The sequence below is a fragment of the Flavobacterium sp. NRK F7 genome, assembly GCF_024054195.1.
Lineage (GTDB): Bacteria > Bacteroidota > Bacteroidia > Flavobacteriales > Flavobacteriaceae > Flavobacterium.
The window spans coordinates 3,289,751-3,405,093 of sequence record NZ_JAMXLB010000001.1 but is presented as its reverse complement, the minus strand read 5'-3'; the positions used below and the strand labels follow the sequence as shown (position 1 = coordinate 3,405,093).

Annotated in this window: 112 protein-coding genes and 1 tRNA gene (2 of these 113 running past the window's edge); 72 read left to right on the top strand and 41 right to left on the bottom strand. The window is 30.0% G+C overall.

Annotated elements, in window-relative coordinates; translation table 11 throughout:
* The 22 genes from NHF47_RS15515 to NHF47_RS15410 all read left to right on the top strand — a co-directional run.
* On the top strand, positions 1-531 hold the 3' portion of the coding sequence (locus tag NHF47_RS15515; RefSeq protein ID WP_252765796.1) for a polysaccharide biosynthesis/export family protein. It extends 270 nt beyond the left edge of the window; 531 of the gene's 801 nt are visible here — the last part of the coding sequence; its start codon lies beyond the left edge, outside the window; its stop codon occupies positions 529-531.
* Between the two features lie 5 nt (positions 532-536).
* Complete coding sequence (locus NHF47_RS15510) at positions 537-2,990, top strand: exopolysaccharide transport family protein (RefSeq protein ID WP_252765795.1); 2,454 nt, start codon at positions 537-539, stop codon at positions 2,988-2,990.
* Positions 2,991-3,002: 12 nt separating this feature from the next.
* Positions 3,003-3,980, top strand: coding sequence for an SDR family oxidoreductase (locus NHF47_RS15505; RefSeq protein WP_252765794.1), 978 nt, complete (start codon positions 3,003-3,005; stop codon positions 3,978-3,980).
* Complete coding sequence (locus tag NHF47_RS15500) at positions 3,981-5,372, top strand: UDP-glucose 6-dehydrogenase (protein WP_252766111.1); 1,392 nt, start codon at positions 3,981-3,983, stop codon at positions 5,370-5,372. It begins immediately after the preceding gene.
* 3 nt (positions 5,373-5,375) lie between these two features.
* A complete protein-coding gene (locus tag NHF47_RS15495; protein ID WP_252765793.1) occupies positions 5,376-6,653 on the top strand; it encodes a nucleotide sugar dehydrogenase in 1,278 nt (425 codons plus the stop codon).
* Between the two features lie 10 nt (positions 6,654-6,663).
* On the top strand, positions 6,664-8,175 hold the full coding sequence (locus tag NHF47_RS15490) for a lipopolysaccharide biosynthesis protein (RefSeq protein ID WP_252765792.1): 1,512 nt from the start codon (positions 6,664-6,666) through the stop codon (positions 8,173-8,175).
* Positions 8,168-9,163 carry a nitroreductase family protein gene (locus NHF47_RS15485; RefSeq protein WP_252765791.1) on the top strand — a complete coding sequence of 332 codons (996 nt, stop codon included), beginning with the start codon at positions 8,168-8,170 and terminating at the stop codon, positions 9,161-9,163. Before NHF47_RS15490 ends, NHF47_RS15485 begins: the two co-directional genes overlap by 8 nt.
* 9 nt (positions 9,164-9,172) lie before the next feature.
* The gene (locus NHF47_RS15480) at positions 9,173-10,279 is read left to right on the top strand and encodes a polysaccharide pyruvyl transferase family protein (RefSeq protein ID WP_252765790.1); all 1,107 of its coding nucleotides are present in this window, start codon (positions 9,173-9,175) and stop codon (positions 10,277-10,279) included.
* 4 nt (positions 10,280-10,283) lie between these two features.
* On the top strand, positions 10,284-11,363 hold the full coding sequence (locus NHF47_RS15475; RefSeq protein ID WP_252765789.1) for a glycosyltransferase family 4 protein: 1,080 nt from the start codon (positions 10,284-10,286) through the stop codon (positions 11,361-11,363).
* On the top strand, positions 11,360-12,478 hold the full coding sequence (locus NHF47_RS15470; protein WP_252765788.1) for a glycosyltransferase: 1,119 nt from the start codon (positions 11,360-11,362) through the stop codon (positions 12,476-12,478). The genes NHF47_RS15475 and NHF47_RS15470 overlap by 4 nt, the downstream gene beginning before the upstream one ends.
* Before the next feature lie 226 nt (positions 12,479-12,704).
* Positions 12,705-13,652, top strand: a complete 948-nt coding sequence (locus NHF47_RS15465; RefSeq protein WP_290800202.1) for an EpsG family protein — start codon at positions 12,705-12,707, stop codon at positions 13,650-13,652.
* Positions 13,653-13,656: 4 nt separating this feature from the next.
* Complete coding sequence (locus NHF47_RS15460) at positions 13,657-14,550, top strand: glycosyltransferase family 2 protein (RefSeq protein WP_252765786.1); 894 nt, start codon at positions 13,657-13,659, stop codon at positions 14,548-14,550.
* 17 nt (positions 14,551-14,567) lie between these two features.
* Positions 14,568-16,511: an asparagine synthase (glutamine-hydrolyzing) gene (asnB, locus tag NHF47_RS15455; RefSeq protein WP_256477044.1), complete on the top strand. Its 1,944-nt coding sequence runs from the start codon at positions 14,568-14,570 to the stop codon at positions 16,509-16,511.
* 1 nt (position 16,512) lies between these two features.
* Positions 16,513-17,592, top strand: a complete 1,080-nt coding sequence (locus NHF47_RS15450; protein ID WP_252765785.1) for a glycosyltransferase — start codon at positions 16,513-16,515, stop codon at positions 17,590-17,592.
* Positions 17,585-18,745 (top strand): glycosyltransferase family 4 protein, encoded by a 1,161-nt coding sequence (locus NHF47_RS15445; protein WP_252765784.1) that lies wholly within the window; start codon positions 17,585-17,587, stop codon positions 18,743-18,745. The genes NHF47_RS15450 and NHF47_RS15445 overlap by 8 nt, the downstream gene beginning before the upstream one ends.
* Positions 18,738-19,343 carry a sugar transferase gene (locus NHF47_RS15440; RefSeq protein ID WP_252765783.1) on the top strand — a complete coding sequence of 202 codons (606 nt, stop codon included), beginning with the start codon at positions 18,738-18,740 and terminating at the stop codon, positions 19,341-19,343. Before NHF47_RS15445 ends, NHF47_RS15440 begins: the two co-directional genes overlap by 8 nt.
* 3 nt (positions 19,344-19,346) lie before the next feature.
* Complete coding sequence (locus NHF47_RS15435; protein ID WP_252765782.1) at positions 19,347-19,961, top strand: acetyltransferase; 615 nt, start codon at positions 19,347-19,349, stop codon at positions 19,959-19,961.
* Complete coding sequence (locus NHF47_RS15430; RefSeq protein WP_252765781.1) at positions 19,958-20,509, top strand: sugar transferase; 552 nt, start codon at positions 19,958-19,960, stop codon at positions 20,507-20,509. Before NHF47_RS15435 ends, NHF47_RS15430 begins: the two co-directional genes overlap by 4 nt.
* On the top strand, positions 20,506-21,630 hold the full coding sequence (locus NHF47_RS15425; RefSeq protein WP_252765780.1) for a DegT/DnrJ/EryC1/StrS aminotransferase family protein: 1,125 nt from the start codon (positions 20,506-20,508) through the stop codon (positions 21,628-21,630). Before NHF47_RS15430 ends, NHF47_RS15425 begins: the two co-directional genes overlap by 4 nt.
* A 28-nt stretch (positions 21,631-21,658) precedes the next feature.
* The gene (locus NHF47_RS15420) at positions 21,659-23,563 is read left to right on the top strand and encodes a nucleoside-diphosphate sugar epimerase/dehydratase (protein WP_252765779.1); all 1,905 of its coding nucleotides are present in this window, start codon (positions 21,659-21,661) and stop codon (positions 23,561-23,563) included.
* A gap of 34 nt (positions 23,564-23,597) precedes the next feature.
* Entirely contained in the window at positions 23,598-24,359 is a 762-nt protein-coding gene (locus NHF47_RS15415) for a polysaccharide biosynthesis/export family protein (RefSeq protein ID WP_252765778.1), read from the top strand.
* Position 24,360: 1 nt separating this feature from the next.
* Positions 24,361-26,724, top strand: coding sequence for a tyrosine-protein kinase (locus tag NHF47_RS15410; RefSeq protein ID WP_252765777.1), 2,364 nt, complete (start codon positions 24,361-24,363; stop codon positions 26,722-26,724).
* Positions 26,725-26,730: 6 nt separating this feature from the next.
* Here NHF47_RS15410 and NHF47_RS15405 read toward each other — a convergent pair whose 3' ends face one another.
* On the bottom strand, positions 26,731-27,465 hold the full coding sequence (locus NHF47_RS15405) for a tyrosine-protein phosphatase (protein WP_252765776.1): 735 nt from the start codon (positions 27,463-27,465) through the stop codon (positions 26,731-26,733).
* A gap of 168 nt (positions 27,466-27,633) precedes the next feature.
* Here NHF47_RS15405 and NHF47_RS15400 point away from each other — a divergent pair, with 168 nt between their 5' ends.
* The 22 genes from NHF47_RS15400 (at position 27,634) to NHF47_RS15295 (ending at position 52,657) form a co-directional block, all read left to right on the top strand.
* Positions 27,634-28,638 (top strand): N-acetylneuraminate synthase family protein, encoded by a 1,005-nt coding sequence (locus tag NHF47_RS15400; RefSeq protein WP_252765775.1) that lies wholly within the window; start codon positions 27,634-27,636, stop codon positions 28,636-28,638.
* Position 28,639: 1 nt separating this feature from the next.
* Complete coding sequence (gene neuC / locus NHF47_RS15395; RefSeq protein WP_252765774.1) at positions 28,640-29,797, top strand: UDP-N-acetylglucosamine 2-epimerase; 1,158 nt, start codon at positions 28,640-28,642, stop codon at positions 29,795-29,797.
* A complete protein-coding gene (locus tag NHF47_RS15390) occupies positions 29,797-30,498 on the top strand; it encodes a cytidylyltransferase domain-containing protein (protein WP_252765773.1) in 702 nt (233 codons plus the stop codon). The genes neuC and NHF47_RS15390 overlap by 1 nt, the downstream gene beginning before the upstream one ends.
* Positions 30,499-30,502: 4 nt before the next feature.
* Positions 30,503-32,206, top strand: coding sequence for an asparagine synthase (glutamine-hydrolyzing) (gene asnB / locus NHF47_RS15385; protein WP_252765772.1), 1,704 nt, complete (start codon positions 30,503-30,505; stop codon positions 32,204-32,206).
* Complete coding sequence (locus NHF47_RS15380; RefSeq protein ID WP_252765771.1) at positions 32,196-33,989, top strand: ABC transporter ATP-binding protein; 1,794 nt, start codon at positions 32,196-32,198, stop codon at positions 33,987-33,989. The genes asnB (NHF47_RS15385) and NHF47_RS15380 overlap by 11 nt, the downstream gene beginning before the upstream one ends.
* A gap of 7 nt (positions 33,990-33,996) precedes the next feature.
* Positions 33,997-35,388: a hypothetical protein gene (locus NHF47_RS15375; RefSeq protein WP_252765770.1), complete on the top strand. Its 1,392-nt coding sequence runs from the start codon at positions 33,997-33,999 to the stop codon at positions 35,386-35,388.
* Entirely contained in the window at positions 35,381-36,394 is a 1,014-nt protein-coding gene (gene pseB / locus NHF47_RS15370) for a UDP-N-acetylglucosamine 4,6-dehydratase (inverting) (protein WP_252765769.1), read from the top strand. Before NHF47_RS15375 ends, pseB begins: the two co-directional genes overlap by 8 nt.
* 7 nt (positions 36,395-36,401) lie before the next feature.
* Entirely contained in the window at positions 36,402-37,586 is a 1,185-nt protein-coding gene (gene pseC, locus NHF47_RS15365) for a UDP-4-amino-4,6-dideoxy-N-acetyl-beta-L-altrosamine transaminase (RefSeq protein WP_252765768.1), read from the top strand.
* Entirely contained in the window at positions 37,579-38,277 is a 699-nt protein-coding gene (pseF, locus tag NHF47_RS15360; protein WP_252765767.1) for a pseudaminic acid cytidylyltransferase, read from the top strand. The genes pseC and pseF overlap by 8 nt, the downstream gene beginning before the upstream one ends.
* Entirely contained in the window at positions 38,264-38,845 is a 582-nt protein-coding gene (locus tag NHF47_RS15355) for a GNAT family N-acetyltransferase (RefSeq protein WP_252765766.1), read from the top strand. The genes pseF and NHF47_RS15355 overlap by 14 nt, the downstream gene beginning before the upstream one ends.
* Positions 38,829-39,419 (top strand): GNAT family N-acetyltransferase, encoded by a 591-nt coding sequence (locus NHF47_RS15350; RefSeq protein WP_252765765.1) that lies wholly within the window; start codon positions 38,829-38,831, stop codon positions 39,417-39,419. Before NHF47_RS15355 ends, NHF47_RS15350 begins: the two co-directional genes overlap by 17 nt.
* The gene (gene pseI, locus NHF47_RS15345; protein WP_252765764.1) at positions 39,394-40,431 is read left to right on the top strand and encodes a pseudaminic acid synthase; all 1,038 of its coding nucleotides are present in this window, start codon (positions 39,394-39,396) and stop codon (positions 40,429-40,431) included. Before NHF47_RS15350 ends, pseI begins: the two co-directional genes overlap by 26 nt.
* Positions 40,428-41,780 (top strand): surface carbohydrate biosynthesis protein, encoded by a 1,353-nt coding sequence (locus tag NHF47_RS15340; protein WP_252765763.1) that lies wholly within the window; start codon positions 40,428-40,430, stop codon positions 41,778-41,780. Before pseI ends, NHF47_RS15340 begins: the two co-directional genes overlap by 4 nt.
* 3 nt (positions 41,781-41,783) lie before the next feature.
* A complete protein-coding gene (locus NHF47_RS15335) occupies positions 41,784-43,169 on the top strand; it encodes a hypothetical protein (RefSeq protein WP_252765762.1) in 1,386 nt (461 codons plus the stop codon).
* Positions 43,159-44,367: a glycosyltransferase gene (locus tag NHF47_RS15330; RefSeq protein WP_252765761.1), complete on the top strand. Its 1,209-nt coding sequence runs from the start codon at positions 43,159-43,161 to the stop codon at positions 44,365-44,367. Before NHF47_RS15335 ends, NHF47_RS15330 begins: the two co-directional genes overlap by 11 nt.
* Positions 44,368-45,525: a glycosyltransferase gene (locus NHF47_RS15325; protein WP_252765760.1), complete on the top strand. Its 1,158-nt coding sequence runs from the start codon at positions 44,368-44,370 to the stop codon at positions 45,523-45,525.
* 3 nt (positions 45,526-45,528) lie between these two features.
* On the top strand, positions 45,529-46,548 hold the full coding sequence (locus NHF47_RS15320) for a glycosyltransferase (RefSeq protein WP_252765759.1): 1,020 nt from the start codon (positions 45,529-45,531) through the stop codon (positions 46,546-46,548).
* 5 nt (positions 46,549-46,553) lie between these two features.
* Positions 46,554-47,981, top strand: coding sequence for an MBOAT family protein (locus tag NHF47_RS15315; protein WP_252765758.1), 1,428 nt, complete (start codon positions 46,554-46,556; stop codon positions 47,979-47,981).
* A gap of 1 nt (position 47,982) precedes the next feature.
* Complete coding sequence (locus NHF47_RS15310; RefSeq protein ID WP_252765757.1) at positions 47,983-48,852, top strand: hypothetical protein; 870 nt, start codon at positions 47,983-47,985, stop codon at positions 48,850-48,852.
* A gap of 15 nt (positions 48,853-48,867) precedes the next feature.
* Positions 48,868-50,223 carry an O-antigen ligase gene (locus tag NHF47_RS15305; RefSeq protein WP_252765756.1) on the top strand — a complete coding sequence of 452 codons (1,356 nt, stop codon included), beginning with the start codon at positions 48,868-48,870 and terminating at the stop codon, positions 50,221-50,223.
* On the top strand, positions 50,195-51,205 hold the full coding sequence (locus NHF47_RS15300) for a glycosyltransferase family 4 protein (protein ID WP_252765755.1): 1,011 nt from the start codon (positions 50,195-50,197) through the stop codon (positions 51,203-51,205). The genes NHF47_RS15305 and NHF47_RS15300 overlap by 29 nt, the downstream gene beginning before the upstream one ends.
* Positions 51,206-51,274: 69 nt before the next feature.
* Complete coding sequence (locus NHF47_RS15295; RefSeq protein ID WP_252765754.1) at positions 51,275-52,657, top strand: exopolysaccharide biosynthesis polyprenyl glycosylphosphotransferase; 1,383 nt, start codon at positions 51,275-51,277, stop codon at positions 52,655-52,657.
* A 33-nt stretch (positions 52,658-52,690) separates the two neighbouring features.
* Here NHF47_RS15295 and NHF47_RS15290 read toward each other — a convergent pair whose 3' ends face one another.
* Both NHF47_RS15290 and NHF47_RS15285 read right to left on the bottom strand, forming a co-directional pair.
* A complete protein-coding gene (locus NHF47_RS15290; protein WP_252765753.1) occupies positions 52,691-53,803 on the bottom strand; it encodes a DUF4105 domain-containing protein in 1,113 nt (370 codons plus the stop codon).
* A gap of 37 nt (positions 53,804-53,840) precedes the next feature.
* Positions 53,841-54,887, bottom strand: a complete 1,047-nt coding sequence (locus tag NHF47_RS15285; protein ID WP_308219276.1) for a PorV/PorQ family protein — start codon at positions 54,885-54,887, stop codon at positions 53,841-53,843.
* A 289-nt stretch (positions 54,888-55,176) separates the two neighbouring features.
* Between NHF47_RS15285 and NHF47_RS15280 the strand changes: the two genes are divergently transcribed.
* Genes NHF47_RS15280 through NHF47_RS15255 form a run of 6 tightly spaced genes read left to right on the top strand, consistent with a single transcriptional unit; the run spans position 55,177 to position 60,511 of the window.
* Positions 55,177-55,914: a phosphatidylcholine/phosphatidylserine synthase gene (locus tag NHF47_RS15280; protein WP_252765751.1), complete on the top strand. Its 738-nt coding sequence runs from the start codon at positions 55,177-55,179 to the stop codon at positions 55,912-55,914.
* Positions 55,901-56,779: a glycoside hydrolase family 25 protein gene (locus NHF47_RS15275; protein ID WP_252765750.1), complete on the top strand. Its 879-nt coding sequence runs from the start codon at positions 55,901-55,903 to the stop codon at positions 56,777-56,779. The genes NHF47_RS15280 and NHF47_RS15275 overlap by 14 nt, the downstream gene beginning before the upstream one ends.
* Positions 56,780-56,823: 44 nt before the next feature.
* Entirely contained in the window at positions 56,824-57,717 is an 894-nt protein-coding gene (locus NHF47_RS15270) for a MerR family transcriptional regulator (protein WP_252765749.1), read from the top strand.
* Positions 57,718-57,759: 42 nt separating this feature from the next.
* Entirely contained in the window at positions 57,760-59,226 is a 1,467-nt protein-coding gene (locus NHF47_RS15265; RefSeq protein ID WP_252765748.1) for an NAD(P)/FAD-dependent oxidoreductase, read from the top strand.
* Complete coding sequence (locus NHF47_RS15260; RefSeq protein ID WP_252765747.1) at positions 59,223-60,062, top strand: phytoene/squalene synthase family protein; 840 nt, start codon at positions 59,223-59,225, stop codon at positions 60,060-60,062. Before NHF47_RS15265 ends, NHF47_RS15260 begins: the two co-directional genes overlap by 4 nt.
* Positions 60,062-60,511, top strand: coding sequence for a sterol desaturase family protein (locus NHF47_RS15255; protein WP_252765746.1), 450 nt, complete (start codon positions 60,062-60,064; stop codon positions 60,509-60,511). The genes NHF47_RS15260 and NHF47_RS15255 overlap by 1 nt, the downstream gene beginning before the upstream one ends.
* Before the next feature lie 74 nt (positions 60,512-60,585).
* On the opposite strand, the gene NHF47_RS15250 is transcribed toward NHF47_RS15255, so the two are convergent.
* Positions 60,586-61,167, bottom strand: a complete 582-nt coding sequence (locus NHF47_RS15250) for a hypothetical protein (protein WP_252765745.1) — start codon at positions 61,165-61,167, stop codon at positions 60,586-60,588.
* 842 nt (positions 61,168-62,009) lie between these two features.
* On the opposite strand from NHF47_RS15250, the gene NHF47_RS15245 reads away from it, so the two are divergent.
* Positions 62,010-62,711, top strand: a complete 702-nt coding sequence (locus NHF47_RS15245) for a lycopene cyclase domain-containing protein (protein WP_252766109.1) — start codon at positions 62,010-62,012, stop codon at positions 62,709-62,711.
* Between the two features lie 24 nt (positions 62,712-62,735).
* Here NHF47_RS15245 and NHF47_RS15240 read toward each other — a convergent pair whose 3' ends face one another.
* The 7 genes from NHF47_RS15240 to NHF47_RS15210 form a co-directional block, all read right to left on the bottom strand.
* Positions 62,736-64,013, bottom strand: coding sequence for a hypothetical protein (locus NHF47_RS15240; RefSeq protein WP_252765744.1), 1,278 nt, complete (start codon positions 64,011-64,013; stop codon positions 62,736-62,738).
* A gap of 431 nt (positions 64,014-64,444) precedes the next feature.
* Positions 64,445-64,657 carry a hypothetical protein gene (locus NHF47_RS15235; protein WP_252765743.1) on the bottom strand — a complete coding sequence of 71 codons (213 nt, stop codon included), beginning with the start codon at positions 64,655-64,657 and terminating at the stop codon, positions 64,445-64,447.
* 389 nt (positions 64,658-65,046) lie between these two features.
* Complete coding sequence (locus NHF47_RS15230; protein WP_252765742.1) at positions 65,047-65,475, bottom strand: hypothetical protein; 429 nt, start codon at positions 65,473-65,475, stop codon at positions 65,047-65,049.
* A 233-nt stretch (positions 65,476-65,708) separates the two neighbouring features.
* Positions 65,709-66,512 carry an LPS export ABC transporter ATP-binding protein gene (lptB, locus tag NHF47_RS15225; RefSeq protein WP_252765741.1) on the bottom strand — a complete coding sequence of 268 codons (804 nt, stop codon included), beginning with the start codon at positions 66,510-66,512 and terminating at the stop codon, positions 65,709-65,711.
* Between the two features lie 193 nt (positions 66,513-66,705).
* Entirely contained in the window at positions 66,706-67,050 is a 345-nt protein-coding gene (locus NHF47_RS15220) for a carboxymuconolactone decarboxylase family protein (protein ID WP_252765740.1), read from the bottom strand.
* 3 nt (positions 67,051-67,053) lie between these two features.
* Positions 67,054-67,878 carry a twin-arginine translocase subunit TatC gene (tatC, locus tag NHF47_RS15215; RefSeq protein WP_252765739.1) on the bottom strand — a complete coding sequence of 275 codons (825 nt, stop codon included), beginning with the start codon at positions 67,876-67,878 and terminating at the stop codon, positions 67,054-67,056.
* The gene (locus NHF47_RS15210; protein WP_252765738.1) at positions 67,878-68,843 is read right to left on the bottom strand and encodes an SIS domain-containing protein; all 966 of its coding nucleotides are present in this window, start codon (positions 68,841-68,843) and stop codon (positions 67,878-67,880) included. The genes tatC and NHF47_RS15210 overlap by 1 nt, the downstream gene beginning before the upstream one ends.
* A gap of 86 nt (positions 68,844-68,929) precedes the next feature.
* On the opposite strand from NHF47_RS15210, the gene recQ reads away from it, so the two are divergent.
* The 4 genes from recQ to NHF47_RS15190 are packed head-to-tail and all read left to right on the top strand — an operon-like array spanning position 68,930 to position 73,703.
* On the top strand, positions 68,930-71,125 hold the full coding sequence (gene recQ / locus NHF47_RS15205) for a DNA helicase RecQ (RefSeq protein ID WP_252765737.1): 2,196 nt from the start codon (positions 68,930-68,932) through the stop codon (positions 71,123-71,125).
* 55 nt (positions 71,126-71,180) lie between these two features.
* Positions 71,181-71,885 carry a TIGR04283 family arsenosugar biosynthesis glycosyltransferase gene (locus NHF47_RS15200; RefSeq protein ID WP_252765736.1) on the top strand — a complete coding sequence of 235 codons (705 nt, stop codon included), beginning with the start codon at positions 71,181-71,183 and terminating at the stop codon, positions 71,883-71,885.
* The gene (locus NHF47_RS15195; protein ID WP_252765735.1) at positions 71,875-72,672 is read left to right on the top strand and encodes an SDR family oxidoreductase; all 798 of its coding nucleotides are present in this window, start codon (positions 71,875-71,877) and stop codon (positions 72,670-72,672) included. The genes NHF47_RS15200 and NHF47_RS15195 overlap by 11 nt, the downstream gene beginning before the upstream one ends.
* A 2-nt stretch (positions 72,673-72,674) precedes the next feature.
* The gene (locus NHF47_RS15190; RefSeq protein ID WP_252765734.1) at positions 72,675-73,703 is read left to right on the top strand and encodes a VOC family protein; all 1,029 of its coding nucleotides are present in this window, start codon (positions 72,675-72,677) and stop codon (positions 73,701-73,703) included.
* Here NHF47_RS15190 and NHF47_RS15185 read toward each other — a convergent pair.
* The 3 genes from NHF47_RS15185 to NHF47_RS15175 all read right to left on the bottom strand — a co-directional run bounded on the left by NHF47_RS15185 (position 73,696) and on the right by NHF47_RS15175 (position 75,863).
* Positions 73,696-74,643 carry a 1-acyl-sn-glycerol-3-phosphate acyltransferase gene (locus NHF47_RS15185; RefSeq protein WP_252765733.1) on the bottom strand — a complete coding sequence of 316 codons (948 nt, stop codon included), beginning with the start codon at positions 74,641-74,643 and terminating at the stop codon, positions 73,696-73,698. The genes NHF47_RS15190 and NHF47_RS15185 overlap by 8 nt on opposite strands.
* A gap of 6 nt (positions 74,644-74,649) precedes the next feature.
* Positions 74,650-75,411, bottom strand: coding sequence for a DUF547 domain-containing protein (locus tag NHF47_RS15180; RefSeq protein ID WP_252765732.1), 762 nt, complete (start codon positions 75,409-75,411; stop codon positions 74,650-74,652).
* An 89-nt stretch (positions 75,412-75,500) separates the two neighbouring features.
* Positions 75,501-75,863 carry a DUF983 domain-containing protein gene (locus NHF47_RS15175; RefSeq protein ID WP_252765731.1) on the bottom strand — a complete coding sequence of 121 codons (363 nt, stop codon included), beginning with the start codon at positions 75,861-75,863 and terminating at the stop codon, positions 75,501-75,503.
* Between the two features lie 80 nt (positions 75,864-75,943).
* Between NHF47_RS15175 and NHF47_RS15170 the strand changes: the two genes are divergently transcribed.
* Positions 75,944-76,816 (top strand): AraC family transcriptional regulator, encoded by an 873-nt coding sequence (locus NHF47_RS15170; RefSeq protein ID WP_252765730.1) that lies wholly within the window; start codon positions 75,944-75,946, stop codon positions 76,814-76,816.
* Here NHF47_RS15170 and NHF47_RS15165 read toward each other — a convergent pair.
* Positions 76,804-77,043, bottom strand: coding sequence for a hypothetical protein (locus tag NHF47_RS15165; protein WP_252766108.1), 240 nt, complete (start codon positions 77,041-77,043; stop codon positions 76,804-76,806). The two genes, NHF47_RS15170 and NHF47_RS15165, sit on opposite strands and share 13 nt — an antisense overlap.
* 65 nt (positions 77,044-77,108) lie before the next feature.
* Between NHF47_RS15165 and NHF47_RS15160 the strand changes: the two genes are divergently transcribed.
* Positions 77,109-78,167 (top strand): DUF2891 domain-containing protein, encoded by a 1,059-nt coding sequence (locus tag NHF47_RS15160; RefSeq protein WP_252765729.1) that lies wholly within the window; start codon positions 77,109-77,111, stop codon positions 78,165-78,167.
* A 74-nt stretch (positions 78,168-78,241) separates the two neighbouring features.
* Positions 78,242-79,801, top strand: coding sequence for an NAD(P)/FAD-dependent oxidoreductase (locus NHF47_RS15155; protein ID WP_252765728.1), 1,560 nt, complete (start codon positions 78,242-78,244; stop codon positions 79,799-79,801).
* 57 nt (positions 79,802-79,858) lie between these two features.
* Here the strand turns inward: NHF47_RS15155 and NHF47_RS15150 are convergent, their stop codons facing one another.
* The gene (locus NHF47_RS15150) at positions 79,859-80,305 is read right to left on the bottom strand and encodes a cold-shock protein (protein ID WP_252765727.1); all 447 of its coding nucleotides are present in this window, start codon (positions 80,303-80,305) and stop codon (positions 79,859-79,861) included.
* A gap of 311 nt (positions 80,306-80,616) precedes the next feature.
* Between NHF47_RS15150 and idi the strand changes: the two genes are divergently transcribed.
* From idi to NHF47_RS15120, 6 genes are all read left to right on the top strand, one after another.
* Complete coding sequence (gene idi, locus NHF47_RS15145) at positions 80,617-81,144, top strand: isopentenyl-diphosphate Delta-isomerase (protein WP_252765726.1); 528 nt, start codon at positions 80,617-80,619, stop codon at positions 81,142-81,144.
* Between the two features lie 23 nt (positions 81,145-81,167).
* The gene (locus tag NHF47_RS15140; RefSeq protein WP_252765725.1) at positions 81,168-81,578 is read left to right on the top strand and encodes a 6-carboxytetrahydropterin synthase; all 411 of its coding nucleotides are present in this window, start codon (positions 81,168-81,170) and stop codon (positions 81,576-81,578) included.
* Position 81,579: 1 nt separating this feature from the next.
* Positions 81,580-82,032, top strand: coding sequence for a peroxiredoxin (locus NHF47_RS15135; protein WP_252765724.1), 453 nt, complete (start codon positions 81,580-81,582; stop codon positions 82,030-82,032).
* Between the two features lie 100 nt (positions 82,033-82,132).
* Positions 82,133-83,110, top strand: coding sequence for a type I phosphomannose isomerase catalytic subunit (locus tag NHF47_RS15130; RefSeq protein WP_252765723.1), 978 nt, complete (start codon positions 82,133-82,135; stop codon positions 83,108-83,110).
* 57 nt (positions 83,111-83,167) lie between these two features.
* Positions 83,168-83,437 (top strand): hypothetical protein, encoded by a 270-nt coding sequence (locus NHF47_RS15125; RefSeq protein ID WP_252765722.1) that lies wholly within the window; start codon positions 83,168-83,170, stop codon positions 83,435-83,437.
* A 114-nt stretch (positions 83,438-83,551) separates the two neighbouring features.
* Positions 83,552-83,625: transfer RNA gene (locus tag NHF47_RS15120), tRNA-Thr, on the top strand.
* A gap of 53 nt (positions 83,626-83,678) precedes the next feature.
* Here the strand turns inward: NHF47_RS15120 and NHF47_RS15115 are convergent.
* The 13 genes from NHF47_RS15115 to NHF47_RS15055 form a co-directional block, all read right to left on the bottom strand.
* Positions 83,679-84,047, bottom strand: a complete 369-nt coding sequence (locus NHF47_RS15115; protein ID WP_252765721.1) for a nuclear transport factor 2 family protein — start codon at positions 84,045-84,047, stop codon at positions 83,679-83,681.
* A 71-nt stretch (positions 84,048-84,118) separates the two neighbouring features.
* Positions 84,119-84,637 carry a DUF4199 domain-containing protein gene (locus tag NHF47_RS15110; RefSeq protein WP_252765720.1) on the bottom strand — a complete coding sequence of 173 codons (519 nt, stop codon included), beginning with the start codon at positions 84,635-84,637 and terminating at the stop codon, positions 84,119-84,121.
* A gap of 109 nt (positions 84,638-84,746) precedes the next feature.
* A complete protein-coding gene (locus NHF47_RS15105) occupies positions 84,747-85,220 on the bottom strand; it encodes a response regulator transcription factor (RefSeq protein WP_252765719.1) in 474 nt (157 codons plus the stop codon).
* Positions 85,221-85,286: 66 nt separating this feature from the next.
* Entirely contained in the window at positions 85,287-86,414 is a 1,128-nt protein-coding gene (locus tag NHF47_RS15100) for a PLP-dependent aspartate aminotransferase family protein (protein WP_252765718.1), read from the bottom strand.
* Between the two features lie 65 nt (positions 86,415-86,479).
* Positions 86,480-87,223, bottom strand: coding sequence for a DUF4369 domain-containing protein (locus tag NHF47_RS15095; RefSeq protein WP_252765717.1), 744 nt, complete (start codon positions 87,221-87,223; stop codon positions 86,480-86,482).
* Positions 87,224-87,230: 7 nt separating this feature from the next.
* A complete protein-coding gene (locus tag NHF47_RS15090) occupies positions 87,231-88,535 on the bottom strand; it encodes a DUF819 domain-containing protein (protein WP_252765716.1) in 1,305 nt (434 codons plus the stop codon).
* An 83-nt stretch (positions 88,536-88,618) separates the two neighbouring features.
* Positions 88,619-90,475: a peptidase M61 gene (locus tag NHF47_RS15085; protein ID WP_252765715.1), complete on the bottom strand. Its 1,857-nt coding sequence runs from the start codon at positions 90,473-90,475 to the stop codon at positions 88,619-88,621.
* Positions 90,476-90,573: 98 nt separating this feature from the next.
* On the bottom strand, positions 90,574-90,855 hold the full coding sequence (locus NHF47_RS15080; RefSeq protein WP_252765714.1) for a DUF2805 domain-containing protein: 282 nt from the start codon (positions 90,853-90,855) through the stop codon (positions 90,574-90,576).
* A 140-nt stretch (positions 90,856-90,995) separates the two neighbouring features.
* The gene (locus NHF47_RS15075; protein ID WP_252765713.1) at positions 90,996-91,598 is read right to left on the bottom strand and encodes an alpha-ketoglutarate-dependent dioxygenase AlkB; all 603 of its coding nucleotides are present in this window, start codon (positions 91,596-91,598) and stop codon (positions 90,996-90,998) included.
* A gap of 47 nt (positions 91,599-91,645) precedes the next feature.
* Positions 91,646-91,999 (bottom strand): MauE/DoxX family redox-associated membrane protein, encoded by a 354-nt coding sequence (locus NHF47_RS15070; protein WP_252765712.1) that lies wholly within the window; start codon positions 91,997-91,999, stop codon positions 91,646-91,648.
* 34 nt (positions 92,000-92,033) lie between these two features.
* Positions 92,034-92,936, bottom strand: coding sequence for a DMT family transporter (locus NHF47_RS15065; RefSeq protein ID WP_252765711.1), 903 nt, complete (start codon positions 92,934-92,936; stop codon positions 92,034-92,036).
* Positions 92,937-92,995: 59 nt separating this feature from the next.
* Positions 92,996-94,162, bottom strand: a complete 1,167-nt coding sequence (locus tag NHF47_RS15060) for a DUF1501 domain-containing protein (RefSeq protein ID WP_252765710.1) — start codon at positions 94,160-94,162, stop codon at positions 92,996-92,998.
* Between the two features lie 11 nt (positions 94,163-94,173).
* On the bottom strand, positions 94,174-95,562 hold the full coding sequence (locus tag NHF47_RS15055; protein WP_252765709.1) for a DUF1800 domain-containing protein: 1,389 nt from the start codon (positions 95,560-95,562) through the stop codon (positions 94,174-94,176).
* 83 nt (positions 95,563-95,645) lie between these two features.
* Between NHF47_RS15055 and NHF47_RS15050 the strand changes: the two genes are divergently transcribed.
* Together NHF47_RS15050 and NHF47_RS15045 are read left to right on the top strand one after the other, a co-directional pair.
* Positions 95,646-96,257, top strand: coding sequence for a murein L,D-transpeptidase catalytic domain-containing protein (locus NHF47_RS15050; RefSeq protein ID WP_252765708.1), 612 nt, complete (start codon positions 95,646-95,648; stop codon positions 96,255-96,257).
* Positions 96,258-96,313: 56 nt separating this feature from the next.
* Positions 96,314-98,542: an ATP-binding protein gene (locus NHF47_RS15045; protein WP_252765707.1), complete on the top strand. Its 2,229-nt coding sequence runs from the start codon at positions 96,314-96,316 to the stop codon at positions 98,540-98,542.
* Here the strand turns inward: NHF47_RS15045 and NHF47_RS15040 are convergent.
* From NHF47_RS15040 to NHF47_RS15005, 8 genes are all read right to left on the bottom strand, one after another.
* Positions 98,539-98,934: a DUF2721 domain-containing protein gene (locus NHF47_RS15040; RefSeq protein WP_140996062.1), complete on the bottom strand. Its 396-nt coding sequence runs from the start codon at positions 98,932-98,934 to the stop codon at positions 98,539-98,541. The two genes, NHF47_RS15045 and NHF47_RS15040, sit on opposite strands and share 4 nt — an antisense overlap.
* Positions 98,935-99,028: 94 nt before the next feature.
* On the bottom strand, positions 99,029-99,832 hold the full coding sequence (locus NHF47_RS15035) for a hypothetical protein (protein ID WP_252765706.1): 804 nt from the start codon (positions 99,830-99,832) through the stop codon (positions 99,029-99,031).
* Between the two features lie 11 nt (positions 99,833-99,843).
* Entirely contained in the window at positions 99,844-100,677 is an 834-nt protein-coding gene (locus NHF47_RS15030) for a hypothetical protein (protein WP_252765705.1), read from the bottom strand.
* A 101-nt stretch (positions 100,678-100,778) separates the two neighbouring features.
* A complete protein-coding gene (locus NHF47_RS15025; RefSeq protein WP_252765704.1) occupies positions 100,779-101,297 on the bottom strand; it encodes a GNAT family N-acetyltransferase in 519 nt (172 codons plus the stop codon).
* Complete coding sequence (locus NHF47_RS15020) at positions 101,297-102,217, bottom strand: hypothetical protein (protein ID WP_252765703.1); 921 nt, start codon at positions 102,215-102,217, stop codon at positions 101,297-101,299. The genes NHF47_RS15025 and NHF47_RS15020 overlap by 1 nt, the downstream gene beginning before the upstream one ends.
* An 8-nt stretch (positions 102,218-102,225) precedes the next feature.
* Positions 102,226-103,047, bottom strand: coding sequence for an alpha/beta hydrolase (locus tag NHF47_RS15015; RefSeq protein ID WP_252765702.1), 822 nt, complete (start codon positions 103,045-103,047; stop codon positions 102,226-102,228).
* 280 nt (positions 103,048-103,327) lie between these two features.
* Positions 103,328-104,191 (bottom strand): M12 family metallopeptidase, encoded by an 864-nt coding sequence (locus NHF47_RS15010; protein ID WP_252765701.1) that lies wholly within the window; start codon positions 104,189-104,191, stop codon positions 103,328-103,330.
* A gap of 118 nt (positions 104,192-104,309) precedes the next feature.
* Positions 104,310-104,876, bottom strand: coding sequence for a YdeI family protein (locus NHF47_RS15005; protein WP_252765700.1), 567 nt, complete (start codon positions 104,874-104,876; stop codon positions 104,310-104,312).
* 42 nt (positions 104,877-104,918) lie between these two features.
* Between NHF47_RS15005 and NHF47_RS15000 the strand changes: the two genes are divergently transcribed.
* Complete coding sequence (locus NHF47_RS15000; protein ID WP_252765699.1) at positions 104,919-105,545, top strand: hemolysin III family protein; 627 nt, start codon at positions 104,919-104,921, stop codon at positions 105,543-105,545.
* 77 nt (positions 105,546-105,622) lie between these two features.
* Here the strand turns inward: NHF47_RS15000 and htpG are convergent, their stop codons facing one another.
* Complete coding sequence (gene htpG, locus NHF47_RS14995; RefSeq protein ID WP_252765698.1) at positions 105,623-107,509, bottom strand: molecular chaperone HtpG; 1,887 nt, start codon at positions 107,507-107,509, stop codon at positions 105,623-105,625.
* Between the two features lie 176 nt (positions 107,510-107,685).
* On the opposite strand from htpG, the gene NHF47_RS14990 reads away from it, so the two are divergent.
* Positions 107,686-108,159, top strand: a complete 474-nt coding sequence (locus NHF47_RS14990) for a lipocalin family protein (RefSeq protein WP_252765697.1) — start codon at positions 107,686-107,688, stop codon at positions 108,157-108,159.
* Positions 108,160-108,172: 13 nt separating this feature from the next.
* Positions 108,173-108,868, top strand: a complete 696-nt coding sequence (locus NHF47_RS14985) for an OmpA family protein (protein ID WP_252765696.1) — start codon at positions 108,173-108,175, stop codon at positions 108,866-108,868.
* A gap of 54 nt (positions 108,869-108,922) precedes the next feature.
* Here NHF47_RS14985 and NHF47_RS14980 read toward each other — a convergent pair whose 3' ends face one another.
* The gene (locus NHF47_RS14980; RefSeq protein WP_252765695.1) at positions 108,923-109,519 is read right to left on the bottom strand and encodes a hypothetical protein; all 597 of its coding nucleotides are present in this window, start codon (positions 109,517-109,519) and stop codon (positions 108,923-108,925) included.
* A 152-nt stretch (positions 109,520-109,671) separates the two neighbouring features.
* On the opposite strand from NHF47_RS14980, the gene NHF47_RS14975 reads away from it, so the two are divergent.
* On the top strand, positions 109,672-110,601 hold the full coding sequence (locus NHF47_RS14975; RefSeq protein ID WP_252765694.1) for an ABC transporter ATP-binding protein: 930 nt from the start codon (positions 109,672-109,674) through the stop codon (positions 110,599-110,601).
* A gap of 32 nt (positions 110,602-110,633) precedes the next feature.
* Here NHF47_RS14975 and NHF47_RS14970 read toward each other — a convergent pair whose 3' ends face one another.
* Positions 110,634-113,048, bottom strand: a complete 2,415-nt coding sequence (locus tag NHF47_RS14970; protein WP_252765693.1) for a S9 family peptidase — start codon at positions 113,046-113,048, stop codon at positions 110,634-110,636.
* Between the two features lie 184 nt (positions 113,049-113,232).
* Between NHF47_RS14970 and NHF47_RS14965 the strand changes: the two genes are divergently transcribed.
* Both NHF47_RS14965 and NHF47_RS14960 read left to right on the top strand, forming a co-directional pair.
* Positions 113,233-114,240: a 3-oxoacyl-ACP synthase III family protein gene (locus tag NHF47_RS14965; protein ID WP_252765692.1), complete on the top strand. Its 1,008-nt coding sequence runs from the start codon at positions 113,233-113,235 to the stop codon at positions 114,238-114,240.
* A 1-nt stretch (position 114,241) separates the two neighbouring features.
* Positions 114,242-114,754, top strand: coding sequence for a DUF4348 domain-containing protein (locus NHF47_RS14960; protein ID WP_252765691.1), 513 nt, complete (start codon positions 114,242-114,244; stop codon positions 114,752-114,754).
* A 45-nt stretch (positions 114,755-114,799) separates the two neighbouring features.
* Here the strand turns inward: NHF47_RS14960 and NHF47_RS14955 are convergent, their stop codons facing one another.
* Positions 114,800-115,343, bottom strand: partial view of a TonB-dependent receptor domain-containing protein gene (locus NHF47_RS14955; RefSeq protein ID WP_252765690.1) — the 3' portion only. 1,811 nt of this gene lie beyond the right edge of the window; the window shows 544 of its 2,355 coding nt (coding positions 1,812-2,355); the start codon falls outside the window, past its right edge; its stop codon occupies positions 114,800-114,802.

Here is a 115,343-nt window from a genome sequence, read left to right as displayed (position 1 = left end):
TTTACAGGATACAGTGTGGATGATCATGGAAATATTAGAATTCCAGTATTAGGGAATCTTAATGTTTTAGGATATACCTTAGAAGAGATTAGAGCAACTATTGAAAAGAAATTATTAGATGAATATTTTAATTCGGAAGCGAGATTGTATGTTACTGTTAAGTTAGCTGGTTTAAGATATACTATTAATGGTGAAATTACGAATCCAGGAACAAATGTATTGTATCAAGATAAAGCTACAATAATGGAAGCTATAGCTAATTCTGGTGATATTACGATGACTGGTGACCGTAAAAAAGTGCAAATTATTCGTAAATATCCTCATGGTTATGAAACTTATACTGTAGATTTAACTAAAGACACAGCGATAGATTCTCCTTATTTTTACTTACAACCCAATGATTATATTTATATTAAACCATTAAAACAAAAATCATGGGGAACAGGGACAACAGGTGTACAAACGATTAGTACTATTATTACTGCTTTGTCATTGGTTACAACCACAATTTTATTAACCCGAAATTTGTAATAAAGATGCTAGACGCAAAAGATTTTACTTTTTTTGAATCTCAATCTAATTTCGATTTTAAAGGTTTTTTTATAAAAGTAATTAGCTATTGGAAATGGTTTGTTTTGTCGTTAATTATTTCATTTGTAATTGCTTATAATGTTAATATAAGAAAAGAAAAATTATATGGGATGGAATCTTTAATCGTTGTTAAAGATGAAAACAATCCATTTTTTACTTCTAATACGAGTTTAGTTTTTAATTGGGGAGGTGTTTCTGATAAAGTCCAAACCGTTATTACCACACTTCGCTCTAGATCACATAATGAATTAGTTGTAGATAAATTAGAATATTACATTCAATATCAAACTAAAGGGAAATATTTTTACGAAGATGCCTACGGAAATGTACCGTTTTATGTAAAAATTGATAAAAATAAAGGGCAATTGGCTTTTGTTCCTATAAAAATAAAATTTATCAATGCTAGTGAATATGAATTAAGTGTTGATTTTAATGAATTTCCTTCCCGAACACTTATTCATTATGTAGATAATTCGAGAAGTCAAGTAAATTTGGATGAAACTTATTCTAGTAAAAAATTTAAAATAGACGAAGAAGTAAACTTACCTTTTGCTCATTTTAAACTGCATCTTCATTCAGATGCCAATCAATATGTAAATCAAGAATATTATTTAAGATTTGAAGACTTTAATTCTACAGTTGCCAAATATAAAAATATTGATGTAGCAGCAGATAATAAAGCACAATCTGTGATTAGTCTGCAATTAGTCGGTTCCAATAAAAACAGATTGGTTGAATATTTAAATACGACCGTAGAATTACTGAGAAAGAATGAGTTGCATAGCAAAAACCTTTTTGCTACCAATACCATTAATTTTATTGATAGTACTCTTTTGGTAATGGAAGGTCAAATTAAAGAGGCTGAAAATGAATTGAAAAATTTCCGAAAAGGGAAAAATGTTTTTGAATTAGAAGGTGGTGGAGAATTGTTAACTCAAAGAATCTCAGAATATGATATTCAAAAAGATGAAACGGTTCGAAAAATAAGATATTTAGATAATTTAAAAACGTATTTAGATAAAAGTGTTGATTTTTCTAATTTGCCAGCACCAACAGTAGCTAGTATTGAAGATCCTAATATAGTAAATAATGTTTCTAGATTAATAGAGCTATCCAAACAAAGAGCTGAATTAAATTATGCGGTAAAGAGTGGTAAAATGTTTACCGAGTTTGATGTAGAAATGGATGCCATAAAGAAAGTGCTTTTAGAGAATATTTCAAGTTCTAAAAGTGCTTTAATGATTGATTTAAATATTGTAAATAGAAATATTGCGCAAGCTGAGTCTGAAGTTAGTGTTTTACCAGAACAGCAACAAGAACATTTAAAAATCTCTAGAAAATATAATTTAAAAGATAATATTTATAGCACTTTTTTACAAAAAAGAAGTGAAGCAGAAATAGTTAAAGCTGCGAATATTTCAGATATTGATTTTATTGATCCTGCAAAAGATGTAGGAGGAGGTTTAAGAGGACCTAAAACTAGTATCAACTATATTTTAGCAACTATATTAGGTTTGCTAATTCCATTAGTGATTATTTTTGTAATTGTCTTATTAGATAATAATATTAATTTAATTGAAGATATTCAAAAATTAACTAAAATTCCTGTAATAGGGGTAATAGGTAAGAAAAATACGGATACCAATTTGTCTGTGTTTGAAAAACCTAAATCGCCTTTAGCTGAATCATTCAGAGCCATACGCTCTTCTTTACAATTTTTGTATAAAAAGCAAAACAAAGAGGGGGCTAAAATATTAATGTTGACCTCTTCTGTTAGTGGTGAAGGGAAAACGTTTTGTTCTATTAATTTAGCTACTGTCTTTGCACTTAGTGAAAAGAAAACGGTTATTGTAGGTCTCGATTTAAGAAAACCAAGGATTTTTGGTGATTTTAATATTGATAATATTATAGGTGTGGTAAATTACTTAATTGGTCAAAAGAAATTAGAAGAAGTGATTCAAAAAACACATGTACCTTATTTAGATGTTATTTCTTCAGGGCCAATACCTCCTAATCCAGCTGAACTATTGATGGGAGAGAGTATGAAAGAATTAATTGAAGAGCTAAAACAACAATACGATTATATAATCTTAGATACGCCTCCTGTAGGTTTAGTTTCAGATGCTTTGGAATTAGCGCATTTTTGTGATGCTACTTTGTATGTTACCAGACAAGGATTTACCAAAAAAGGAATGTTGTCTGTTGTAAATGAAAAACATAAACGAGGAGAACTACAAAATATAAGTATTCTGTTTAATGGTTTTCAAAATAAAGCAAAATATGGCTATGGTTACGGTTATGGTTACGGTTATGGTATATATGGTGAAGGGTATCACGATGAATTACAAGAACCAAAAGGATGGCGAAAAATGTTGAAAAGAAAAAAAATAAATAAATAAAGTAAGAATAATTTGATACGTAATAAGAAAATATTAATTACAGGAGGAGCTGGATTTATTGGTTCAAATTTGTGTAATTATTTTTTGAGTAAAGATAATACTGTAATTTGTTTAGATAATTTTGCAACAGGTCACAAACATAATATAGCGCCTTTTCTATCAAATCCTAACTTTACTTTGATTGAAGGAGATATTCGAAACTTTGAAGAGTGTAAAAAAGCAACAGCAGGAGTTGACTATGTTCTACATCAAGCGGCATTAGGTAGTGTTCCAAGATCGATTGCTGATCCCATCACTTCTAATGATGTAAATGTAACTGGTTTTTTAAACATGTTGATGGCTTCAAAAGAAGCTAAAGTAAAACGATTTATCTATGCTGCAAGTTCTTCAACTTATGGAGACTCTGAATCATTGCCAAAAGTTGAGGAAGTTATAGGAAAACCTTTATCTCCTTATGCAATTACTAAATATGTGAACGAGTTATATGCAGATGTGTTTTCAAAGACCTATGGAATAGAAACAATAGGGCTACGCTATTTTAATGTTTTTGGAAGAAATCAAGACCCAAATGGAGCCTATGCAGCAGTAATTCCTAAATTTGTAAAGCAATTGATAAATTTAGAAAGCCCTGTTATTAATGGTGATGGAAATTACTCCAGAGATTTTACCTATATCGATAATGTAGTTCAAATGAATGAATTAGCAATGTTGGTTGAGGATAAAGCAGCTGTAAATACCGTCTATAATACAGCTTGTGGTGATCGAACCACACTAAATGAATTGGTGTACTATTTAAAAGAATATTTATCGCAATATAATCAAGAGATTAAAAATGTAAGCGTTTTGCATGGAGCAAATAGAGTAGGAGATATTCCACATTCGCTTGCAAGTATTGAAAAAGCAAAGAGACTTTTAGGTTATCAGCCTAAATATCAATTAAAAGAAGGATTAAGAGAATCTGTAAATTGGTATTGGGAAAATTTAAAATAAATTATGATTAAAAATATTTGTTGTATTGGAGCAGGGTATGTTGGAGGACCTACCATGGCAGTAATAGCTCAAAAATGTCCTCATATAAAAGTAACTGTAGTAGATTTAAATCAAGATAGAATTAATGCTTGGAATGATTTAGACCTTAGTAAGTTGCCAGTATATGAACCTGGATTAGATAAAGTGGTAGAAGAAGCAAGAGGGAGAAATTTATTTTTTTCTACAGACGTTGATAAGGCGATAGATGAAGCAGAAATGATTTTTATTTCCGTAAATACACCTACAAAAACATATGGTATTGGTAAAGGAATGGCAGCAGATTTAAAATATATTGAATTATGTGCCCGACAAATTGCAAGAGTAGCTAAAACGGATAAGATTGTAGTAGAAAAATCAACCTTACCCGTTCGAACGGCTCAAGCAATTAAAGATATTTTAGATCATACAGGAAACAGTGTTAATTTTCAAATTTTATCCAATCCTGAATTCTTAGCTGAGGGTACTGCGATTGAAGATTTATTTTCTCCAGATAGGGTTTTAATTGGAGGCGATACTTCTTCTGAAGGTGAAAAAGCAATAAACAGTTTAGTTGAGGTTTATGCAAATTGGGTGTCTAGAGATAAAATTCTAACCACAAATGTTTGGTCATCTGAATTATCAAAATTAACAGCAAATGCATTTTTAGCACAACGTGTTTCTTCTATCAATGCCATGAGTGAGTTATGTGAAAAAACGGGTGCAGATGTTAATGAAGTTGCAAAAGCAATTGGTATGGATAGTCGTATTGGGTCAAAATTTTTAAAAGCTTCTGTTGGTTTTGGAGGTTCTTGTTTTCAAAAAGATATTTTAAATTTAGTATATATTGCAAAGTCATATGGTTTAAATGAAGTAGCTGATTATTGGGAGCAAGTGATTATAATGAATGATCATCAAAAGAGACGCTTTTCAAAAAATATTATTAGCACTCTTTATAATACTGTCTCGGGAAAAAAAATAGCTTTTCTAGGTTGGGCTTTTAAAAAAGATACCAATGATACTCGTGAATCTGCTGCTATATATGTAGCTGATGATTTGATCAGCGAACAGGCTCTAGTTGCTGTTTACGATCCTCAAGTTCAAGAAAAACAAATACTCTCAGATTTAAATTATTTAGAAACGAGAACTGAAAAAGAGAATGATAAGTATATTTTTGTTGCTTCCAATCCTTATGTTGCTGTTGAAAATTCCCATGCAATTGCAATTTTAACAGAATGGGATGAATTTAAAGGATATGATTGGCAAAAAATATATGATAGTATGTTGAAACCAGCATTTGTATTTGACGGAAGAAATTTATTAAATAAAGAACAATTAGAAAGTATAGGTTTTATTTATCAATCTATTGGATCATAAATTATGGAAGATAAAATTGCTATTATAGGATTAGGATATGTAGGTTTACCACTAGCTAGACTGTTTGCCACTCAATTTTCAGTTATTGGTTTTGATATTAACGAGAATAGAATACAAGAACTAAATAAAGGGATTGACTCTACTTTAGAAGTTGAAAATGACGTTTTGAAAAAAGTGCTATTATCAGAAAATACTAGTGAAATTGGTCTTTTCTGTTCAAATAAGTTAGAAGATATAAAAGAGTGTAATTATTTTATAGTCACGGTTCCTACACCTGTAGATAAGCATAATAGACCAGATTTAACACCTTTGTATAAGGCTAGTGAAACTGTTGCTAAAGTTTTAAAAAAAGGAGACATAGTGATATATGAATCTACTGTTTATCCTGGAGTTACTGAAGAAGAATGCGTTCCTGTGTTAGAACGAGTTTCTGGTCTCACATTTAACAAAGATTTTTTCGCAGGATATTCCCCTGAAAGAATTAATCCTGGAGACAAAGAGCATACGGTTGAAAAAATTTTAAAAATTACTTCTGGCTCAACTCCTGATATTGGTAAAAAAGTAGACGAATTATATAAAAAAGTTATTCTTGCTGGAACTCATTTAGCGCCAACAATTAAAGTAGCTGAAGCTGCTAAAGTGATTGAAAATTCTCAAAGAGATATCAATATTGCTTTTGTTAATGAATTAGCTAAAATTTTCAATTTACTTGAAATTGATACTCACGCTGTACTAGAAGCAGCAGGTACTAAATGGAATTTCTTGCCATTTAAACCGGGTTTAGTTGGTGGTCATTGCATAGGTGTAGACCCTTACTATCTTGCCCAAAAAGCACAAGAAAAAGGATATCATCCCGAAATTATTCTAGCAGGTAGACGATTAAATGATTCTATGGGTGAGTATGTTGCTTCTCAAATAGTGAAATTGATGATTAAGAAAGGAATAAGTGTTAATAAGGCTTCGGTATTAATGTTAGGAATTACTTTTAAAGAAAATTGTCCAGATGTTAGGAATACTAAGATAGTAGATGTAATTGCCTCTTTACAAGAATATGGTGTTAATGTTACTACTTATGATCCTTGGGCTAATCCCGTTGAAGTGGAACACGAGTATAAAATAGAAAGTACTACTAAATTGTCTTCTGAAAAATATGATGCAATCGTTTTAGGAGTCTCTCACAAAGAATTTTTAACGATTGATTTAGAAGCCCATTTAAAAGAAAATGGAATTGTTTATGATGTAAAAGGAATTCTTGGAAATAAAGCGACCAGTAGATTATAACTAAAATAGAATGAGTCAATTAAAAAAGGGTGCAATTTTATCTTACGGTACAATATTTTTAACAAATGCCCTAGGTTTAGTATTAACACCTTTTATTATTAGGAAGTTAGGGAATTCTGAATATGGATTGTATACTTTAGTTGGCTCATTGATTGCTTATATTAGTATATTAGATTTTGGTTTAAATAACACTATAGTAAGATTTGTAGCTAAATATAGAGCTCAAAATGATTTAAAAAAAGAAGAGAATTTTTTAGCTACTACAATGTTAATTTATGCTTTTATATCATTAATTATTTTATTAGTAGGCATTGGCTTTTATTATAATATTCACTCTTTTTTTAATAAATTATCGACTATTGAATTAGCAAAAGCAAAAAAATTATTTGCTATATTAATTTTTAATTTGACTATTACTTTACCTGGAGGAACGTTTAATGCAATTTGTTCTGCCTATGAAAAGTTTGTTTTTCCAAGAGCACTAACTTTAATAAAATACTTAGTTAGAGCTCTTTTGATTTTTACAATTTTAATGTTAAATGCTGATTCACTAGGATTAGTAATTTTAGATACGATACTTAATTGTGTTTTTATTACCATAAGTGCTTTCTATGTTTTTAAATTTTTAAAAGTTAAAATTAAATTACATGAATTAAGTGGTTATGCTATAAAGAATATTTTTTCATACTCCATATGGATTTTTGTTTATGCTATAGCAAGTCAATTTCAATGGCAATCTGGACAAATTGTTTTAGGCGCAATATCTGGAACAAAGTTTATTGCGATATATAGTGTAGGTGTTTTGTTGGGGTCTTATTATGCTACTTTTTCATCTGCTATTTCTGGACTTTTTATTCCAAAAGCCGTTAAAATGATTGCAAATAATAATTCTGAGAAAGAACTTACAGATACTATGATTTTGGTTGGAAGACTATGTATGTACATTCTATTTCTTATTTTTGGAGGTTTTTTGCTTTTCGGAAAAAATTTTATTGAATTATGGGTTGGTGAAACTTATTTTGATTCATGGTTAATAGCAATCATAATTATGATAGGTTATACAATTCCCTTGATACAAATTTTTGGGAACTCCATTTTGGAAGCCAAAGGGAAGTATTCTTTTAAAGCAATATTAAATTTAATTTTTCTTTCTTTAGGTGTCTTGTTAGGAATATTTTTGACAAGATTTAATCCAACAATTGGAATGATTTTCGGAATTTGTTTTTGTTGGATTATGAGTCAAATTATTCTTAATTATTATTATATAAAAGTAATTCGATTAGATATAAAAAGATTTTTTATAGAACTATTTAAGAGAATGATTTATGTGTTTCCTTTAATTCTACTTATAACTAGCTTTCTTAATATCATTAATGGAATAAATTGGATTATCTTAGGAATTAAAATTTTATTTTATGTAATTGTCTATTTAATAATGGTTTATAAGTTTAGTTTTAATGAATATGAATTAAATTTAGTGAACGGTTTATTCAAAAAGTTTAAAATAAATAAAAATGAATAATTTTAAAGAAAGATTTAAAAATAAAGTTTATGCTTTTTTATTTTGGCAAACATCTTTTGGTGAGTATTTAAATAAAATGTATGATCTTTCTCTTTTTTTTAAATATTCGTTCAAACTAAGTAAGACCAATTCGAAACAAAATAAAGTTGCTTCTCTGACAAAAAATTATCACATTGTAGAAAAGGGTTTAGCCTTACCACATACTCGTACAGAATTTGGTCAACAAAAAATAATAAAATTAATTCAGGATGCAACTTTGTTTATAGAAGAATATGGGAATGAATCTTTGATTTTAGCTATAAAAAATTGTTTGTCAGAATATTATGAGTTTAATAAAAGAAGTGGCGTAAATTTAGACACAGATTATTTTAGAACGATAGCAATATTTATTTCGACCGAATTTTCAGAAGAAAAAATAGGTGGTACAAAGACAATTACCAAAGAAGAAATTGCAAACGCTACAAATTTTGACTTTGAAAATTTTATAAAGGCAAGATCCAGTATTAGAGATTTTGATATTTCTGAATTAGATGTTGAAAAAGTAGAAAAGGCTATCGATTTAGCTAGATTTACTCCGTCTGTTTGTAATAGACAATCATGGAAAGCTCATTTGTTTACGAAAAAAAAAGATGTATTAAAAGTTTTGGCTTTTCAAAATGGACATGGTGGTTTTAAAGAAGTAATACAGGGTGTTATTGTCGTTACTACAGATATTAGAATGTTTACGAAATTAGAAACAAATCAGGTATTTGTAGATGGAGGATTATTTGCTATGAATGTTATCAATGCTTTGCATTTTTATGGAATTGGAACATGTCCATTAAATACATGTATGCCTTTTGTGGATGAAAAAAAACTCAAGAGAACTGCAAAAATTGAAGAAAGTGAACGCGTTATTATGATGATTGCAATAGGAAGTATCAAAGAAGTTTTTAAAGTCGCTATCTCAAAAAGAAGGGATTTAAATCAAATATTAATCAATCATTAATAAGTATTTATGTCTTTAAAGGTAAAAACAATTACTTGTCATGAGGTTTATAATTATGGAGCTGTTTTACAAGAATATGCTTTGCTAAATTATTTAGAATCTTTAGGGTATGATGCAGAGGCTATCCACTATAAGCCTGATTATTTAAGTGGGCATTTTAAATTATGGGTTGTTTCAAATCCTAAGTTTAATAAGAATATTTTTTTAAAAATAATTTATTTGTTTTTAAAATTACCAGCTCGAATTTATAAGTTACAAAAGAAAAGAAGATTTGATATTTTTTCAAAAAAGCATCTGAATGTTGGAAAAACTCTTTATAAAGATAATCAACAGTTAAAAGCAAATCCACCATTAGCTGATATTTATATTTGTGGTAGTGATCAAATTTGGAATTCTTTTTTTCAAAATGGAAAAGACCCTGCTTTTTATTTAGATTTTGTTTCAGATTCCAAAATTAAAATTTCTTACGCAGCTAGTTTTGCTACAGACTCCATTTCCACTGAACTAAAAGCTTTTGTAAAAGAAAAAGTAAGTCGTTTAAATCATATTTCTGTAAGAGAAACTTCTGGGAAAAGAATTTTACAAGATTTAGGAATTCATGAAGTGACACAAGTATTAGATCCCGTTTTTCTACTGGAAGATTCTCATTGGATTAAAGAATTTGTTAGTGTAAAAGAAGATTCCTATGTCTTTGTTTATGATTTTGATAATAATGCATTAATTCAAAAAATAGCTAAAGAAATGGCTCTAAAATTACGATGTAAGATATATGCAATCAATGAAAATATAAATTATGCTGATAAAAACTTTTATTTACATGACCCTAAAACATTTTTATCATTAATGTACAATGCTAAATTTGTAATAACTAATTCATTTCATTCGGTCGCATTTTCATTGATTTTTAATAAGCAATTTATTGTTGTTAATAGAACAGATGCTATCAATACTAGAATGAGAGATTTATTAGACTTATTTAATTTATCACATTTGTTAGTTTCAAATGATTTTGATTGTAATCAATTTAAACCCATAGAATTTCATGAAATTAATCGTTTAAGAAATGAGGCTGTTAAAAAATCTAAAGATTTTTTAATCAAAGCAATGACAACTTAATTTTATGAGAAAACTTTTATACATCACAAATGGAATTAAGGGAGCTGGAGGACTTGAAAGGGTTTTGTCTGTTAAAGCTAGTTATTTAGCTGAAAAATTAAATTATGATGTACATATAGTAGTCTTGAATAATAATCAAGATTCTTTTTTTTATAATTTTAGTGATAAAATTAAAATTCATGATATAAAAGCAATTGGTTCAGTATTTTCTTTCTACAATAGTTATACAAAAGGGATTAAAGAGGTTGTCAAAAAGGTGCAACCCCATGTGATTTGTGTTTGCGATGATGGGTTAAAAGGTTTTTTTATACCTATATTGCTGTCAAAAAAATATCCAATTATTTATGAAAGACATGCTTCTATTTTACACAATACTTCCTCAAGAAAATTTGGAAAATTAAAACAATCATTCATGCGTTTTTTAGGTAGTACCTTTTCTAAATTCGTAGTGCTAACTTCTTCAAATGAAAAAGAATGGTCGCTTAAAAACTCTCAAATCATTCCTAATCCTTTAAGTTTTTATCCCCAAGAGTCTAGCTCACTTACACATAAGAAAATGGTAGTGGTTGGTACACACTCTTACAATAAAGGATATGACTTACTTTTACAAGTTTGGAAAAATATAGTTTTAAAATTTCCAGAATGGAATTTAAGTATTTATGGTAAAATTGATTCTAATAAGACATTTATACAATTAGCAAAAGAGCTAAATATAGATACCTCTGTTTCTTTTTATGATCCTATTTCAAACATACAAGAGGTATATTTAAACGCTTCCTTATTAATATTACCTTCTAGAACAGAAGGTTTTGGAATGGTATTAATTGAAGCGATGTCTTGTGGCCTACCCTGTGTTGCTTTTGACTGCCCTAGTGGACCAAGAGATATTATAAAAACAAATGAAGATGGTATTTTAGTGAGCCCCGAAAATGTATCGGAAATGACAGAAAAAATAATTTTTTTAATCCAAAATGAAGAAAAGTTGAAGCAAATGGGAGCACAAGCTAAAATAAATGTAAAGCGGTATTTGCCAGATCAGATTATGTTGAAATGGGATCAACTTTTTAAGGACTTAATCCCATGAAAATAGTTTTTACAACAGATCAGGTTTATTTACATGGAGGTATTGAAAAAGTAATGGCTACCAAGGCTAATTATTTTGCTGATGTTTTAGGTTATGAAGTATATGTTATAACAACGGAACAAAAGGGAAATAAACCTTGCTATTCATTTTCTGAAAAAGTGAAATTTATTGATTTAGAAATTAACTATATAAGGACAAAAAGTTATTTCAGTCGTTTTAATTTAAAAAAAATACCACAGCATTTTTTAAAATGGAGTAAGGCAATTAAAAAAATAAACCCCGATTTTATCATTGTATGTAATCTTGCATTTGATTATTATTGGACTCCTTTTTTTTATCGAAAAATAAACAAAATAAAAGAGTTTCATGCTTCTCGATTTTATTCTTCAATAGAGCGAAAGAAAAAAAAGGGAATGCGAAAACTACCTTTTATAATTAATGATTTTATTGAATCTAAATATGATGTTTTAGTACTGTTGAATAAAGATGAAGAGCAATTTTACAATAGTAATAACCTTATTGTTATACCTAATCCAATTAACACTACTAATCAAAAAACAGCTGATTTAGTAAATTTGAAAGCAATTGCAGCGGGAAGAATTGCTCCTGTAAAAGGTTTTGAAAAAGCTATAGCAGTTTGGAAAATTGTTGTTTCTGAATGTCCAGAATGGAAATTAGATATTTTTGGTCAAGGAGAAACAGACTATATTGAAGGACTTCAAATGCTAATTCGGAAAAATAATTTACAACATAACGTGTTTATTCACGATGCGGTTTCAGATTTGCATGAAAGAATGCTGGATTATTCTTTTTATTTAATGACATCTAAAACAGAATGCTTTCCTATGATTTTATTAGAGGCTATGTCGTTAGGATTACCACTGCTTTCTTTTGATTGTCCTTATGGTCCCAGAAATATTATTACTAATAAAAAAGATGGTTTTCTTGTGGAGGATCAAAATGTGACGCGACTAGCTGAAAGCTGTATAAATATAATTTCAGATTTGGATTTACGTTGTAAAATGGGACATCAAGCTAAAGAAAATGTGGTCGTTTTTGGAGTTGCAAATGTCATGCAACGCTGGATTGATTTGTTCCATTTTATGAGTAAATGATAATTTTTCATAAAGATAAGTTTGTAACTATTCTCTTTTTTAATCCTATTTTAAAAATTATATTTGCTGAAATAACTAAATTTTAGTTTGCTTGATAGATTTTATTCCAATAGAACTTTATACACCCTTATTTTATTACTTTAATTTTATTTTAGTAATACTATTATTTGCTAAGAATTTTTCTAAAGTTCAACTCCAATATTCTTCAAAAACTGGAGTTTTTATTGTGATAATTATTTTGCTTTACATTGGGCTAAGACCCTTGGATAAAGGCTACATGGGTGATACAGGTGCTTATTTAAAAGTGTTTAATAAGTTTGCAGACGGCTCCATAAGTACGTTTTATGAAAATGAATATGGTTTTATGTTACTTATGAAATATTCGGCACTGTATTTAAATGAGGTTTTCTTCTTTTTAATATGTTCCTTTATTTACGTTTTTTTGCATTATTTAGTGGCTAAAAAATTGTTTCAGGAATATTGGTATTTCGGTTTTATTGTTTTAGTGAGTTCATTTTCATTTTGGGCCTATGGAACTAATGGAATAAGAAATGGATTAGGTGCTGCCATTTTATTATATGCATTTACCTTTGATAATAATAAAATTTGGGCTATTTCGATTGCTATATTGGCCGTTTTTTTTCACAAATCGATGCTTTTACCAGTGTTAGCTTATATTTTAACATTTATATATAATACTAGAGTAAGTTATCTTCGGGTTTGGTTTCTCTGTATTCCACTCTCTTTAATTGCTGGAGGTTCTTTTGAGATTTTATTTGCTTCTCTAGGTTTTGGAGATGAGAGAATTAGTTACTTAACTGATGGGAATGTCAATGGGGATGAATTTGCTTATAGTGGTTTTAGATGGGATTTTTTATTATATAGTGCATCAGCTGTATATGCAGGATGGTATTTTATTGTAAAAAAGAATTTTGATGATAAATTATATCATCGATTATTTAATGTATATCTTTTGTCAAATGCTTTTTGGATATTAGTAATTCGTGCAAACTTTAGTAATAGATTTGCTTATTTGTCTTGGTTTATGATGGGTGTAATTATTATTTATCCCTTTTTAAAAAAACAAATGCTATTCAATCAGACAAGAAAAGCAGCTATCGTTTTACTTTTTTATTTTATGTTTACTTTTTTACTAAATGTCGTTTTAGCTTAATTTTATGAACCAGATTATTCCAAAAATAACCGTATTTACGCCGAGCTATAATAGAGCCTATTGTCTGAGTCAAGTTTATGAAAGTCTGCTTAGACAAACTTGTAAGGACTTTATTTGGTTAATTATCGATGATGGTTCGTCTGATGGCACAAAAGAGCTTGTTGCCTCTTGGATAAATGAAAATAAAATTACTATTCAATATGTTTTTCAATTGAATCAAGGGATGCACGGGGCATATAATACGGCTTATGAGACCATTCAAACGGAACTTAATGTGTGTATTGATTCAGATGATTATTTAACAGATAATTGTATTGAAAAAATAATCCTATTTTGGGAAAAGTATGGAAGTAATAAGTATGCAGGAATTGTAGGTTTAGATGCAACTAAAGACGGTAAAGTATTAGGTAAAGAAATGCCTAAAAATAGAAAGAGTGCTACATTAGAAGATTTATATTATAAATATAAAATTAATGGAGATAAAAAATTAGTTTATCGAACTGAAATAGTCAAAAAATATCCAAAATATCCTATTTTTGAAGGGGAAAGTTTTGTGCCCCTTGGAAGTTTGTATCTTCAAATAGATAAAGATTATGAATTACTCTGTTTAAATGAAGTTCTTTGTATAGTAGAATATTTAGAAGATGGTTCCTCACTTAATATTTTTAAACAATATGTTCGACATCCTAAAGGATTTCGCTATGCAAGACTAATAGAAATGCAGTTTTCAAATTATTTTAAAATACGATGGAAAGCTGCCATTCATTATGTTTCATGTAACCTCTTTTTAAAGCAGTATAATTTTTTTAAAAATAATCCTTATTTTATAAATACTTTTTTTGCAATTCCTTTTGGAATACTTTTAAATCTATATATAAAATATCGTAATAAAAATTAATTCTAATTTACTAAATTATGTGTGGTATTGCAGGGTTTATAAGTGAACGAAATTTAGATTTTAAAAATATTTTAGATACTATGATTTTAAAAATGAATCATAGAGGTCCTGATAGTAGCGGTACGTGGTATCATGAAAATTTAAAAATAGGTTTAGGACATGCTCGCTTGTCAATTGTTGATTTGTCTCAAACTGGGCATCAGCCTATGGTTTCTTTTTCGAAACGTTATCAAATTGTATTTAATGGAGAAATATACAATCATTTAGAGTTGCGAAATCAATTAGATAGAGAGCAAAAAATATTTTGGAAAGGAACTTCAGATACCGAAACACTATTAGCTGCTATTGAAATTTGGGGTTTGCAAGAAACGCTTGCCAAATGTATCGGTATGTTTGCCATTGCTTTATTTGACTCAGAAAATGAAACCCTAACCTTAATTAGAGATAGAATGGGGGAAAAACCATTATATTATGGATGGGTTAATGAAAACTTTGTTTTTGCTTCTGAAATTAAATCATTGCAAAGTTTTCCTTTATTTTCAAATAAAATAAATAGAAATGCTTTGGCTTTGTATATGCAACATGCAGCCATACCAGAACCATATTCTATTTATGAAAGTATTTTCAAATTAGAAGTGGGGAGTTTATTAACTTTTGATTTGAAAAATAAATCCATTGAAAAAAATAAATATTGGTCTACTATTGCATTAGCGAATACGAAACAGGAATCACTTCATGTTGAAACACCAAATCAAGCTGTAAGCCAATTAGAAGATTTGCTTTTTAATGCAGTTGGACAACAAATGCAAGCCGATGTTCCATTAGGTGCTTTTTTATCAGGAGGAGTAGATTCTAGTACCATTGTTGCCATAATGCAAGCGCAATCTAAAACTAAAATTAATACTTTTTCTATTGGATTTGATCAAAAAGAATATAATGAGGCAATCCATGCAAAAAAAGTGGCATCACATATTGGTACCAATCATCATGAAGCATATATTTCATCTAAAGAACTCTTAGATATTGTACCGCAAATACCTAAAATTTATTCTGAACCCTTTTCAGAGTCTTCTCAAATTCCAACTTTTTTGGTTTCAAAAATTGCTAAGAAAAAAGTTACTGTTAGCTTATCTGGTGATGCTGGAGACGAACTTTTTTGCGGATATTCTCGTTATAAATTGGCCTGCCAATCTTGGAATAGAATTTCTAAAATTCCTTCTTTTGTAAGAGGAAGTATTGGAAATGGAATTCAAACTTTGCCTTATCCGATATTGAAAACGTTGGTAGCTCCTATCAAAGGTAAAAAAAATGAAAAAGGAATTCCAATTAATGTGGTGGATAAATTATTAAAAGCTTCAGAATTATTGAAGTTTAAAAACCGCCAAGAATTCTATGCTAAAGGCTTTATGACTCATAATTTACAGGCAAATGATTGGGTTTTAGAGAGCGAAAAGGTAGCTACATATTTTGAATCTAACCCTTTGCATATTACAAATTATTATGCTGAAATGATGGCTACAGATTTAATCACATATTTGCCTAATAATAATTTAGCTAAAGTAGATAGGGCCGCCATGGCTAATTCTTTAGAAACTAGAGTGCCTTTGTTAGATCATAGGGTTGTTGATTTTGCTTTGTCTTTACCTGTAGAATATAAGTTAAGGAATGGAGTAGACAAATGGGTTTTAAGAGAAGTACTGTATAAATATGTGCCCAAAAATCTTATTGAGAGACCTAAAATGGGGTTTGGTGTTCCTTTGGCAATTTGGCTAAGAGGCCCTTTGAAAGAATGGTGTGAAAACTTAATAGACGAGAAAAGATTAATTGAGGAAGGTTTTTTCAATGCAAAAATAGTGCGCACTAGATGGAAAGAGCATTTGTCTGGTATAAGAAACTGGGAAAATCAACTATGGGACGTGGTCGTTTTTCAAGCTTGGTTGGACGAACATAAAAATGGATAAAATGAAGATACTTCGAGTAATAAATTCACTAAATATAGGCGGTGCAGAAAGATCTATTGTTGTAAATGTTCCTAAACATATTCAAAGAGGTTTTGAAATGGACGTTTTATTGTTAGATGGAAACCCTACTTTTTTTAGACAAGAATTACTTGATAATAGCGTATCCGTTTCTTGGTTAGGATTGCAAAATAACATTTATAATCCTTTTTATATTTTTAAAATTGCAAAACTATTTAAAAAATATGATGTTGTTCATGCGCATTTATTTCCTACATTGTATTGGGTGGCTTTAGCTAAAATACTTACAAAATCAAAAATAAAATTAGTATATACAGAACATAGTACCTATAATAAAAGGAGAGATTATACCATCTTTAATTGGCTAGACCGATTCCTATATAAACAGTATAATGCTATTATAGCTATTTCTCCTGAAGCAAATGTAGCGCTTTCTCAACACCTTAAAAGAAATGACATTATTACTATTTTTAATGGTGTTGATTTATCACAAGTAAGAATTGAAGCCAAAAAAGATTGTAATGAATTATCAGAAAAATATAAAGACAAAAAACTTTTAGTACAAGTAGCTGGTTTTCGATCTTCCAAAGATCAAGATACAGTAATTAAATGTTTAACATTGTTACCCAATGAATATATAGCAGTATTTGTTGGCGATGGTGAAAGAATGACTACTTGTAAAAAAATGGTTGATGATTTAGGTTTAAAGGAAAGAGTTGTATTTTTAGGATTACAAAAAAATGTAGGTGCTATTTTGAATTTAGCACATATTGTTATAATGTCTAGTCATTGGGAAGGTTTTGGGAGAGCCGCTATTGAAGGAATGGCTCTTGGGAAACCAGTTATTGCAACAAATGTTTCAGGATTAGCAGATATTGTTAGAGATGCAGGTTTATTATTTGATACATCAGATACTCAAACATTAAAAGAGCTTATTTTGAAATTAGAAGCATTAGATTTTTATTCTGAAATTTCAAAAAAATGTGCAGAAAGAGCTACAGAATATGATATTGATAAAATGATTTCTGCCTATGAATTAATTTATAATAAAATAAATGAGTAAAAAGAAGTTAATTCGTATTACTACGGTTCCTATTTCATTAGATAAGTTGCTATCTGGTCAGCTTAATTATATGACTATGTTTTATGAAGTTATTGCTGTTTCATCAGAAAAAAAATATCTAGAGCAAGTAGGAGAAAATGAAAAAGTTTCTGTTTTTCATTTAGAAATGACTCGAAAGATTACTCCTCTAAAAGATTTTTTTGCTATTTTAAAATTATATTTTTTTTTAAGGAAAGAACAACCACAAATAATTCATTCTCATACACCTAAAGCTGGATTGGTTGCTATGGTGGCAGCTAAATTAGCTAGAGTGCCTATCCGTTTACATACAGTAGCAGGTTTGCCTTTAATGGAAGCCAAAGGAATGAAAAGAAAAATTTTAGTTTGGGTTGAGAAGATGATTTATTTTTGTGCAACTAGGGTTTATCCGAATTCTGAAGGATTGCATGATTTTATTTTAAATGAAGGATTTTGTTCCAAAGAAAAAATTAAAGTTATAGGTAAAGGAAGTTCAAATGGAATTAATACCCGTCACTTTTGTCTAGAAAAAATAGATATTTTACATCAGCAAGTTTTAAAGGATAAATTAAAAATTGGTTCTGAAGATTTTGTATTCATTTTTGTTGGTAGGTTAGTCACGGATAAAGGAATTAATGAATTAATTCAAGCATTTAAAAAAATACATACTTTTTTTCAAAATGCGAAATTACTGTTAGTTGGGCCTTATGAAACTGAATTAGATCCTTTACAAAAAGAAACAGTTTTAGAAATTGAAAACAATACGGCTATTATTCATGTAGGATATCAACCAGATGTACGACCTTATTTTGCGATTTCAAATGTATTGGTTTTTCCAAGTTATAGAGAAGGATTTCCTAATGTGGTAATGCAAGCAGGTGCAATGGAGTTACCTTGCATTGTAACGGATATAAATGGTTGTAATGAAATTATCATGTCTGATTATAATGGTTTGATTATACCTGTAAAAAATGCGAATGCTATTTTTGAAGGAATGAAACTGTTTTTGGAAGATACTTTGTATTATCAAAAGTTAAAGCTTCATGCTAGAAAGAAAATTGTTGAAAATTATGAGCAAGAAACAGTTTGGAAAGCTGTTTTAGATGAATATAAGAAACAAGAAAACAATGTATAAAAGTTTTTTCAAAAGGATATTCGATTTCAGCTTTTCTTTGTTAGGATTTCTGCTGTTACTTCCTGTATTCTTTTTAGTTACGTTAGGTTTGTGTTTTGTGAATCACGGCAAGCCATTCTTCTTTCAAATGCGTCCAGGAAAAAATGAAAGAATATTTAAGATTATTAAATTCAAAACAATGAATGATAGAAAGGATGCCAACGGGAATTTATTAGCTGATGAAGAAAGATTGACTAAAATTGGCGCATTCGTTAGAAAAACTTCATTAGATGAAATACCTCAGTTACTTAATGTGATTAAAGGAGATATGAGTTTAATTGGCCCTAGACCATTACTAGTTCAATATTTACCGTTGTATAATGATTTTCAAAGGCAAAGACATTTAATACGACCTGGTATTACGGGTTGGGCACAAATTAATGGTAGAAATGCTATTAGCTGGAATCAAAAATTTGAATATGATGTGTGGTATGTTAAAAATTATAGTTTTTTACTCGATTTAAAAATAGTATTTTTAACAATAAAAAAGGTTTTTGTACGAGAGGGAATCTCTCAAGAAGGAACGGCTACAATGGAAGTTTTTAAAGGTAATTTATAGATAATGGAATCACATAATTATATTTTTGGAGCAAGTGGACATGCTAAAGTAGTATTAGATATATTGTTGTCAAATGATATTTTAGTTGCTTCTATAATAGATGATAATCCAAAGGTTGATTTTCTGTTATCAGTACCAGTTGTTAAAACAAGTGCTTTTGAATTTAATGCGTCTAGTAAATTTATTATCGCTATAGGTGATAATTGGGTTAGAAAAGAAATAGTAGAGAGACATCTTTTTAATTACCTCACTGCAATTCATCAAAAAGCAGTAATTTCTTCATTCGCTGCAATAGGTGAGGGTAGTGTAGTGATGCCACAAGTAGTTGTTAATGCTGACGTGACTATTGGGAAACATTGTATTCTAAATTCAGGTAGTATTATTGAACACGATTGTGTATTGTCTGATTATGTTCATATTTCACCTAATGCTTCTTTGGCAGGGAATGTATCTGTAGGTGAGGGGACTCAAATAGGTATAGGTGCATCTGTCATCCAAGGAATAACCATTGGGAAATGGGTAACCATTGGAGCTGGTGCAGTAATTATTGAGGATGTTCCCGATTTTGCTGTAGTTGTGGGTAATCCAGGAAGAGTAATTAAAATGAATTTAAAATGACAGCCAAACGGTTCTTTGATGTTGTTTTTTCTTTTATAGCATTAGTGCTGTTTTTCTGGATTCTTTTAATTGGAATTGGAATTGCATCCATTGATACCCAATCTTTTGGATTGTTTTTGCAAAAAAGAATAGGCCAATATGGAAAACCTTTTTTGATTTACAAGATAAAATCAGTTCATGATAGAACTAAAAGAATTTCTTCTTATGGATATTTTTTAAGAAAATCAAAACTAGATGAGTTACCACAATTAGTTAATATTCTTTTAGGAAAGATGAGTTTTGTGGGACCAAGACCCGATATACCTGGATATTATGATCAATTAGAAGGGGAAGCAAAAAAAATTTTAGAATTAAAACCAGGTTTAACGTCGGAAGCTTCAATAAAATATGCTAATGAAGAAGCTATTTTAAGTGAACAAGAAAATCCACTTTGGTATAATGATACAGTTTTGTTTCCCGATAAGGTAAAAATGAACTTAGAATACTATTATAAGCGAAGTATTTTAGTAGATTTGCAAATAATTTTTAAAACCGTTTTTAAAGGATGAATCCAGAAAAAATTTGGTTGTCTTCTCCACATATGGGTGGCAATGAGCAACAGTATATTGACCAGGCATTTAAAGAAAATTGGATTGCACCTTTAGGACCTAACGTAATCGGTTTTGAAGAAGATTTACAAAATTATTTAGGTAATAATTCCCATGTTTCTGCATTAAGCTCGGGTACTGCAGCTTTACATTTAGCATTAATTCAATTAGGTGTTGTTGCAGGTGATGAGGTCATTTGTCAAACATTTACTTTTTCTGCTTCAGCTAATCCTATCGTTTATCTAGGTGCCACACCTGTTTTTGTAGATAGTGAAGAGGATACTTGGAATATTTGTCCCAAAACTTTAGAAGAAGCAATTTTGGATCGTATTGAAAACGGTAAGAAACCAAAAGCAATAATTGCTGTTCATTTATATGGAATGCCCTTTAAAGTAGATGAAATTATTGCAATCGCTAAAAAATATGATATTCCTGTTTTAGAAGATAGTGCTGAAGCCTTAGGCAGTACGTATAAAAAACAAAACTGTGGTACTTTTGGAACTATTTCCGTTTTATCCTTTAATGGAAATAAAATTATTACGACTTCTGGTGGCGGTGCTTTGGTTACCAAAGATGAAAAAGTAAAGCAAAATACTGTTTTTTTAGCCACTCAGGCAAGAGATCAAGCACCACATTATCAGCATTCTCAAATTGGTTACAATTATAGAATGAGTAATATTTGTGCAGGTATCGGTAGAGGACAAATGGAAGTTTTAGACGCACACATTGCAAAAAGAAGGGAAATGCATCACTTTTACGAATTGCTTTTCGAATCCATTCCTGATGTAACTCTTTTTAAGGAACCCAATACTGATTTTTTTTCCAATCATTGGTTAAGCGCTATTTTATTAACCAATTTTACCCAAAGAGAAGCTTTACGCTTGGCATTTGAAAAAGAAAATATAGAAACCAGACCTTTATGGAAACCAATGCATTTACAGCCAGTATTTCAGAAAAGTCTCTATTATGGAAATACTATTGCCGAAAGTTTATTTGAAAGAGGTCTTTGCCTTCCTTCAGGATCTAATTTGTCAGCATTAGATAAAGAAAGAATAACAGCTGTTGTAAGGGATTTTTTTTAGTATTTTTGCAATAATTTAAGAGGAGCAAATGATAAAGTTGAATGAGCGGTTGTTTTCTATTGGTTATCTACCAAGGTGGATTATTTTTTGTATCGATATAGTTATTCTATCATTTGCAAATTTACTTACACATCTTATAGTAATTAGTTTAACATTAGGTTTTTATAAAACAATAACATTAGTTGAACAATACCTTTTAATATTACTAATTAATATTCTTTTTTTTAGAGTTTTTAGGACCTTTTCAGGGATTATTCGGCATTCTACTTTTATTGACGCTGTAAAAATATTTTTTGCAAGTTTTTGCTCTTTTCTCGTTTTAAGTATTATTAATTATGGTTGTTATTTTATAGCACATAAAAAAATATTTCTTTTCCCAGCTTTAATTATAAGTTTTGTACTGTCTTTTACTTTTTTATTCTTTTTTAGAATTATTGTAAAATTTGTTTTTGAAATTACCACAACCGATTCAAAAAGCTTAATACGAACAGTAGTTTATGGTTCAGACGCGAATGCTATTGCTATTGCAAACGCAGTGAAATCTGAAATACCAGCCCGATTTAAAATTGTTGCTTTTTTAGATAAATCGAGATATAATAAATCAAAAAGTATTTTAGGATTACCCATTTTATATAAAAACAAAAAGGCTTCGGTTTTACTTCGATCTATGGGAGCAAAAACATTAATACTTGCTGAAAAATCATTAACTAAAGAGCAAAAGATTCAAATTGTTGATGATTGTTTGGAAAATAATATCAAAGTATTTGTAGTCCCTATTATTGCCGATTGGGAAAACGAGAGAGAGATATCTAAAAAGATTAAAAATTTTGAAATTCAGGATTTATTAGAACGAAAACCAATTATTTTAGATAATAAATTAATTTCAAAGCAAATTTCGAATAAAGTAGTTCTTATAACTGGAGCTGCAGGTTCAATTGGGAGTGAAATCGTTTGGCAGGTCTTAGAATTCAATCCTCAAAAAATTATCATCTTTGATCAGGCTGAGTCTCCCTTGCATAAATTAGCTATTGAAATTTCAAGATTTGAAAAGAATACCAAAATTGTTCCTATTATTGGAGATATACGAAATAAAGAAGTACTAAAGCGTGTGTTCGAGAAATATAAACCTTCAATGGTATATCATGCTGCAGCTTATAAACACGTTCCTTTAATGGAAGAAAATCCTTGTGAGGCTGTTTTTACAAATATTTTAGGAACCAAGAATTTAGCCGATTTATCGTTAGAAAATGGTGTTAAAAAATTTGTTATGGTTTCCACTGATAAGGCGGTTAATCCAAGCAATGTAATGGGAGCCAGTAAGAGAATTGCTGAAAAGTATGTGCAATCTTTATATTTTAAATACAAGAACGACGAGCATAAGATTACTAAATTTATTACCACCCGATTTGGTAATGTCCTCGGTTCTAATGGATCTGTTGTACCTCTTTTTTCCGAACAAATTCGTAAAGGAGGTCCCATCACAATTACACATCCTAAAATTATTCGTTATTTTATGACTATTCCTGAAGCTTGCCAACTCGTATTAGAAGCAGGTTCTATGGGTAAAGGCGGTGAAATTTTTATATTTGATATGGGTAAACCAGTCAAAATTATCGATTTGGCTAAGAAAATGATTAAATTGGCAGGTTATGAACCCTATAAAGATATTGATATTCAAATTGTAGGTTTGCGACCAGGAGAGAAATTGTATGAAGAATTGTTAAATGATGCTTCTAAAACCTTACCAACCCATCATGATAAAATTATGATTTGTCAAGAAATGGATGAAAATTATAACGATAATATTTTAAAAATTTCGCAATTAATTGATGTTGCCCAAAGAATATCTGATATGGAAATTGTTTGTGAAATGAAGAAAATAATACCCGAATTCAAAAGTATGAATTCAATTTATGAACAATTAGACAATTAAATTTATCTCATTTATATTTGCAAAAAGAAAATTAATGAAAAAAATAAAAATATTCTATTTTACAATTACCTTCTTTTGTTTGGTTTCATGTGCTTCTAAGAAAGATTTGATTTATTTACAAAATAATAAAGAAAATCAAAAAGCATCTAGTTATGAGCCTTATTTACAAAAAGATGACGTTCTTTTAATTTTGGTTACTTCAGAAAACCCTGAAATAGCGGCACCCTATAATTTAAAATCGGTTATAATCGATAATAATACTCCAGACGCTACCACTAATACTAAATTACAAACTTATATTATTGATTCTAATGGAAATATTGAGTTTCCTATTTTAGGAAGCATACATTTAGCTGGTTTAACAAAATCGGATGCTGTCGCTAAAGTAAAAGAAGCATTAAAAGACCATGTAACGGATGCTGTTGTGAATATTAGAATACTAAATTTTAAAATTTCTGTTCTTGGTGAGGTTACACATCCGGGAAGTTATACTATTAAAAGTGAGCGAATTACCTTGTTAGAAGCGCTCAGTCTTGCTGGAGATTTAACCATTTATGGAAAAAGAAATAATATTTTGTTAATTCGGGAACAAAATGGTAATAAAGTAATGGAGCGAATCGATATTACTAAAACCGATTTTATGGATTCACCCTATTATTATTTGTCTCAAAACGATGTTCTGTATGTAGAACCTAATAAAACAAGAATTAATTCTTCATCCATAGGTCCAAATATTACCGTAGGTATATCTGCTTTATCATTAATCGTAACAATTATCGCTTTAACCACTAGATAAGATGCAAAATTTACATTCGACAGAACATCAACATATACAAAGCAATTTTAATATTAAAGAAGAAGTTGTAAAATATTTAAAACATTGGAAATGGTTTGTTTTAGGAATATTTGTTGCTTTACTTGTTGCATTTCTTTATTTGAGATATACTGTCGCTAATTATAAAGCAGTTGCAACTATTTTAGTAAAAGATGATCGTAAAGGAACTATGGCTTCCGAATTATCAGCATTTTCTGATCTTGGCTTAATGACGAATGTGAAAAGTAATGTAGATAATGAAATTGAAGTTATAAAATCAAGGACCCTTATAGAATCTGCCATAAGAGAATTAGAGTTGAACGTTGCTTATTTTTCTCAAGGTAGAGTAAAATGGGAGGAATTATATAAAAAGTCTCCTATTAAATTAATTCTGTCAAGCTTTAGCGAAGAATATGCTTCTCAATCTCATTTTTATCGTATTGAAAAAGCGAACACTACCTCTTTTACCATATATGATAATGAGGAACAAAAAATTGGTGTTTTTAAATACGGAGAAAAGTTTAAAATAGGAACAGAAGTTTTTGTAGTACTCGTAAATAAACCCGAATTTATAAATTTAAATTATAATATTGGAGTGCAATATAAACCTATTTCTCAATTGGCAGAAAGTTTTAAGAGCAGATTAAACGTTGCTACCTTAAGTAAAAATACGAGTGTTATTGAATTAAGTATTGTTGATCCTGTTCCTGGAAAAGCAGAAGATTTTTTAAATACTGTTATCGCTAATTATAATAAAGATGCTATTCAAGATAAAAAATATATCTCAGAAAACACTTCAAAATTTATAGAGCAGCGATTAAGTATTATCTCGGAAGAATTGCAAGATGTTGAAAAAGATAAAGAAGTATTCAAGAAAAATAATGGGATTACTGATGTGGTTTCTGAAGCAGGCCTTTATTTAGAAAATGCAAGTGATTTTGAACGTATGCAGGTTGAAAATGCAACACAATTACGCGTTGTGGAAACGATGATGAATTATGTAAACTCATCCGATACTAATGAACTTATACCTGTGAATATTATAGGTCAAGATCAAGGGGCAAGCCAATTAATTTCAGAATACAATGAACTTGTGTTGCAAAAAAATAAGCTATTGAAAACGGCTGGATCCAAAAATACTTTGGTACAAAATTTAGATGCAAAAATTAATGCTTTAAAGGGAAGTGTGAGTTCTAGTTTAAGTCAATTAAAATCTTCTTTGCAAATTAGAAGAAATGATTTAAATAGACAAAATGCGATTATTAGTGGGAAAATTTCTCAAATTCCTACTCAAGAGAGAAATTCAAGAGATATCGATAGAAAACAAAATATTAAAGAATCTTTGTATTTGTATTTATTGCAAAAAAGAGAAGAAACAGCTATTTCGTTAGCTGTTACGGCTCCGAATGCAAAAGTTATAGATGCGGCTAAAGCTTCCAAAAGTCCTGTTTCTCCAAATCGTAGGATGATTTATTTAGCAGCTTTGCTTTTAGGAGGATTAATTCCGTTTGGGATTTTATATTTAATCGATTTATTTGATACCAAAATTAAATCCAGATACGATTTAGAGAAAAACACCACTATTCCATTTTTAGGTGAAATTCCAAAGTTAGAAAGCGGTCAGTTAATTATAGATAGCACCAGTAGAACTAGCACAGCTGAGGCTATTCGAATTATTAGAACTAATTTAGAATTTTTGTTAACCAATGTAAATGAAGAAGAGGCGAAAGTAGTGTTTTTAACTTCTACTTACCCTAAAGAAGGGAAAACCTTCATTTCTGTAAATTTAGCTTCCACTATTGCATTATCTGAAAAGAAAGTTTTAGTTGTGGGTCTCGATATTCGTAATCCAAAATTGGATGAATATTTAAAGTTAGAATCAAGAGGAGTAACGAATTATCTTTCTTCGAAAGAGGAGAAACCAATTCAAAATTATATTACAGCGGTAGAAGGTTTTAAAAATTTGAGTGTGTTGCCAGCGGGTATTATTCCTCCTAATCCAGCAGAATTATTAATGAGTAAAAAGGTAGGTGACTTATTTGCTGAGCTTAAAAAGGAATACGATTATATCATAGTAGATACAGCTCCAGTAAGTTTGGTTACAGATACCTTATTAATCGCTAAATATGCGGATGCTTTCATTTATGTTACACGAGCTAATTTCTTAGACAAAAGAATGTTAGAATTACCAGAACGATTATACAATGAGAAAAAACTTCCTAATATGTCAATTCTCATTAATGATACCGAAATCAATACGGGTTATGGCTACGGTTATGGTTACGGTTACGGACAAACGCAAGAGAAAAAGCCTTGGTATAGTTTTCTGCCTTTTTTAAAGAAATAAAATCAATTATTTAAAAAAAGAATTCTGTTCTATTGCTCTTTCTAGTTTATCGAGAGATTTAATGACTATTTTATCTTTAAAAGAATAAATGTGGTTTTTATGATGAATGTCAGAACCCACAAAATCGATGGAATTGCTTGCAAGTAATTTTTCGGCAACGGTACTCACTTCTTTTCCATAATAACCTACAGTCGAAAGTAAGTTCATTTGAAACAAGCAACCTGCTTTTTTTAGTTTGTCGTATTGATTTAGATTTGAATGATAAAAAGTATAACGTTCAGGATGTGCCAAAACAGGTTGATAACCTTTCAATTGTAATTCAAAAAGAATTTCAAAAAGCTGAATGGGAGCATTTAGATAAGACATTTCAACCAAGACATAATTGCCTTTTAATGTTAGTAAGTCTTCTGTTTGAAATCGTTTCATAAAGTTGTCGTCCATAAAATACTCCGAAGCACTATGCAATTCGAGACGATTACTTTCTATTGTTAATTCCTTTTCCACTTTAGCTTGTGCATTATGAATGGTAGTTTTAGTATTTTCCCAAACCGAACTCATCGTATGTGGAGTAGCAATTGCTTTTTTAAAGCCAAATTCAATCATTTGTTTCATTAAGTATTCAGAATCTTCAATGGTCTTGGCACCATCATCAATACCAGGTAAAATATGAGAGTGAATGTCTACATAATCTTCTGGTATAAATTCGTATAATTTGGGTTTTGATTTGAAAAAGGATAACATTTTTATTTTTTTACAAAAGTAATGTTATTCTTTAAATCACGAACTTTCTATTTGTGTTTAAGGAGTAAAATTGTTTGTTACCTATCTAAAATAGCTTATTTTTGACAGCTTATACAAAATAATTAAAGTCTTACAAAGATTTTAAAGAACTTTTATTTAAATTTAAAGATGAACAAAGTATTTATAATTGCTGAAATAGCTCAAGCACATGATGGAAGTTTAGGTATTGCACATAGCTATATAGATGCTTTAGCAAAAACAGGAGTTGATGCTATTAAATTTCAAACGCATATTGCAGAAGCCGAAAGTAGTATGTTTGAACCATTTAGAGTTAACTTTAGCTATGAAGATAAAAGTAGATATGAATATTGGAGTCGTATGGAATTTACTTTGGAACAATGGAAAGGACTAAAACAGCATTGTGATGAAGTCGGTTTAGAGTTTATATCCTCTCCATTTAGTTGTGCAGCTGTTGATTTGTTAGAAGAGGTTGGTGTTAAAAGATATAAAATTGGTTCGGGAGAATTAAATAATTATTTAATGTTGCAGAAAATTGCTCAAACAGGTAAGCCAATAATTTTATCTTCTGGAATGAGTGATTATGAAGAATTAAAACAAACCATCCAATTTCTAAAGCCATTTAAAAATGAATTAAGTTTACTACAATGCACAACAGCATATCCAACAAAAGCAGAAGAATGGGGTCTAAATGAAATTCATAAATTAAAAGAAAAATTTAATATTCCTATTGGGTTTTCAGATCACTCTGCTAGTATAGTAGCTCCATTAGCAGCCACCGCTTTGGGTGCTTCCATCTTAGAGTTTCATGTGGTTTTTCATAAAGATTTATTTGGACCTGATGCAAAAGCTTCAGTTACAATAGAAGAAACAAAAGAACTTGTAAAAGGAGTGAGATCTATTGAAACTTCTCTAAATTCAGACTTTTCGAAAGTAGAAACGAGTAAGTTTGATGATTTGAAAGTTATGTTTGGAAAATCATTAAGTATTAATAAAGATTTAAAAAAAGGAAGCATACTTACTTTGTCTGATTTAGAATCTAAAAAACCAGGTGATAAAGGTATAAGTGCCAAGGATTTTCAAAGTGTTATTGGTAAAAAGTTGCTAGTAGATTTAAAGCAATGGGATTTTTTAAATAAAGAAAATATCGCTTAATATGTCGAAAAGAAAGATATGTGTGGTAGTAACAGCCAGACCAAGTTATAGTAGGATTAAAACAGCTTTGCAAGCTATAAAAGAACATCCAAAATTAGAATTACAATTGGTTGTAGCAGCTTCAGCCTTATTAGATAGATATGGAAGTGCTGTTAATTATATTGTAAATGATGGATTTGAAATTAGTGCAAAAGTATTTAATGTTCTTGAAGGAGAAAATTTAACAGCTGCTGCAAAGACAACTGGAATAGGAATTCTTGAACTTTCTACAGTGTTTGATAATTTGAAGCCTGATATGGTGGTAACGATTGCCGATCGATTTGAAACGATGGCAACTGCTATTGCAGCTTCTTATATGAATATTCCTTTAGTGCATATCCAAGGAGGTGAAGTAACTGGTAATATTGATGAAAAAGTAAGACATGCTATAACAAAATTAGCAGATTATCATTTCGTTGCTTCTGAAGGTGCCAAACAAAGAGTTTTGAAACTAGGGGAAGAATCGCAATCTGTATTTAATACAGGTTGTCCTTCCATAGACTTAGCTAAAAATGTTTTAGAAAATCCAGAATTAAATTTTGACCCCTACCAAAAGTATGGAGGAGTAGGATCTAGCCCAGATTTATCTAACGGTTATATAGTAGTTATGCAGCATCCGGTAACTACAGAATATGCGGATAGTAGAAAGCATATAAATGAAACATTACAAGCAATAAATACTATTTCGATACCTGTTTTATGGTTTTGGCCTAATGTTGATGCTGGTGCAGATGGAACTTCTACAGGAATAAGATCTTTTAGAGAAAAATTTAAACCCAATCATATTCATTTTTTTAAGAATATGGAAGGAGAGGATTTTTTAAGATTACTTGTAAATTCGAAATGTTTAATTGGTAATTCTAGTGTTGGAATAAGAGAATGTGCTTATTTAGGCGTTCCAGTGGTTAATATTGGTACTAGACAAAACAAAAGAGAAAGAGGAAACAATATACTTGATGTGGATTATGATAGTAGAGCAATAGAAAACGCAATTCTACATTGGATAAATAATCCAAAACCAAGTTTATCAACAGTTTACGGTGGTGGTGATGCTGGTGTTCAAATTGCAAATTTATTAGCTGAAAGCCCACTTAGATTCCATAAAACCATAACTTATTAATGAGAATATTAGGAATTATACCAGCTAGAGGAGGAAGTAAAGGCGTTCCCAAAAAAAACAGTAAGTTATTGCATAATAAACCACTTATTCAATACACCTATGAATCTGCTTTAAACTCGACCTTGTTATCCAAAACTATTGTATCTACAGATGATGAGTCTATCATTAGCATTGCTAATTCAATAGGGTTAGAAGTACCTTTTGTGCGACCTAAAGAACTAGCATCAGATGAAGCATCTTCTATCGATGTAGTGTTACATGCAGTTGATTTTTTTGAAAAACAAAATGTTTTTTTCGACGCTATTTGTCTTTTACAACCTACATCTCCTTTTAGAGAAGATCAATTTATTGATAAGTGTATCCAAGAATTCATAAATAAAAAATCGGATTGTTTAATAAGTGTTCAGCAAGTTCCTCATGAATATAATCCTCATTGGACTTTTTTAGAAGACAAAAATGCAACGTTAAAGATTGCAACAGGTGAGAAGGAAATTATTAAAAGAAGACAAGATTTACCTAAAGCTTATTTTAGAGATGGAAGTGTTTATATAACTAAAATAAATGTCATTAAGGAGAAAAAATCCTTTTACGGAGATTCTATAAGCTATGTTGAAAGTAATCCTGACTATTTTTGCAATATTGATACTTTAAAAGATTGGGAAATAGCAGAAAATAAAATTTCTCAATTAAGAATACAATAGTAGTATGTGCGGAATTGCTGGTATAATAGGTTCAAATTCAAATGGAATTCAACAGATAGAAAGTATGTTGAAATCACAATCCCATCGTGGTCCAGATGCTACACATATATGGAATGATGCGAACGTTTATTTGGGTCATAATAGATTATCTATTATAGATTTAAGTAGTGAGGCAGATCAGCCAATGGTTTCTTCAAATGGCAGATATATAATCGTCTTTAATGGTGAGATTTATAATTATTTAGAATTAAAACAACAACTTCTGAGTTATACATTTAAAACTTCTTCAGATACGGAAGTTTTATTAGCTCTTTTTCAGCAAAAAGGAAAAGATATGTTGCATGATTTGAACGGAATGTTTGCATTTGTTATTTATGATAAATTGAAGGGTGAAATTTTTGCAGCTAGAGATCGGTTTGGAGTAAAACCTTTTTATTATTCATTTATTGGAGAAAATTTAATTTTTGCTAGTGAAATAAAAACACTATTTACAGCTGGTGTCGAAAAGATGAGGAATAAAAAAGTATGGGCAAATTATTTAAGTTTTGGGACGTATGGCTTACCCAATGAGACTTTTTGGGAAAAAGTAAATCAGTTACCAGGAGGTCATTATTTTGAATATTGCCTTAGAGATGAAAAAATTCAACCTGTAAGATGGTATGATTTTGTTGGGAATGTTTTAAAAATGCCACAACTTGGTGAGGAAGATTTGAAAAGAAACTACTTGCAATTATTACAAGATAGTATACGTTTGCGTTTTAGAGCTGATGTAGCTGTTGGATTTAATATTAGTGGTGGTTTAGACTCTTCTGTGCTTTTAGCTTTAGTAAATAATGAATTTCCAAATAATAACGCTATAGAAGCCTTTACTTTTTATACAAATGATTACCGTTATGATGAATTGCATTGGGTAGAATTAATGTTAGAAAAAACAAAGAAACCCTTAAATAAATGTTTGTTGAAAGTTGATGATGTACCTCAATTAATAAAAAAGATAGCAACCATTCAAGATGAACCTTTTGGAGGTTTTCCAACATTAGCCTATAGTCAAATTTTTGCTACTGCACGAAAGAGAAAAATTGTAGTGCTTTTGGACGGTCAAGGAATGGATGAAGCATGGGCTGGATATGACTATTATCAAACTAAAACGGGTTTTACTATTCAAGGTACAAAAACAACACCAGTACGACCCGAAGTCTTAACTGAAGAATACCGAGCATACGCATCCAAAGAAGTGTATGAAACTCCATTTGATAATGATTTACAAAATCTTCAATATAGAGATTTATTTTATACGAAAATTCCACGAGCCTTACGATTTAATGATAGAATCAGTATGATGCATGGTACAGAATTAAGAGAACCTTTTCTAGATTACCGATTAGTAGAATTAGCTTTCTCACAAAACGAAACAGTTAAAATAAAAAACGGACAAGGTAAATGGCTTTTAAGAGAGCTTATGAAAGATTTACTTGGTAGTGAAGTTGCTCTTGCACCTAAAAGACCATTGCAAACTCCTCAACGAGAATGGATGGCATCTGATTTATTGGAATATATTACAAGTAAAATTGAAAATTTTTCAAATTCAGATTTGGTTAAAAAAGACAAAGTACTCTCTCTATGGGATGAATATCAAAATGGAAATCAAGAAAATAGTTTTTATATTTGGCAATGGATTAACTTGAATGAAATGCTGTATGAAAATTAAAAAAGCACTAGACTATAAATTAAGAATAGTATCCTTTTATTTCAAGTATATAAAATTTGGTATCTTTTTTATAATTTTTCTTTCGTTTTTAACTGGAATTCTTGAAAGTATTGGAGTAAGTATGATTTTTCCCATACTTCAAGCCGTTTTGGATACAAATAATTCCGTAAAAGAATTAAACTTTCCCATTGTTAGTGATGTACTTTCTTTCTTTAATGTTGAATATTCCATTAGAAATCTAACATTAATTTTTGTTTCATTATTTATTATTAAAGCATTTTTTAAATTTTTTACAGGATACATAAAGCTCCATTATTCTAGTAAATTTTTACTTGATATTAGAAAAAAGTTAATTAAAAAACTATCGGGACTTGATTATGCAAATTATACAAAGAGAGAAACGGGAAAATTGTCTAGCACTTTTACTTTAGAAGTTGAAAACTTAGTTTCTGGGTTTATTTATTTTTCAAACTATTTGGTAACTATCTTTACAGGTCTTTCCTTTATTTTTATTATCCTTTTTATTGAATATCGTTTTGCAATAAGTATACTTTTCTTTGGAACACTTTATTATTTGGGCTTTAAAAAATTAAATATAAAAATAAAAGATATTTCTAAAGAAATCACCTATCATAACGCGAAATTCAATAGTTTATTAATTCAATTTATCCAATCCTTTAAATATTTAAAATCGACTAATAATTTTTCAAATTTATCCACTTTTTTAAGCGATACAGTATTAAAAATTAGAAGTTTGAAAATTCAAAAAGATATTCGAACTAATTTTGTTTCAGCAATACAAGAACCCGCAGTGCTTGTTTTGGTTCTTTTTATAGTTTTTATTTCTGTAAATTATATTAAAATTGAAACTTCTATTGTTTTAATGCTATTGGTTTTGTTTTATAGATCAACCAATTATTTTTTAACATCTCAATCTACATGGAATAATTTTTTGAGTCAAATAGGTAGTACAAATTCTGTGATTGATCTAGAAAATAGTTTAATCGAGAATCAAGAAATAAATAAGGGTGTTTTAGAACCTCATTTCCTTAATCAAATTACAGTTAAAAATGTAAGTTTTAAATATACTCAAGAAGAGTATACACTTCAAGCTATTAATTTTACTGTTCCAATAAACAAAACAATAGCTTTTGTGGGCAAAAGTGGAAGCGGAAAAAGTACTCTAGTCAATATTTTAACTGGACTTTTAAAGCCTGATGAAGGAGATGTATTTCTGGACGCAGTTGAACTTAATTCAATTGATGTAAACCAATGGAGAAATACGATTGGATATATCACACAAGAATCTGTAATTTTTAATGATACAATTTTAAATAATATTACTTCTTGGGATTATAATCCTAAGCAAGATAAAACAAGATTGTGGGAAGTGATAAAGAGGAGTCATTTAGATGAAATCATTACGAATGAAAATGATTTGTTAAGGGAAGTAGGAGATAGAGGGATTTCTTTATCTGGAGGTCAAAAACAAAGAATTGCTATTGCAAGAGAACTTTATAGGAATCCCAAAATTTTAATTTTAGACGAAGCAACTAGTGCCTTAGATTCTGAGACTGAAAATAATATTATTGAAAGTTTGGAACAATTAAACGGTAAAATTACTATAATTGTAATCGCACATAGGTTGTCAACAATAAAGAAAGCAGATAAAATTTATGTTTTAGAAAAGGGTAAGATAATTGAAAACGGAACCTACAATGAATTATTAAATAGAAATAATTCAAGAATGGCTGAATTTATAAAAATGCAAGAATTAAAATAATACGAACTTGAATAAACCTAAAATCCTTATAGTAACTACATCTGTTTTTACTGACAGAATGCTTCAGTATTCTACTTTTTTGGAAAGACTAAAAGAAGAAGCTGAAGTAGAAATTTGGGCCAAATCTTTTATTTCAAATCCAGAAGATTGGAGAATAGAAGATATACAAGTTAAGGCTTTTCCAAAAGTTAATCCATTGCCTCACTGGACAAGCTATATTAGAAGAGTAAATGAATATGCATGGATGAATCGATTGGATGCTAAAAGCATTAAAATCAATATAAAATATAAAGTCAAAAAAACGTTACTTATAAAGTTTTTACTTTTATTAGGTTATTTATTTTCACTTTTAAGATGTCACAAATTGCTGGAAAAATTGGTTTTTAAATTGGTTTTGATGAATAATAGAAATAAGGGAATAAACCAAGATTTAAAGCATTCATTGCCTGATTATTTGTTGGTTTTTAACCCGTTTTGGGTGGAAGAACCAATTGTAGCATTAGAAGCAAAAAAAAATAATATTCCTATTATAAGTATAATTCCTTCATGGGATAATGTTACTACAAAATCTAGAATGGTTTATAAATCCAATTATTACGGACTGTGGTCTTCGGTGAGAATAAATGAATTATTTACTTATTATCCTTATACAAAAAAAGCAAAAACATTTGTTTTTGGTACACCTCAATATGATATTTTTTCAAATGCGCATTTTTTACAAAAAAAAGAAGTTTTTTTGGACCAATATCATTTAAATGATTCGTTACCTATTTTGCTTTATACTTTAGGCTCTCCTTTATTTATAACTACAGAAATAGATGTTTGTCTTCAATTTTGTAAATTAGCATTGCAAGAAGGAATTTTAGAAAAATATCAAATTTTAATTCGACCTCATCCTATAAAAGATTTTTCAGAATATATACCTAAATTTAAACATATTGATACAAGAATCAAAATACAAAGTGACGTGCAAACTTCAAAAACAGAGAAAAATCGTTTTATGAATAAAGCCATGTTGGAAAATTGGGTAAGTACTTTTTATTATTCTGATATTGTAATTGCTACCAGTTCTACAACATTATTAGACGCAAGTATGTTTAACAAACCACATATTAATATCACTGAAAATCTGACAGAAGACAAACAATATGATGATTTTTTAAAAGATGTTAGTTATAAATTTATTCACCTTAAAAATTTAAACGACCAAAAATTATTAAATAATATTACGAATTGGGAGATGTTTTTTAATCAATTGCATCAGTATATAAATGATAAAAATAGCATTCAAAATAAAAGTAAAGAAGTTGTGATCGCACTAGCCGAACAAAAAAATGAGGGTAAATATGGAGCCTTTTTTGCAAATCAATTAATTAAAATAGTAAAAAATAATGCTTAATAATAAATCAATATTAATTACAGGAGGAACTGGATCTTTAGGGAAAGCGCTTACTAAAACAATTTTGGAGAAATGGCCAGATGTAAGAAGACTAGTTATTTATTCTAGAGATGAGCAAAAGCAATATCAAATGGCTCAAGAGTTTCCAGAATCCAAATATAAAGCAATACGATATTTTATAGGAGATGTAAGAGATTTAGAACGATTAAAAAGGGCTTTTAATGGTATTGATTATGTTATTCATGCAGCGGCAATGAAACATGTTCATATCGCTGAATACAATCCAGACGAATGTGTAAAAACAAATATTGGAGGAGCAGAAAATGTGATTAAAGCTTCTTTGTCAAGTGCTGTAACCAAAGTTGTTGCCCTTTCAACCGATAAAGCTTGTGCACCTATCAACTTATATGGGGCAACAAAATTAACTTCCGATAAACTATTTATAGCTGCTAATAATATCAAAGGAAAGCAAGATATTAAATTTTCTGTGGTTCGTTATGGAAATGTTATGGGATCTAATGGTTCCGTAATTCCTTTTTTTATGAACAAAAGAACGGAAGGGGTGTTACCCATAACTGATGAAAAAATGACTCGTTTTAATATATCACTTCAAGGTGGAGTGAATATGGTTTTACATGCTCTTGACAAGGCTTGGGGAGGAGAATTATTTGTGCCTAAACTCCCGTCATACAAGATTTTAGATGTTGCTACAGCTGTAGCTCCAAATTGCAAACATGAAATAGTAGGTATTCGTCCAGGAGAAAAAATTCATGAAGAAATGATAACAGCATCAGATTCTTTTACAACTTATGATTTAGGCGAATATTATGTAATATTACCACAACTTACCAATTGGGATTTAAATGAATATAAAAATGTTTTTAAGGCAAAATTAGTGCCTCAAGGATTTAGTTATACTTCAGGAGAAAATACAGAATGGGAAACTGTAGCTTCATTACGTGCTTTAATAAAAGAACATCTTTATAGTGATTTTGAACCTAAATAATACTCCTATGATACCTTACGGGAAACAAAATATAACAGAAGAAGATATAAAAGCTGTAACGGAAGCTTTAAAAGGTGATTTTTTAACTCAAGGGCCCACTATTTTAGCTTTTGAAAAAGCATTTTCAGATTACATAGGTTGCAAATATTCTGTTGCTGTTTCAAATGGAACGGCAGCTTTGCATTTAAGTGCTCTTGCTTTAGGTGTTAATGAGAATTCTAAAGTTTTAACCACACCTATAACTTTTGCTGCTTCAGCAAATTGCATCCGTTATTGTGGTGGCGAAATTGTGTTTTCTGATATAAATGAAGAGACATATTTAATAGATATTCCACAACTCAAAAAAGTAATTGAAAGTCATCCTAAAGGTACTTTTTCAGGTGTCATTCCTGTTGATTTTGCTGGAAGAGCCGTTAACTTAGAAGCTTTAAAAGATTTGGCAAACCAACACAATCTTTGGATATTAGAAGATGCTTGCCATGCTCCTGGTGGATATTTTATAGATAGTAAAGGGACTAAACAAAATTGTGGTAATGGAAAATATGCTGACTTAGCTATTTTTTCTTTTCATCCCGTTAAACATATTGCAACAGGAGAAGGGGGTATGATTACTACCAATGATGAAAAGTTGTATCAAAAATTACTCACTCTAAGAACTCATGGCATAACTAGAGACAAGGAGTTGTTTCAAAACACGGTTGCTTTTGCAAACGGTACGGAAAAAAATGAAGGTTCTTTTCCTGGATGGTATATGGAAATGCAGGAGTTAGGTTATAATTATCGTTTTACCGATTTTCAAGCTGCTTTAGGAATTAGCCAATTAAAAAGAGCAAATCAAGGAATTGAAAGACGTACTGCAATTGCTGCAAAGTATTATGAAAGTTTTTTAGGTGAAGATTTCATAAAAGACCAGTCTGGAATTGTAGAAGGACACGCCTATCATTTATATGTGATTAAAGTAAAAGATAGGTTAGGTCTCTATAATTATCTAAGAGAACATAATATCTTCGCTCAAATTCATTATATACCTTGCCATTTGATGCCTTACTATAAACAATTAGGTTGGAAAACAGGTGATTTACCCATTGCTGAAGCCTATTATAAAGATTGTATCAGTTTACCAATGTATCCAACTTTAACTGAAGAAGAGCAAGATTTTGTAATTAGAATGATTAAGGAATATTATGTCTAATATAGCTATTATACCTGCGAGGGGCGGCAGCAAAAGAATACCAAAGAAAAATTGTAAATTTTTTTTAGGAAAACCAATCATTGCTTATTCTATCGAAGCTGCATTAAAAAGCAATTTATTTGATGAGGTCATGGTTTCTACTGATGATACTGAAATTGCTGAAATTGCAATTCAATATGGTGCAAATGTGCCTTTCTTTAGGAGTCATAAAAATAGTGATGATTTTGCTACAACGTATGATGTTATTGAAGAGGTTTTAAATAATTATGCAAAAAAAGAAATAACATTTGAATATGTCTGTTGTCTTTACGCTTGTGCGCCATTAATTCAAATTTCAGATATAAAAAGAGCTTATAAAAAATTAAAAGAGGAGAATTGGGATTCTGTATTTCCAGTTGTTCCCTTTTCGTTTCCAATACAAAGAGCGTTACACTTTATAAAAGAAAAAATTGAATTTGTAAATCATGAGTTTGCATTAACACGTTCGCAAGACTTAAAACAAACCTATCACGATGTAGGACAGTTTTATTTCATGAATACCAAGGCAGTTTTAGACAAAAAGGCAGTGTTAACAAATAACTCGAGTAGTATTGTTTTGGAAGAAACTATGGTGCAAGATATAGATAATGAAACAGATTGGAAGCTAGCAGAAATAAAGTATCAATTATTTAAAGAAAATGAGAAAATATAAATGCATATCCCAGTCGGTTTTTTCTATTGAAAATTTTCATATCGAGCCTATACGAGATAGTGATAAGTATGAAATTATGACCATTAGAAATGAACAATTGTATCATTTAAGACAAGAAAAATTATTAACTGTAGAAGATCAAGATACTTATTTTAATACGGTAGTTAATAACTTGTTTGAAGTCGATTTTCCATCTCAAATTTTATTTTCTTTTTTTAAAGATAATAGTTTTATTGGATATGGCGGATTAGTTCATATCAATTGGAAAGATAAAAATGCTGAGATTTCATTTGTGATGAAAACGGAATTAGAAAAGAACTTTCTCAAAGAAAATTGGTCCTCTTTTCTAAAACTAATAGAAAATGTTGCTTTTCAAGAATTAAATCTGCATAAAATTGCAACCTATGCTTTTGATGTAAGGCCTCATCTATATGAAATATTTGAGCATAATGGATATAAGAAAGAAGCTGTTTTAAAAGAACATATCTTTATTGAAAATCAATATATTGATGTTGTTATTCACGCTAAATTAAATGTAAAAAAAAATAATCATGAAAAATCAATATAAAAGTGAAAGATTGTACCTAAAGGAGATTGAAATTCATAACATTAATGATACTGTAATGGCTTGGTTTGATGATGAAGAGTTAATGCGATTTTATTCTAATTCTAAAAATAAAATTACTAAAGAAAGGCTTTTGCAATCCATTGAAGAAGGAAAGCAAAAAGGAAACTTGTTTACTTTTGGAATATTCGTACATGAAAATAATGAACTAATTGGAACTTTAAAGTTAGGTCCTATTAATTTTGTTCATAAAACTTCAGATTTAGTAGCTTTGATAGGAAATAGAAATTTTTTGGGAAAAGGTCTAGCAGTCGAAGCAATTAAATTAGGTAATGAATTGGCCTTTCATGAATTTGACATTAGAAAGTTATATGGTGGGATGTATGTATCTAATGTAGCCTCAATAAAAGCATATCATAGAGCAGGGTGGATAATTGAAGGTAGGTTAAAAGGATTCTACATGGTCGATGGAAAGAATGAAGATAGAATTCTGGTAGGATGTTATAATCCAAAATATTTTACGGAAGTAGAAATAAAAGAACTAAAAGATAATGAAAATAGATACTTTTCATATTAATGATAACGGGCCCGTTTTTATTATAGCTGAATTATCCGCAAATCATAATGGAAGTTTAGAAACAGCTATTCAGACAATCAAAGCTGCTAAGAGGGCAGGTGCAAATTGTATTAAATTACAAACATATACCGCAGATACCATTACTTTGGATTCCGAAAAAGAAGATTTTTTAATAAAAGGTACCATTTGGGATGGAAGAAAATTATATGATTTATATAAAGAGGCTTATACACCCTGGGAATGGCATGCTGAATTATTTAAAGTAGCGAAAGAAGAAGGTTTAGTCTGTTTTTCATCTCCATTTGATAAGTCAGCAGTTGATTTTTTAGAAACACTAGGTACTCCAGCATATAAAATTGCATCATTTGAAATTACAGATATTCCTTTAATTGAATACGTAGCTTCTAAAATGAAACCCGTCATTATTTCAACTGGTGTTGCTACTGAAGAAGATATTCAAATGGCATTAGAAGCTTGTTATAAAGTAGGAAATAAAAATATCGCATTACTTAAATGTACGTCCAGTTATCCAGCGCCTATTGAAGAAGCGAATATGTGTATGGTAAAAGATTTAGCAGAAAAATATAATGTTATTGCGGGTTTGTCCGATCATACGATGGGAAATACTGTTCCGATAGTTGCGACTGTTTTTGGTGCAAAAATTATTGAAAAACATTTTATTTTAGATAGAGCAATAGGTGGACCAGATGCTTCTTTTTCTATGGATGAAACTGAATTTTCCTCGATGGTAAAAGCGGTAAGAGAAGCAGAAAAGGCTATTGGTGTAGTAGATTATGCATTAACTGAAAAACAAATAAAAGGAAGAGAATTTTGTAGGTCGTTATACATCGCTCAAGACGTAAAAAAAGGAGCTGTTTTTACTGTGGAAAATCTTAAATCAGTGCGGCCAGGATTTGGGTTGCATCCAAAACATTATAATGAAATTCTAGGGACAAAAGCAGATAGGGACTTTGAAAAAGGTGAGCGATTTTTAAAAAAGGATTTAGAATGAATTTATCTGAAAAAAAAGTACTTTTTATAACAACATATAAAGCAAGAGATTTTGAAGGGAATGCTCTAGTAGGCTATTATTTGTATAAAAATTATGCGGTAGAATCTCAATTTATTCATGGCTATTCTGTGAAACAAGAGATTGAAAAACTAAAGCCGGCCGTATTAGTTATGGATCATTTGGTATGGGATCATAAAAAAGAACTTGCTTTTTGGGCAAACTCGGTTGGTGTTAAAGTTGTATTACTCTTTACAGAAGGGTATTACAAAGACATTTCTAGTTTCGACAAAATCTTTGGTCATCCAAATGCCGATAAATTAAACGTAACAAAGTACTTAGTCTGGAACAACCAAATGGTAAAGCGTGTAAAGGATTTAGATTATTCAGATGAGTTTTCTCAAAAAATGATTGTCACTGGAAGTCCAAGGTTCGATTTTTTAACCAATACCAGTTTGTCTTCATTTGGATTTAGTAAATTGGATTTTATAAAAAAATATGATTTACAAGATTATAAGGAGATTATAACCTATATGTCTACTACTCCTTATCAAGGATATAGTTTTGAAAAATTTTATTCAAGATATAAAAAGAAAGCTAATTTTTCAGATGAAATTATTCGTAATTTTTATGATGATAATCAAAAGCAGTTTAGAAATCATACAACTATCATTAAAAAACTAGCAGTATCCAATCCAGAAATAGTTTTCTTTTACAAATCACATCCTTCTGAAGCATATATTTCAAATTATGAAACAGTTTTCGAAGGAGTTAACAATATTAAATTAATTAGTAATGAGAATGTGAGACCTTTTTTGCAATATAGTAATTTAGTAATTCAGAGAAATTGTACTACAGCTTTAGAATCTTGGTTGTTAGGGAAACCAGTTGTTCAATTAGATGATGCCGATTACAATAGCAAAACTTATAAAGAACATCTTGATTATTCCTACTTAATCAATAATTTAGAAGAGTTAGATGCATTTATAAAAAGTAAAGAATATCAAAATTGGAATGTAGATAATGTGACCATTTTTTTAGAAGGTATATTTGGCAAATTAGATGGCCTCGCATATAAAAGGGTTGCTGATGAAATTGTAATGATACTCGAAAAATGGAATGAAACGGATCAAACAAACCTTGAAAATAATTTACTCAAATATCGAAAAGAAGTAGACACTAGATTCATGAATAGAGTCAAAGATTTCTTAAGGCTCGATAGAAAAACCTCATTAAGGCCAAAGGTTTATATTAAAAGACTTTTTAGAAAGAAAAAAAATAATAGTAACGAAGTAAATATTGAACCAAATGAAGTTCATGAATTTTACAATAAGCTTAATGATTTTGTATAAACAATGAAACCCCAAATTTTAATCATATTACCTCGAGGAGAAACCATACGAAACTTTATCTACACTGGTATTGTTAAAGATATAATGAAATACTTTCATGTAACACTTTATGCTGTTAAGCCCAATGAGACTATTTGGAAATTATTGGCTGAAAATTCAAATCAACTATACGAGTTAAAAACAGAAAAATTTTCTTATAGATATAAAATTTTCTTTGAAATTTTTGATTTGGCTCACAATCGTTATATGTGGTCAGAAGCTGCTAAAGTGCGATGGGAAATGAGAGATGTGGAAGCGAATTCTATTAAGAAAAAAATTATTAGAAGAATCAAGAAAAGCATTGCGGTTTTATTAGCACATCGTAAAACCCTACAATGGGCTGAAAAAATTGATGCATGGCTTGCGAGTAAAGAAAAGCAAGTATTGGAATATCAGAAATTTTTATTAGAAAATAAATTTGATTTGGTTTTTAATACTTCTCACTCGCATGCGCGAATTGCATTGCCGTTAGTTTATGCCGCTAATAATTTAAATATAAAGACCGCCACCTTTTTATATTCATGGGATAATCTTACTTCGCAAGGACGCGTTGTGCCGAGATATGATTTTTATTTTGCATGGAATTCAAAAATTAAAAATGATTTTCATACAATTTATCCTCATGTTAAAAAAAGTCAGGTAATTGTAACTGGGACTCCTCAATTTATCAATCATTTTGATAAGGATAAATGTTTGTCTAAAAATGAATTGTATGAAAAACTCGGGCTTAATTTAGAGGATAAATATTTTTTATATTCTTCTGGAATGAGTCATCATATGCCTTATGAGCCTTATGTAGTAGAGCGAATTGCCGATATTATTTATTCCATACAACCAGAAATAAAACTTGTAGTTAGAACCTACGCAAAAGATACAGCTTCCGTATTTAGTGAATTAAAAACAAGAAGAAAAGATATTCTTATTCCTGAAGTAGATTGGGAACCTAATTTTCAAACTCCTTTAATAAGTGATCAAGAATTTTTTGTAAGTTTAATGAAAAATGCTATTGCAGGAATTAATGTGGCATCAACAGTTTCTTTAGAATTATGCATGTTAAATAAGCCTGCAATCAATGTAGGATATAATCCACCTGATAAAAATATTTATCCTTATAATTACACGCGCTTTTATAGTTTTGATCATTATAAACCTATCGTTGAAAGTGGAGCCGTTCAAGTAGCAATTAATGAAGCACATTTGAAAAAATTATTGAAAAATGCTATTGAAAACCCTGAAGAATATGGTATAGAAAGACAAAAACTCATAGCTGATTTTTTTGAAAATAATTTAAGTCAAAGTGTAAAGGAAAATTTTGTAAGTGTAATTGTTACTATTCATAATGAAAAGTAAGCGAATAGCTATTGTTAGTCATGTTAATCCGTTTTCAAAAGGAAGCGGACAAGTAGAGCGTGTCTATAATACCTTATTGGCGTTAGCTTATGAATGGGAAGAGCTAACCATTTTTACATTACATGAAAATAAAAGTTATTCAGATAAAATAGAAGTTTTACGCTCTGTAAATAAAAGAATTTCAATTGTTTATGTGAAAAATAAAAAGCCAAATTGGCTTGTCGCTTTTTTATTTAAATTTTTACCTTATTTAGGTTATGGTAAAGAATCTAATTTTTCCATTCCGTTTTTATTTGATGGGATTGAAAATGAATTGGCAACTAAATTTGATGTGGTACTTTTTGAATATTGGCATTTATATAAATTAGCGAAAAGACTCAAAAATAGAGGGATATTTGTCATTTGTGATACACATAACATCTTATTGAATTCCTTTACAGAATTTATTCGTAAAAAAAAGTGGTTCCCCAAAATATACCAATCTTTTTTAATTAAAAGATATACTCATTTAGAATTTGAAATAGCCTTAAAAGAGAATTTTAATGTAGTAATTGCGATTAATAAAGAAGAAGAAAAGATTCTTAAAAGAAAATTCCCTAACCAAAAAATTTATTATTTTCCAATGGGAATTAAACTCAAGCCTATTATAACTACGCGTGTGAAAAAAGAAATACCAAACCAGTATACTGTTGTTTATTATGGCGGATTGAGTAGTATTCGAAATTCACAAGCTGCTTTGCAGGTAATTCAAGCTATTGAAAAGATAAAAGAAATTGAAATTCATTTAATAATAGTGGGTTCTAATGCACCTTCTTTTTTAAAAGGTTATATTGCTGAAAAAAAGGGAATTACTATGTTAGGGTTTGTTGAAAATTTAGAAGAGGCTTTTAAAGGTGTAGATTTAGCAGTAATTCCTTTTGAAGGGAAGTATGGTTTCAGAAGTAGATTAATAGAGTTAATGCATTATGAAATCCCTATTTTAACTACTGAAGATGCGGTTTGGGGAATGGGTTTTATAGATAAAGAAAATGTACTTATTTCGCGTAGCGTTTGGGAGAAAGATATTCAGATAGCCTTGCAACAGGTAGATTTACGTACCCAAATTGCAAAAAATGCAAAAAATATAATTGAAGAGGAGTTTACTTTTGAAAAGACCTATTTAAAGTTTGCATCCGATTTAATACAAATGGTTGATTAAATGAGATTATTAGTTTTTTCACATAAAGAATGTTGGGAAAGTGATGCATCACCTACAAAATGGGCTACAGATGGAGGCTTTGCCATGCATATGGATTATTTGTCTAAATTGTTTGATGAAACAAGAATTATAGTTCCTCAAATTGATAGAATGCCAAAGGGAGAAGTGTTTTTTACGAATAATACCATTACCATTTTACCCGTTAATGTTTGGATCAAAAGAGGAATGTTCAACAAGTTATTTATGCCTTTTTGGCTTTTGTTTTATTTGCCAAAATTCATTTATGAGATTATGAAATGTGATGCTATTCACGCACCAATTCCAAGCAATATAGGGACAATTGGTTTTATGCTCGCCCATTTGTTCCAGAAACCTTTGTACATTAGACATTGTGGAAACTGGTTTGTACAGCGCACAAAAGCAGAACAATTTTGGCATTGGTACATGGAGAAATTTGCTGGAGGAAAAAAGGTTTTTTTAACAACAGGAGGATCAAAAGAATCGCCTTCCCTAAAAAACAAGCATATACAATGGATTTTTTCAAGTAGTCTTACTTTGCAAGAAATTGAAAGTTTTGACACCAAAAGAAATTGGGATAATCCATTTCGTTGTTGTATAGTCTGTCGACAAGAAAGAGGTAAAGGTACTGAAATTGTCATTGAAGCCCTATATAAAATGAAAGAAAAAGGAATAAATTTTACGTTTGATGTAGTCGGTGATGGTAGTTATTTAGAGGAACTTAAGCGTTATGCGATTGAAATGCAAGTTGAGGAACAAGTTCGTTTTTATGGTAAATTAAATCACGAGGAAGTTTTAAAAGTCTTGCAAAAAAATAATTTCTTTATTTACCCAACTGCTTCAGAAGGATTTCCAAAAGTAGTTTTAGAAGCAATGAGTCAAGGATTACTTGTAATAACCACACCAGTATCTGTTTTAGGCCAAATGATTATAGATTCAAAATCGGGAGCATTACTAGAAGAGAGAAATGCTGAGAATGTTATTAAAAGTATCAATTTATTACTTTCTGATACAAATAAACTTTCTGAAATGAGTAAAAATGCAATTGCCTATTCAAAGCAATTTACTTTAGAAGCTTGGGCTAATGAAATAGGTTTGCATTTGGAAAAAGCATGGAATGTTAAATTAAATCGTATTTAACTCATGAGAATATTATTTTTAGCAGGAACTTTAGGCAGAGGAGGAGCGGAAAAACAATTGTATTATTTGTGTAGATTGTTGAACAAAAATTATGAAATTAAAGTAATTTGTTTAACATCGGGAGAGTTTTACGAGAATGAAATTAGAACACTTGGAATTACTGTTGAAAGTATAAAAAATACATCCAATAAGTTCTCTAAATTATATAGGATATTTAAAGTTGCCAAGAGTTTCAAGCCAGATATTATTTATGGTTTTCATTTTTACACGGGTTTGTATGTAGGCTTAATAGGAATGTTTTTAGGAGTTTTTAGTATAGGCTCCATAAGAAGTAATGGTAAAGCTGAAAAAGAAGCCAATGGATTCTTTTCTTGGTTGCATTATTTTTTTCCTAAAATCATTATTGCAAATTCGAAAAACGCGATACAGAATTGTAAAAAAATATTTTATGTAAAAGAATTAAAATTGGTGCCAAATATAATAGATGCATCTCATTTTGAATATAAGCCTAAATTGAGTAATAATACTGTCAATTTAGTATTTATTGGAAGTTTAAAAGAAGTTAAACAACCCCATTTATTTATACGTCTTGTTTCATTATTGGTTGCTGCAAGGTTTAATGTTGACGCTAAAATTCTTGGTGAAGGTTATTTAATGGAAGATTTAAAGAAACAATCGAATGATTTGCCTATTCAGTTTTTAGAAAATGTTGATGATGTAAGACCTTATTTATATGAAGCGGATTATTTAATTTCAACTTCAATCTTAGAAGGAACTCCTAATGTTTTTTTAGAAGCTTTTGCAGCTGGAACAAGTGTTTTAGCATTATATCACGAAAGTCTTGAGGAATGGGTTAAAAATGGGAATATAGAAAAAATAATGAGTATAGAAGCTATGAAACTTTCGATTATTGAAAATAAAAGAAATAATCTAGAAAAGAATAGGGAATTAGTATTGAATGAGTATAGTGATAAAAAAGTAGTAAAGACGATTACTGCTATTCTTCAATCTTCAATAAAATAAGCATTATGTTTTTTAATTCAGTAACATTTGCCATTTTTCTTCCAATTGTTTTTTTGCTGTATTGGTTTGTGTTTAACCAATCCAAAAAAACTCAAAACACAATATTAATTTTAGCTAGTTATTATTTTTATTCATGTTGGGATTGGCGCTTCTTATTTTTATTAATTTTTTCTACTATTTTGGATTATACTAGTGGTATAATGATGGGTAAATATGAATCGAAAACCAAAAGAAGATTTTGGTTGTGGTTAACTATAAGTATAAATTTAGGTTTTTTAGGTGTATTTAAATACTATGATTTTTTTGTTTCTTCTTTTACAGAATTCGTTCAGGGTTTTGGTTTAGAAGTGCATCCTTATTTATTACAATTAGTTTTGCCAGTAGGAATCTCTTTTTATACGTTTCACGGGTTGTCTTATGTAATTGATATTTACTACAAAAGGATACAACCAGAAAAAAACTTTATTGATTATTCTCTTTTTGTGAGCTATTTTCCTTTATTGGTAGCTGGACCTATTGAAAGAGCAACGCATTTATTACCACAAGTGAAAATAAAACGTTTTTTTCAGTATGAACAAGGAATTCAAGGAATTAAATTAATCCTATTTGGATTGTTTAAAAAAGTGGTAGTTGCTGATAATTGTGCATTTTTTGTAAATCAATTGTTTGAAAATCATACTAATTTTACAGCTGTTGAATTATGGATTGGAAGTTTTTTATTTGCTTTCCAAATTTATGGTGATTTTAGTGGCTATTCTGATATAGCAATTGGAACTTCTAAATTATTTGGAATTGAATTATTGAAAAATTTTAATTTTCCCTATTTTGCCAAAGATATTGCCGACTTTTGGAGAAGATGGCATATTTCTTTGTCCTCATGGTTTAGAGATTATTTATATATTCCTTTAGGCGGTAGTAAAGGATCTAAATGGTATCAGATTAGAAATGTGTTTGTCATTTTTCTGGTTAGCGGATTTTGGCATGGTGCTAATTGGACTTTTATTATGTGGGGAGGCTTGCACGCTTTTTTATTTATTCCATTGTTATTGGTCAATAAAAATAGAAGGAATTTATCCAATGTAGGTTATAGTTATAAAGATTTTCCAAAAATCATTCTTACGTTTTTACTAGTATCTTTAGCATGGATATTTTTTAGGGCTGATTCAGTTTCAATTGCATTTGATTATTTACATAGAATGCTTCAATTCGATTCCATTAGCATTCAGTTTTACATTAAAAACGCTAAATATATCTTATTGTCAGCAATAGTATTTGTTTCATCTTTTACATTGCTGTTATTAGAATGGTGTTTTTTGAAAAAATATAATGGAGAAATCGTTTTGTCTAAAGGAATGCTTTTTTTACTAGTGGCAATGCTTTTATTTATGGGGGTTTATCGCAATCAATTGTCTTTTATATATTTTCAATTTTGATATGAAACAGTTTATAAAAAAAATAGCATTTTATGTATTGATGAGTTTATTGCTTTTCAATGGTATCGCATTTCTGAGTTTGCAAATTTTAGGTAAATCGAATTTTTATAAACCTGAATTCGTTAAAAATACTGTAATTGATACAAATTTTGATTATGTTGTATTAGGATCGAGTACAGGACTCACAACTTTAGATACGAAATTGATTGATTCCATTACAAATAAAAAAGGCTTGAATATCAGTATGGATGACACCTCTTTAAATTCTCATTTTTTAATGCTACAGCATTTTAAAGCTTCAAATAAGAGTACGAAATGTTTGGTTTTAGCAGTTACGCCTTGGGATTTAAAAAATAAGAATCCAAAATTAAATAATAATGATTATCGTTTTCTTCCTTACGTTCAGGAAGATTATGTGTTTGATTATTACAATGAGTTGGAAACAAAAACATTTAAACCCTTGTCTTTTTCCAGATATTTTCCAATTATAGGAGTGAGTTATTACAATACTGAAATTTTCTATCCATCAATTTTAAGTTTTTTTGACCCTAAAAAAAGAAATCGTTTTGATCAAAAAGGTAATTTCTCTTATCCAAATAATGGTAAGCCTTATAAATTAGAAATGGATAAAATAGATGTTGTTATTAATAATCCATTTTATTTTAAAATTAAAGAGTTTTGTTCTCAAAATAATATTAAATTAAGAACTTACATTTCTCCAATATTCAAAACAGAATTAAAAATTCATGATGATAGTATAATTGATCAATCCAATTTCCTTATTGGCGAGGAAATGTTTTATGATAATATTCATGTTAATCAAATTGGAAGGCGGAAATGTTCGATAGAGTTTGCAAAATATTTAAAATAAATAAGAAAAGTTAAAGTGTTTAAGAAAAGTAAAAATTATTATCTCTTATTATTAGGATTTCATGCTGTTTTAGGTGCAATAATTTTTGCTATTCCTTTTTTAGCAAAAATTTTTAGCTTGATAATTCTTTTGTTAGGTTATGGTATCGTTATTAAAAACAAAAATAAGAACAATGAGGTTCTTATTGTAAGTGCTTACATTGTTGGTGTGGAAGTTTTTTTGAGAATGACTAACGGAATGTACATTAACGAATATGGCAAATACAATATTATTTTATTAATGTTTTTGGGTATTTTGTATAAAAAGACCTATAAAGCGAGTATGATTTATCTAATTTTCATAGTTTTATTAATACCAGGTGTTTTTTATGGAATTCATACGTTAAGCTTTGATACTAATATTAGAAAAGCAATAGCGTTTAATATTTCTGGTCCTGTATGTCTTGGTTTCTCCGCTTTGTATTGTATGGGTAGAGTGGTTACTTTTTCGGAAATAAAAAAAATATTTATAGCGTTTGGATTACCTATATTATCTATTGTGGTTTATTTAATTTTCTATGCTCCAGATATACGTTCTGTAATTACAGGTACCGAATCGAATCATAGTACTTCTGGAGGGTTTGGTCCTAATCAAATGTCGACAATTTTAGGGTTTGGCATTTTTATATATTTTACTATTTTTTATATTTTTTCAAAAACGAAAACAGATAAAATTATTACTCTTTTCCTTTTAGTTGTTGTTTCTTTTAGAGGCATCATAACTTTTTCTAGAGGAGGTGTTTATGTGGGTGTTGGAATGATATTACTTTTAGTTTTAATTACTTTTACTTTGGTCAATTCTAAAGCAAAAATGAGGGTTGTAGTGATGGTATTAGTAGGTTCCTTTTTAGCTTTAGGCATATGGACTTATAGTTCAGTAGCAACTGGAGGTTTAATTGATAAGAGATACGCTAATCAGGATGCAAGTGGAAAAGAAAAGAGAAGTAAATTAACAGGTAGAGAGACATTAATAGAATCGGAGTTGTTAATGTTTTATGAGAACCCAATAACAGGTGTAGGTGTCGGTAAAAACAAAGAGTATAGAGAGATGTTAACTGGAATTGAAGCCGCTTCTCATAATGAAATATCAAGAATGCTCGCAGAGCATGGCGTGTTAGGAATTATAGGTTTGTTAATTTTATTTATAACACCTTTACTTTTTTTCTTTATGAATAGACAAAACATTTTTGCTTTATCCTTTTTTATATTTTGGTTGCTAACCATTAATCATGCAGCCATGCGATTAGCGGCTCCAGCTTTTGTTTATGGATTATCTCTTATACGCATAAAATTAAGTAATGAAGATGAAGAACCTACTGTACATAGGGAATAAACTGTCTCAACACGGTTTGAACAAAACAACTGTAGAAACTTTAGGAGAATCACTTAAAGAAGAAGGATATGAAGTTGTTTCAGTTTCTTCAAAAAAGAATTTTTTCTTTAGAGTTTTCGATATGGTTTTTACATTATTGCGTAATTCAAACCGAACGGATTATGTGCTTATCGATACCTATAGTACGAAAGCTTTTTGGTATGCATGGATTACAAGCCAGTTGGCGCGAATTCTGAAATTAAAATATATTCCTATACTACATGGTGGTAATTTACCTAATCGCTTACAAAGAAATCCTTTTTTATGTCGATTACTGTTTGAAAATGCTTGGAGAAATGTTGCTCCATCTAATTATCTAAAAACCATTTTTGAAGCTAAAGGATTTATCAATACGATACATATACCCAATACAATTTCCATTGAAAATTATGAATTTAAAAAGAGAAATCTTTTTCAACCTAAATTACTTTGGGTAAGAGCTTTTGCAACTATTTATAATCCTGTCATGGCAGTCGAAGTTTTATTTGAACTTCAAAAGAAATATCCTAATGCAACACTTACCATGGTTGGACCTGATAAAGACGGTAGTTTACAAGAAGTACAACAAAAAGCAAATGATTTAGGAGTCTCAGTTTATTTTACAGGACAACTTTCTAAAGAAACTTGGTGGCAATTAGCATCTGAACATGATATTTTTATCAATACTACTCATTTTGATAACACACCAGTAAGCGTTTTGGAAGCAATGGCTCTTGGATTAGCAATCGTATCAACCAATGTAGGTGGTTTGCCTTTTTTACTAACCGATCATGAAAATGCTTTATTAGTTAATGATAGTGATGTATTTGCTATGTGTCAGGCAATAGAAAACATTGTAATTCATTCAGATGCTGCATGTTCTAGAACTAATGCTGGAAGGAAACTTGTGGAAACTATGGATTGGAATAGAGTAAAAGAGCAATGGAATTTAATTTTACGATAGAAAAGTTACTATTTCGATAATTTGTTGCTAATTTATTCCTTAATTTGCAAGGAAATAATTCCCCAAATTATGTCAAACTCTAGAAAAATACACTTTGAAATATCGGAACGGAAGATTTTACTTCGTGTTTTTGATATTTTTTTCGTTTTACTGGTTTTATTCCTAATTGGGAAATATTTTAATTTTACTTATTTTCAAATCACAGCCACCAGTTATTATTGGACCATAGTATTGGCTTTATATATAACGAGTATAGGAACTATATTTGAAATGTATAACCTTCAAATCGCGAATAATAAATTTCTCGTTTTAAGAAGTACAATTTTGACAACGGCTGTTACAACTCTGTTATATTTATTAACTCCTTTTTATACACCAATACTTCCGTCCAACCGACTTCAAATTGTTTTTTTCTTTGTTGCAATTTTATCCGCTTTGTTACTTTGGAGAAACTTTTATATTTATTTTTTAGCAGCAAACCGTTTTGTAAAGACAGTATTGTTTGTGGGTAGTAGTAAAAAAGTGGAGAAATTAGTGGATGAACTTACAAGAGTGAATCCGCATTATAAAGTAATTGGTTTTATTCCCACGGATGATAAAATTGTTAAGACAACATTGCAAAGTTTATCTCTTTCCGAATTGGAGTCTTTTTTTTCAAATCATTATATTTCTGAAATTGTAGTTACCAATGATAACAATAAAGTAATTTCTGTTGCATTATATTCTCAATTACTAAAGTTACTCGAAAAAGGGATTGTAATACGACAATATGCTGAAGTGTATGAATACAGCACCAATCGTTTGCCGATTCATTTTGAAGACAAAGAATTATATAAATTTTTCCCATTTAGTAGAAGTAATCAAAATGCCTTATATGCTTTTTATATTCGTTTTTTAGATATACTCTTATCCATTGTAGGCCTTTTGAGCTTATTGTGTATTTTGCCATTTATTGCATTATTTAATGTATTGTGGAATAAAGGGCCACTTCTTTATAAACAAGAACGTATTGGTAAAAATGGGATTCCTTTTGAAATTTATAAGTTAAGAACGATGATTGTAAATGCAGAACAAGAAGGAGCTGTGTTTGCCAAAGTAAATGATATAAGGGTAACACCATTTGGTCGATTTTTACGTAAAACAAGAATTGATGAAGTGCCTCAATTTATAAATGTATTAAAAGGAGAAATGGCTCTTATTGGACCAAGACCTGAACGTCCAATATTTGTGGATGAAATTGCAAAGAATATACCGTTGTATCAAACGAGACATGTCATTAAACCTGGATTAACAGGTTGGGCACAAGTAAATTATCCCTATGGAGTTTCTTTGGAAGATAGTTTAATGAAGTTGCGTTACGATTTATATTATATTAAACATAGAAGTTTGTTTTTGGATATTAATATTGTAATGAAAACATTGAGTACCATCCTTTTTGCAAGAGGACAATAGTTTATTTTTGGATACACTTTTACGTAAGTATATTTACCCTTTCTTTTGTGTTACAATTATTCTACTTAAGAAAATAAAATGAGCCACTATAAATGGAGTCATTAGATATAAATGTACTTTGTTAAGTATATATAGTAAATAAACCAGTAATAATCCGGCTATAATTTTTCCCCAAAAAAGCATTTTTTTGTTATTGTTTTTGTAATAGTAATAAAGGAAAACGAAATAGAGAGGGTTAAATAATAAAGCATTGTAATTCCACATCACTTCTTTGTGTAACGAATAGAAACCAACACCACATAAAAAAACACCAATTAAACCTACAAAGCCAAAATAGATAAGGTTGATACTTTTGTTATACAACAAAACAAGGATTAAAAGTAAAATGATGACAAGGTAAATACTGTTGAAAAAAGAACGGGTATAATTAACTGGTTTTGCTTCAAATAATGTTGTTGTTTCTGAAACTAAAGGTTTATTGTCTAAAGTTGTGTTTTTTAAAGACTCAAGAAATTCAAAGGGCAAGAACAATCGTTCCGCTTTCTGATCCACTTTGGTTCCGAAAATAATATTAATTCCCAATTGTTCCCAAAAATGATTTTTTGAATAAGGGAATAAAATTTCGCGATAGGTTATTTCAACAGGCTTTTGGGTCTGAATAATAGTATCGCTCAAAATGGTATTTAATTTGTCTACAACCATGTTAGTACAATTCCTATCAATGAACTTGTAAGTGTAGAAACGATTTTCACTTTGTAAATCTGAATTTAAGGATTCAAAGAGCTGTTGTTTTTTTGCTAAAGTGAGTTGAAGTTTTTGTTCATAAATGGAACGGTTTTCATATCGGTATCCGTATTCAAAATTAGGATAATTGCTTACCGACATAAAATATTGTAAATCTCCTTTTACAAATTTTAAAATAAAATTTGGAGTTTCAAAATCAAAAGTTCCATAATTGTAAACGATATCAAGTTGATTCGGTATGTCTTTAATACGAACTGCCGTATGTCCATACAAAGAATAAGATTCATTTCCAGTTCCACATGTTAAGATGCTCACTTCTGCTTGGTCAGATAAACTTATATTTTGACTATAACAAGTAAAAGTAAGGAGTAGTAAAAAGGAGAACAGTATTTTTTTTATCATATCGTTTTATTTCAAAAACATTATTTAGGTTATGTTCCTATCTAAAGATACTAAAATCAACTTTTAGAGAAAAAATATTGGAATACAAAGCGGCACTTTGGTCACCTAAATCGGTTAATGCATAATCTATTTGTATACCTTTATATTTAAACCCTAAACCAATATTGGGTTGGAAACTTAATTTTTGTGTATTGTCTATTTGAGTGATTTGTTGAAAATTACCCACACCTGCTCTTAAAAAAACCAAATCAACATAACCAAATTCAAATCCTAGTGCAGGATCAATACTCACTAAATTGGTTGAAATAATATCATTCGTTTGAGTAAATTGCATGTTTAAGTTAGCAGCTGCTGTTAGGCTATAATCGTATCGAAATATATATTTTTTAGCAACTCCAAATTGTGCTTTAGGTAAAGTAGCTTCACTGGTTTCAGGAAGTTCTTGATTTTCGCCTGGAATTGCATTTTTAATTTTTTCGTATTCTTCTGTATCAATGGCCCAAGTATTATAAGTTGTAGTAATGTCACGCAACATTAAGCCAAGCATCCATTCATTTTCAGTTTGATATTGAATTCCTAAATCAAAACCAAATCCCCAAGAGTTAGCAAAATCTCCAATTACCCTGCGAATTACTTTTGCATTTACTCCATAGTTAATTCCTTGAACAGGCAAGCTTCGAGCATAGGAAACAGTTAAAGCATAATCAGCTGTCGAAAAAAGTGAAATTCTATTGTAATCAATGTTTCCTTGACTATCTATTAACTGTGTAGTATTAAGAATATCATCTACACCAAAACGGATTATAGATATACCTAAAGCACTTCGGTCATCAATAGGCATAGCAAACCCAGCATAATCATATTGTGCTATATTAGCAAAATAATTGGCATGCATTAAACCAATTTGTTTGTCTTCTAATTGCAGTAAACCAGCAGGATTCCAATAACCCGAATTAACATCTCCAGTATGAGCTGTAACCGCATTACTCATTCCTAATGCTGCAGCATCTACTCCAATACTTAAAAATTCATTGGAATATTTCCTAAAAGTCTGACTACTTGAGGTTAAGGTGTAAAAAAACAAAACAACAACAAACGTATTTTTCAAAGCAAATTAATTTTTTACAAAGATGAAATAAAAATCTTAATTAGTAAACTCTAAATGTATTAACTTATTGTATTACATTTGTTCTAAAATTAGTAAAAACCAAACAATAGGCTCTTTTTAAATCGTTTTCCTGCTGTTCGTTTCAATCTTTTTTATTGAAAAAGTAATTAGTTGATTGTAAATAGGTTACTTTTAAAATAAAAAAAGATTTTACTACCATCAGGGTTAAACAAACCAACTAAGAGCATTTTTTAAGCACGTTATTATGAATATTACAAAGTCAATACCTAATACTTTTACACTTTTAAACTTGTTGAGTGGTTTAATTGCCATTATCTGTATTTTTAATGGATATTATGATCATGCTTTTTTACTGGTTTGTTTAGGTATATTTTTTGATTTTTGGGATGGATTTTTAGCTAGAAAATTAGAAGCGCAAAGTGCATTAGGTTTGCAATTAGACTCTTTAGCCGATATGGTTACTAGTGGAGTAGTACCTGGATTAATGATGTTCAAATTGTTTGATACCATTCAACAAAACCAACCCGAATATATGCTTACAGAAGCGACCTATTATATGGGGGTGGTACCTTATTTAGGACTTTTAATTCCATTAGCTTCTTGTTATCGATTGGCTAACTTTAATATAGATACTCGTCAGACCAATTCTTTTATTGGATTGCCAACACCTGCAAATGCTTTATTGATCATGAGTATTCCAATGATTCAATATGTAGATTCGTATCAATGGTTGACTGATGCATTATATAACCCTTATGTTTTACTTGGAATTACACTTTTAAGTTGTTATTTATTAAATGCAGAAATTCCACTGTTTGCATTAAAATTTAAAAAGTTCAGTTGGGACGAAGCTAAACTTCAAATTTTATTTATAATTTTTGCAATAGCCTTGTTGTTGTTGTTCAATTTTGTTGCTATTCCATTAATTATTTTAGGTTACATTAGTATCTCTATAATAGTCAATCGATTTGAAAAAAAATAAGCCTCAGATACTTTCTTCAAATAAGCGTCCAGCTACTCGAAAAAAAACGGTTAAAAAAAGCAATTTTTCTTTGGCTAAAAGTATAGGTTATGTCTTGTTTTTCTGTGCGATAATTATCATTAGTCTTGGAATCTATCAGTTTAAAGACGGGGTTTTGTATTATTTGGGTTTTAAAACGAATAGTTTAGACGGCCTCACAAAAGAAGAACGTGCAATTGCCGATATTCGTATTTATGAAGTGTTGAGTGAGCACCAAGATTTTATTTTTGGCATGGATGTTTCGGAATACCAAGGAAATATAGATTGGGAAAGAGCACAAAAAGTAGAAGATACTTTTAGTTTGTCATTTGCATTTATTCGCGCTACTGCTGGAAAGGATAAGGTTGATAGTAAATTTTCATACAATTGGAAGGAAGCAAAAAAGAATAATTTTGTAAGAGGTGCTTATCATTATTATCGGCCTAATGAAAACTCAATATTACAAGCAAATAACTTTATACAAACCGTTCAATTGTCTTCAGGAGACTTTCCACCTGTTCTAGATATTGAAAAATTGCCTAAAACGCAATCTTTAGATAGTTTGAAATTAGGTTTACATCGTTGGCTAAACAAAATAGAAGCCCATTACAAAATGAAGCCTATTATTTATACTGGAGAAAGTTATTACAATGATTTTTTGAAAAAGGAATTTTCTGATTACCCTTTTTGGATTGCCAATTACAATATTTGGAAAAAAAAGCCCGAAAAAGAATGGTTTATGTGGCAATTTACTGAAAAAGCGAAAGTTGAAGGTATCAAAGGAATGATAGATTTGAATGTCTTTAATGGCGATTTTGTAAAATTTATTGAAAGTACTAAACCATAAATCAAAAAATAGTTTTATATTTGTTTAACGAAATTTGAAAAACGATGAACAATATTAAAACTTCTTTTAGTGTAAAAGATCTTGAAAACCTTTCAGGGATAAAAGCGCACACCATCAGAATTTGGGAAAAGCGTTATTCTATATTTTCGCCAGACAGAAATGAAAATAATATACGATCGTATAATTCGGAAGATTTACTTAAATTACTTAATATTACTTTTTTAAATAATTTTGGTTACAAGATTTCGAAAATATCTTCCTTATCTACAGAAGATATGAATAGTTTGGTGAAGCAAATCTATTCTGATAAGAACAGTTCTTCATTAGCTATTTCTTCCTTTAAATTTGCCATGTTTAATTTTGATACGCAGTTATTTCATGAGACTTATGCGAAATTAGCAGAAACCAAATCATTTGAGGAAATTTTTTATGAAGTCTTTATTCCTCTCCTAGATGAAATAGGTGTTTTATGGCAGACCGCAACTTTAAAACCGATACACGAGCATTTTATTAGTGCTTTAATCCGACAAAAATTGTATACTGTTATAGAGGAAGCTCATCAACAAATAAAACATAGCCGTAAAAAAGTATTTGTATTATACCTTCCAATGAATGAAATTCATGAATTGGGTCTTGTATTCATTAATTATTTATTATTAAAAAAAGGATATAGTACCTTGTATTTAGGAGAAAGCGTGCCTATGGAAGATTTGGAAGATATGAAGCAATACTTTGACGAAGTACATTTTATTTCCTATTTTACGGTGCAACCATTAGCTGAAGAAGTAAATAACTATTTGAATCAATTTCATCAAACCATCTTAAAAGAAACTCCAAATAAATTGTATGTTTTAGGAAAGCAAATTGAGCATATAACTCAAAAGTATGATTCGGTTACATGTTATTCTGAAATTCAAAATTTGCTATTGAATCTTTAAAAAAGAATGAATATTTATTATATTTAAAAACAAATAACAATAATGGACAAAAAAATTATAGTCATTGGTTCAGGATTTGCTTCTTTATCAGCGGCTTGTTATTTAGCGAAAGCAGGAAATAAAGTGACACTTTATGAAAAAAATGCCTCCGTTGGTGGAAGAGCAAGAAGGCTTTCTCGTGAAGGTTTCCATTTTGATATAGGTCCAACTTGGTATTGGATGCCAGGTGTTTTTGAAAAATTTTTTGCTGACTTCGGCAAACAAGTATCCGATTATTATGTTCTAGAGAAACTGGCTCCTGCTTATGACGTTTATTTTCAAGGAAATGAAAAAGTGACTATTGATGATCATTTGGATGCCATAGCTGAAACATTTGAAAATATTGAAGCCGGTAGTGCAAAAAAGTTACGTTCATTTATAAAAGAAGCACAAGATAATTATGCAATTGCAGTGGATAAAATGGTTTACAAACCAGGAAATTCTCCTCTGGAACTCGTAACTCCAGAAACGATTACAAGAGTGGGGCAGTTTTTTTCTACGATTTCTAAAGAAGTAAGAAAGCGTTTTAAAAACGAAAAATTAATTAAAATTTTAGAGTTTCCAGTTTTGTTTTTAGGAGCAAAACCTTCAGATACGCCTTCTTTTTATAGTTTTATGAATTTTGCAGATTTTGGTCTAGGTACTTGGCATCCAAAAAAAGGAATGTATGCTGTGGTTGAAGCCATGCAAAATTTAGCTGAGGAATTAGGGGTAGATATACACACCAATGCAACCGTTTCTAAAATTTTAGTAAAAGATGGAAAAGCAATTGGAGTACATGTGAATGGTAGTGATGAATACGCTGATATAGTGGTTAGTGGAGCAGACTATCATCACTCGGAGCAATTATTAGATAAAAAAAACAGAATGTATTCGGAAGCCTATTGGGACAAAAAAATATTTGCACCATCTTCTCTCTTATTTTATGTAGGTTTTGATAAAAAATTAGAAAACGTTTCGCATCATACTTTATTTTTTGATACGCCATTTGAACCGCATGCAAAAGAAATTTATGATACTAAAGTTTGGCCTAAAGAACCTTTGTTTTATGCAAGTTTTCCTTCTAAAACGGATGCGTTTTTTGCTCCCGAAGGTAAAGAAGCAGCTACATTTTTAATACCAATTGCTCCAGGTTTAGAAGACACTGAAGTGATACGAAAGCAGTATTTTGATATTATTATTGATAGATTAGAGAAAATAACGCAACAGTCAGTAAAACAAAATGTTATATTTGTTGAGTCCTATTGTGTGAATGATTTTATAAAAGATTATAATTCTTATAAAGGGAATGCTTATGGGTTAGCCAATATTTTAACGCAAACCGCATTTTTAAGACCCAAAATAAAGAGTAGAAAAGTTCAAAATTTATTTTTTACTGGCCAATTAACCGTTCCTGGCCCAGGAGTGCCACCGTCATTGATCTCTGGAAAAATCGTAAGTGAACAAATTATAAAAGAATTCTCATCATGAAAGCATTATTTGACCAAGCATCCTTAGAATGCAGTAAAACAATCACAAGGAAGTACAGTACTTCTTTCTCTTTGGCCATTAAAATGTTAGCCCCAGAAATCCAAGATGATATCTACGCTATTTATGGATTTGTACGTTGTGCAGACGAAATAGTTGATACTTTTGAAGGGTATGAACAAGAGCTATTATTGGATGAATTTGAAGTTGAGTACCAAAAAGCATTAGAACGACGCATAAGTTTAAACCCCGTTTTAAATGCTTTCCAACATGTAGTACACCGTTATGGATTATACGATCTCGTTCCTCCGTTTATGAAAAGTATGCGAATGGATTTGACTAAAAAAGAATACAATTCGATTGCAGAATATGAGGAGTATATTTTTGGTTCTGCAGATGTGGTGGGTTTGATGTGCTTAAAAGTATTTGTAAAAGGTGATGAAAATAAATATAATGAGCTAAAAGACAGTGCTATGAAGTTGGGCTCCGCTTTTCAGAAAGTAAATTTTTTAAGAGATTTACAACATGATTATGAGAATTTGGGTCGTGTTTATTTTCCTGGAATCAATTTTTCTTCTTTAACAAATGCAAATAAAGAGCAAATTGTAGCAGAAATTAATTCCGATTTTGAAGAAGCCTTTAAAGGTATTTTAAGATTACCAACAGAAGCAAAATTTGGCGTTTATACAGCTTACCGTTACTATAAAAGTCTCATGCAAAAAATTAATAAAACCCAACCTGAAGAGTTTTTAAGTAAAAGAATTAGTGTTTCAAATCCTTTGAAATTAGTAATTTTGGGAAAATCGTATCTTCGTTATCAATTTAATATCATTGCCTAATGTCTATCTTATTGTACATTTTAATTACTATACTAACATTCTTAGCGATGGAAGGAGTTACTTGGTTAACCCATAAATTTGTGATGCATGGTTTTTTATGGTATTTACACGAAGATCACCATCAACCCAAATATCAAGGTGTATTTGAAAAAAATGATGCGTTTTTTGTGATTTTTGCCATTCCGAGTATCGCTTTGTTTTATTTTGGGATTCATCCGGAACTCAATTTTTTATTTTTTATTGGTTTAGGAATTTTATGTTATGGAATTGCTTATTTTTTAATTCATGATGTATTAATTCACCAACGATTTAAATGGTTCAAGAATACAAAAAATAAATATTTAGTTGGTCTTAGAAAAGCACATAAAATTCATCACAAACATTTAGGAAAAGAACATGGGGAATGTTTTGGGATGTTGTATGTGCCTTGGAAATATTTTTCAATGTGAAATTTGAATAACATATTATAATCATTTAAAAAAAATCCCTTCGGGGATTTTTTTCATTTTCAATTAGTATTTTTTCAATTTGTTTTGATATTATTAAAAAAATCCATTTTTCTGCCTTCTAAATGCCACATAATAAATTTTAAAGTTGCTTCATTTTTAAACCTTCCTTTTTCATTTTCTTTAATTAAAATTCTTCTTACTCTTTTCTTTAATCTTTCAGGTGTGTGTTGGAAAATAATCCATGAAAGGTTTTTTTTAGACAATCTAGAATTATCGGGAAAGCCATATTTTTTTGTGATTTTAATTAGTTCAATAGAATTTGAGTAATCAATTTTTTGCTGAATTGTTCTGATAGAGTCTTTCCAATACTCATAAGTTATAGAATCCATATCTAGTGTATTGTTATTATTTTTACTTTTATATAATTTTGAAAGCGTTCTATTTTCTTGATCAGCTTTGACTAATAGATTTATTTTTTCTATTAGTAAATTTTCGTCCCGCTTAAATAATCTATCTTTTCTAGCATCTGTACTTACTATTGAACATGATAAAAATAATGAGCATCCCAAAACAAATGGAAGTAGCTTTGTCATTAAAAATAACGTATTAATTTTTAAAATTGATACGTTACTACTTTTACTTTTTAATTCCAACATATCAAATTTACTATTGTTAATTTGCTTTCCAGCAATACTATCTATTAATGTCTTTAATACAGTTGCTTTAAATTCTGCTCATCTATTTTTAGGCTTTCTAAATTTGCATTTAATTTCTGGTTGTGAAAATCTTCAAATTTTTTCATAAATTTGTTTTTTAATTAAATTAATTACAGTCATACTTAGTGTTCGTCAAAACATAATTAGGTAGGGCTGTTTTTTTTTTTAGTTGGTACTTCTGAAAACAAGAAAAAGCCAACTCTCTCTTTATTCTTGTTGGTTAGTTTTGTTTTAGGAAATCTAACCAATTCCTGTTTTGCTCGTTTTTTTAATGGGTTACTAACAGCTGAATCAATCCCATTATAGTGGCCAACTATAATTTTTTAAGGTTTAGCAGTAATTTTACTTTCTCTTTATTCCAGTTTATCAAACAATTCTAATATCTTTTTCAATACTTTGATTAAATAATACAATATGATAAGAATGGTAATGATCAAAACAATTTGAAAGAGGTATTGCATATCCATGGTTTAAATCTTTTATATAGGAATAGCATATTCCTTATTACTGATATCAAAACTAGAGGTGATTTTTAAGTTGTGCAAACAAAGTGAGTCGACATTCGTGAATTTCGACTGGCTTTTCAGGAATTTAGTTTGTTTTGAATTAGGGATCAATAAGATTCTATAAGTGTTGAGAGTAGTGATACAATTATAATTGACTATCGTTTTTTAATTATTTTAACAATACGAAAAAGTAAATATTTAGTAGGTTTTAGAAAAGCACATATAATTCATCATAAGAATTTAGGGAAAAAACATGGGAGTGTTTTGAGATGTTGCATGTGTCATGAAAATAGTTTCAATGTAAATGGAAAGTATCTCTATTTAACAATAGATTTACTGACACTTTTTGTACCTTTGTTGGCTAGTTTTTATCCAAAGCATGCTTTTTTTAAAAATTGGCCTTCTTTGTTTAAAAGAATTGCTATTGTTGGACTTTTCTTTTTAGTTTGGGATGCTTATTTTATTCATATTGGCGTTTGGGGATTTAACGAACGCTATTTGTCCGGAATCAAAGTTTTCAATTTACCTTTAGAAGAAGTTTTGTTCTTTATTTGTATTCCTTACTCGAGCGTTTTTGTTTATTTTTCTATGGAATATTTACTGAAGAAAAATCCGCTTGAGAAATTACATAAACTCATTACCCATTTTCTATTAACGTTTTCCACTGTAGTTTTTGTTATGCATTACGACAAGTGGTATTCGGCTTCTATATTTGGATTATTAGCGTTGTATTTGTTGTTTCATTTGTATCGAAAAACCTATTTGGGCCGACATTATGTTTCCTATACTATAACTTTAGTTTTCTTTTTTATCGTAAACGGAATATTAACAGGAAGTTTTATTGAAGAACCCGTAGTTTGGTACAACAATACTGAAAACCTTGGAATAAGAATGGGAACAATTCCGTTTGAAGATGCTTTTTATGGGTTTTTGCTAATTTCAGCAATAATTGATTGGTTTGATTATTTTAGGAAGTAATAAACTATTAGTTTTTTTTAATTCTTAATAATTGATACGACCTTTTTTTATATCTATTAATTCTTTTGTTTTTAAATTAAAAGTTCGTGTGCTATCATTTAAATAAAAATTAATTTTAGGTTCTTTTGAAGTAATATCGAAACGAGTATAGTAATCATCATCTATTTTGCCTATTGTTTTGATAATCAAATTTCCTTCTTCATTAAAAATACTATATTCAGCTTTGTTGTTACCAATACTTTTACGTGTAAGAAAATAATAATATTTGTTTAATTTATTTTCGATTGCAAATTTTCTAAACTCATCACTTGGAGTTTGTGGATAATAAATGTAGGCTATTTTTAAATTGTTATATTCAGCAGGAATAAGAATTTTTCCTGAAAAGTCAATAATACCTAGATTTCCTCCAAAACCAGAATCGTTAGATTGCATTTCATTTGAGAATACAAATAAATCATTAAAATTTTCTTTTCGATTAAAAGAATCATTGGAATAACTAATTGAATGATAAAGAAGCGGAACTAAATAAGGAAAAGTAAAAGATGTCAACTTTTCATTAAAATCACTAACTTGAAATCCTTTTTCAGTTTCAATGATAAAGTAATTAGGATAAACTTCTTTTACATTTTTTATGGGGTTTGTTTTTAAAGTAAGAGTACTATCCAATACTTTATCGTAATATTGATTTAGTTTTTTTGTTTGGCTATTTCGCTCTTTTATCCAAATTTCATTTTTATTTGGAATATAATGGTTTCGATAAAATACATTATCAAAATCTTTAAAGACTATTTTATTATCTGTATTTAGATCAAAAAAACCTTTTTGAATTTCATCAAAACTTTGATTAAAAATATCATAAATTTCATTACTAAAATAAACAATATTTTTAAAGTTGTTTATTTTTATTGTAGGATAATTAAGTAATAATTTTTTTTCATTTCTATTTATTCGAAAAAGTTTATGATTATCAGTAAGCTGAATTTCTTCCCAAACATTTTGTTTTTTGCTTTCAGAAGGTGTATTAGTTAATATATATGTTTTTCTATTATAAATGAATACTTTTTTTAAAAATTCTCCTTTAGAAAAACTATAAATTAGATTCCCATTTATATTAAATAAAAATGTACTTGAGTTTTTATCTGTACATTCATAAAACCGATTATTGTCATCAATCAGATAAGTTTGGATAGAATAATATTTGCTAGGAATAATAATTTCTTTAGTATCGGTATTGATTAAACCAGCATAACCGTTTTTTGTGAAAATACGATAAGGATCATTGGGTTGGGTTGTGTATTTCATTTTACATGAAAACAACAAAAAGAGAAATAATAAGCTAAAAATATATTTCATCATTTGTTTATTTTTTCAAAAATAGTCGCACAAACTTCTTTGCAAATAAATTCATAATTTGAATTAACAGGTGTTAGCGTTAATTTGTTATCTTAAAGTGTTGCAAAAAGGTAATAAAACTCACTATCAGTTGTTATGATCTGTAGTGTGTAATAGTTTTTATTATGGTTTGAAACTACCTATTTTCCTTCGTATTTTTTATTATTCATTTTAAGAGTTGCTGAACCGTCTTTTTCAAAACATAATATTTGGCCATTTTCGATTTTATTAATGTAATCATTTGCACCATTATTACCATGAAATTCAATTTCTTCCCAATTTCCAATTAAAAAATCAAAATCTTCATTTAAATTAATATTTTTAATTGCAAAAATTGTGTCTTATGATTGTTCTTCATTAATTAAACTATCACTTAAAATTACACTATCAATAATTTTTTGATAATTTTTATTAGTTTTAAAATTGTATTCAATTTGATTATTACTTTTAACATCGAAGCTAAATTCATTCCAATCTAAAACATGTATTTTGAATTTAGTTTCAATTTTATTTTTTATTGTTGAACTTTGGAATTTATTAGTTTTGTGATTCATTCCAGAAATTTCATCTTCACAAACGCCATTAGTAAATTCATTAATAAAGTAAGGTATATTGTTTTCTAAATAAATTTCTCCTTATTTTTTATACTTTTTACAATTCTCTTTTGAGTTAATATTAAAAGTGATTTTTTTTATTTGATTTTCAATTTTATAGTATTCAATTATAGTATCTAATCGAGTAACGCAACTAAAACATAAATTTTCTTTTAATAGTGTATTTTTATTTATTGATTTCTCAGTTTTTGAAACTTTTTTGTCAATTAAAGTTTGTTTAGAAACACAACCGAAAGTTATAATAAAGATAAGATATATTATAATTTTATTCATTCTATAAATACGTTGAACTATTAAGTGTATAAAATAATATAAGTTTTGAAGTTTTTTTAATATTCTTTTATTTTTAATTCAATTTTATTTTTATCATATTCAAAAATATATTCATTTGGCATAATCACTTCTTTCCCCTCATTTTCAAACTTTCCAACTCTAATATAATCACTCTTTTCCCAACTGATAATATAAAACTTTGCTTTTATAAATCTAATAATATCATCTTCTCCTTTGTAGGAATAGGTATGTACAACTTCTTTTTCTTCTTTTTCAATTAAGATTGGGATTTTATTTTTTAAATGTATAATGGTTTTTTCATATCCACCAGCCCATCCAAGTTCTTTGAAAAGCTCTAATTTTATGACTTTTGTAGATAGGATTTCTTTCTCAATTTTAGATATTATTTTATTATTATCTAATCTGGATTGACTATTAATTGTTCCAAAAAAGAAAACCGAAAATAGGATAACCAATTTTTTCATATTATAATCTAGTTTTACTATTAAGAGGTTAAAATCAATAGAAAGGTTGGAATTAAAATAATTTTTTTTAAAATAATTCTAAATTTAACATGAAATATATAGTTTGATATTTCATTTCTAATATTTTATATTACAGAGTAATAAATGAAATTTTCGATAATTTTGAGAAGTCGCACTAACTTAATGTTATGAGATTCTTCACTTCGTTCAGAATGACAAAATAGAAAAAAAATCTACTCCGAATCCTTATTCAAATTCAATTCTCCTTTACCATGAATGATTGTGGTTTTTGGTGCTTCAAAATCAATTTTTTTCTTTCTTAACTCGAAGTTTTGTCCAAGATATACACGTCGCACTACTTCGTCTTCTGCTAATTCTTCTGGTTTTCCGGCTTTTAAAATACCACCTTCAAACATCAAGTAGGTTTTATCCGTAATGGCAAGTGTTTCTTGAACGTTGTGATCGGTAATTAAAATACCAATATTTTTGTTTTTTAATTGTGCTACAATTCGTTGAATATCTTCTACCGCAACGGGGTCAACACCTGCAAAAGGTTCGTCTAGTAAGATAAATTTTGGGTCGGTGGCTAAAGCTCTTGCAATTTCCGTACGTCTTCTTTCTCCTCCAGATAATAAATCACCTCTGTTAGTACGAATGTGTTGCAAAGCAAATTCATCAATTAAAGCTTCCATTTTGGCTTCTTGTTCTGCTTTTGAAAGAGTTGTCAATTGCAAAACGCTCATAATATTATCTTCAATGCTTAATTTTCGAAAAACAGAGGCTTCTTGAGCCAAGTATCCAATTCCATTTTGAGCTCGTTTATACATTGGAAAATTAGTAATATTCATATCGTCTAAATAAATAGTACCGCTATTTGGTTTTACCAATCCTACAATCATATAGAAAGAAGTCGTTTTTCCAGCACCATTTGGACCTAATAAACCTACAATTTCTCCTTGATTTACTTCTACAGAAATCCCTTTTACAACACTTCTCTTTTTATAGGTTTTTACTAAATTTTCTGCTCTTAATTTCATTTTGATAATGTGTCAATTAGACAATATGTCACTGTGTCAATTTACTAACGAATGTGTAAAAATATAAAATTTAATGTGAGTTCAACTTTTATTGTTATTTGATTAACATTTTTGGTAGTGTAAATGGAAGAATTAGTCAATTTTTAATCAGTAAATTTTCTATTGTTTCATTGACACAAGTTCACATTAAAAATTAATTTTCTTCCAAAGCTTCCCAAAACTCGTAAGCTCTTCTTAAATGAGGAATAACAATGGTACCACCTACTAAAGTTGCAATTCCCATAGCTTCCATCATTTCTTCTTTTGTAATACCTTCTTTATATGAAGTTTCTAAATGGTATTTGATACAATCGTCACAACGCAAAACTGCAGAAGCGACTAAACCTAGAAGTTCTTTGGTTTTAACGTCTAAAGCACCTGCCATATATGCATTGGTGTCAACATTGAAAATTCTTTTGATTACTTTGTTGTTATCGGCTAATAATTTTTCATTCATTTTAGCACGATAGTCATTAAATTCTTGGACTAAATTTGACATAAATTAGGTTGTTAAATCGGTTGTTGTACTTTGTTTTTTTACTACGGCAGCACTTATAAAAATACTAATCTCATACAGTAACATAATTGGAATTGAAACGATAATCTGACTGAATACATCTGGCGGTGTAATAATAGCAGATAAAATCAATACAATGACTAATGTATATTTTCTGTATTTTCTTAAAAATTGAGGAGTTACCAAGCCTATTTTGGTTAAAAAATAGATAATAATAGGCAACTCAAATAATAAACCACTCGCTACTGTTGACGTTTTCATCAAACTGATATAGGAAGTTATATCTATAGAATTATTGATTTCCGGACTTACAATATAACTGGCAAAAAATTGAACTGATAAAGGAGCAATAAGATAATAGCCAAATAAAACACCTATAAAGAATAATAATGAGGAAATGATAATAAAAGCAGCTGCATATTTTTTTTCATTTTCATATAAAGCAGGACTAATAAATTTCCATATTTGCCATAAAACAAAAGGGAAGGAGATGATGAATCCAACGGTAATCGAAGTCCACATGTGTATCGAAAATTGACCACCCATTTCTCTGTTTTGAATGGGTAGATTAATTTCAGTTACACATAGACTTTTATCTAAACCAAATTTTTGTGCTAAATCACAGAAGAATTGGTACGTAAAAAAATCTGGGTTTTTAGGACCAAAAAGAATTTGGTCAAAAACAAAATCACTGAAGAAAAAAGCAACTACAGAACAAGCTAAAATTGCAATAGTACTTCTTATTAATAACCATCTTAATTCTTCAAGATGATCTAAAAAAGACATCTCGCCTAAATTTTTCTTTGCCATTATACAATTCCTTCTTTTAAAATATCATGTAAATGTAAAATTCCTTTGTAAACACCATCATCTATCACAACCAATTGGGTAATGGCATTGTTTTCTAAGATACTTAAAGCATCAGCAACTAAGATTGAAGATGATATGTTTTTTGGATTGTGAGTCATGATGTCTTTTGCTTGTAAATGCGTAAAAGTATCATTCGTATTCAACATTCTACGAATATCTCCATCCGTAATTATTCCAATAACTTTCCCTGCTTCAATAACAGCTGTAACTCCTAATCGTTTTTCTGAAATTTCTACAATTACTTCTTTTATACTTGCATTTGGAGCAACTTGCGGTGTATGTCTGGTATCTAACATGTCTTTCACACGTAATAATAATTTTTTACCTAAAGCACCACCAGGGTGATAAATAGCAAAATCTTCGCTTTTAAAATTTCGAAGTTCCATTAAAGCAACCGCTAAAGCATCACCTAAAACCAATTGTGCAGTGGTACTATTTGTAGGTGCTAAATTATTAGGACAAGCTTCACTTTCTACATATGCATGTAAAACATAATGCGATTCTTTTCCTAAAAATGAATTTAAATCGGCTGTCATACCAATTAAAATGTTACCAAAACGTTTTAGAAGAGGAACTAAAACTTTTATTTCTGGGCTATTACCACTTTTGGAAATACAAATGATAACATCATCTGGTAAAACCATTCCTAAATCGCCATGAACGGCTTCTGCTGCATGAAGAAAGACGGAAGGTGTTCCTGTTGAATTCAATGTAGCTACTATTTTTTGAGCAATAATAGCACTCTTTCCAATGCCCGTAATTACTAGTCTTCCCTTTGATTTATAAATGATTTCAGTCGCTTTTGCAAAATCTTCTGTAAGATACTCTGTTAAATTAGCAATACTCTTACTTTCTATTAAAATAGTGTTTCTTGCCGAATTTAAAATGGTTGTTGTTGTGTCCAAAGTATTAAATAGATTAATGTTTTGTTTTTTTAAAGAAAATTGTATCTTTATGTTTGCAAATTTAGGTAAAATCATATTAATAGAGAATGAAACCAAACGAAATTGATTTACACAAAGAATTAAAAAAATATTTCGGGTTTAACCAATTCAAAGGACTTCAAGAACAAGTTGTTAATAGTATTATTTATGGAAATAATACTTTTGTAATTATGCCTACGGGTGGAGGAAAATCACTATGCTATCAACTTCCTGCGCTAGTTTTAGAAGGTACTGCTATTGTTGTATCTCCTCTTATCGCTTTAATGAAGAACCAAGTGGATGCCATTAGAGGTATCAGTTCCGAATCGGGTATTGCCCATGTATTAAATTCTTCATTAACCAAAACAGAAATTAATAAAGTAAAAAGTGACATTACATCAGGAATAACCAAACTGTTGTATGTGGCACCAGAATCCTTAACCAAAGAAGAGTATATACAATTTTTAAGAGGGGTGAAACTCTCTTTTGTTGCTATTGATGAAGCGCATTGTATCTCAGAATGGGGACATGATTTTAGACCAGAATACAGAAATTTAAAATTTATTATCAAGCAATTAGGTGATATTCCAATTATTGGTTTAACAGCAACTGCAACCCCAAAAGTGCAAGAAGATATCTTGAAAAATTTGGATATGCCTAATGCAAACACTTTTAAAGCGTCCTTTAATAGACCGAATCTATTTTATGAAGTACGCCCAAAAACAAAAAACATAGAAAGTGATATCATTCGTTTTATCAAACAAAATAAAGGTAAATCAGGGGTAATTTATTGTTTGAGTAGAAAGAAGGTTGAAGAAATTGCACAATTATTGCAAGTTAACGGCATAAGTGCAGTTCCCTATCATGCCGGATTAGATGCTAAAACACGTGCGAAACATCAGGACATGTTTTTAATGGAAGATGTGGATGTGGTGGTAGCTACGATTGCTTTTGGAATGGGAATCGATAAACCCGATGTTCGTTTTGTAATCCATCATGATATACCAAAATCATTAGAAAGTTATTACCAAGAGACTGGTAGAGCAGGTCGTGATGGAGGAGAAGGACATTGTTTGGCTTATTATTCGTACAAAGACATTGAAAAACTTGAAAAGTTTATGGCGGGCAAACCTTTAGCCGAACAAGAAATTGGTTATGCATTGTTGCAAGAAGTGGTGGCTTATGCCGAAACATCGATGTCTAGAAGAAAATATTTACTGCATTATTTCGGCGAGGAATTTGATTTAGAAAATGGTGAAGGAGCTGACATGGATGATAATGTGAGAAATCCTAAGAAGAAAGTTGAAGCAAAAGAGCAAGTACAATTATTACTAACGGTAATCAAAGAAACAAAAGAACAATTTAAAGCTAAGGAAATTATTTTAGTGCTCACTGGTAAAATAAACGCTGTTGTGAAAGCTCATAAATTAGATAATCAGTCTTTTTTTGGAAAAGGTAGTGCTTTTGATGATCGTTATTGGATGGCTTTAATTCGTCAAGTTTTAGTTTCTGGATATATCAAAAAGGATATTGAAACTTATGGTGTCATCAAAATAACCGAAAAAGGAAAAGATTTTATTAAGAAGCCTGAAAGTTTTATGATGTCTGAAGATCACGAGTATAGTGAAACGGATGACGAAAATATCGTGGCGGCGTCTAAATCTTCTGGAACAACAGACGAAGCTTTAATGAGTATGTTGAAAGATTTAAGAAAAAAAGTAGCCAAAAAATTAGGAGTACCTCCATTTGTTGTTTTTCAAGACCCTTCATTAGAAGACATGGCTTTAAAATACCCTATTTCAATTGAAGAATTAGGGAATATTCATGGAGTAGGTGAAGGAAAAGCCAAAAAATATGGAAAAGATTTTGTGGAATTAATTGCTCGTTATGTGGAAGATAACGATATTATTCGACCGGATGATTTGGTGGTTAAATCTACAGGAGCTAATTCTGGATTAAAATTGTATATCATTCAAAATGTAGATCGAAAATTAGCTTTAGATGACATTGCGAAAGCTAAAGGTTTAGATATGGATGGTTTGTTGAAAGAAATGGAACAAATTGTCTATTCTGGAACCAAATTAAATATCAATTATTGGATTGACGATATCTTAGATGAAGATCAACAAGAAGAAATTCATGACTATTTTATGGAATCGGAATCAGACAATATTAAAGATGCATTGAAAGAGTTTGATGGGGATTATGATACAGAAGAATTACGTTTAATGCGCATCAAATTTATTAGTGAAGTAGCTAATTAAAAAAACCACAACACACTTTTATTCGTAAATGGAATAAAGCTTAAAAAAAATATATATGTATTTAAGTATTATTATTCCTACTTACAACGAAGAGAATAATATTCAAAAATTAATTCAACACTTACAAAAGCACTGCAACAATAACTCTTTTGAGATTATTGTTGTAGATGCTGGCAGTGAAGATAATACCCTATCTAAAGCCTCTTCTTTAGGGGCCAAAACTTTTATATCCCCTGTAAAAGGCAGAGCGGGTCAAATGAATTTTGGTGTTCAACAAGCGGTTGGTAATGTTTATTATTTTGTACATGCAGATAGTTTACCTGTATCCACATTTTTTGAGGATATTCAAAAAGCTCTCCATTCAAATTTTAATTGCGGTAGTTTTCGCTTTAAATTTGATAGTAATAAGTCGATACTAAAAATCAATTCTTTTTTTACGCGGTTCAACTATCTTTTCTTTAGAGGTGGAGATCAAACCATATTCGTTACAAAAGCACTTTGGGAAAAAGCGGGTACTTTTAAAGAAGAAATGTTAATCATGGAAGACTATGATTTTTTGGAGCGTATTTGGAAACAAGGTAAATTCAAGTTAATTCCAAAAGCAACTCTGGTGTCTGCCAGAAAATATGATGAAAATAGTTGGCTTAAAGTACAGTTAGCAAATCTTAAAATTGTCAAAATGTACCGAACTGGAGCCAGTCAAGAAGAAATGATTGCAACCTATCATAATTTATTAAAATACCGAGCGAATGCATTTTAAAGGAAAAGTAATTTGGATAACAGGAGCTTCTTCAGGAATAGGAAAAGAATTGGTTTATCAATTGGCAAAATTGGAGGCAATCATAATTATGACTTCTAGAAATAGAGCAGAATTAGAATTAATTCAAAAAGATTTACAAGTACAAGGTGTAACAAGTCATATTTTAGCGTATGATTTAATGAATATTGAAGCAATACCACAACTAGTGGAACAAGCCATTTCATTGGAAGGGAAAATTGATGCTGTTATTCAATGTGCTGGAATTAGTCAACGGTCTTTAGGAGTTGAAACTGATTTTTCAGTTTACCAAAAATTAATGCAACTTAATTATTTTGCTCCAGTAGCTATTTCTCAAGCTATTTTACCTCATTTTAAGAAAAACGATTCAGGAAATTTAGTTGTAATAAGTAGTATAGCAGGCTTGATGGGGTTTCCATTGCGATCGGGTTATGCGGCTAGCAAACATGCGATAAAAGGATATTTGGAAACGTTACAAACCGAATTATATGATTCCAAGGTAAACCTTACACTTGTGTTTCCAGGTAGAATTGATACTGCAATATCAAAAAATGCACTTACTGGTACAGGTGTTCAAGCTGGAGTGGAAGATGCCAATAACAAGGTAGGAATGTCGGTTCAGCTATGTGTTTTGCAAATTATTCAAGGATTGAAAGCAAACAAAAAAACAATTTATATTGGTAAGCCCGAACGATTATTATTATGGATTTGGTGGTTTTTTCCAAATTTATATTTAAAAATTGCCCACAAAACAGGACTAAAAAGATAAGTATGCATCATTTTTTATCAGGAATACAACAAGTAGGAATTGGAGTTAAAAATGCCACGGAAGCCATGCATTTGTATAAGGCATTATTTGGTATGGATGTGCTTATTTTTGATGATATAGCTCCTGCAAAATTAATGACTCAATATACAGGTGATGCGGTATTTAATAGGCGTGCGATCTTGACAATGAATTTAAAAGGAGGTGGTGGTTTTGAAATTTGGCAATTTTTGGATCGAGATCCTATTAATGGTGGTTTGCATTCACTTGGAGATATTGGGATTTACGCAGCGATATTAAAATCAAATGATTTACTAGCTTCTTATCGAAGATTACAACAAATAACAAGTGTAGTAATTTCGGAAATTAAATCTGAAAAAGAGCAACCCGATTACTTTTGGTTACAAGATAACTATGGGAATGCTTTTAAAATAATTGAAAGTACAAATTGGTTTTCTTCCAAGAAATATGATTTAGGAGGTGTTGTAGGGGCTGTTTTTGGAGTATCCAACATGGATGAATCGATTCCATTTTATATTAAAACCTTAGGTTTAACAACAATTTTGTATGATTATGTAATAACTGAGGGAGAAAATGCTTACAGAAAAGTAGGTCTTCATAAAAAGGCTACTGGGAAAGGTGCTTTTAATACATTATTAGGAGATGTAACTATAGAATTAGTACAATTGTTAGGAAAGAAACCAGCAACCATTTTTAAAAATAGATATTGGGGAGATTGTGGTTTTATTCATTTATGTTTTGATGTTTTGGATATGGATGCTTTGAAAAAGCATGTAGCAGAAAACCAATTTCATTTTACTGTCGATAGTCATAATACCTTTGAAATGGACAATGCATCAGGTCGTTTTTGTTACGTTGAAGATCCAGATGGAACCTTGATAGAATTAGTAGAGACACATAAAGTGCCTATTTTAAAAAAATACGGTTGGTTTTTAGATTTACGAAAAAGAAATAAAGAGAAGCCACTTCCTAATTGGATGATAAAAATGCTTGCTGTAAGTAAAGTTAAATAGAACGGTACCATTTGTAACAATATCCTGAAACGGGAATTGAAAACAAAACGATAAGACCTATTTTATAGTCAAAAACTATTCCGAATAGTATTGTGCATAAAGTAATAAATATGGGATAGGTTAGTAGCAACATTCCAAACAAGACAGAATCATAAAAAACAGTATCATTTGTTTTTTTACTGACCCATTTTTTTATACTATTGTAAAACCATTTTTGAGTAAACCATCCTATAAATGCGGGTAGGCTTAAGAGTAATTTTTGTAGGGTTTTGTTTTTATAGGAAGTAATTTCTTGTAAATCAGGATGATTTTTGTTTGTAATTAGTTTTTTTTCAATGCCTTTTTTAAGTTTTATGTTAAATTGGGAATAAAAATCAGTTTCTTTAGAATATAAAATTCCATTGGCTTTAAATGCTTCGTTAAAATGTACTTGTATGTTTTTTGGAACTACATTGAAAGAAGAATAATTAATAGTAGTAGGTTGAATCTCAATTTTGTAAATACCTTCTTGAAGTGCCATTAAAGCTAGTCTGGCAGTACCTTTTTTGAGACTTCGTAATTTCCATTCGTTGACACAAATACCTTCAGAAAAAATAAGAATAGTTTCACCTTGTTTCAGTAACTCAATGCAGTGTTTAAAGGTAGCATTGTTTTTTACTAAATTATTACGGCCTTCACTAATTCTGTATATGGGAATTAAATGAAGGGCTTTCAGTAGTTTCGAAATAAACGGTTTTTTGAAAGCATCACCTCTTGCTAAAAAATAAATGGGTCTCGGATAAAAAACAGCTATAATTATAGCATCAAAAAAAGAATTGGGATGATTTGATGCTATGATTTTTGGTTCATTACATCCTGTTCTCTTATCAAAATGAATATGAATATTCTTATTATAAAAGAACAATGCCAAACGAATAATTGGTTTTAAAATGGTATACAAGGGATACTAATTTTTCCTAAAGTTATTAATGTCTAACGTCCAATCATAACTGTTGTAAGAAATAGAAGGGTTATCATTTTCTGCAATAATATTAAATTCTTTACAAATTCGTTTTACTCCTCTCTTGTTACCAAAATCATTTCTAAACCAACTCATTAAAACGGGTACAAACAATTCCTTTTTCTCTTTATTATAAGTAGTGTTTTTTTCTAAATATTTTTTTGAAGATTCCTTCATTTCGGTTTCAATATTTTCTAAAGAATAAGCAAAAACAGGAGGGCAACTTTTAGCTCCACAATTCAAACTAAAATGGATGCGCCAATCTACTTTATCCACTCTTAATTTTTTTTCTAGACAACTCGGAAAAATTTTATGAAAAATACCCAAACCCCATTTTACACTCGAATGTCTTAAATAATCGTGTTCAATGTTGTCTAAACTGATACTGTTTCCAGCTAATTTAAATCGTTTGGTGCTAAAAAAAGAGCCTCTGTCTTGATACAAACTAGGGTCTTTTCGTAAGGCATAAATAACAAGAGAATTATATAAATTAATAAAAAAAGTCTTTTTAGTTGCATCAGAATTTAATTGCTTTAATAGTACTGCTTCATCTACAGTTGCAATTTGATTGATATATGCTTCTACTTCTGAAGTATGTTGCAATTGTATCGCTTCTACTAGTTTTGTTGATAGTGTTATATAATTTTCATGCTGTGCTTTTGCTAATTGAAACAAAAAGAGAAAAAGTATAAAAAAAGCTTTTTTCATTGGAATTAAGTTTTAGTAAAGATAAGCTACTTTAACCTATTTCAACTACTTAATTTATAATATCTGTAATACTAGAGTCATAAAAAAAATTAACGAGAATAATTTTTAAAAAGATAAATCCAAATCAATCGAGAAAGTTTAATGTTAAAGATGGATAAAACTAAAATAACTATTCCAATAATTGGAAAAATTCGTAAATCAAATGTTTTTTCAAAAAATGGAGCTACTATAAAATAAGTAATTAATGCTTCTGCACATCCTAAAGCATAATTCACAAACATAGCTCCAAAAAAGAAACCAGGTTCTTTTTCAAATTTAAAATTACAGTTTGAACAAGTTGCATTCATTTTTGGAAATCCAAACCCCATATTAAATAGTCCGTTTTTAAAAACTTTTCCTTTAGTACAATTCGGACATTTATTAGTAAAAAGAGCGATAATCGTATTGGTCATTTTTTTTATTGCAAAATTAAATCGTTTTTTATGTGTTTCTGTTTTGTATCTTCGCCTAAAAGTGTACAAAAAAGACATTTATGCGATATCCGGTTTATAAAATAGAAAATTTTGAAGAAACAATTTTTAAAAATAATTTCTATGTAAATTCATTTGCGAATCATTTGAAGAAACATCGTTTTATAGAAGATTTACACCGCCATAATTTTTATTTATTAGTGTTTTTTACTCATGGAAATGGAGTGCATTCGATAGACTTTAAAAAGTATTCTATTCAGAAAGGAAGTTTGTTTTTTATGCAACCCGGACAAATGCATTCTTGGAAATTATCAGATGATATAGAAGGTTATATAGTTTTCTATACTAAAGAAATTTTTGATTTATACTTCAAAAGTAAAAGTATTGAAAGCTATTCTTTTTTTGAGTCTTTTCAAGATCATTCCGAAATACTATTGTCAGATGATAAAAGAAAGCTATTAGAAATGTATTTTAAGCTGATGTTAGAAGAAAAAGGAAACGACCAGTTGTATGGAAAAAATAAATTAATCAATCTTCTAGATATTATTCTCATTGAAATAGCTAGGTGTTATGAGCCCAAAATTGAAAGTTTAAATTCTAATTATAACCTTAAATTAAAACAATTTGAAGCGTTACTGGAAAAACACTATAAAAATGAAAAAGCGCCTTCTTTTTATGCAGATAAAATGGCTATTACCTTGAAACATCTGAACAGAATTACAAAAGCTACTCTAGATAAAACGGTTACCGATGTGATTGCGGAACGTTTACTTCTTGAAGGGAAACGTTTGCTTGTTGAAAGAAAACTTTCTGTAAATCAAATTGCTGATGAATTAGGGTTTGCATCTCCTAATTATTTTGTCAAATTGTTTAAAAAAAGAGTAGGAATTACGACTAAAGGATTTGTTCAAAAGATGAAAAATCATGAGTTGTAAACTTCGCCACGATGTGGTTTTAAGGTATCTCTTATAAGTATCATGTCTTTTTCTTCAACGACCATATAAGCAATAGCATGCATTTCACTTATAGAAGACCAACCGGTTATATCTATAGATAATTTTTCATTTTGAATGTATTCTTTTAAATGTATTTCATGGTGTTCTGCTGTTTTTGAAGCAGCCATTCCTCTAAAATCCCAAATTAATTTTATTTTTCGCATGATGAACTCTTTCTAAAGAATGAAAAATCAAAGGTAGGTTTTTATTAAATTTGGAAAAACTATGTCGCATGAAATATTTTCTTTTTTTTATTTTTGGGTTAAATCAATTCTTTGCACAAGAACTAACTTTAGAACAAGCCAATCATCTAGCAAGCTTGCCAATTAAATGTTTGGAACAAGAATATCCAAATAAATTGAATCAATTATTAAAGGATAATTCCGAATTAGCTTCACCAAAAACATTGCATCCAGCTTTTTATGGCTGTTTTGACTGGCATTCATCGGTTCATGGACATTGGAGTTTAGTGTATTTATTAAATAATTTTAATAATATAGAAGACAGAGAAGTAATTATTCAAAAATTGCAAATCAACTTATCAAAAGAGAATATCGAACAAGAAATACTTTATTTTGCTAAGCCTCATGAAAAATCTTTTGAAAGAACTTATGGCTGGAATTGGTTGCTAAAATTGCAATTAGAGTTGGAACAAAGTAAAGAGCCATTTGCTAAACCGTTATCTGAAAATTTAAAACCATTAACCGATGTGTTAATCGATAGATATATAGAATTTTTACCAAAGTTATTGTACCCCATTCGTGTTGGAACGCATTCTAACACCGCTTTTGGATTAACGAATGCTTGGGATTATGCCGTTTTTTCTAAAAATGAAGCATTCCAAAAAGTGATTAAAGAAAATGCCTTACGAATGTATGGTTCCGATGAAAATTGTCCGTTTACTTGGGAACCCAGCGGCACCGATTTTTTATCTCCATGTATGGAAGAAATTGGATTAATGCAGCGAATTTTGCCCGAAAAAGCATTTCTAACTTGGCTAGAAAAGTTTGCACCTCGTTTGTGTAAAAAAGATTTTGAGTGGGAGACCGCTAAAGTTTCGGATAGAACCGATGGGCATTTAGTACATTTAGATGGTTTGAATTTTAGCAGAGCCTGGAATTTATATGCTTTAATTAAACAGTTTCCAAAAAAATTTTCGTATCTAAAAAAGATTGCTGATGCACATTTGCAATTCTCATTACCTTCAGTAGTAGACGGTAATTATGAAGGAGAACACTGGTTGGCTTCTTTTGCCTTAAGAGCTTTTGAGGAAAAAAAGAATATAAAGTAAATTAATTATGATGAGAGGTGGTTTCTGCCTCTCATTTTTATTTTAAAACACTATTTTTGCAAAAAAATTTTAAAATGCCACGCGAATTTCAATTTCAAGTCACTCCGGAAGTTGCAGCAAACGAAGTTTTGCTCACCCGTCATGTGGCTCAATTATTTCAAGTTTCTCCAAAAGAGATTCAAAAAGTAATTGTGGTAAAACGCTCTATTGATGCCCGACAAAAATTGATTAAAATAAATATCAAAGCCAATGTGTTTTTGGTAGATGAACCATTTGTAGCTACTTCAATAGAATTACCAGATTATCCTAATGTATCTCATGCACAAGAAGTGGTTGTTGTAGGTGCTGGACCAGCTGGATTATTTGCAGCTTTACAATTAATAGAATTAGGTCTGAAGCCTATCGTTTTGGAAAGAGGGAAAGATGTACGGGGAAGAAGAAGAGATTTAAAAGCAATAAATGTAGATCATATTGTTAATGAAGATTCCAATTATTGTTTTGGTGAAGGTGGTGCAGGAACCTATTCCGATGGTAAATTATATACGCGATCGAAAAAAAGAGGTGATGTTGAAAGAATATTAAGGCTTTTGGTTGGTTTTGGAGCTTCAGATGAAATCCTTGTAGAAGCACATCCTCACATTGGTACCAATAAATTACCCCAAATTATTCAAGATATTCGTGAAAAAATTCGTGCCTGTGGAGGTGAAGTCCTATTTGAAAAAAAGGTTACCGATATTATACTAAAAAATAAGGAAGTTGCTGGAGTCGTTTTGCATGATGGAAATACGATTTCAACAAAGAAAATTATTTTAGCAACGGGTCATTCTGCTCGTGATATTTTTGAATTATTAGATAGGAAAAAAATTTACATTGAGGCAAAACCATTTGCTCTAGGTGTTCGTGCAGAACATCCACAAGAGCTAATTGATAAGATTCAATATTCTTGCGATTTTAGAGGGGAATTTTTGCCACCTGCTCCTTATTCGATTGTGAAGCAAGTTGCAGGAAGAGGTATGTATTCATTTTGTATGTGTCCAGGAGGAGTTATTGCGCCTTGTGCAACAAGTCCAGGTGAGGTAGTAACGAATGGTTGGTCGCCTTCAAAAAGAGATCAAGCAACTGCTAATTCTGGAATAGTAGTTGAATTGCGATTGGAAGATTTTAAACCTTTTGCTAAGTTTGGTGCTTTAGCAGGTATGGAATTTCAGAAAGCAATAGAACAAAAAGCATGGCAAATTGCAGGGGAAACACAAAAAGTGCCTGCTCAACGAATGATTGATTTTTCTCAAAAAAAGATTTCTGCTGAAATTCCTAAAACGTCCTATGTTCCTGGAACTACTTCAGTGGAATTGGGAGAAGTATTTCCTTCTTTTTTAACCCAAACCCTGCGAGAAGGTTTTGTGCAATTTGGAAAATCCATGAAAGGATATTTCACAAATGAAGCGATTTTACATGCACCTGAAAGTCGAACTTCTTCTCCAGTTAGAATTCCTCGTGATTCAATTACTTTAGAGCATTTAGAAATAAAAGGCCTTTATCCATGCGGTGAAGGAGCTGGTTATGCAGGGGGAATTATTTCTGCTGCGATAGATGGTGAAAAATGTGCTATTAAAATTGCTGAAAGTTTTGTGTAAAAATAAAGCGTAATCAATAGGTTTGAGATTTTAAATTTTATGAAACTCGTGCGTAACTTATATTTTTTTTACGCGTACGGCATTCATTCCTTTCATTCCTTTCTCTAATTCATAAGTAACTTTATTTCCCTCTTTCACTTCATCAAGTAGTCCTTTTACATGAAAAAAGAATTTATTGTCTGAGTCAATTTCTTTAATAAAACCAAAACCTTTTGAAGTATCATAAAAGTCGATTATTCCTTTTTTTTCAGTGTCTACTTCTTCAGTTTCCTCTCTTTTCGGGATACCAATTTCAATGCTTTCTGCATCAGTAACAATTTTTTTGGAAGGATCTGGAGGTGTATTGGTTAAATGACCATTTTCGTCTACATAAACAAATAAATCTTCACCAGATAATTTAGGATTGGCTTTTCTTGCCTCTTTTTTTTCTTGTTTTTCTTTTCGTTTTTTAGCACGAAGCTTTTCTTGCTCTTTTTTGTTGAATGATTGTTGAGGTCTGCCCATTAATTAATTTATAATTTTAAGTGATTATTAAGATGATAAAAATTTAAAAAACACAATTATTATATCTTATAGTAGTACTTAAAACTATTTATGAGGTAAATAATGAAAAGAATTTAAAAAATTTCTAGGATGCAAATATACAATATTAATTGAAGAGATTGTGTGAATTTTATAAAATTGAATGTCAATTGTTTATTGTTTTTTTAGTTAAGAAATCAAACTTAGCTATACAATTGTTAATGTTGTCACAAACTTCAAAAGTCATAAATAAGCCAAAGTTTTTTTGTATTTTTGAGACATTAATCAATACTATGAGTGAAGAAAAAGTAATTTTAGTAGATACTAACGATGAAGCCATTGGTTTAATGGAAAAAATGGCAGCACATGAACAAGCGCTTTTACATAGAGCTTTTTCAGTATTTGTATTAAATGATAAAAATGAAGTAATGCTGCAACAACGAGCAGCTCAAAAATACCATTCTCCATTATTGTGGACTAATACTTGTTGCAGTCATCAACGACCTGGCGAATCTAATATTTTAGCTGGTAAAAGACGTTTAATGGAAGAAATGGGATTCGTAACTGATTTAAAAGAACTCTTTCACTTTATTTATAAGGCTCCTTTTGATAACGGTTTAACCGAACATGAATTAGATCATGTTATGATTGGAAGATATAATGATGAACCTGTTATCAATAAAGAAGAAGTTGAAGATTGGAAATGGATGAAAATCGAAGATATTAAGGATGATATGACAGCTCATCCAGAACGCTACACGGTATGGTTTAAAATTATTTTTGATGAATTTTATCATTATTTAGAAAGTCATAAAATTTAATGCCACAAATTTTCTAAAAGAGAATGAAAGTAACAGTTTCAAGAAAGGCACATTTTAATGCAGCCCATAGATTATATAGAAAAGATTGGTCTGAAGAAAAAAACAATCTTGTTTTTGGTAAATGTAATAACCCTAACTACCATGGTCATAATTATGAATTAATTGTAAGTGTAACAGGTGCCATAAATCCTGAAACTGGTTTTGTGATAGATGTAAAAATTTTATCTGATTTAATCAAAGAACATATAGAAGATGCTTTTGATCATAAAAATTTAAATTTAGATGTTCCTGATTTCGAAAATGTAAATCCCACTGCAGAAAATATAGCTGTGGTAATTTGGAACAAATTAAGACCTTACATTGATAATACTATGGAAATGGAAGTCGTCTTATATGAGACTCCAAGAAATTTTGTAACCTATAAAGGAAATTAAAATGAGTTTGAAAGTAGGAGATAAAGTTCCAAATTTTAGGGCGAAAGATCAACACGGAACCGATTTTAATTGGGAAGAACATCAAGGCAAACCGATAGTTCTTTATTTTTATCCAAAAGACGATACGCCAGGTTGTACAGCACAAGCTTGCGGTTTTAGAGATGAATACGAAGATTTTAAAGGATTAGGAGCTGAAGTAATTGGTGTAAGTGGTGATTCGGAAAAGGCACATACTAAATTTGCTCAAAAATACAAGTTACCCTTTATATTATTATCTGATAAGGATAAAACGTTAAGAAAATTATTTGACGTTCCCACAAATCTATTAGGTTTATTGCTTGGTAGAGTAACTTATATTGTCAATAAAGAAGGGATAATTATAGAAATTTTTAATAGTATGAAAGCTGTTAATCATATTCCTATTGCCTTAAATGCTGTCAAGAATATGAAATAATCTTAAAACTATTCATCTCCATATTTTATTAACTAGCCTATTAAAGTAAGTATTATAACGAAATTTCAGTGATTACTGTTTTAAATTTTATGATATTTGCATGGAAAATGACGAAATAATGAACTTGTATCCATTAGTGTTTGAACCCATCCTAAAAGAAAGAATCTGGGGCGGAACCAAATTAAAATCGTATTTAAATAAGCCTATTTCATCAGAAATTACAGGAGAGAGCTGGGAAATTTCTACTGTACCTAATGATGTGAGTGTAGTGAGTAACGGTGCTTTAAAGGGAAAAAATATCAATGAATTAATTGAGATATTTTCAAAAGATTTTTTGGGAGAAACTGTTATAAATAGATTTGGAAATGAGTTTCCTTTATTATTTAAATTTATTGATGCCAAAGAAGATTTATCAATCCAATTACATCCTAATGATGCCTTGGCTAAAAAAAGACACAATTCTTTCGGAAAAACAGAAATGTGGTATGTGATGCAAGCAGATACTAATTCTCGTTTAGTTGTTGGCTTTAAACAAGATTCCTCAAAAGAAGAATATTTATCTCACTTGACAAATAAAACTTTAGTGAGTATTTTAAATGAAATACCTGTAAAAAAAGGAGACGTATTTTTTTTAGAAACAGGTACTATTCATGCTATTGGTGCGGGTGTCGTTATTGCTGAAATTCAACAGACTAGCGATGTTACTTACCGAATTTACGATTGGGATAGAGTAGATAAAGAGGGGAATGGTAGAGAATTACATACCGATTTAGCTCTTGATGCAATTAATTATAAACAAACAGCCTCAAAAATAGATTTTGAAAAAATAGATAATGTTTCTAATACTGTAGTGGAATGTGACTATTTTAAAACAAATTTACTTCCCTTAGACGGAATATATAATTGGTACAAAAAACAAGATGCTTTTACAGTTTTAATGTGTACGGAAGGACAATTAGAGTTATTTTTTGATGAAGAATGTTTTAGGTTAAAAGCGGGTAACACCATTTTAATACCTGCCGTAATTGACCATTTATTTTTAAAAGGAAACGCTACTCTTTTAGAAATTTCTATTTAATTAAATATCATAAGAATATATTCCTTAATTTTGCTTTAAATTTTAAATAAATACAAAATGGCAAGCGTTAAAAACTTGAAAAAAGAAATCAACTACGTTTTAGGTGATTTAGTGAATATCGTGTATGTGTGGGAAATGACTAATGGAGGGAAACCTACAGAAACTACAGATGCTATTATTGATGAAATTTATGATAACTACGATGCTTTGGTTACAAAAATCAATAAAAAAGATGTAGAAAACAAAAAAACTCATTTTAAACAAATTCGTAAAGAATACGAAGATACTGCAAATCAAATAGTTGAAAAAATCAACAAATTGAATTAAAAAAAATAGTAAAAAAAAGCGGATTTTTCTTTGCAAATATAAAAATCAAAATTATATTTGCACCGCAATAAAGGAAACACACTGCTGTTTAATGAAAGCGTTTTCTTATGAGTTGCCGGTGTAGCTCAGCTGGCTAGAGCAGCTGATTTGTAATCAGCAGGTCGTGGGTTCGAGTCCCTCCATCGGCTCAAAAAAAGGAAAGCAAATGCTTTCCTTTTTTTATTTTACTACTTTTAGTGTTTTAAAACATACCATTTTCATTAATTATATCTTTTGGAACCGGTTGACCAAAATCCCAAAGTTCTACAATTTTATTACCCTGAAATCTGAAAATATGCATGACAGTTAACTCCAAATTGTTTTGCTGCAATTGAATACGTGAATGAACGGCAACCAAATCCTCATCTTCTAGAATTCGTTGTATTTCAAAAATTTTATTCGGATTTTGTATTGCATTCTCCTCCATGGCGAGCATTAAGGTGTTTCTGTCTCCTTTAAAATAGGCATTGTGATGGATGAAGTTAGTAGCTACATATAATTCAAAAGCTTCTCTAGACTTTCCTTTAGCGGAAAGATGTAAAAAATGGGTAGCAATTTCTTTTTTTGTCATACGGTGAAATAAAATAAAAGGAAGTTAAATAAAATTATGAACATCTTTAGTTAACTTCCTTATTTTCGTTATTATTCTATAGGTTTCTTTTTTAAAATGAAAGAACTAATTAAAGTAATAATCAAGCCAACAGGTAAAATTTCTGTATAGGTAATCATAGCATTAAAAAATGGGTTTTTATACAGGGTAGAAAACTCTTCCATTTCTTTTGTTTTTTGTTCTATTTCTAACAAGCTAGCACCACTTTCTTTTAATCCGTTTATCATGTGTTCGGCATATTTTTCTGTAAAATCAGGTACAAAATAGAAATAGTTAATCAACCAGCTCAACACATACATAGTAGAAGCAATTAATACAATAATACTACCGATTTTAAATGCTTTACCAAAACTAATTACACCTTGGTTGTATTTATCTCTGTAATTTTTAATACCCACATAGACCATAGAAAAAGCAATAAGCATAGAGGAATAACCAATAAGCATTCCTTTTTCAAAATCAAAAGAGGTGCAATTGGAGGTAATGATAAGCATAGGTATTGAAACTACAATCCCTGCTATTAATCCGAAGATAAGAATGTTTTTTTTCATATTAGGAATAATTTATAACCACAAATGTGAAAATTAACTGTTTTTTTTTACTCATACTTTAGTATATTTTTGTTTATTCTCATGAATTTAATACTAAAGTAGGATTCATTTAAGGTATAATTTGTAACCGTTTTGCTTTTTCAACAGCTTGCGTTCTTCTCTTGACCTCTAATTTTTCAAAAATATTTTGATTGTGGGTTTTTACCGTGCTTAAAGAAACAAAAATGCTATTCGCAATTTCTTGATTGCTATTTCCTTGAGCCATTAAATGAAGTATTTCTAACTCTCTTGTGCTTAATTCTAATTGTTCAATTAGAGCTTGATTCATTATAAAGTCTTTCCTTTTAGGAATAAAAACTTCTTTTTCTACAATAATTGTTTTTGGTTTAGAAAGTTTTAAAGCAAGCCAAATCCCTAATGCCGTAAAAAGAACCGCAATAGAACCAATGTATATTTCCAAGGAATGATCAAATAAAATGTAACGAAGTTCTAGCCATTTTAGAAAAAAAAGCAAAACAAATAAGCTTATACCATATAAAATAGCTGTTTTATAATTTCTAAACCATTTAATTATAGAAGGCATGCTTTTTTACTTTTTTAAAAGTATTTGTTGTATTGTTGACTAAAGATATGAAAAATATTTTGAGAACTATTCCAATGCCTGTTTCAAATCGGAAAGTAAATCATCGATATGTTCAATTCCTATTGAAAGGCGAATTAAATTTTCTGGGCTAATTGGATTGGTACCTTCAACGCTTCTTCGATGTTCTACTAAACTTTCCACACCTCCTAAAGAGGTAGCATGTTTAAAAAGGTGTAATTTATTGGTAAACGCTAAGGCATTTCTTTGATTTCCTTTGACCAAAATAGAAACTATAGTTCCAAAACCATTTTGCATTTGTTTTTTGGCAATATGATGGTTTTCATGTGTAGGTAAGCCTGGAAAAAACACTTTCTCAATAGACGGATGTTTAATCAAGAAATTTGCAATTGCAGTAGCATTTTCAGACTGCACTTTAAAACGCAAAGGAAATGTTGCCAAACTTCGATTGAGTAACCAGCAATCAAATGGTGAAGGAACTGCACCTGCCATTTTTTGATAGTTGCGTATACTTTGACTCAATTCGTCTTCTTTGTTAGTTAATACAACACCTCCTAAAATATCGGAATGACCGCTAAAAAATTTAGTGGAGGAATACATGACGTAGTCAATACCAATTTGAATTGTTTTTTGAGATAAAGGTGTTGCAAAAGTATTATCGCAAACGGTTAGTATATTCTTCTTCTTAGCAATTGAAATGACAGCTTCTAAATCGGTTATTTTTAATTGTGGATTTGATGGCGTTTCAATCCAAATTAATTTCGTGTTGGGTTGTATCGCTTTTTCGACATGTGAAGCTTCGGTCATATCAATCCTATTTGCAGTTACATTCCAACGTTTAAAAAAAGTATCCAATAATTGACGGGTTCCATGATAGCAATCATCAGGAATAATAATATGACAATTGGGCTCTAATAAGGTGTCAAATAAGGCATTTATTGCGGCCATACCTGAAGCAAACGCAATGGTAGTTTTTGCGCCTTCAATTTGAGCTATTTTTTGTTCAACAGCAATTCGGTTAGGATTTTCGGCACGAGTATAAATATATTCTCCTGTGGTTCCGTCTTCATTGCGTTCAAAAGTGGTCGAAAGATGTATCGGTTGAATAATGTCTTTATTCTTTCCTTTGGTTTCACCAGCATGAACAGCTAATGTTTGAATGTGCTGTTTTTTCATAGGTATTAAATAAATTAAAAATTACTGAAAAATACCTAAAAACAAATGAATTTCAAAAAATAAGCTTATTCTTTATTGGATAAAGCCTCTTTTTTTGTATCATAAATGTGTTTTCTAAGAATTTTTCCATATTTCGATGCGGCAACTTCTCTGCTCATGTGCTTAGCGATAGTATCTAAATAAGCCACATTGATGTCGGGAATTTCTGTTAATGCAAGATAGGGAGCAATTTCATATTCTCCATGAGTACTTGCAAAATTAGCGGTATAGCGGTATTTTCTTTTAACTAATCTGCCAAAAGCCTCTTCTATACTATCTGCTCTTTGTTGGTTGAAATTAGTACTGTTCTCAATTCTCTTTTCAATGATGGCTAAATTTTCATCGTTAAATTTAGATTTGAAACTATTAAACTCATCAAAAAGTTCTTGATTTTTTGATCCAGTAATTTTAGCACCTGCATAGAACTCTTTTAGAGAAGTCTCTATATTCATTTCACCTGGTTCAGCAAAAAACACTAAATTATTATCAATGGAATTGGTTTGACCTCTGTCTAAAAACAAATAGAATACTTCTGGATTTTTTAATGGAATAGTGGTCTCGAAGTGAGAATTTCCTTTAATTATAATGCTATCCACTGCAACCAAAGTGGTATCTTCAAATTTTTTAATATATAATTTACCTTGACTTAATCCTTTTACATTTCCTGTTAAGTGTAAATTTTCTTTTGGAGCCTCATTATCATTACAAGCGATTAAACTTACTAATGCAAATCCAAGAAGTAGTCCTTTTTTCATTTTTTTAATTTTCATTTTTTTATTATTGAGGAGCAACGTGTTCCATTAAAAAAGTACAAATAATTGCTCCATATGTACCGATAATATATCCAAAAATTGCTAGAAGAACCCCTACACTAGCTAAGGAAGGATGAAAAGCAGAAGCTACAACAGGTGCAGAAGCTGCACCACCAACATTTGCTTGACTACCAACCGCTATAAAAAAATAGGGTGCTTTTATTAATTTTGCGACCGCAAAGATGATAATAAAATGAATTATCATCCAAATAATTCCTACAAGAATTAATCCTGGATTATCAAATACTGAAGTTAAATTCATTTTCATTCCAATTGATGCTACTAAAATATATATAAAAATACTTCCGATTTTGCTAGCACCAGCTCCTTCATAAGTTTTTAATTTTGTATAGGAAAGTATAATTCCTAAAATTGTAGCAATAGTTATCATCCAAAAGAAAGTTCCACCAAAAGTTGAAGCAAAACTTTTAGGGTCATTCACTGCTTCGAAAGTTTGTGTGCAAAAATTGGATATGATTTGGGAACCCCAATGAGATATTCCAACTGATGTAAATGCAATAGCTAAAATAACCATATAGTCGGTTAAAGAAGGATTTCTCTTTACACTTTCTTGATAATTGGATACTTTATCTTGCAGTTTTTGAATGGATGAATTATCGGCTTTTAACCACTTGTTTATAGCTTCTTTTTTACCAATACCAAATAATAAAAATGCCATTCCAATATTAGCTACTACAATATCAACTAAGACCATTGCTCCATATTTAGATTGATTAAATTTAAAAATCTCTAACATAGCAGCCTGATTTGCACCACCACCTATCCAACTACCAGCAATTGTTGATAATCCTCTCCAAACGGCATCAAAATCATTACCGCCAACTGTTTCTGGTGAGAAAATTGAAATTATTAAAATTGCGATAGGGCCTCCTAAAATGATTCCTATTGTGCCTGCTAAGAAAACTATAATTGATTTAAATCCTAGATTCATAAGTGCTTTTAAATCAATGCTCAATGTCATTAAAACTAGAGCTGCGGGTAATAAATAGCGACTAGCTATGTGGTAAATTTGAGAAGATTTTTTAATTTCTTCTCCATTTGCTGAAATTTCTGTCCATTCAGGAGCAATAATATTCATTGAACTTAGAATAGCAGGAAGTAAATAGCACATTAAAAGTGCAGGAACAATTTTATAGAATTTTTTCCAATTGCCTTCTTCTTTTGAAGAGGTATAAAAAACGAAACCTAAGAGTAACATTAGTAGACCAAAAACAATTGTATCATCTGTAAAATAGGGAGGGTTTTGCATCTTTATATAATTTGGTTGCAAAATAATAAAAAAAATCCTCAAAATAGAGACTACTTTGAGGATTGATTTTTTATATAAAAAGATTAGCCTTTTAACCAAGCTTCTCTAACTGCTTTTTTAGAGTCATCTGTAGCCTGATATCCTTGACGTTTTTCTTTTGGCATGACAATAGTTCCTTTGATTTCTTGTTCAGCACCGTCTCTTTTAATTTTCATTGTAATTGATTCTCCATCTTTCCAACCCATACTTCCTATAACTAAGTCATAAATATTATCTAAGTTATAATTGGTTCCATTTACAGCTAAAATTTTATCACCTCCTTTTAATCCTAAATTGGTCATGAAAGCATTTAATTCTACACTTGGAATAATCATGATTTCTTTTGTGGATTGATCGATTGTTATATATGGAATTTGACCGCCTTTTAAGAAAGGATTTCCTTCTACCTCAATTTCAGCAGGAGTTACTCCCATTTTTGCAAAATAATCATCATATGAAATTGGAGTTTCGCCAGCTACATATTTATTTAAGAATTCACCAACAGCTGGGTAGGTAAATTTAGTAATAGTGCCAAATAATTCTTCGTCTTTAAATGCTTTTTTCGTTCCGAACTCATTTGATAAATCCTGCATTAAATTAAGTATCCCTTTTTGACCATTACTGTTTTCTCTAATTAAAATGTCAACACACATTGCAATTAAAGCTCCTTTTTGGTATACATTAATATATTGATCTTTATAAGGCTCTTTTAAAACGTTTTTACTCATTTTAGTAAAACTCATTTTATCATTCAATCTTTTAGATTGTTGAATTTTATCAGACATTCTTTCGTAAAATTCAGTTTCATCAATCAAACCTTGGTTTACTTGGAATAAATTAGCAAAATATTCCGTAACTCCTTCATACATCCATAAATGTTCTGACATTTGAGGGTCATTAAAATCGAAATATTGTATTTCGTTAGAATGAACGGTTAATGGTGTTACAATATGGAAGAATTCATGAGAAACAATGTCTTTCAGTTGCTCTCTTAATTGTTCTAATTCCATTCTTTCTGGCATAACTACTGTTGTAGAAGTAGGATGTTCTAAAGCACCAAAACCTTTAGCGTCATTTTCCATTGTAGAAAGGTACAATAAAATGGCATATTTTTTAGTGGCATTGAATTTGCCTAAAAATTTCTTTTGCGCAGTCATCATCGCTTCCATGTTAGGCGTGATGTCTTTTGCAGTATATTTTCCTGTTGGTGAATAAACACTAATGATAATTTCCATATCATCAACCATAAAAGTGGTGATGTCAGGTTTAGAGTACATTAATGGCATTTCCACTAAAGTTGCATATTTTGAACTTTGAAAAACGTCTTTGCTTTTTGAAGCATCTAAATCAACCATAGCAGAAACTCCTAAAAGACTTTCTGGATGTGTAATGGTTAAAGTATAAGGAGTTTCTGTTTTTCCTTCAAAGTATCCTACAAAACCGTGTGTATTCAACATGAAATTTTCACCTGCCTTAATATTGGTTCCAGCTGGAGAAAACACATCTTCACTTTGTCCAAATCCTCCGCCACCTTCTGTATCAAAAGAATCATTAACGAGATACGTTACTTTTGCTAATTTTTTAGCTTCCTCAATTTTATAAGAGTTTTTATCTAATTTGGTAACTCTCAATCCGTTTCCTGAAGCATCTACAGCTTTAAAATCTTCAATGAATCTACCATAATCATCTTCTGAATAGGTTCCAGGAACAGTTTTTGGTATGAAAAAAGTTGTACTTTCTGATGTAAAGTTAGGTGCATCAATGGATACCATTACTTTATCATCTTTTACGTTTACTAGGTCGATAGCAACATTAACTTCGTCTTTTTTTGAAGATGTAGCGCCTGGTTTACAACTCCAAACAAAACTTGCTACTGCAAGCGTTAAAATTATTTTTTTCATTTAAATCGTTATTGATATTTTCATTTGACGTTAAAACAGTACAAATGTTACAATTTTTAATAAAAAAAGCTCTTCATTTAGGAAGAGCTTAACAATTTTTAATCAAATTTATTTTTAAAGTAGTATTTACTGTCTAAATCATCATCTTCAAGTGGATCAAATTTTAAGGGTTTTGGTTTGGGTTTGTTTGAAACAGCTTTCTTTTTCCAAATTTCAAAGTTATCTTTCGATAATTTTTTTCTCATTAATTCTGTAACTTCATTTTCTGAAATTCCAAATTCTTCTTTTAAGACTTCAAAAGGTTTTTTCTCCTCTTGAGCCATGGTTACAACTCTTTCAAGTGTTTCGTTGTCCAATTCTGAAATCTTTCTTTTTTTCATCAGATGAAAAATTAATCTGTAAATGTATTAGTGTTATTTAGTTCAATATTACTAAAAAAAACGGTAAAAAAAATATATTCTTTCATTTTTAAAAATTTGTTAATATAAATATAGGTTTCTTGGTTTTTTTTAAAAAATATTTAAATAATTGTTCTAAATGTTAAATTTATTCTGCTTCTCTTTGGACTTGATGCTTTTGGTAATTGATGTTTATAATAAATTTGACTACCTTCTTTCATTACTAAAAGGCTTCCATTTGTGAGAATGATATTTTGTTTTATTTCTTTTTTTTCAATGTGTTTTAGTTGAAAAACGCGATCTTCACCTAAACTCAAAGAAGCAATACTTGGATTTCTACCTAATTCTTTTTCATTATCTGAATGCCATCCATTGCTATCATTTTCGTTACGATATAAATTTAGAAGTACGGTTGTAAATGACAATTGCGTGTGTTCTTCTATTTCATTTTTTAAAAACATTAAGGTTGGATTCCATGGATGAGGTTGCATCACAATATTAGAATAGGAATACGGTTTGCCTTCATTTCCATATAAAGCAGTCAACCTCGGTTGCAAATGGTTTTTTCCGTAAATAGTTATAGTGTCTTGTTTCCAAGGGGTTTCATCTAACAATTTTCGAAATATTAAAGTAGCTTTTTCTGGTGTAAGGAAATTGGGATAATACTCAAAAATGGCATCCGGTAAATCTAAAATGATTTTTTCATTTGGGAATAAATCTAACATACTCTAAAAATACTATTTTTTCTGGTTTAAAAAAAATGATTTTAATTTTAGGTATAACAATAGGCCCAATAAATCAGAAGAAGTTGAAGCGGAAGTCTTAGCAAACGAACCCACTTTGGGAGACCTAAAGCTGCTTTATCGTTCTGATACATATAAAGATTAGCAGGGAAAATTGCAAGTAATAAAAGTATAATTCCCCAGGCTCCGTAAAAAGAAGTGGTTGGAATACAAACTAAAATTCCCAAAACAATTTCTGCCCAGCCACTTATTTGATTGATACGTTTAGGATTTTTAAAAAAGGGAGGAATTATTTTAATGTATAATTTAGGGTTTCTAAAATGATTGATACCTGCTAAAATATATACAAGCCCCATTAGATATTGATGCCAAGGTAAGGTCATGTTTTTATTTTGTAAGGTATAAAAAAATAAAGAATTATTTCGTTTTCTTGAAATTTATATTCATAATTACAATAGCTGCTATAATTAAGAGAATCCCAAGCCACTGTGTTAATACTACTTCTTCGTTTAAAAGGAAAAAAGCCATAGAAACAGAAACGGGTAATTCTAAAGAAGAAACAATACTTCCTAAACCTAATCCCGTTTTTGGAAAACCACTATTCATTAATACTGGTGGAATGATAGTGCCGAATAAAGCTAAAAGTATTCCATATTTCCCAAAGATTTCCAAATTGAAAGCGTCTGTTTGCGTGTAGAGAGCAAAGAATAATACGATAATTGCTCCTCCAAAAAGCATGTATAAACTTCTTTGAACCGACGAAACTCCTAAGGCTATTTTATTAGCAGTAAACATTGTTGTAGTAAAGGATGCGGCAGCTAAAATTCCCCACATGAATCCGGTCCAATTAAATTCGATTTTACTAAATAATAAATTGGTTGCTAAAACGGTACCTATTAATACCACAAAAACAGCAAGTATTTTTTGTTTAGAAGGTGCTTTTTTATCTAAAAACCATTCGGCAAGTACACCCATCCAAACGGTTTGCATTAATAATACAATGGCAATAGATACATTTATATGTTTTACACATAAATAATAGAAAATACTGGTAGCTCCCAAAGAAGTTCCAGCAAGCATTAAATTTTTTATATTTTTTGGTGTAGCTTTTACAACAGATTCTTTTTTTGTTGCTTTTTGGTATAAATTTATGATAAGCATTCCTAAAATACCATATATAAATTGAGCCGAGATTACTTCAGCAGTAGTGAACTTTTCAGTACTTTGATACGCTAGTTTAACAATAGTGGCCAGCATTCCATAACTTGTTGCTCCTAAGCCTACTAGAAAAACACCTTTTATAATTTCATTCTTTGACATATCCTTCATTTTTTAGGGGGCGCAAATATAAGCAAAGAATTAATGTTTTAACCAAAGAATTAAAATATTCCTTTTAATGATTGATTTTGTATGCCAATTGTTTTTGGATTGAAATCCAATTGGTTTTCTAAAATAGAAGCATATACACTTCTAAAATCAATGGCATACTTTAAATCTCCATGATCTAAATCGGTTAAATTAGGATTATGTCCAATGCAATTTCCTTGGTTACTTCCACCAATAATGAAAACAGGTGCAGCAGTACCATGATCTGTACCTTTGCCATTGTCTTGAACTCTTCTTCCAAATTCTGAAAAAATTACAATTGTGGTAAAAGGCAATAAATTAGCTTGTTTTAAATCGGTATATAAAGCAAATACAGCATTATTTAATTCCGATAATTTATTGGAATGTACGGCTAACTGATTGTCGTGCGTATCAAATCCATTTAATGAAGTATAATATATTTTTGAATTCAAATTTCCTTTAATAAGTTTTCCAATCCATTCTAGATTTTTACCTAATCCTGTTTTTGGATAGTTCATTTCTGTTTTAGCTTTAGATAGGGCTTTTTGTATTTCATCTGAGCCATCAATAACCGAATTGGCAATTTTTCTAACAAAGTCTAATTGCGGATTATTGGATAATGTAATTCCTTCTTCTGAATTGTTTTTTATTTTAAATCGGTTAGGGTCTTTAACTGTTACACTATTAGGTTCAATTCCTTTTAGGGCTAAATTATCAATAGCATCTAAATTGATGCCTCCAGTGGGATGATGCTCTTTGTAATGAAAATCGAGATAGCGTCCTAACCATCCCTCGTTTTTGTATTCATTTGTACTTGATGCCGTTTGCCAAATCTCCTGACTTCTAAAATGAGAACGATTCGGCTCTGGATATCCTACATTTTGAATTACAGTTAAATCACCTGCGTCTTGAATTGTAGCAAACCCTTTTAGAGAGGGATGAAACGCCATACCTTTGTTTTTACCAATAAGTTGGTCTTTTGGTAAACTTATATTAGGACGTAATTCATAATACAATGGATTGTCGTATGGAACAAAAGTATTTAATCCATCATTACCACCATTTAATTGTATGAAAAGAACACTCTTTTCTTGCAATGAAAATGAATTATAATCTGTAAAAGCATGAAGAAAATTAGGTAGTAAAAGAGAGCCACCTGTATAGGTTCCTGTTAGTTTGAAAAATTTTCTACGATCCATAATTGTAAGGTTTAGATGAGTTGAAATTCAGGAAGTTTAGTGATGTATGCAAATAATCGTAAGACAGCAGTTTGTGCATTTTCACTTTTTGGATTAAAATCATATTTTAAAATAGTTTCCATATCTTTTTGAATGGGTTCTTCTACTAAAAAAAGCAATCTATTAGAGAGCTCTTGAATAATCGTTAGATGATTACCGTTAGTATTAAAAATGAGGTTTGGTTTTCTCTTGTCATTACTCAATTCCTCCAAATTCATTTCTACATTTTTATTTTTTCTACCAAGAATATTTTGACCATTGATTAAAAAATCAACTGCGTTGTTACGTTGTAAATAAATTTGTGAAGTAAGCCAATGATTGCCACCAATCCAACCTTTTACATTAGGTTGGTTGAATAATTCCATACCTTGTTGTTTTAAAAAGGGAATTATAATAGTAGGAGGCATTTCTATTTGAAGTTCTTCCAAAAGTTGAAAGGCAAAAACAAGCGGATCTTTAATTTTAGAACCAGCATTATTTTTTTCGTATTCTTCAGTAAAAATTTTAATTAGAAAAGGCTGCATTTCATAATCGACCTGTCTGAAATAATCACCATAATAGTGTATGATTTCTTCCGAAGGATTGTCATAAATGAACCATTTTAGCAGTTTTTCAGTTAAGAAATAAGAAGTTTGTTTTTGTTCAAAGATAATGTCAATCAGGTCATTGGCTTTGAATTTTCCTGTTTTGCCTAAATATGTAATTTCATCATTATCTTGTAAACGCGCTCTATAAATAGCTTTTTCTTCTCCTAAACTTAAGCCTGCTAATGCTTTAGCTCCATTTTTAATATCTTGTTCGGTGTAGTTTCCAATACCGATAGTAAATAATTCTAACAATTCTCGACTCAAGTTCTCATTTAAATTGCCTTTGCGGTTGTCGATATTGTCCAAATAACGTACCATAGCATTGGTATGAATTACTCTTTTAGTAAGTTCTCTAAAATTTCCAAATGCATTTTCCCTTAGAATCATATTGTGTTGGTAAACCCAATAATTGACCTTCACTTTTTGAATGGATGCTACATAATGATTGTGCCAAAAGCAAGTCATTTTTTCTCGTAAAGGAAACTTTTCATTTTTCATTTTGTTTAGCCACCAAATTCTTAGCTGATTTGCATCTTTAATTTGGCTTTTTAAAAGTTTCTTTTGCTCTTCAGAAGTTGCATTTTTTATTTTTTCTCTTGCATCTTTTAATTCCGCAAGTGTCTTTGGACTGTTTTTTAGACAATCGGGCAAAGAAGTGTCAATTTTTGTTTCAAATGATAGCTCCAAAAATTTCTTAATGCCTACTTTTTCTATAGAAAAACTTTGTTTGTTAGAAAAGCCTAACCGTAAAGACCAAATGGATGCTGTTTTCATAATTAAAAGTGTTACTATTTTTAGATAAAATTTAACACAAAAGGTTTAAATTAAATTTTAAATTCCCTTTCTAATACAATTCAATGAAAAACATAATTCTAATTTTTTCTTTATTACTATTCAGTTGTAATGAGAATAAGGTTAATAAGGACCTGAATAAGCCTAGAGAATATAAAAAAGATTATAGTGCTTTTCATAAGGAAGCTAGAGAATATATAAAAAAAAATAATTTTAATACCGATTATTATTATTTGATTGATCTGAGTCTTCATTCTGGTAGAAACCGTTTTTATATTTATGATTTTAAAAATCAAAAGATTATAGATCAAAATTTAGTTACTCATGGCAGTTGTGATCAGTTTGAAGAAAATTCTGAAAAATGGCAAAAAGTAAAGTTTGATGTGAGGAATAATAGTCATTGTTCCATGAAAGGGAAATATAAAATAGGTAAAAGAGACACGAGTTCTTGGGGAATTAAAATAAAATATTGGATACATGGTTTAGAAGATACAAATTCTACTGCAGTCGATAGAGTAGTCGTTTTACATTCATGGAATGCTGTTAAAAACAACGAGATATACCCAAAGTATAGTCCGTTAAGTTGGGGTTGTCCAGCTGTGTCAAATGCCTTTATGGAGAAGTTAGATAAGCAACTTCAGAATACACAAAAGCCTGTTTTATTGTGGATTATATAAAAAAAAATTTTTTTATATGTTTTTTTTGCTACTTTTATCGACCCAATACTGCTTAAATGTCTAACCCTTTGAAAGTTAATAAAAGAGAAAAAGAGATTCTTTTATTGCTTAATGAAGCACATCAAATTAGAATCCATAATCTTCCGAAGAGTATTTCGATGACTCTTTTTGCTCTTGAGTCTAGTGCTCAATTGGGCAGTAAATCTTTATTGGCTAAATGTTACAGTCAATTGGGATTGTATTATATGATTATCGGAGAGATGGATAAAGCGGAGTATTTTTCCAAATTAGCTTTAACACTTTACACCGAATTAAAAGACGAAAGAGGTATAGCTGATGCAAAATATAGTCTTGCTGGCGTGTATTACAAAACAAACTTGTATCATTTGGGTTTGGTTTCTTTTACCGATGCTTTAAAAATATATCAAAAAAATGACGATTATTACAATCAATCACGTACCGAGAAATCTTTAGGAACTATTTATGGTTATATTGGGGATCAACATGCGGCTTTAAAATCATACTACAGTGCGGTAAAAAATGCTAGAAAAGTAAATGATTTTAACTTAGAATCTAATGTTTATAATAATATATCGGGAATACTGGCTAAGAATGGTAAATTAAAATTTGCAATGGCATTTATTAATAAGTCGATTGCACAAAAGGAATTGACTAATGATATAAGAGGAATGGCTTATGCTTTGTATGGTAAAGGAAAAGTATTCTTTTATTTAAAAGACTATGACAAAGCAGAAGAGTATTATTTTAAGGGTTTAGAGATTCACAATCAAATGGGGGAAAATACAGGTAAAGCGATGACCTATACGAAACTAGGGGAACTGTATTATACGAAAAATGATTTAGAGTTAGCTTTAGATACCGCTTTTGTAGGTTTAGAAATTGCAACTTCCTTAAAGCTAGCCATGTCTACTATTAAATTAAAAAAACTAATTTATCATATTTATAAAGCTAAAAATGAGCCTGCATTAGCTTTAGATTATTTTGAGCGTTATCAAAAAGAAAAAGAATCTGTAATTAATGCACAAACTTTAAAAGTAATTGAGAATTATGAATTGATTTCTAAAATGGAAGTTTTAAAGAATGAGGCAAAACTTCATAAAGAGAAACAATTGCTTTTAGAGAAAAAAAATCTTGATGAAGCAAAAGCAATAAAAATGCGTCAGGACTTTTTATCGATTATGAGTCATGAAATTAGAACGCCTTTAAATGCAATTACCTCCATTGTAGAATTGTTAAAAGATGAGGTTAATCCTGAAGGAAAAGAATTGTTAGGGAGTTTAAAATTCGCATCTTCAAATTTGATTAAAATTGTAAATGATGTTTTAGATTTTACCAAACTGGATTCTAATAAGTCGAAACTTGAAATGGCGCCTTCAGCTTTGGCTATATTAGCGAAGAATATTGTAAGTGTTTATGAAAAACAAGCACATGAAAAAGGATTGTACCTTACGCTAAATTGCGATTTATCTAAAGAAATGATATATAATTTAGATGAGACTAAAATCACACAAGTTTTAAATAATTTAATCAGTAATGCTATAAAATTTACAGATAAAGGGGGTGTTGAATTAAAAATAAAGCATGTAAAATCATCTCCTAAAAAAGATACTTTATTATTTGAAGTTGCAGATACAGGAGAAGGGATTTCGAAAGAAAATTTAGAAGAAATTTTTGAAAGTTTTTCTCAAGTTAAGCCCGTTTTAACTCGCAAACAAGGCGGAACAGGTCTTGGTTTAGCTATTGTTAAGAAAATTATAGAACTGCATAAAAGTAAAATTAAAGTTAAAAGTATTATTGGTAAAGGAACTACCTTCTTTTTTAAATTGAAATTGAAAAGAGATGAAATTATAGAAGATCAACTTGTTAATATAGTTCCTAGTGTTAGAGAGGAAATTTTAAAAGATAAGAAAGTCTTAATTGTGGAAGACACAGCCATCAATGCTGTTCTGCTTCAAAAATTACTTTCTAGATGGGATATTATCTCTGAGCATGTTGATAATGGTGAAAAAGCTTTAAAAAAAGTGAAAGAACAGTTTTACGATTTTATTTTAATGGACATTCATATGCCAGAAATGAATGGAATAGAGGTTACCCGATTGATAAGAACAACTGAAAATTTAAATACAAGTACTCCTATTTTAGCGCTTACGGCTGATACAATGGTAACTTCTGAAACGCATGAGACAAATTATTTTAGTGGTTTTTTATGGAAACCTTTTGAAGTAGAAAAGCTAAAAGAGGTTTTAGAAAAGGTCTTCATTTAATATTTGTCATTCAAATCGCTTAAATGTAAGCGTAAAGCTTTAACAGAAATACTAATTTCCCAAAATGAAAGCCCTAATGAAATTAGTAGACATAATAAAGATAGTCCAAACAAGTAAATACCTGTCAGTTGATGCCCTAAGAATAAAAGCAACATGGCAAATACAGATAAAAACAAGCACATTACTCCAAATAGTTGCATATAACGTATCAATGTTAATCTTAAATTTAAATTTTTAATTTCTAGTAAGATTAATTTGCTTTCTTCTTCATCATATGACTTTTTTAAACTTCTAATAATTTGAGCAATGGTTAAAAAACGATTGGTATAGGCTAAAAGAATTAAGGAAGTTGCTGAAAAAAGTAAGGCAGGTGTTTCTATCGAAAGAGTCATAACATTTGATTTGTGAAATATCAAAGTTCGGTATTTTTTGGAGAAACTAAAAAAAATCGCTAATCAAATTGAGATGATTAGCGATTTTATACAATTATCTTCGAGCTCTTTTTTTAGTTCGAACCACTGTTGTTTTTCCTCTTTTGTTTTTATGAACTACAGTTGTACCTCTTCTTGTATGAACCACTACAGTAGATCGGCTCCTTCTAGGAGTGTACACTTTTCTAGCCACAACAACTCGTCTCGTAGGTGTTCTTGTATAATACACTCTGTGAGGTGTTGTTTTGGTGTAAAAAACGGCATGTCGATACGGTTTCCAAGGTTTCCACCATTTTGGATAAACCCTCCATCTATAAGGAGATTTCCAAACTACATAACCAGGTGTGTAGAGGTAACGAACGCTAGGCCAAAACCAAACGTTTACGACAACTGCAACGGTTTCAATGTCAAATGAATTTGGACCATGCCCCATTTTAGTAGCTTTTTCTTCAATATCTATAGGTTCTACAATGGTATTCGCAGCATATAAATCTTCATCTCCTTCGATTTGAAGTAGGGCTTCTTCATTACCTGTCTTTTCTATGCCAATGGTAGCAATATCTTGTTTTTCTGTTTCATTTAAATACGTGCTTAAAACAAGTACATGAGTGTCGTTTTCCTGAATGGCATTTACTACAATATAATCGATTTCACCATCTCCATTTAAATCTAAATTAGTAACGTTATTTTGCTCTTCATTTAATAATTTTTCGAATTCTTCTATATTTGAAGCTTTTTTAAATAAAGCTAATGCTCCTTCTAAACTAAAATTATCTCCTGTGTTTTCAGTTGTATCTGCATCTTGAGAGAAAGAAAAACTCCATGCTAATAAAATGAACAAAAAAGAAATCTTTTTCATACCGTTATCTATTAAAGTGAAACATTGTATACGATACCATTCGAATGCGTGTAGGTAGCTAAATTATCACAAGTATTATCTCCATAATCTAAAATTCCATCTAATAAAGCTCCTTGTAGGTTAAGTTGACCCTGAGAAATATAGGTGCAAGCATATTTTTTAATTAATGGTGTTACTACAGTTACCGTTAGTGAAGTTCCATTCGGTCTATTCACGGTATGAGTTCCAGATAAAACTTCATACACATTGTCCCCTAATGTTAAGGTGCCTACGCCTTCAATTTGTTGTACCGTTCTTGTTCCAGAAAAAGTAAACACACTTCCTGTAAGTGTTGTTAGTTTACCATCGGTAACAGTTCTTGACCATTTTGGAACTTCTGCGTTAGTAGTTTGGTTTTGGTATACAACTGTTCCTTCAATTTTTCTACCGTTAACATAATAGTTAGAACGAGTAATGGTCATATGACTACCAAAATTAATTAAATAATCATCGAAAGTAATTCGAATTATTCCTGAGCGTACAATGCCATTGTGTAAACAGCCAGTGCCAAAATCGACAGCGAAAGTAATAGGAAACTGTCCTAAAGTTCCGTTTTCGATACTTATGGTGGCACAAGAAGGAAAAGTTCTAGCAGATGAAACACCATTTCTGCTTGAGTAAGTATCTTGTTCTGAGGCAACATCCAAGCCTAAATCAAAATCCATTTCATTAGATACATCAATTTGAGCATTGGCTACTAATAATTCTTGATCAACAACTGCAGCTTCTGTTTCATCTTTACTACAAGATTGGAATGAAAGTCCTGCCATTACTACGATTGCTGTTAAAACAAATATTCTTTTCATAATTTATTATTTTAGTGTTTATGTATAAGATGTTTAAAAGGTAAAAAGGTTTAATTTAAATGTTAAATTTTTAACATTTGAATTTCAATAAGTGTGCCAAATTAATTTTTAAACCAATCTTCTTTTGTAATTGCATAAACAGGGTTATCTGTTATACCATTTGCAGAAGTTGTGTAACTTACAATTTTTCCTCCTAATTTTTCCATAGCTTTTTGGGAACGAAAATTGGTTTTTCCTACATGAAAATAAGCAGTTGTAATATGATTAAAAACATAATCTAACATTATTTTTTTTATCGTTTTGTTGTAGGATGTGCCCCAAAATTTCCTGTCTATAAAAGTATATCCTATGATAACACTTTTTTCATCAGGATTAAAATCATAAAAACGAGAAGAGCCAATGATATTTTTATTTTTTTGATTAATAATAGCAAAGGCACCTTTTGAATCTAACGCTTTGTCAAAAAAATCTTGAAACACTTCTTTTTGATATCGATCTGAATTAGGGTGTTGTTCCCATAATAATTTGTCTGAGGCAACTTGGTATAAATCCTCAAAATCCTCTTTTAATAATGGTCTTAAAAGAACAAGTTCGTGAGTTAAGGTTGGCTGTAAATTCATTATAGTTTTAAATTACATTTGTAAATTCTACTAAAACCATTTTCATATTTATTTATTTCTTTTAGGAACATTTCTAAATTTAAAAAAGATTTGTTAATTACTCTATTCCTTTTACTAGTAAAATAAAAGGTTTGGGTTGAGGAATCATAAAACGGACAATAATCCATGGCAGAAGAATTTATTTTGTCTCCTAATGAGGTAGCTTTTTCCCAAACACCCAGTTTGTTTTTATAGCTAATATATAAATCGCCACTTCCTAATCCATCTTCTCTTTTATAACCTGTGAAAATTAGAAAAGATTCGTCAGAAGCAATAAAGGCATTAAATTCATAACCTGGTGTGTTAACACCATCTCCTAAATTTTCAGGATTTGTAAAAGCATTATTTTCCCAGCGACTTACAAAAATATCATCCTTTCCGAGTGATTTATCATTTTCAGAAGTAAAATATAAATTCCCGTTTAAGGCAACTGACGGATAAAATTCATCTTTAGCTGTATTAATAGGTGTTCCAATGTTAATGGGTTGCGACCATTTATCTTTTACATCATTTCTTTCCACATACCAAATATCATAATCTTTACTTTTATTGGAAGTGTCATCCAAAGGTCTGTTGGAAGAAAAGTACAATCGTAAACCGTCTGTACTTAGAAAAGGTTCTATATCTCTGTGATCACTTGAAAAAGAAACTAATTCTGGAGTTGTCCATTTGTTTTTTATTTTTTTACTGCAAACAATACGTGAAATTTCCTCTGTTGAATTTTGTAGGGTAAAATATAGTTCATCCTGATTTTTAGAAATCGTAAAATCTCTACAATTGCTAAATTGTTTTAAAAAATCAAATGCAGGAACTACCGTTTCATTTTGGGAAAGAGCTTTTGTAAAAGGGAGTAAGATGAACCAAAAATATATTGTTTTCATAAATAGACTCATTTGGATTCTTTATAGGGAAATTCTAATAAAAAGGCATGGTATAAGCTGTTATGTAAAATGGTAGCATGATTTTCTTTTGGGAAAAAATGAAAATCTGATTGAATAGTTTTAGGATATTTTTTTAATTCGGAAGCCAAGTTTTTGGCATCTCTAATCATAATCTTATGTTCTTCACCAACAGCTAGAAATACATAAACCGTTTTTTGAATTTTTGACAAGTAGGTGTTGGCTTTATCCAACAAGGATTGGTCATCCCACCATAAACTCGGACTAGTAATAATATAATGCGTAAATAATTCAGGCTTTTTAAATAAAATTTCAGTTGCTAACAAACCTCCTAAAGATTGTCCTAAAAGATATTTCTTATCGGAAACCTTATAATTACTGTTTATAAAAGGCTGTATTTCTTTTTCAATAAAAGCAATAAATTTTTCAGAACCACCAGTAGTTGGGAAGTCTTTTTTTAAATCAGGGATAGTCGTAGGAAAAGTGAAGTCGTGTTTTCGATCCACATTAGCAATACCTACAACAATCGTTTTTGGCATTTGTAATTGTAAATTGAAAAATTGGACTAACCCTATTACATGAATAAAATCTTCATTAATTGAACCGTCTAAAAGATAAATTACTGGATAACTAATGGAGTCATTCTCCTGATAACCTTCTGGCAAATAAATGTTTAATGTACGTTCTTCAGAAAGAATTTGTGATTTTAAAGTTATTGTTTCACCAATTGTAAGAGGTTTTTTAGTGATTTGACAAAAACTGTTTTTAGAAAATAAAAAAACAAGTATTACAATAAAGAGTGTCTTTTTCATATTTTAAATGATAATTTATCATGTAAATATAGGAATCTTAAGTGTGTTGTGGAAGGAAGATTAAGCTTAAATTATTTGGTTTAACTTATTTTAATAATCTTCAAAAAAAGAAAAAAACCGTCTAAAAAAAGTTTTTTAGACGGTTTCATCATGCTTGATCTGTTTGTTTGTTGATACAAATTTAGATAGAAATTTTAAATTCACCTTACAACAAAATTATAGAATTTGTTAAAGTTTTTTATTTAAGATTTGTTTTGCTTTATTGTTTTACTTTATTGTTTTAATATTTGGCATTAATGGCTGCTTTATCTCCAGTAGATAAATAAGAGCGTTGTGCATTCCAAATTGAGCCATCTTTTCTCGTCATTGCTGGAATACTGGTATTATATACAACTGAACTACTCGCTCTTGAGCCATATAACATAATGGAGTTATAATCAAAGGTTCCATTAGGGGTACAGCTGGAGCATTTGTCATATTGAGAAGTCCAATTAGGTCTAATATTCGAATAGTTAACAATAATATAATTGTCTCTGTCGGGTCTTTTTTGTTCGTGAATTAATCCTACAGCATGGCCAATTTCATGAACTACATTACCTGAGCCATAATATCGAGGATCTACACTTATTATTTGTTGACCGCCTTTTCTTCCAATACTAGTACTATATGCTGAACCACTAGAGTTTTGTTGTACTAAAATATAATCTCCAGAAGAGCCAGAAATTTGAGAGAATGTAAAATTCAATTGGCTTGACCAAGTATTCATAGCGCTTGCCCATTTGTTTTTTAGATCTTGTGAAACGCCACTTGCATATTTCCAACGGACATTACGATTGGGCCAATTTCCACCGCCATAAACACCTCGATTACTTTCTTCTCCAGGAATTGAAAAATCATTTCTTTCTAATAGGACGTCAACATCATAAAGGTATTTTCCATTTTCTACTTCCAAAAGCGTAACATTTCTTCCCAGATAAACAGCATCTATTAAATTACCAGAAGTTTTGGTGTTGTAAATTTCATCAGTTACTGAATTTACATTCTCGGAAGCATCTTCTTGCTGTACCTCATTTTTGTCACATGCCAATACAGTCACCAAAAAAATGGCTAAAAGAACCATTTTTGTAAAATTAATTTTTTTCATATTTATAATTGTTTAGTTAGATTTATTATAAAAATAGATATTAAAAAATTAATTGTATTACAGTAAATTTGTATTTTTTGTTAAATGTTTAAAATTTATTTAAACAAGTTGTAAAAAACTATCTCGATTTTATATTTTTTTCACATAAACTTATTATTTCTTGAATTCTGTTTTCTCGAGTAACGGTTCTTTTGGCTTGGTTTAACCAATACAAATAACTTTTTCGATAGGTTTTACTGAAATTGGTATAATTGCTAAAAGCTGTTTCGTTTTTTTCAAAAGCCGCTTGTAAATCTAAAGGAATTTCTAAATTTTCAACAGCATCTAAACTTTCCCAGGAACCATTTTGTTTAGCGATTTCAATTTTTTTTAAGCCACTTTCATGAATTAATTCTTGAGTGAGTAATTCTTCTATATAGGATTTGTTTAATTTGCTCCATACACTTTTGTCTTTTCTAGGTGTAAAAAGTTGTTTTCTTCTATCGTCATCAATTTTTTTGACGGTAGAATCTATCCAACCATAACATATAGCTACCTTTACTGCTTCTTCCCAGCGCATACTTTCAGATTCGCTGGCTACTTTGTAAAAAATCAAGTAGACGCCTTCATATTGAGTATGGTTTTCATGAAGCCATTCGCGCCATTCCGTATCATTTTTAAAATATAAGAGTGGTTTTTCTTTCATAGGATTTTGTATCTTTACACTATTAATTAGTAGGGAATTATAATGGCTGTGCACTTCAAAAATAAGGAAGAATTTTTAAATACGATTTCACATGCTGCTGGAATTGTATTGGGAATTTTTGGATTAGTATTTTTATTATTAAAAAATAGAGGAGTAACGCATTTTAGCACGTTGAGTATTTGGATTTATGGTTTGTGTTTGATTGCTTTGTATACTGCTTCCACCGTTTATCATGCCTTAGAACATGAAGGAAGAAAGAAAAAAGCTCAAATTATGGATCATATTGGTATTTTTTTGCTCATAGCTGGAACCTATACACCAGTTTGTTTAATTACTTTAGAACAAACTACAGGTTGGCGTTTGTTTTTTATAATTTGGAGTATTGCAGGTATTGGATTGGTTATGAAATTATTTCTAACAGGTAAAGTAGAAAAGCTATCCTTATTTATGTATTTATTAATGGGATGGTTAGTAGTTGCCGAGCTAAGCCAATTGCTTAATTTGTTATCTGCTGAAGCATTAACCTACATGGCTATTGGTGGTGTTTTTTATACTTTGGGAACGATTTTTTATGCTTCAAAACGTATTCCTTACGGACATTTTATTTGGCACTTATTTGTACTTGGAGGAAGTGTGTCACACTATTTTATGATTTATAGTATTGTTTGAAAAATAAAACAATTGCATAATAACAAAAACCTGCAGATTGTACCTGCAGGTTTTTGTTTAGACTATTTAATAACTTCTTATCGAAGGGTTTCAAAACTACGTTTTACAAAAGAAGTTAATTCTTCTCCTTTTAATAAGCCTTGTGATAATTTGGCTAAATCCAATGCTTGTTTTACTAAGCCAGCTTTTACTTCTTCATTTTCAGTATTTAAAATAGAAGTCGCTAACTCAGAATTAGTATTCACCACTAAATTGTACATTTCAGGGAAATTACCCATACCAAACATACCACCGCCACCAGTCTGACTCATTTCTTTCATACGTCTCATGAATTCAGGCTGTGTAATTAAGAAAGGTGCTGATTTGCTTTCCATTGCTTCTAATTGAACACTATACTTTTCTTTAGGTACAATTGCTTCAATTACTGATTTTAAGCTTTCTTTTTCTTCATCTGATAATTTGGAAAGTTGTGCATCGTCTTTTTGAATTAATTTTTCAATAACATCACCATCAACACGAGCAAAAGTAAGATTTTCATTATCAGCTTCTAATTTTTGAATTAAGTGGGATACAATTGGACTATCCAATAACAATACTTCATACCCTTTTTCTTTCGCTGCTTCAATATAGCTATGTTGTGCTTCTTTGTTTGAAGCATATAGCACTACTAATTTTCCATCTTTATCGGTTTGAGTAGCTTTTAATTGTTCTTTCAATTCCTCTAAAGTGTAATATTTCTCATCAATTGTTGGATATAAAACAAAATCGCCTGCTTTCTCATAAAATTTTGGTTCAGAAAGCATTCCGTATTCTAATACAATTTTAATATCGTTCCATTTCGCTTCAAAATCAGCTCTATTTTCGTTGAATAAGGATTTTAATTTATCTGAAACTTTACGAGTAATATAATTAGAGATTTTCTTTACATTACCATCTGCTTGTAAATAGGATCTTGAAACATTTAAAGGAATGTCTGGTGAATCAATAACTCCTTTTAACATGGTTAAAAATTCAGGTACGATTCCATCCACATTATCCGTTACGAAAACTTGATTTTGGTACAACTGAATTTTATCTTTCTGAATTTGTAAGTCAGCTGCTAATTTTGGAAAGTAAAGAATACCCGTTAAATTAAATGGATAATCAACATTTAAATGAATGTGAAATAATGGTTCGTCAAATTGCATTGGATACAATTCACGATAGAAACTTTTATAATCTTCATCTTTTAAATCGCTAGGCTGTTTGGTCCAAGCAGGATTAGGATTGTTAATAATATTCTCTACCTCTTTATATTCCGTTTTATAATCTTCTGGAGCATCTTCAGGTTTTGGTAAGGCTTCTTGCTTTGTTCCAAAAACAATTGGAATAGGCATGAATTTGTTATATTTGGTTAGCAAGCCTTTAATTTTTCCTTCTTCTAAAAATTCTAATGAATCTTCAGCAATATGAAGGATAATTTCGGTACCTCTTTCTTTTTTATCTGTTGGAACCAAAGTAAATTCTGGACTTCCATCACACGACCAATGTGCTGCTGGTTCGTCTTTGTAGGATTTCGTAATGATTTCCACTTTTGAAGCCACCATGAATGCAGAATAAAATCCTAAACCAAAATGACCAATTACACCTGAATCTTTGGCAGTATCTTTATATTTTTCTAAAAATTCTTCTGCACCAGAAAAAGCAATTTGGTTGATGTATTTTTCCACTTCTTCTAGGGTCATTCCTAAACCTTGATCGATGATGTGTAATTTTTTACCTTCTTTATCAATCTTTACTTCAATTTTTGGATTGCCATATTCTACTTTTGCTTCTCCAATACTCGTTAAATGTTTTAGTTTTAAGGTAGCATCTGTAGCATTAGAGATTAATTCACGTAAGAAAATTTCGTGATCGCTGTATAAAAACTTTTTAATTAAAGGAAAGATGTTTTCTACTGATACATTAATTTTTCCACTTGACATATTGATATTTTTTTAATTATACATAGTAATGTCATCAAGTATTCAAAAGAAATACCAAATTTTAGAAACTGACAAATTGGCTGAATGGAAATTTTGAAAGCGAAAAATAATATTATGTAAAAAAAATAGTAGATTCTGATATACATTTGTAAAAGAAAATTTAATATAAAACAGATATGAAAAAAGTACTTATACTAATGGGTTTAATTTTATCATTAATCTCATGTAAATCAAATTCTCCTGTAGGAACCAAGTTAGATATGAAGACAGAAGTTGCATTAAAAGGAGATTGGATACTAACTCAAGTGAGTTATCCTAATTCACAATATGTAAAAATCACTTCTTTTGATTTAGTAGATTCTAATTGTTTTGTGGGTAGTAAATGGAATTTTATTTCTAACAATAATAAAGGTTCCTTTAGTTTAACGAATGATGCTTGTTCTCTATATTCATCCAATATCACTTGGTATGTGAATAAGGATGGTCGTTTTGTGATGAAAATTTTAGATGCAGAAAAAGCAAAAAGAGTTGGTACAGGTTATGTTTTAGATTTAATAAATGTAACAGAAACTACTTTTCAATTAGTAGACCATGTTGATGTTGCAGGGAAAAATACAGCAGTTACGTATCAATTTGTGAGAAATAATTAAAAAAATAAATAAGATGAAAAAATCAATAGTAATGTTAACAGCTCTTTCGATGAGTTTGTTAATGAGTTTAAATAGTTGTAATTCCGTTAAAAATTCGAATAAGACACAACGTGGTGCTGCCATAGGAGCAGTTGGTGGAGCTATCATTGGTGGTGTAATTGGGAATAATGTAGGAAAAGGTGGTAATGGCGCTCTTGGTGCAGTTATTGGTGGTGTTGTAGGTGGTGTTGCTGGTGGTGTTATTGGTAATAAAATGGATAAACAAGCAAGAGAAATTGAAACAGCACTTCCAGGAGCTGAAGTAAAAAGGGTAGGAGAAGGAATTCAATTAGTTCTAGGAGAAAATTCAGTTAATTTTGATTTCAATAAAGCAAGTTTAACACCTTTAGCGAAACAAAATTTAGATAAATTAGTTCCTGTTTTTAAAGATTATGCCGATACGGATATTACTATTTTTGGATATACTGATAGTAAAGGTGCTGATGATTATAACTTAAATTTATCACAGCAAAGAGCTAGTAGTGTCAAAAATTATCTTGTTCAGAAAGGACTTTCTTCTTCACGATTTGTAATTAAAGGTATGGGTGAAGCAGATCCAATTGCCGATAATGATACTGATGCTGGAAGAAGTAAAAACAGACGTGTGGAATTTGCAATTGTGGCAAATGAAAAAATGATACAAGACGCTCAAAAAGAAGCGCAAAATTAAAATTGCTATGAATAAAGAAAAGACTGTTGTTTAAGGCAACAGTCTTTTTTGTTTTTAATAATATTCATTAAACTTATAGATTAATCCTCCTGTAACATTATACATAATACCTGTGATAGAATTAGGGTAATTATCATAGGTATATTCTCCATCAAAACCATAATGTTGAGAAAGGTTAAAAATTACAGAAGCATCAACAGCAAAATATAATCCTTGAGTTATTTTAAGTTTTGGGGTCAACCCAATGATAGCATTTACGGTATTGTCTGAATTCCTATGTTCTGTCGATTTTATAAAAGAATAACCGCCTCCTAAATGTCCTGATAAATTAAAGGCACTGTATAGGCTTGTTGGGTCAATTAAATCAGAAATATTAGCCGTACCTTGAAGTGAAAAACGAGCAATATTAATACCAGATTCTTTATTAAAAAAAGTATTGTCGGTTCTAAATTGGTCTGAGCCAAAATCTAATTTTGCACCAAAGGATTCATTAAAATCATATAAAAGACCTCCTCCTACATGTGAAAAATTTGTGATGTTTGGTTGTAAAACACCGTTAAGGCCATAATTTACTTCTATACCAAATTGCGCATAAGAAGTTAAGGTAAATAGGTAAAAAAGAATACTAATGGAAAAAAAATTTCGTACCATTTTAAATTATAATAGGTTGTTATTTTGGGTGTCGCAAGATAGAAATTAAATTGAATGTTCCATAATACTTTTTATTAACAATGTATTGTTTTTAAACTTGGACTACATAAAAGTCAATTTATTTGTAAGTTTGTTGAAAAAAGGAATAAACAATGTTAAAAGTATCAAATATATCATTTTCTTATACAAATGAACCTTTGATAAAAAAAATGAGCTTTTCTTTGAAAGAAGGAAATTTTTTAGCCCTTATAGGAGAAAGCGGATGTGGAAAGAGTACCTTGTTACAATTAATATATGGGTTACATGATTTAGATTCTGGAATTATTTTTTGGAGAGATGAACCCATATTAGGTCCAAAGTCTAATTTAGTTCCAGGAATGCCAAAAATGAAATATTTGGCTCAAGATTTTGATCTAATGCCTTACACGACTGTTGCTGAAAATGTAGGTAAATTTTTATCTAATTTTTATCCAGAAGAAAAAAGTAATCGGATAAAGGAATTGTTAGAAGTCGTAGAGATGACTGCTTTTTCAAATACTAAAGTAAAGTTTTTAAGTGGCGGTCAAATGCAACGAGTAGCTTTGGCTAAAGTTTTAGCTCTTGAACCTGAATTGTTGTTACTTGACGAACCTTTTAGTCATATCGATAATTTTCTAAAAAACAGTTTGCGAAGAAAAATATTTGCTTATTTAAAGGAAAAGAAAATTAGTTGTATCGTAGCTACTCATGATACGCAAGATGTATTGTCATTTTGTGATGAGGTTTTAGTTATGAAAGCAGGAGAATTAGTCGATTTTGGAGAAACGCAAGAAATTTATAAATACCCTAGTTCTTTTTATGCAGCTTCTTTATTTGGTGAAGTAAATCAAATCAATTGGGAAGAAGATAGTTTATTTCTTTATGCCCATCAATTGGAAATTTCTGAAAATTCTACCTTTGAAGTGGTGGTTCAAAAAAACTATTTTAAAGGAAATTCGTATCTAATTGAATCGATTTTGGGTAACCAAACCATTTTCTTTGAAAATAAATTTGAAATAGAACCGAATACTAGAGTAGGTTTAAAAATAAAAATAGACTTGTAGTTTTACAAGTCTATTTTTTTATCTCTTTAGCTTTAGTTCTTTAAATATTTTTCTAAGAACTGATCCTGTTCCCATAAAAGATGAAAGATGTTTTCTTCTGCAACATAACCATGACTTTCTTTAGGTAGAAGAACCATTCTAACAGGAGCACCTAAACCTTTTAAAGCTTGAAAATAACGTTCTGTTTGCAAAGTAAATGTTCCTGGATTATTATCTGCTTCTCCATGAACTAAAAGTAGTGGTGTCTTCATTTTAGAAGCATTCATAAAAGGAGACATTGTATTGTACACCTCTGGAACATCCCAATAGTTTCTTTGTTCACTTTGAAAGCCAAATGGAGTTAAGGTTCTATTGTAAGCCCCACTTCTTGCAATTCCACAAGCAAATAAATCAGAATGCGTTAAAAGGTTTGCTGTCATAAATGCACCATAGGAATGTCCGCCAACAGCCACTTTTTTTCTATTAATATATCCTAAATTATCTACAGCATCTATTGCTGCTTTAGCATTAGCTACTAATTGTGGTATAAAAGTGTCGTTGGGTTCTGTAGTACCTTCACCAATGATAGGAAAAGAAGCATCGTCTAAAACGGCATAACCTCTAGTTACCCAATATACAAAAGAACCATAATAAGGAAAGGTGAAATCATTTGGATTTTGTGTGGTTTGACCTGCACTATTTTTATCTTTAAATTCTTCTGGGTAAGCCCAAATTAATAAAGGTAATTTTTGATCTTTTTTGTTTCTGTCGTAAGTAGCAGGTAAATATAAAGTTCCAGAAAGTGTTACACCGTCATTTCTTTTATATGTAATGACTTCTTTATACACATTATTCAAGCTTTCAAAAGGATTTTTAAAAGTTGTTATAGGTGTGATTTTTTTAGTTTTTAAATTTCGGAAATAATAATTTGGATATTCATTTTTCGATTGCAACATAACCAAAACATCTCCTTTTTTACTGTCTTCAATAGACAATAAATCTTCTTTTTTATCGGTTAATTTTGAGGTGTAAATGCGATTGGTTTTTAATGTTTTTATATCCAATTCATCAATAAAAGGAAATTGTCCTTCTTTGGTAAAACCATCACCTAATAAAAACATTTTATTATTTTCAATGGTTAAAACATAATTTCCAAAAGCGTTTTTCTTTGTTTCAAAATTTCCAGGATCACTATATTTATCTTGGTAATTTCGGTCCCAAATTAATTTTGGTTCCGCACCTTCAACTGAAGGGTTGATAAGATAGGTTTTGCTATTTCTGGTGTCGTACCAATAATCCGACAAAATTGCAGTTGTATTATTTCCCCATTGTATGCCAGCAAAACGTTGTTGTACTTTTAATAACGATTGAGGTGCATTTGTAAAGGGAGCTTCCCATAAAAAAACTTCGTCTCTAAAAGGAACTTCATTGGCTTGGTCACCACCATCTAAAGCTTCCACAAAATAAAGTGTTGCTGGAACATCGCTTCTCCAAGCCATATTTCTTTTACCTGTGCGAGTAGACATAAAACCTTTAGGAGAAATTTCATTTAGAGGAACTTCATTTACGGTTTTAATTTCATTTCCATTTATATCATAAACTACCGTAATTTGTGGGAATCGATAGTAAGGAACTAAATAAGAAAAAGGTTTCTCAATAGAGGTAATCATAACATAATTTCCATCTGGTGAAAAACTTACATCAGAAAACAATCCTGATGTTTTGCTAAAGGGAGTTCTGTTTCCATTTAAATCGATTTTATCCACCTTTGAAGTCGCTAAAGTAACAAAGTTGGCTTCGTCTGCTTTGTTTTTTAATAAATCTTGATACGTTCTGTTTTGAGAAACTTTTCCTTCACTTTCAGATACAATTGGACCTTTAGGTAATGCTTCTTTAGAATTGATTAAAGCGGGTGGATTGGTTGCTAAAGTTGTTACTAATAAAGCCTTACTGTCTTTGTACCAACTGATAGGGTTTCCCATATTGGCATTTAAAAATACCTTGCTTAATTTTGTAGCTTTTGCAGTGGCAACATCAATATACCAAAGGGTTACACCTTGTGAGGTAGTGTGTGTAAAAGCAATATACTTTTCATTGGGTGACCAAGAAATATTAGCAATCTTTGGATTATCTGGTAAGCCCAAAACTTGAGTTTCAGATTTGTTTTTAATAGTACCAATTTTTAAATTGTTAGCATAAGTAATCGTACTAGAAATGTTAGTTACGGGATTAATACGTAATCCTCCCAAACGCATTTCTTCCTGACTTAAATCTTCTAAATTTTTATACGTATTTCTATATGTTAATAACATGTATTCTTTTTTAGAATCCATGGAAACACCTGGCGCTCGTTGGTAATCAGCTAAGGTTAAAATTTCTTGTGGAGGTTTTTGATAGGTTACATTTTCCTGAGAAAAGCTATAAAAACTAGCGATTAAAAGACATGTACTAATAAAAAATGCTTTCATTGTAAAATAAAAAATGGTTAGTTGCTCAAAAATAATCCAATTAAAATGGGAAAATCTGTAAATTTTGTTAAAATGTACGTTTAAAATCTGTAAATTTGAGATTACCGAAAAAAACAGCAGGATAATTCATTTAAAATGATAATTTATTAAATTTGTCCTCCCTAAAATATTAATAGTGTAAGAAATGTATCATTCAAAAATAACAGGATTAGGATATTATGTTCCTGAAAATATAGTAACCAATGATGATTTGGCTAAAATTATGGATACCAATGACGAATGGATTCAAGAACGAACCGGTATTCAAGAACGAAGACATATCATTAGAGGTGAAGACACCACAACATCGATGGGTGTGAAAGCCGCTAAAATTGCTATTGAAAGAGCAAAAATTGATAAAGAGGAAATTGATTTTGTCATTTTTGCCACTTTAAGTCCAGATTATTATTTTCCAGGACCTGGTGTTTTAGTACAACGTGATTTAGGTTTGAAAACGGTTGGTGCTTTAGATGTTAGAAATCAATGTTCGGGTTTTGTATATGCCATTTCTGTAGCTGATCAATTTATTAAGACAGGTATGTATAAAAACATATTAGTCATTGGTTCAGAGTTACATTCAACGGGATTGGATATGACGACCAGAGGAAGAGGTGTTTCTGTCATTTTTGGAGATGGGGCAGGTGCTGCTATTTTGAGTAGAGAAGAAGATACAACCAAAGGGATTTTGTCCACACATTTGCATTCAGAAGGGCAACATGCAGAGGAATTATCTTTAATTGCTCCAGGAATGGGTAAAAGATGGGTAACCGATATTATTGCTGATAATGATCCTAATGATGAAAGTTATTATCCTTATATGAACGGCCAGTTTGTATTTAAAAATGCAGTGGTTCGTTTTAGTGAAGTAATAAATGAGGGTTTACAAGCGAATAATTTACAAGTTTCCGATATAAATTTATTAGTGCCTCATCAAGCGAATTTGAGAATTTCTCAGTTCATACAACAAAAATTCAGATTGACGGATGATCAAGTGTATAACAATATTCAGAAATATGGTAATACTACTGCAGCTTCTATTCCTATTGCTTTAACAGAAGCATGGGAACAAGGAAAAATAAAAGAAGGTGATTTAGTAGTATTAGCTGCTTTTGGTAGTGGTTTTACTTGGGGAAGTGTAATAATTCGTTGGTAAAATGATACTTACGAAGAGTGCAAGAGCAGTTTCCTCTATTTGGATGAAAGGATTATTTTTTATCGGGATTGGTATTTCTTTTTTTCTTTTAATAGGTTGTAAAAAAGAGACTACAGAAAATTTAAATACTAAACTACAGAAAAATCAAGACTCTTTGATACAATCTCAACAAAAAAATGAAAGTAAGGTTGTACAGGAAGATTTTCATGATTTTATTGAAATGTTTAGTCAAAAAAGAGAGTTTCAATTAGAGAGGGTTCAATTTCCTTTACCAATTCAAGTATTAGATGATAATTTTGAATTACAAGAAATTCCAGTAAATCAAGAAAAGTATACTTTCTTAAACTTTATACTACCTGATGATTTTTTAGAATACAAACAAAATATTTTTATTGATTCGAAAAATGCCAAAATTGAACAAAGAGGATTGAATAATGGTTATATGATTGATTATTTCTTTGAAAATAAAAATGGGAAATGGTATTTGAAAAGTTGGATAGATGCCTCACCATAAAATTAAAAGCGATTCCATTTGGAATCGCTTTTTTTGTATAAAAAATTATAATAATCCACCGCTTTTTTGGGTTTGATTATTGTCTCTTTCTTTGCGTTGTAAGGCTCTGTTTTTTCCACCACCAAAACGATAATTAAACCCTACATATACCGTTTGGCTTTCCCAATGAAAAGCACCAGATTGAGGATAAGGCAAATCACCATCAAAACTGAATTTCATCGCTTTAAATATATCACTAAAACGTGCGCTAATGGTTCCTTTTCCACCTAAAACGGTATAACTTGCTCCTAAATCAGTTCTCCACATGGGTTTTCTGATAAATTGTAAACTAATGTCTTCCCCTCTATACATTCCAAAAAGTTGAAAGCGTAAATCTTTAGTAGCTTTAAAAGAGTTGTTAATTCGAGCATTAAAAATAGTAGCATCCGCTTCTACAAAATCCGTACTCACCACTCCTCGTATTTTTCTAAAATAAGCATCAACTCCAAAATTAGCACTCCACCATTTTGTAAAGTTTAAATTTCCAGAAACCTCCATCCCATAGGCATCGTTATCTTTAAAATTATCATAACTTAAGATGTTTTTGTTA

Bases quoted from the DNA above. Each gene is read 5' to 3' on its own strand.
- NHF47_RS15510 (WP_252765795.1), top strand. From the start codon at position 537: ATGCTAGACGCAAAAGATTTTACTTTTTTTGAATCTCAATCTAATTTC.
- NHF47_RS15495 (WP_252765793.1), top strand. From the start codon at position 5,376: ATGGAAGATAAAATTGCTATTATAGGATTAGGATATGTAGGTTTACCA.
- NHF47_RS15490 (WP_252765792.1), top strand. From the start codon at position 6,664: ATGAGTCAATTAAAAAAGGGTGCAATTTTATCTTACGGTACAATATTT.
- NHF47_RS15485 (WP_252765791.1), top strand. From the start codon at position 8,168: ATGAATAATTTTAAAGAAAGATTTAAAAATAAAGTTTATGCTTTTTTA.
- NHF47_RS15480 (WP_252765790.1), top strand. From the start codon at position 9,173: ATGTCTTTAAAGGTAAAAACAATTACTTGTCATGAGGTTTATAATTAT.
- NHF47_RS15475 (WP_252765789.1), top strand. From the start codon at position 10,284: ATGAGAAAACTTTTATACATCACAAATGGAATTAAGGGAGCTGGAGGA.
- NHF47_RS15470 (WP_252765788.1), top strand. From the start codon at position 11,360: ATGAAAATAGTTTTTACAACAGATCAGGTTTATTTACATGGAGGTATT.
- NHF47_RS15460 (WP_252765786.1), top strand. From the start codon at position 13,657: ATGAACCAGATTATTCCAAAAATAACCGTATTTACGCCGAGCTATAAT.
- asnB (WP_256477044.1), top strand. From the start codon at position 14,568: ATGTGTGGTATTGCAGGGTTTATAAGTGAACGAAATTTAGATTTTAAA.
- NHF47_RS15450 (WP_252765785.1), top strand. From the start codon at position 16,513: ATGAAGATACTTCGAGTAATAAATTCACTAAATATAGGCGGTGCAGAA.
- NHF47_RS15445 (WP_252765784.1), top strand. From the start codon at position 17,585: ATGAGTAAAAAGAAGTTAATTCGTATTACTACGGTTCCTATTTCATTA.
- NHF47_RS15440 (WP_252765783.1), top strand. From the start codon at position 18,738: ATGTATAAAAGTTTTTTCAAAAGGATATTCGATTTCAGCTTTTCTTTG.
- NHF47_RS15435 (WP_252765782.1), top strand. From the start codon at position 19,347: ATGGAATCACATAATTATATTTTTGGAGCAAGTGGACATGCTAAAGTA.
- NHF47_RS15430 (WP_252765781.1), top strand. From the start codon at position 19,958: ATGACAGCCAAACGGTTCTTTGATGTTGTTTTTTCTTTTATAGCATTA.
- NHF47_RS15425 (WP_252765780.1), top strand. From the start codon at position 20,506: ATGAATCCAGAAAAAATTTGGTTGTCTTCTCCACATATGGGTGGCAAT.
- NHF47_RS15420 (WP_252765779.1), top strand. From the start codon at position 21,659: ATGATAAAGTTGAATGAGCGGTTGTTTTCTATTGGTTATCTACCAAGG.
- NHF47_RS15415 (WP_252765778.1), top strand. From the start codon at position 23,598: ATGAAAAAAATAAAAATATTCTATTTTACAATTACCTTCTTTTGTTTG.
- NHF47_RS15410 (WP_252765777.1), top strand. From the start codon at position 24,361: ATGCAAAATTTACATTCGACAGAACATCAACATATACAAAGCAATTTT.
- NHF47_RS15405 (WP_252765776.1), bottom strand. From the start codon at position 27,465: ATGTTATCCTTTTTCAAATCAAAACCCAAATTATACGAATTTATACCA.
- NHF47_RS15400 (WP_252765775.1), top strand. From the start codon at position 27,634: ATGAACAAAGTATTTATAATTGCTGAAATAGCTCAAGCACATGATGGA.
- neuC (WP_252765774.1), top strand. From the start codon at position 28,640: ATGTCGAAAAGAAAGATATGTGTGGTAGTAACAGCCAGACCAAGTTAT.
- NHF47_RS15390 (WP_252765773.1), top strand. From the start codon at position 29,797: ATGAGAATATTAGGAATTATACCAGCTAGAGGAGGAAGTAAAGGCGTT.
- asnB (WP_252765772.1), top strand. From the start codon at position 30,503: ATGTGCGGAATTGCTGGTATAATAGGTTCAAATTCAAATGGAATTCAA.
- NHF47_RS15380 (WP_252765771.1), top strand. From the start codon at position 32,196: ATGAAAATTAAAAAAGCACTAGACTATAAATTAAGAATAGTATCCTTT.
- pseB (WP_252765769.1), top strand. From the start codon at position 35,381: ATGCTTAATAATAAATCAATATTAATTACAGGAGGAACTGGATCTTTA.
- pseC (WP_252765768.1), top strand. From the start codon at position 36,402: ATGATACCTTACGGGAAACAAAATATAACAGAAGAAGATATAAAAGCT.
- pseF (WP_252765767.1), top strand. From the start codon at position 37,579: ATGTCTAATATAGCTATTATACCTGCGAGGGGCGGCAGCAAAAGAATA.
- NHF47_RS15355 (WP_252765766.1), top strand. From the start codon at position 38,264: ATGAGAAAATATAAATGCATATCCCAGTCGGTTTTTTCTATTGAAAAT.
- NHF47_RS15350 (WP_252765765.1), top strand. From the start codon at position 38,829: ATGAAAAATCAATATAAAAGTGAAAGATTGTACCTAAAGGAGATTGAA.
- pseI (WP_252765764.1), top strand. From the start codon at position 39,394: ATGAAAATAGATACTTTTCATATTAATGATAACGGGCCCGTTTTTATT.
- NHF47_RS15340 (WP_252765763.1), top strand. From the start codon at position 40,428: ATGAATTTATCTGAAAAAAAAGTACTTTTTATAACAACATATAAAGCA.
- NHF47_RS15335 (WP_252765762.1), top strand. From the start codon at position 41,784: ATGAAACCCCAAATTTTAATCATATTACCTCGAGGAGAAACCATACGA.
- NHF47_RS15330 (WP_252765761.1), top strand. From the start codon at position 43,159: ATGAAAAGTAAGCGAATAGCTATTGTTAGTCATGTTAATCCGTTTTCA.
- NHF47_RS15325 (WP_252765760.1), top strand. From the start codon at position 44,368: ATGAGATTATTAGTTTTTTCACATAAAGAATGTTGGGAAAGTGATGCA.
- NHF47_RS15320 (WP_252765759.1), top strand. From the start codon at position 45,529: ATGAGAATATTATTTTTAGCAGGAACTTTAGGCAGAGGAGGAGCGGAA.
- NHF47_RS15315 (WP_252765758.1), top strand. From the start codon at position 46,554: ATGTTTTTTAATTCAGTAACATTTGCCATTTTTCTTCCAATTGTTTTT.
- NHF47_RS15310 (WP_252765757.1), top strand. From the start codon at position 47,983: ATGAAACAGTTTATAAAAAAAATAGCATTTTATGTATTGATGAGTTTA.
- NHF47_RS15300 (WP_252765755.1), top strand. From the start codon at position 50,195: ATGAAGAACCTACTGTACATAGGGAATAAACTGTCTCAACACGGTTTG.
- NHF47_RS15295 (WP_252765754.1), top strand. From the start codon at position 51,275: ATGTCAAACTCTAGAAAAATACACTTTGAAATATCGGAACGGAAGATT.
- NHF47_RS15290 (WP_252765753.1), bottom strand. From the start codon at position 53,803: ATGATAAAAAAAATACTGTTCTCCTTTTTACTACTCCTTACTTTTACT.
- NHF47_RS15280 (WP_252765751.1), top strand. From the start codon at position 55,177: ATGAATATTACAAAGTCAATACCTAATACTTTTACACTTTTAAACTTG.
- NHF47_RS15270 (WP_252765749.1), top strand. From the start codon at position 56,824: ATGAACAATATTAAAACTTCTTTTAGTGTAAAAGATCTTGAAAACCTT.
- NHF47_RS15265 (WP_252765748.1), top strand. From the start codon at position 57,760: ATGGACAAAAAAATTATAGTCATTGGTTCAGGATTTGCTTCTTTATCA.
- NHF47_RS15260 (WP_252765747.1), top strand. From the start codon at position 59,223: ATGAAAGCATTATTTGACCAAGCATCCTTAGAATGCAGTAAAACAATC.
- NHF47_RS15255 (WP_252765746.1), top strand. From the start codon at position 60,062: ATGTCTATCTTATTGTACATTTTAATTACTATACTAACATTCTTAGCG.
- NHF47_RS15250 (WP_252765745.1), bottom strand. From the start codon at position 61,167: ATGTTGGAATTAAAAAGTAAAAGTAGTAACGTATCAATTTTAAAAATT.
- NHF47_RS15245 (WP_252766109.1), top strand. From the start codon at position 62,010: ATGTGTCATGAAAATAGTTTCAATGTAAATGGAAAGTATCTCTATTTA.
- NHF47_RS15240 (WP_252765744.1), bottom strand. From the start codon at position 64,013: ATGAAATACACAACCCAACCCAATGATCCTTATCGTATTTTCACAAAA.
- NHF47_RS15235 (WP_252765743.1), bottom strand. From the start codon at position 64,657: ATGAATCACAAAACTAATAAATTCCAAAGTTCAACAATAAAAAATAAA.
- NHF47_RS15230 (WP_252765742.1), bottom strand. From the start codon at position 65,475: ATGAAAAAATTGGTTATCCTATTTTCGGTTTTCTTTTTTGGAACAATT.
- lptB (WP_252765741.1), bottom strand. From the start codon at position 66,512: ATGAAATTAAGAGCAGAAAATTTAGTAAAAACCTATAAAAAGAGAAGT.
- NHF47_RS15220 (WP_252765740.1), bottom strand. From the start codon at position 67,050: ATGTCAAATTTAGTCCAAGAATTTAATGACTATCGTGCTAAAATGAAT.
- tatC (WP_252765739.1), bottom strand. From the start codon at position 67,878: ATGGCAAAGAAAAATTTAGGCGAGATGTCTTTTTTAGATCATCTTGAA.
- recQ (WP_252765737.1), top strand. From the start codon at position 68,930: ATGAAACCAAACGAAATTGATTTACACAAAGAATTAAAAAAATATTTC.
- NHF47_RS15200 (WP_252765736.1), top strand. From the start codon at position 71,181: ATGTATTTAAGTATTATTATTCCTACTTACAACGAAGAGAATAATATT.
- NHF47_RS15195 (WP_252765735.1), top strand. From the start codon at position 71,875: ATGCATTTTAAAGGAAAAGTAATTTGGATAACAGGAGCTTCTTCAGGA.
- NHF47_RS15190 (WP_252765734.1), top strand. From the start codon at position 72,675: ATGCATCATTTTTTATCAGGAATACAACAAGTAGGAATTGGAGTTAAA.
- NHF47_RS15180 (WP_252765732.1), bottom strand. From the start codon at position 75,411: ATGAAAAAAGCTTTTTTTATACTTTTTCTCTTTTTGTTTCAATTAGCA.
- NHF47_RS15175 (WP_252765731.1), bottom strand. From the start codon at position 75,863: ATGACCAATACGATTATCGCTCTTTTTACTAATAAATGTCCGAATTGT.
- NHF47_RS15170 (WP_252765730.1), top strand. From the start codon at position 75,944: ATGCGATATCCGGTTTATAAAATAGAAAATTTTGAAGAAACAATTTTT.
- NHF47_RS15160 (WP_252765729.1), top strand. From the start codon at position 77,109: ATGAAATATTTTCTTTTTTTTATTTTTGGGTTAAATCAATTCTTTGCA.
- NHF47_RS15155 (WP_252765728.1), top strand. From the start codon at position 78,242: ATGCCACGCGAATTTCAATTTCAAGTCACTCCGGAAGTTGCAGCAAAC.
- NHF47_RS15150 (WP_252765727.1), bottom strand. From the start codon at position 80,305: ATGGGCAGACCTCAACAATCATTCAACAAAAAAGAGCAAGAAAAGCTT.
- idi (WP_252765726.1), top strand. From the start codon at position 80,617: ATGAGTGAAGAAAAAGTAATTTTAGTAGATACTAACGATGAAGCCATT.
- NHF47_RS15140 (WP_252765725.1), top strand. From the start codon at position 81,168: ATGAAAGTAACAGTTTCAAGAAAGGCACATTTTAATGCAGCCCATAGA.
- NHF47_RS15135 (WP_252765724.1), top strand. From the start codon at position 81,580: ATGAGTTTGAAAGTAGGAGATAAAGTTCCAAATTTTAGGGCGAAAGAT.
- NHF47_RS15130 (WP_252765723.1), top strand. From the start codon at position 82,133: ATGGAAAATGACGAAATAATGAACTTGTATCCATTAGTGTTTGAACCC.
- NHF47_RS15125 (WP_252765722.1), top strand. From the start codon at position 83,168: ATGGCAAGCGTTAAAAACTTGAAAAAAGAAATCAACTACGTTTTAGGT.
- NHF47_RS15115 (WP_252765721.1), bottom strand. From the start codon at position 84,047: ATGACAAAAAAAGAAATTGCTACCCATTTTTTACATCTTTCCGCTAAA.
- NHF47_RS15110 (WP_252765720.1), bottom strand. From the start codon at position 84,637: ATGAAAAAAAACATTCTTATCTTCGGATTAATAGCAGGGATTGTAGTT.
- NHF47_RS15105 (WP_252765719.1), bottom strand. From the start codon at position 85,220: ATGCCTTCTATAATTAAATGGTTTAGAAATTATAAAACAGCTATTTTA.
- NHF47_RS15100 (WP_252765718.1), bottom strand. From the start codon at position 86,414: ATGAAAAAACAGCACATTCAAACATTAGCTGTTCATGCTGGTGAAACC.
- NHF47_RS15095 (WP_252765717.1), bottom strand. From the start codon at position 87,223: ATGAAAATTAAAAAAATGAAAAAAGGACTACTTCTTGGATTTGCATTA.
- NHF47_RS15090 (WP_252765716.1), bottom strand. From the start codon at position 88,535: ATGCAAAACCCTCCCTATTTTACAGATGATACAATTGTTTTTGGTCTA.
- NHF47_RS15085 (WP_252765715.1), bottom strand. From the start codon at position 90,475: ATGAAAAAAATAATTTTAACGCTTGCAGTAGCAAGTTTTGTTTGGAGT.
- NHF47_RS15080 (WP_252765714.1), bottom strand. From the start codon at position 90,855: ATGAAAAAAAGAAAGATTTCAGAATTGGACAACGAAACACTTGAAAGA.
- NHF47_RS15075 (WP_252765713.1), bottom strand. From the start codon at position 91,598: ATGTTAGATTTATTCCCAAATGAAAAAATCATTTTAGATTTACCGGAT.
- NHF47_RS15070 (WP_252765712.1), bottom strand. From the start codon at position 91,999: ATGACCTTACCTTGGCATCAATATCTAATGGGGCTTGTATATATTTTA.
- NHF47_RS15065 (WP_252765711.1), bottom strand. From the start codon at position 92,936: ATGTCAAAGAATGAAATTATAAAAGGTGTTTTTCTAGTAGGCTTAGGA.
- NHF47_RS15060 (WP_252765710.1), bottom strand. From the start codon at position 94,162: ATGGATCGTAGAAAATTTTTCAAACTAACAGGAACCTATACAGGTGGC.
- NHF47_RS15055 (WP_252765709.1), bottom strand. From the start codon at position 95,562: ATGAAAACAGCATCCATTTGGTCTTTACGGTTAGGCTTTTCTAACAAA.
- NHF47_RS15050 (WP_252765708.1), top strand. From the start codon at position 95,646: ATGAAAAACATAATTCTAATTTTTTCTTTATTACTATTCAGTTGTAAT.
- NHF47_RS15045 (WP_252765707.1), top strand. From the start codon at position 96,314: ATGTCTAACCCTTTGAAAGTTAATAAAAGAGAAAAAGAGATTCTTTTA.
- NHF47_RS15040 (WP_140996062.1), bottom strand. From the start codon at position 98,934: ATGACTCTTTCGATAGAAACACCTGCCTTACTTTTTTCAGCAACTTCC.
- NHF47_RS15035 (WP_252765706.1), bottom strand. From the start codon at position 99,832: ATGAAAAAGATTTCTTTTTTGTTCATTTTATTAGCATGGAGTTTTTCT.
- NHF47_RS15030 (WP_252765705.1), bottom strand. From the start codon at position 100,677: ATGAAAAGAATATTTGTTTTAACAGCAATCGTAGTAATGGCAGGACTT.
- NHF47_RS15025 (WP_252765704.1), bottom strand. From the start codon at position 101,297: ATGAATTTACAGCCAACCTTAACTCACGAACTTGTTCTTTTAAGACCA.
- NHF47_RS15020 (WP_252765703.1), bottom strand. From the start codon at position 102,217: ATGAAAACAATATATTTTTGGTTCATCTTACTCCCTTTTACAAAAGCT.
- NHF47_RS15015 (WP_252765702.1), bottom strand. From the start codon at position 103,047: ATGAAAAAGACACTCTTTATTGTAATACTTGTTTTTTTATTTTCTAAA.
- NHF47_RS15010 (WP_252765701.1), bottom strand. From the start codon at position 104,191: ATGAAAAAAATTAATTTTACAAAAATGGTTCTTTTAGCCATTTTTTTG.
- NHF47_RS15005 (WP_252765700.1), bottom strand. From the start codon at position 104,876: ATGAAAGAAAAACCACTCTTATATTTTAAAAATGATACGGAATGGCGC.
- NHF47_RS15000 (WP_252765699.1), top strand. From the start codon at position 104,919: ATGGCTGTGCACTTCAAAAATAAGGAAGAATTTTTAAATACGATTTCA.
- htpG (WP_252765698.1), bottom strand. From the start codon at position 107,509: ATGTCAAGTGGAAAAATTAATGTATCAGTAGAAAACATCTTTCCTTTA.
- NHF47_RS14990 (WP_252765697.1), top strand. From the start codon at position 107,686: ATGAAAAAAGTACTTATACTAATGGGTTTAATTTTATCATTAATCTCA.
- NHF47_RS14985 (WP_252765696.1), top strand. From the start codon at position 108,173: ATGAAAAAATCAATAGTAATGTTAACAGCTCTTTCGATGAGTTTGTTA.
- NHF47_RS14980 (WP_252765695.1), bottom strand. From the start codon at position 109,519: ATGGTACGAAATTTTTTTTCCATTAGTATTCTTTTTTACCTATTTACC.
- NHF47_RS14975 (WP_252765694.1), top strand. From the start codon at position 109,672: ATGTTAAAAGTATCAAATATATCATTTTCTTATACAAATGAACCTTTG.
- NHF47_RS14970 (WP_252765693.1), bottom strand. From the start codon at position 113,048: ATGAAAGCATTTTTTATTAGTACATGTCTTTTAATCGCTAGTTTTTAT.
- NHF47_RS14965 (WP_252765692.1), top strand. From the start codon at position 113,233: ATGTATCATTCAAAAATAACAGGATTAGGATATTATGTTCCTGAAAAT.
- NHF47_RS14960 (WP_252765691.1), top strand. From the start codon at position 114,242: ATGATACTTACGAAGAGTGCAAGAGCAGTTTCCTCTATTTGGATGAAA.